This is a genomic window from Roseivivax sp. CAU 1753 (assembly GCF_054482575.1).
Window position 1 is genome coordinate 1 of sequence record NZ_JBTLRF010000011.1, and the last position, 86287, is coordinate 86287.

An 86287-nucleotide genomic window follows, 5' to 3' on the forward strand; every position below is an offset into this window, starting at 1 on the left:
CAATCAGGTCTATGTGGGTTTCGTGGTGCATCTCAACTACGAGAACCCGCATCTCTACCCCTATATGGAGTTCCAGCGCTTCAAGCATCACCCGATGGTGGCCGACCTTCTGGAGGGCGGCAAACGGGTGGCCTATGGCGCCCGGGCGATCTCGGAAGGGGGCTATCAGTCGATGCCGAAGATGGTGGCGCCGGGCGTGGCGCTTCTGGGCTGTTCGGTCGGCATGGTCAACGTGCCGCGCATCAAGGGCAACCACAACGCGATGCTGTCGGGCAAGGCCGCGGCAGAGGCCGCGCATGCCGCCATCAAGGCCGGTCGGACCTCGGACGAGCTGGCCGACTACGAGACCGAAGTGCGCGAGGGCGCCATCGGCCAGGACCTCAAGCGGGTGCGCAACGTCAAGCCGCTCTGGTCGAAATACGGCCTCGCGACCAGCCTTCTGGCGGGCGGGTTCGACATGTGGACCAACACGCTGGGGTTTTCGCTGTTCGGCACCATCAAGCACGGCAAGACGGATGCGGAGGCCACCGGAAAAGCCAAGGATCACAAGAAGATCGACTATCCCAAGCCCGACGGCAAGCTGAGCTTCGACCGGCTCACCAACGTGTCTTTCGCCGCCACCAACCACGCCGAAAGCCAGCCCTCGCACCTCAAGCTGAAGGACCCGGGCAAGGCCGTGGAGGTCGACTGGACGCTTTATGGCGGCCCGAGCCAGCGCTACTGCCCGGCCGGCGTCTACGAGTTCGTCGACCAGGACGGCACCGGGCCGCGCTTCGTGATCAACTTCCAGAACTGCGTCCACTGCAAGACATGCGACATCAAGGACCCCGCCCAGAACATCGTCTGGACCACCCCACAAGGCGGCGACGGACCGAATTACCCCAATATGTAATGTCGCTGTGATCGGAATTACGCCAACGTGACATGCGGGGCAGTCGGATATGGCCGCCCCGCATTGCGTCCGGACCCTGCCCGGGGTTACGCTGCCGCCCGAGCAAACGCGCCGAGCAGAAGGATGCGGTCGATGACAGGTATCGCGATCAAATGGATGAGGACGGCCGTCGCGGCCATCGTGATCGGGGTGCCGATGGCGGCCACGGCACAAGGCGTGGCGGGCGACTACCTTGCCGCGCGCCAGGCCGCCCGGGCGGGCGATTTCGAGGCCGCGGCGGACTATTACGACCGCACGCTGATGCACGATCACGAACGCGTCGAGTTTCTGGATCGCGCGGCGCTGTCGCATCTGTCGCTGGGCAATATCGAACGCGCGGCCATTCTGGGCGAGCGGGTGCTGGCGCAGGGCCAGTCCAGCCAGATCGCGCAGATGGCGGTCGCGGCCCAGGCCATGTCGCAGGAAAACTACGCTTCGGTCCTGGCCGCCATCGACGCCGATCGCGGCGCGGGGCCGCTGGTCGACGGGCTGGCGCGGGCCTGGGCGCTGCTGGGGCAGGGCGACATGACCTCTGCACTGAATGCCTTCGACGAGGTCGGGGCGCAGCAGGGGCTGATGCCCTTCGCCATTTACCACAAGGGCCTGGCACTGGCCTCGGTCGGCGACTACGAGGGCGCCGAGGCGCTGATGGGGTCGGATGACGGCGGCGGCGTGCAGTTCACCCGCCGCGCCATCATGGCCCGGGTCGAGGTGCTCAGCCAGCTCGAGCGCAACGATGAGGCGCTGGCGCTGATCGACCGGTCCTTCAACGCGGCCTTCGACCCGGCGCTGTCGGCCATGGTCACCGCGCTAAAGGCCGGCGAGACGCTGCCCTTCACCCATGTGCGCGGCGCCAAGGAAGGCCTGGCCGAGACGTTCTTTACCATCGGTTCGGCGTTGACCAACGATGCCAGCGAAGACTTCACCCTGCTCTATTCGCGCATCGCCGAATACCTCAACCCGCGTCACACCGATGCGATCCTGATGTCGGCGGAATTGCTGCGCAGCCTCGGTCAGCACGAACTTGCGGGCAGGGCCTACAAGAAGGTGCCGCGCGACGATCCGGCCTTCCACGCCGCCGAGATCGGGCGCGCCGAAGCCCTGCGCGCAGAGGGCAAGACCGACGCCGCGGTCGAGGTTCTGGAAAGCCTGGCCGAGACCCACGGTAACCTGCCGGTGGTGCAGTCGACGCTGGCGGATTTCATGCGTCGGCTCGAACGCTATGACGACGCCATCGCCGCCTATAGCCGCGCGATCGACGCCTATGACGCCCCCGAAACCGAACAGTGGTTTCTCTACTACGCGCGCGGCATTTCCCATGAACGCTCCGGCGCCTGGGACAAGGGCGAAGCCGATTTCCGCGCCGCGCTCGAACTGAACCCCGAACAGCCGCAGGTGCTGAATTACCTGGGCTATTCGCTGGTCGAACACCAGATCAAGCTCGACGAAGCGCTCGACATGATCGAGCGTGCGGTCGCCGCGCGCCCCGATGCGGGGTACATCGTCGACAGCCTGGGGTGGGTCTACTACCGCCTCGGGCGCTATGACGAAGCGGTGGGCCAGCTGGAACGCGCCGCCGAACTGATGCCGATCGATCCGGTGGTGAACGATCACCTCGGCGATGCCTATTGGGCGGTCGGGCGCGAACTCGAGGCGGAATTCATGTGGAAACGCGCGCTGTCCTTCATCGATTTCGAAGAGGTGTCCGAGGACGCCGATCCCGTGCGCATCCGCCGCAAGCTCGAGATCGGCCTCGATGCCGTGCTGGCCGAAGAGGGATCCGCGCCCCTGAACGTGGCGGCGGGCGATGGCGATTGAGCAATTCGCTCCGGCCAAGGTCAACCTGACGCTGCACGTCACCGGGCAACGGCCCGATGGCTATCACGAACTGACGTCCCTGGTGGTGTTCGCCGATGTCGGTGATGTGGTCCGGGTGACGGACGCGGATGCGCTGACACTCGAGGTTACCGGGCCGATGGCGGCGGGCGTGCCGACGGGCCGCGACAATCTGGTCCTGCGCGCCGCCGAACTTCTCGACCCGGTGCGGGGCGCGCATATCGTGCTTGAAAAACACCTGCCATCGGCGGCCGGGATCGGTGGCGGCTCTTCGGATGCGGCGGCGACCCTGCGCGCCCTGTCGACGCTCTGGGGCATGCCGATCCCGCGCCAGACCGTGTCGCTGGGGGCGGATGTCCCGATGTGCCTCGAGCCTTTGGCGCAACTGGTCTCGGGCATTGGCGAGGGCGCGTTGCCAGTGCAGGGCCTGCCCGCGCTGCCGGCGGTTCTGGTCAATCCCGGCGTCGAGGTCGCCACGGTCGACGTGTTCGGCGCGCTTGCCGACAAGGACAACGCACCCATGCCCGAGGATTGGCCCGAACTGCCGGATGTGGCCGCGATGGCCACGTTCCTCGCCGGGACCCGCAACGATCTCGCGGCCGCGACGCTGACACTGGTTCCCGAAATCGGGGCTGTGACGCAGGCGCTCGGCGATGCGCTGATCGCGCGCATGTCAGGCTCGGGCGCCACCTGCTTCGGCCTCTACCCGGACGCCTCCTCGGCCACCGCAGCCGCCGCGCGGATCGCCGCCGAACATCCGGGCTGGTGGGTCCGGGCAGTCACCCTCAATCCCGCCCCCTAGACCGCCGCGCCCGACGCGGTGACCACCCCCCCCGCCCGGGCGTCCCACGTTGCCCGTTCCGGGCCGCTGTCACGATCGGACCGGAAATACTCCGGGGAGCGCGAGGGGCCGGCCCCTCGCTCCTGCCCGCGCCCCGGGCGCAGGTCCGGGATCAGGGCGCGGGGACCGGCAGGCCGCTCGGCACCGTTTCGGGAATGCCAAGCCGCCCCGCGCGCGCGACCGGATCGGTCAGCGTGCCAAGAAACGCCACCAGGGCCGCGATCTCGCCCGCATCGAGCGGCACCGCCCCGCTGCGATGGGCGGACAGGATATTGCCGCGCTCGGCCTCGTCGTCCTGCACGCGCCAATCCTCGACCGCAAGCACCGGCAACACGGCGGACCGGTCATAGCGCGCAAGGGCCGCTTCGGGGTCGGCGTGGTGGGCCAGGTAGGCTGACAGATCGTCATAGCCGCCGGCATGGCCGTAGGGCGCGGTCAGCGCGACATTGCGCAGCGACGGCGTGCGGAAGGCGTAGGCATCGGCGGGGTTTCCGGTGACGCGCATGCGGCCCTCGTCGCGGGCGTGGGGTTCAAGGGCCGCGGCCTTGCCGGGGCCAAGCTGCACGTCGCCCATGGCATGAAAGCCGTGATCGGTCTGGAACGCGCCGCTGTGGCAGCTGCTGCACCGCGCGTCGCCATAAAACAGCGACAGTCCGGCCATGGCGCGCGGGAAAAGCGCCGCCTCGCCGCGCAGATAGGCGTCGAAGGGGCTTTGGTCCGAACGCCACTCGAAAGCGATGAAGGCGGCGATGGCGTTCGAGATATCGGTGAAGGCGATGTCGTCCGGCGTCTCGATGCCGGGATAGATCGCGGTGAACGCCGTGGCATAGGCATCGATCGCCGCCACCCGCCGCGCGATGATGTCCCAGGCACCGCCGGGGCCGGTCAGCTGCCCCAGCCGCACCGCTTCGGAGACGTCGTTTTCGCCGTGATGTCCGGCCATCTCGTCGGGCGACAGCACCGGGAACATGGATTGCGCCGACAGGACCGAGGCAAAGCCTTCGGTCATGTGGCGGCCCAGCGGCGTGCGGATGGTGCCGTCCGCCCGGGCTTCCACGCGCCCGTCATGGAACATCACGGTAAATTCCCGCGCGCCCAGGTTCCACAGCGCCTGCGCGTTCCTGGGCACGCGCCGTTCGGGCAGGTTTTCGGGGTCGGTGACGCGTCTGGGGCCAAGCCCCACGCCGCCATCGCCGAGGCCCAGCGCCAGCCCGTCCCCGGTGCCGAATGCCGGATGATGGCACGACGCGCAGGCGACGCTCCTGTTGCCGGAAAGGATGGGGTCGTAGAACAGCATCTGGCCCAGCCACGCCTCTGAAATCGACACCGGTCGGTAATCGGCGTCGGTGATCGGATCGGGCAGGTCGGCGGCGGAACCGACCGTGCCGACCATCAGGGCACAGAGCGTGAGGCGGAAAAACAACGCGAACTCCGGGTCTTGGCTGCCGCGGATGTTGGCCGAGCGCGGGCGCGGACGCAAGTCCGGTCGGGGCGGGCCCGGGTTCGCGGGTCTGCAATCGCCGCGGATCCGAGGCCCCGCATCCCGTGCGGGGCAGCCGTCAGTTGACCCGGGCGACCACGTAATCGGCCAGGTCGATCAGCATGTCGCGCAGATCGCTTTGTGGCAGGCCCGACATCGCCGCCTTGGCCTTCGCGATCCAGCCGATGGCGTCGTCGCGCGTCGCCGCGAGCGCGCCGTGCCTGTCCAGCAGGACCAGCGCATGATCCAGATCGCCGTCGTCCTGACGGCCTTTCTCGATCACCCGCTGCCAGAAGGCGCGTTCTTCGTCATCTGCCCGCGCAACCGCCTTGATCACCGGCAGCGTCAGTTTCCGTTCGCGGAAATCGTCGCCGATATTCTTGCCGGTTGCATTGGCATCGCCCTGATAATCGAGCAGGTCGTCGACGATCTGGAACGCGATCCCGAGCGCGTCTCCGTAGTCGAAAAGCGCCTTCACCTGCGTCTCGTCGACGCCCGCGATCACGCCGCCCACCTCGGTCGCCGCCGAGAACAGCGCCGCGGTCTTGCCGCGCACGATCTTGAGGTAGATGCCCTCATCGGTGCGCAGGTCCTGCGCCGCGGAAAGCTGCAGCACCTCGCCCTCGGCAATCGTTGCGGCCGCGTTCGACAGGATGTCGAGCACCCGCAGATTGCCGGTTTCGACCATCAACTGGAACGACCGCGCGAACAGGTAGTCGCCGACCAGCACGCTGGACTTGTTGTCCCAGAGCAGGTTCGCGGTGGGCCGTCCGCGCCGCCGGGCGCTTTCATCGACGACGTCGTCATGCAGCAGCGTCGCGGTATGGATGAACTCCACCGTTGCGGCGAGATGGATGTGATAGGGTCCCGGGTAGCCGCACAGCCTGGCCGCCGCGAGGGTCAGCATCGGGCGCAATCGCTTGCCGCCCGCCTCGACCAGGTGCGCGGTGACTTCGGGGATGCGGGGCGCATGTTCAGAGGCCATGCGTTCGCGGATCAGGGTATTGACCGACGTCATCTCGGCGCTCAGCGCCGCGGCCAGGCGGTCATGTGGTTTCTGCATTGCGTGGTCCAGGCTCATCATCTCTCCGGGTCGCATCTCGACAGTCGAAAGCCCTAGGGGTTAGATCGTTCGTATGGAAGAATTATTGCGCACGAATGACATCACGCTGATCCCCCTGGCACGGGCCGTTCTTGACGACGAGGGTATAGAGACCTTCGAGTTGGACGTAAACATGAGCATCCTCGAGGGATCCATCGGAATTCTGCCGCGCCGATTGATGGTGCGGACGGGCGATCTGGCCCGGGCACGCAGGGTATTGTGGGAAAACGGCGTGCGCCTTGACGGATGACGACGCGGAGTTTGACGCCGACGCGCTGAGCCGAGACGCGTTTCTGGGCGGGCGCATCACGCTGGCGCAGCCACGGCGCGGCTACCGGGCCGGGATCGATCCGGTGCTGCTGGCCGCATCGGTCGAGGCGCGGGCCGGGCAGCGGGTGCTCGATCTGGGCTGCGGGGCCGGGGCCGCGCTGTTCTGTCTGGCGGCGCGCATACCGGGGCTGTCCCTGACCGGCGTCGAGCGGCAGCCGGACTACGCCGCGCTGGCCCGGCAGAACGGCGCGACGAACGGGCTTGCGGCGCGCATCGTTGCCGCCGATCTGTCGGCGCTGCCGGTGGCTTTGCGCCAAGAGCGATTCGATCACATCCTTGCCAATCCGCCGTATTTCGACCCCCTCGCACGTTCATCGTCGCAGGATCCGGGGCGCGAGGCGGCGATGGCCGAGGCGACGCCGCTGGCGACGTGGGTTTCGGTGGCCGCGCGGCGGCTTGCCCCTTCGGGGTTCGTGCACATCGTTCACCGCGCCGAACGGGTGCCCGATATCCTTGCCGCGCTCCGGGACGTGCTGGGGTCGGTCGAGGTCAAGCCACTGGCACCGCGACAGGGCCGTGCCGCGCGGCTGGTGCTGGTGCGCGCACGCAAGGGGGGACGCGCGGCGTTCCGGCTGCATGCGCCGCTTGTCCTGCACGCGGGCGATCATCACACCGTGGACGGCGATGATTACACTGACGCGGTCCAGGCGATCCTGCGCGAGGGTGCGCCGCTCGATTTTGCGCAGGCCCCTTAGATAGTTTCAATTGGCGGAAATTTGCTTTGCATACTTTGCGCATGCGGCGTGACTTCCTACATATTCTATGCTCCACTCTGGAGTATCAACAGCAAAGGAGGTCCCCCCATGAGCCTAAGTTCGCATTTGATGGAGCTGAAGAAGAAGCATGCCATTTTATCGGACAAGGTCGAGGAGGCCCAGCGATCCCCGGGAACGGATGATCTGCAGGTGGCTGAACTTAAAAAGCAGAAATTGCGCCTGAAGGAAGAAATTTCGCGGCTGTCCGCCGAGACAGTCCACTAACGCAAAGACCAGAGGCGTCGGCATGCACCCATGCCGTCGCCCCACATCGATGGCGGTGCCTTTCTGGCAGACCGGCATCCGGTGGTCGGCAGCTTTGGCCGTGACCACCCTTTTCCTGCGACAAGACAGCGTGCGACTGCCCACCGCGGGTCGGTCGATGAACGGCCCCGAGGTCAACATCGAGCGGCGCAGCACGCAAAAAGCCCCGGCGCGGGGCCGGGGCTTTTCCGCCCTTGCGGGCGTCATCGCACATGAGTCGTCGGATCAGACGAGGTATTGACCGCCATTGGCCGAAATCGTCGAGCCGTTGATGAACGACGCATCGTCAGAGACCAGGAAAGACACGCAGCGGGCCATCTCTTCGGGTTCGCCAAGGCGCCCTGCGGGGATCTGGCTGATGATCGACTCGCGCACCTTTTCCGGCACCGCCATGACCATTTCGGTGGCGATGTAGCCCGGGCAGACGGCGTTGGCGGTGATGCCCTTGGCCGCGCCTTCCTGCGCCAGCGACTTGATGATCCCGAGGTCACCGGCCTTGGTCGCGGCATAGTTCACCTGGGCGAACTGGCCCTTCTGGCCATTGACCGACGAGATCACAACGATGCGTCCGAAGCCGCGCTCGCGCATGCCGGGCCAGATCGGGTGCACGGTGTTGAAGACACCGGTCAGGTTGGTGTCGATGACCTCGTGCCACTGTTCGGGCTTCATCTTGTGGAACGGTGCATCGCGGGTAATGCCCGCATTGGCGACGATCACCTCGATCGGGCCGAGATCGGCCTCGACCTGCGCAAGGCCCGCCTTGGAGCTTTCGTAGTCGCCCACGTTCCACTTGTAGGTCTTGATGCCGGTCTCTTCAGTGAAGGCCTTGGCCTTCTCGTCATTGCCGGCATAGGTCGCGGCGACCGAGAACCCGTCGGCCTTGAGCCGCTTCGAAATGGCGGCCCCGATGCCCCGGCTCCCACCGGTCACTACTGCTACACGTCCCATGTCTTTCCTCCTTGGATAGGTTGGTCTTGGTGGCATCGTTGCGAAATCCGTCCGGAAAGCGCAACGATATTACGCCTTTTGGTTCAGAGAATGTTCCGAACCTTCAGCATTCGTTGGGCATCATGCACGCCCTGATCCCAGGTCGCACGAAGCTTTCCGGGATCGGTAAAATCGATCTTGTCGGCGGGCGTCTCTTCCGAGGGATGCAGGTAATAGCGATTCTCGACGTCCGGCAGATTGGAATAGTCCCGGGTGAGCAAAACCATCGTGGTACCGATATCCGGGTCGGGCATCGGTGCCTGGTCGGCCATGCCGCCATCGACGACCGCCCGTCCGTTCCAGGTCGGGGGCTCGAAGACCGGCGGGATGACGGCAGCGGCACAGATCAGGTCGACAAGCTTGCCGTCGCGCGCCGCTGCGTTGGCATCGACCAGCGCATATTCGAGGCCGATCTTCTCGGCCCAGTTGAAATGCGGCGCGTTGACGATGTGCAGTTCCGCCTCGTAGGCGAGTGTCATCGCGATACCGGACAGGCTTGGCGGCAGCACTTCTGGCGGATGCGCAATCAGGATCTGGAAGTGCGGCCCGTCGGCGACAAGTGCTGCGGCATCCGCATCGATGACCTCGCCCACCACGTCGCAATAGATGGTCTGATGCGGCGTCAGCCCCTGATCGCCGTCGTGAAACAGATCGGCGTTGCTGTCCTGCGCCTCGAATGCGGCGCACATCGCCTCGAGCAGCGCCTCGTCACGCCCCGAGAGATAGGCAGCCCCGGCCAGCGCGCCGCCGGACACGCCGGTCAAGCGTTGGGGGGCGATAGTGCGCGACTTCGTCAGGGTCGCCAGAAAGCCACCCTGCCAGAAACAGCGCAGACCCCCGCCTGAAAAGACGAGCTGATCGGGATTATGTGGAATTATCTGCCGCATGCGCGGAAGGCGGGGCAGGGGCCCCGCCTTCGGTCAGTCTGCGTGGATTACGGACGCTCGACGCACATGGCGACGCCCATGCCGCCACCGATACACAGCGTCGCCAGGCCCTTCTTGGCACCGCGGCGCTTCATCTCGAACAGCAGGGTGTTGAGGACGCGGGCACCGGATGCGCCGATCGGGTGTCCGATCGCGATGGCACCGCCGTTGACGTTCACGATCTCGGGGTCCCAGCCCATGTCCTTGTTCACGGCGCAGGCCTGGGCGGCAAAGGCTTCGTTGGCTTCGACAAGGTCGAGATCCTGAGGCTTCCAGCCCGCCTTTTCCAAGGCCTTGCGGGAGGCGTAGATCGGGCCGACACCCATGATCTTGGGATCGAGGCCCGCCGTCGCGTAGGACACGATGCGCGCGAGCGGTTCGATGCCGCGCTTTTCCGCGTTCTCCGCGGTCATCAGAAGCGCACCTGCCGCGCCGTCATTGAGACCCGATGCGTTGGCCGCGGTGACCGTGCCGTCCTTGGTGAAGGCCGGGCGCAGCTTGGCCATGCTTTCGATGGTGGCGCCGTGGCGGATGTATTCGTCCTTGTCGACGACGATGTCGCCCTTGCGGGTCTTGACGGTGAAGGGGGTCACCTCGTCGTCGAAACGCCCGGCGTTCTGCGCGGCCTCGGCCTTGTTTTGCGAGGCGACAGCGAACTGGTCCTGCATCTCGCGGCTGATCTGCCATTTCTCGGCGACGTTTTCGGCGGTCTGGCCCATGTGGTAGCCGTTGAACGCATCCCAGAGGCCATCGCGAATCATCGTGTCGATGAACTTCACGTCGCCCATCTTGTGACCGGCACGCAGATGCGCGGCATGGGCCGACAGCGACATGCTTTCCTGACCCCCGGCGCAGATAATGTCGGCATCGCCAAGCTGGATGTGCTGGGCGCCGAGCGCCACGGCGCGCAGGCCGGACCCACAGACCTGGTTGATGCCCCAGGCTGCCGATTCCTCCGGCAGACCGGCGTTGATATGGGCCTGGCGCGCAGGGTTCTGCCCCTGTGCGGCGGTCAGGACCTGACCGAGAATAGTTTCGGAGATTTCGGACTTGTCGACACCTGCGCGCGCAACCAGCGCCTCCAGCATCGCAGCACCGAGCTCATGCGCTGGTGTGGACGCAAACGCGCCGTTGAAACTTCCGACAGCTGTGCGAGCCGCAGATGCAATCACGATGTTTGTCATGCCAGATATCCTTCCTTGCATGGTGCGCCATGGCATACAGAAAAAGCCCGCATGCGCGACGTGTCGTCCGCTGTGGTATCGGATGCGGCGATCTCGGGCAACCGATGAGCACCCAATTTGAGAGGGCAAAGGAAAGATCCTGCCCTTTGATCGGGGGGATCGCCCGGGGGGCGCAGGCAGGGGGGCCGCAAGCTGCGGGTCCGGCGTGCTTGGGGTCAAGCGTGCTCGGGGCCAGGCTGGTTTGAGGTCAGGCTGGTTTGAGGTCAGGCGGGTCTGAGAACGGGCGGGGTGAAGGTCAGGCGGGCCAGACATCATGCAGGCCCGAGATCAGGCAGGCCCGAGATCAGGCAGGCTTGAGATCAGGTAGGCCGGAGACCAGGCAGGCCCGAGATCAGGCAGGCTTGAGATCAGGTAGGCCGGAGACCAAGGCAGGCCCGAGATCAGGCAGGCCCGAGATCTGGCAGGCCGAAGATCAGGCAGGCCCGAGATCTGGCAGGCCCGAGATCGGGCGGGCTGAGGATCAGGCGGGTTGGGCGACGGCGGTACGCCATGGCGGGTCGAGCGTCGGGGCCGCGAAGTAGAAGCCCTGCAGGCAATCGACGCCGATATCGGTCAAGAAGGCTGCGTCGTCCTGGTTCTCGATGGCTTCTCCGATGGTGAAGACGTCCAGTTCACGCGCCATCGCGAGGATCGCGCGCAACAGCACCTGTGCATCGGCGTCTTCCGCCGCCCCCCGCGACAGGCGCCCGTCGATCTTCAGGATGTCGAAGGTAAAACGGCTCAGCACCCGCAGATTCGTGGCCCCCGCGCCGAAGTTGTCGAGCGCGAAGCTGATCCCCTTGGGCGAATACCGGCGCATGAAGTCGGTCACCAGTTCTGGCACCAGCATGGCCGACCGTTCCGTCACTTCGAGAATCAGCCGTTCGGCCACTGTCGGGTCGCCCTGAATGCCCTGTTCGAGGATATTGGTGTATTTGCGAAACCCGATGGAGCGCGCTGACAGGTTCAGGGACAGGCGGATGTCCGGATTGCGCGACAGCACGCCAAGGCCCTTGCTGAGGGCGACGCAATCCAGCAGGCGGCCGGTCTCTTCCTCTTCGATGTCGCGAATGAAATCGCGCGCGGGAATGATTCTGCCCGCCGGGTCCAGCACACGCGACAGGCCTTCGTAAAACGCCACGCGATCATGGGCCGCGCCATGCACGACCGGCTGGAACGCCAGGTTGACGTTGCGCGCACGGATGGCGGCGGCCACCACGTGGGGCGTGTCGCGATCCTGTTCGCGCACGGCGAATTCCAGTGCGTTTCGCGGCACGCTGCTATCAAGCCCACTGACCATGGCCGGTTCCAACTTCCTCTACCTTGCGCCAACAAGGTGGCCCGCCGAACCTTTCCGGATTCCTAACGCGGTCCCGTCGCCATAGCTGGCAATTGCCTCAAATTGCCATCGACGGGCGGGGTGCCTTGACAGGCCGAGGCACCCGGATATAAGCGCGCTTCCATTGGTGTTGGTGGCCCCCGCAAGGGGATGCCTGTCAGGGTCCGGGAAACCGAACAAGGCCCAGAGGACAACGCCCTTCAATAGCGGCCCCCGAGACCACCGAAGGGGCGGCGTCCAAACGAAGGAGATCAGACGGTGACCAAACGCACCTCTGCCAAGTACAAGATCGACCGCCGGATGGGTGAAAACATCTGGGGTCGTCCGAAATCCCCGGTCAATCGCCGCGAATACGGCCCCGGCCAGCACGGCCAGCGCCGCAAGGGCAAGGTGTCCGACTTCGGTCTGCAGCTGCGCGCCAAGCAGAAGCTGAAGGGCCATTACGGCGACCTGACCGAAAAGCAGTTCCGCCGCATCTTCGCCGACGCAGAGCGCCAGAAGGGCGACACCGGTGAGTTGCTCATCGGCCTGCTCGAGCGCCGCCTCGACGCGGTCGTCTACCGCGCGAAGTTTGTCGCAACGGTCTTTGCCGCGCGCCAGTTCGTGAACCACGGCCACGTCACGGTGAACGGCAAGAAGGTGAACATCCCCTCCTACCGCGTGAAGGAAGGCGACGTTATCGAGGTCCGCGAGAAGTCCAAGCAGATCGCCGCCGTCCTCGAGGCGACGCAACTGGCCGAGCGCGATGTGCCCGACTACATCGACGCCGACCACTCCAAGATGAAGGCCACTTTCGTGCGCCAGCCCGGACTGTCCGATGTGCCCTTCGCGGTGCAGATGGAACCCAACCTCGTGATCGAATTCTACGCGCAGAACTGATCCTTCGGGGTCCTGCGCAAGAGTATGGAATGGCCGTGCCCCCCGGGGTGCGGCCTTTTTCTTGGCGGGTCGGTCGCGTGAGGCCCGGATCCGCGGCAGCCAGACCGCCCGGGCACAAAAAACCGGCCACGCCGTCAGGCGCCGCCGGTTTCACGTCAGGCCCGGAACGGGGCTTTCGTCAAAGATAGAACCGGTCCCGGTAGACATGCCGGACAATGTCTTCGCGCTTGAGGCCGCGCGCGGCAAGTTCCGCGTCGGACATCGCCTGCAGACACTCTGCTTGGCGGTAGCGCGCGTTGCGTTCGGCAAGCCGGATCACGCCATTGAAGAAGCGGGAAAGGATGCCCTTGCCCTTGCCGGTGTCGGAGGTGGTGTTGGTCTGTGCGGTCACGGTAGCGGTCGCCATGGGATGTCTCCGAATTGGGTTCGATGCGCAGTTCGATCCCCCCTTGGTGCATCAGATAAGCACCGCTTGCGGCGCCCACCACGGCTATTCGCTCAAGCCCGCGTCCCGGTCGGTGCATGGCTGATGCGACACGTGGCTCCTGTGGCGCATGGCCGTTGCGGCACAAACGGCGCGCCCCCGGCGCATGGCTTGCAATGTCCCCAAGGGTCGGTGCCCGCCCGCGCGCATCGGCGCGGGATGCGGCAATGTCAGCGTCGTTTGAGAGTGTCGCCGATCGACACGCGCGGGGTCAGCTCGACGACCCGCTCGACCTCGGCGTCCGGGTTTTCGACAAGGGCGGCCACGATCTCTGCCGCCTTGCGCCCGATCTCTTCTCGTGCGGCATCCATGGTCGCCAGCTTGCGTGGCAAACCGTCCAGAAGCTCGACCCCGTTGAACCCGGCAAGCCCGATGCGACCGGGCACGTCGATGCCTTTCTCAAGCAGATAGAGAAGTCCGCCAGCACCGATCATGTCATTCGAATAATACAGGAAATCCAGCTCTGGCGTGCGTTCGAGGATGGTCTCGGTCATCTCGCGCCCCTTGGCCAGGGCCGACCCGCCGGAATAGAATTCCTGGTCCATGACCTCGACCCCGGCCTTGGCCAAGGTCTCGGTGAAGGCCTCGAACCGTTTACGGGCCCGGTGATCGAGCGGCATCTTGGTGCCCAGAAAGCCGATATTGGTATAGCCCGATTTCAGGATCAGTTGCGCCATTTCGCGCCCGGCGCGGCGGTGCGAGATGCCCACCATTGCATCGATGGGCGTGCCGTCGGTGTCCATGATCTCGACCACCGGAATGCCCGAGGCGGCCAGCATGGCGCGCGATGCATCGGTGTGTTCAAGCCCGGCGATGATCACCGACGAGGGCCGCCACGACAGCATCTCGTAAAGGACGCGCTCTTCCTTTTCCGGCAGGTAATCGGTGACCCCGACTACGGGCTGCAGATCGGTTTCTTCCAGCACGGCGCTGATGCCGCTCATGACTTCGGGGAATACCATGTTGCGCAGGCTGGGGATGATCACCGCCACGAGGTTGACGCGCTGGCTGGCCAGGGCCCCGGCGATCTTGTTCGGCACGTAGCCCAGCGACTTGGCCGCCGCGAGGACCTTCTGGCGGGTTGCATCCGATACGTCCCCCCGGTTTCGCAGCACGCGACTCACGGTCATCTCGGAGACGCCGGAGGCCTCGGATACATCGCGGAGCGTCAAGGGTCGGGGGGGTGTGGCGACCAACTGGAAACCTCGTATCTTGCGGCGTTTCGTGCAGGGTACTCCATTCCCGTCGCCACTCACAAGGCGCGGCGTTCCCGCGCGCGCCCCGCTCTCGGATTTGCGCCGGTTGCGGGGTGACAGGGGCGATATGCCACGATAAATGTGCGCAGGCGTGGCTCCGTGGCTCAACTGGATAGAGCAGCCCCCTCCTAAGGGGCAGGTTGCAGGTTCGAATCCTGCCGGGGTCACCAAAAACACCTGAAAAATATGGCGCTGTCGAACATCGTCGTCAGTCGAGCCGCTGCACGCCGTCGAGCAGCGTCTGGTTCAGGGTGGGACCGTGCAGGACGGAGATGTCGCCGGTTGTCTCGAGCACGACCGCGCGCACGTCCGAAAAATCGAGCACGTTGGCTTCGCGCAATTTGGCGATCAGGTCGTCCTCGGCCACGCGCGTTGCATCCAAAGCTGCATGAAGGATGACCCCGTCGCGCATCAGCATGACCGGGGAATTCTGCACGGCGGACTGGAACGCGTCGGAGGATCGGCGCAACCGCGCGGCAAGATATTGCACGCCCAGCAAGCTTGCGATCGCGACGGTGGCCTGCACAAATCCGGTCCACGATGTCGCCTGACTTGCTCCGGCCAGAAGCGACCCGATGGCGACGGTCACCACGAAATCGAAGGCCGTCATTTTCGAAAAGGCGCGCAGGCCGATGACGCGCACGACGAGGATGACCCAGCAGACGGCGACCGATGACAGGGCAATTGCCCGGATAAACGTGTCGAGCATGTCGGAGGATACGAACATTGTCTGGTCAACTCACTTGGGTGAACGGCGCGGGGTGGCCGGCGGGGCGGCGATGCGGGGCCCCTGAACCGCCATGTCAGGCCCGGGGCAGGCAGGAATGTCACTAACGTCGCCAGCGCAGGAATGGTTCCTGCAACCCTGTGCACGATGCCGGGTGCCAGACGGATGCGCGGTTGCGGGCATCGCCGGCCAGGGCAGGGGGCAGGGGGGGGCAGGCTGGCGGGCCCGGAACGCGTCCCCGGCGGCTATTTGTGCCGATGCGCGCCCTCCGCCGCTGTTGATCAGACGACCTGGATGACGCCCTTGTCGACGGCCAGCACATAGCCGCGCTTGGCGATGGTCTTGACCAGCAATTCCGACACCAGCTGGTTGCCCAACCCGTCGCGCAGCCGCTTGATGCGGGTGGCACCTGCGGCCTCTTCGCAATCGACCTCGTTGCGGCCCGAGATCATCGCCTCGATCTGCGTGCCGGTCAGCATCTCTTCGTCCAGCCGGGCCTCGGCGAGGATCGCCAGCGTCTCCATCATCGCCTCGGTCAGCTTGAAGCCCATGGTGTTGAGATAGACGGTGTTCTCTTCTCGGCTGATGATCAGCGACGACACCTCGATGCCGGACCGTTCGACCGCGGCCATGCGCCGGTTGAGCGTCACCAGCATCACCAGGAACACCAGCGCGGCGATCAGCATCGCGGTGGCAAAGACCAGCAGCACGAAGATCGTCACCCGATAGCTTTCCAGCGTCTCGGAAAAGGCGGTGCCCGATTGCGCCAGGATCTCGAGCAGCTTGATCTCGGCCTGGGTGGTCAGATCGTCATTCTCGATGAACAGCCTCTCGACCCGGTCATTGAAGGCGCCCGCATCGGGCAGGGTGAACAGCAGCCACGCGCCGACCGCGGCCAGCAGGCCGACGATGGCGACAAGACCCAGGGTCACGATGCGCGTGCCAGATCGGCGCGCGTCAGTAACGGAGATAGTGTTGCCCGGCACTGTCCTTCCTTTCTTCGAGACCTGAGTCGTCGAACACGGATACCACATTCAGAAGCGACCAGCCCTCTGCGGCAAGTCGCGGACCCAACGCACGGGTGGCGGCCTTCTTGTTGCACGCCGCGTCCGGTATTTCGGCCACGCCGTAGTGCAGACGCAAGGGGTTTTCCCGCTTGGCCTTGTAGTCAGCGTAACACGCAGCCTGGGCCGCCGCCGGGCCGAATGTCAGTGCCAGGATGAGAATGATCTGTTTCATGCGCACAGACTGCGGCAGGTCGCGTTGTCATTCAATATCGCAGGCGTTGCCGGGGCCGATATCGGATAACCGCGCCCGCGTCATTGCGTGACGGGACCGGTGCGGTGGAGCCTGTCTGGTATCGGCGATCCATCCTTGCCCCCAACGGCCCGGACCGCCCGCTGCAACCTGAAAGGAAAGCCCCATGTCCCGCCGTTTCATCACGCTCGTGCTGGTCGCGTCCACCGCGATCAGCGTCATGTCCACTCAGGCGCGCGCCACGTCGCCCGAGGATATCGCCAAGATACTGGGAAGCGCCACGCTTTTGTATTTCATCAGCCAGGCCGTCGACGAGGCCGAGGCCAAGGAAGAAAAGCAGAAGAAGAAGGACAAGCAGAAGAAGGCAGCCGCCGCTGCGGCCAAGGCTGAGGCCGAGGCCGAAGCGCAGGCCAAGGCGCACCATTCCAGCGGCAAGCACAACTGGATCGAGCCGCATACCGCGCACCCGCCGCACGTCGCGCACCCGCCGCACAAGCCGCATAAACCGAACAAGGCCCATGAGGAAACGCGCTACTACGCCCATCCGCGTACCGTGCCGCCGAGATGCCGGGTCACCGTCCCGATCGAGGACGGCAAGCCGCGCGTCTTCTACAGCGGCCGCTGCCTCAAGCGGCACTACCCGGCCTTCGCGACGCTGCCCGCCGCCTGCAACGTCAAGTTCACCTACAACGACCGCTTGCAGTCGGGCTTTTTCGAACGTTGCCTTGACCGCCGCGGCTATTACACGCCGCGCCACTAGGCACCAGGCGTCGCGCAGGGCGGACGGGAACGCCCCCGTTCCCGCCGCGAGGGGCAGGTCCGAGGCTGGGCCTGCCTCTTCATTTTGGGCTGGCACGGGATGGCGCAACGGGGCAGGAAAGGGACATGACCGGCGCAAGCGATCTTCACGAACGGGCCCTGATCGGGCAGGGGGCAAGCCGGGTCGCGGGGGTCGACGAGGTCGGGCGCGGACCGCTGGCCGGGCCGGTGGTGGCGGCGGCGGTCATCTTCGACCCGGCGCGGCTGCCCACGGGTCTTGCCGACAGCAAGGTGTTGTCGCGCAAGCGCCGTGAGGCGCTGGCCGACGCGCTTCGCGACAGCGCCGAGTTCGCCATCGGCGTCGCCAGCGTCGAGGAAATCGACCGCATCAACATCCTGCGCGCGTCGCATCTGGCGATGATGCGTGCCGTGGCGGCCCTGCCCGCGCGGCCCTGCCATCTGCTGATCGACGGCAACCTGATCCCGCGCGATTGCCCCTATCCGGCGACCCCTCTGATCAAGGGCGACGCGCTGTCGGTATGCATCGCGGCGGCCTCAATTGTGGCGAAATCGTGGCGCGACAGGTGCATGCGGGATTTGGCGCAACAGTTTCCCGGATACGGCTGGGAGACGAATGCAGGCTATCCGTCGAAAAGCCACAAAGAGGCGCTTCGAAATCTCGGTCTGACCCCACATCATAGGAAGTCCTTCAAGCCAGTCCACAACATCTTGTGGCAAGGTAAAAACCCAAACGCTTGATTCAAAAAACAATTTGACCCGGAATCGGCTTTGACTCAGTCTTTCTGCAACCACTGAGAGCGCATAAGCGCCGAAGGTTTTGGGGCAGAGACAAAATGACGAAGATGACCGATCTGAAGAGTGCGCAAGCGCTCCCTCTCAACACGATTCTACAAGGCGACTGCGTCGAGGCGATGCAGGCTTTGCCTGAGAATTCCGTCGACCTGATCTTCGCCGATCCACCCTATAACCTGCAGCTCAAGGGCGATCTGCACCGCCCGGACAATTCGCTTGTCGATGCGGTCGACAACGACTGGGACCAGTTCCAGAGCTTTCAGGCCTATGACAGCTTTACCCGCGCCTGGCTCAAGGCGGCGCGGCGGGTGCTCAAGCCCAACGGCGCGATCTGGGTCATCGGATCCTACCACAATATCTTCCGCGTCGGGGCCGCGCTGCAGGATCAGGGCTACTGGATGCTGAACGACGTGGTCTGGCGCAAATCGAACCCGATGCCGAATTTCCGCGGCAAGCGGTTCACCAATGCGCATGAGACGATGATCTGGGCATCGAAGTCGGAAGGCGCGAAATACACCTTCAACTACGAGGCGCTGAAGGCCCTGAACGAGGGCATCCAGATGCGCTCGGACTGGGTGCTGCCGATCTGCAACGGTGGCGAACGGCTGAAGGGCGAGGATGGCCAGAAGGCGCATCCCACCCAGAAACCCGAGGCGCTGCTGCACCGGGTCTTGCTGGCCTCGACCAACCCCGGCGACGTGGTGCTCGACCCGTTCTTCGGCACCGGCACCACCGGGGCCGTGGCCAAGATGCTGGGCCGCGACTGGATCGGCATCGAACGCGAAGACGCCTATCGCAAGGTCGCGACGGACCGCATCGCCAAGGTTCGCAAGTTCGACAAGGCCGCGCTCGAGACGACGCGCGCCAAACGTTCCGAGCCGCGCGTGCCCTTCGGACAGCTGGTCGAGCGCGGCATGCTGCGCCCCGGCGAAACCCTGACCTCGCCGTCCGGCAAAAGCGCCAAGGTGCGCGCTGACGGCACGCTTGTGGGCCTCGACGTGAAAGGCTCGATCCATCAGGTCGGCGCGCATCTCGAAGGCGCGCCATCCTGCAACGGCTGGACCTATTGGCACTTCAAGAAGGATGGAAAATCCGTGCCGATCGACATCCTGCGTCAGCAGATCCGCGCCGAGATGGCCGAAAGCGGCTGATCCCCCCGGACATTCACCAGTTACCGCCAGCCTTCCGCTCCGTCTGCGGCAGGCCACTGACCCCGCCTGCCTTCCTGGTCGGCGGGGGCTTTTCTTTTCACGCGCGCTATCGGCTTGCGTCCGGCGGGCAGGCCGGTTCATCTGCCCCAAACAGGAGAGTTCATGGATGTCCGCGCCGTTCTGATGGGTCTGGCCTTTGCCGCGATGTGGTCGTCGGCCTTTACCTCGGCGCGGGTGATCGTGCAGGCCGCGCCGCCGCTCTACACCCTGTCGCTGCGGTTCTTCATCTCGGGCGTGATCGCCGTGGGGATCGCGCGCGCGATGGGCCAAAGTTGGCACCTGACCCGGGCGCAATGGCGCGCGGTAGTGATCTTCGGGCTGTGCCAGAACGCGCTCTACCTCGGGCTGAACTTCGTCGCCATGCAGCAGATCGAGGCGTCGCTGGCGGCGATCATCGCCTCGACCATGCCGCTGATCGTGGCGTGCCTCGGCTGGCTGGTGTTCCGCGACCGGCTGCCCGCCATGGGGGTTGCGGGGCTGCTTGCCGGGATCGTGGGCGTCGCGCTGATCATGGGCGCGCGGCTGTCGGGCGGGGCCAACGTGACCGGCATCGTGCTGTGCGTGGTCGCCGCCCTGTCGCTGGCGATTGCCACGCTGACCGTGCGGGGCACCACATCGAAGGGCAACGTGCTGATGGTGGTGGGCTTGCAGATGTTCGTCGGTGCGGTCGCGCTGGTGTTTCCGGCGCTGGCCTTCGAAGAGCTGGTCATCGACTGGTCCGGCACGCTGGTCTTCGCCTTCTGGTACACGGTGCTGGTGCCGGGCGTGCTGGCGACGCTGGTCTGGTTCCTGCTGGTCGAACGGATCGGTGCCACCAAAGGCGCGACCTTCCACTTTCTCAACCCGTTCTTCGGCGTGCTCATCGCCTGGGCGCTGTTGGGCGAAGCGCTGAGCCTCTGGGACGCGCTGGGCGTTCTGATCATCGCGGGCGGCATCCTTGCGGTGCAGTTGGCGCGGGTGAAGACCGTCTAGGGATCGGCGAAAAGCCGACCCATCCCCGGGGGCCTGTGCGCGATGCCCGCAAGGCGCAGCATGTGCCAGGCCAGCACCTGGTTGGATGACAGCACCGGCAGACCCAGTGCGTCCTCGAGCGGCGCGATCACGCGCAGCGTGCGCAGGTTGGTACAGGACAGAAACAGCGCCTCGGCCCCGCCCGACGCCAGCAGCGCACGCCCCGCCGCGATGATCGAATGCGGTGCGATGCGGACGACCTTTTCCTCTGCCGCCTCGTTGAAACTGCCGAATACGGGCGTTTCGATCCCCTCGGACAGAAGCGCGCCGCGAAGCCGGTCCGACACCGCCGCCACATAGGGCGACAAGACCGCCAGCCGTGTCACCCCAAGCGCAGCGCAGGCCGCCACCACCGCGCTGACCGGGTTGCTGACCGCGTCGGTCGGGACCCCTTCGGCGACAAGCCGCGCCACTTCGGCCCGCCCGATCACCGCCGCGCCCGAGGTGCAGCCATAGCCGACCGCCGCGAACTTCCGGGCCTGCGGCAACAGGCGCGCGGCGGCGGGCAGGGCGGCGGCCATCGCGCCCAGCGTCTCTTCGGTGACCGCGTCGCCCGAGGGCACGCGCGAGGTCAGCAGATTCACCCGCGCCGGGATCAGCGCGCGGAAGTCCCGTTCAAGGCTTTCATCGGCGGACAACACAATCAGCCCGATGCGGACCTCATCCGCTTCGACGCTGTCATAGGCGAATGGGATGGAGGACGGGGTCACAGCGCGATCTCGGGCAGGGCAGGACCGGCGGGCGTGGACAGCCATTCGGCCCCGCCATCGCGCAGCACGATGTTTTCTTCGTGCACCATGATGCGACCGACCGCCAGCGCGACGGAAGGCTCCAGCGTCAGCACCGTGCCTGCTGGCAGGGGGGAGGTGTCGCCGGGGATGATCGACGGCCATTCGGTCAGTTGGGTGCCCAGCCCGTGACCGAAACGGCCCGCATCCTCGGCGGCGCCGCCATCCGAGGCCACCGCCGCCATGGCGTGATACAGATCCGCCGGGCTGACCCCGGCGCGGGCCGAGGCAAAGCCCGCGGCCGTGGCCTCGATCAGGCGCGCATGAGCGATCCGGACGCTGTCCGTGGCGGGCCCCATCGACACATTGCGGTCGAAGTCGCAGAAATAGCCGTCGCGTTGCAGCCCGGTATCGAGCATCACAACGTCCCCCGCCGCCAGCGGGGCCTCGGTCGCCGGCGAGATCACGTCAGGATAGCCGCCTTGTGCCGCGGCCCCGGCCAGGTAGGGCACCCAATCAGCCCCCTCCGACAGGCAGAGCATCTGAAAATCCCGGAACACCCGACGCAACGGGCGACCCGGGCGCAGTATCTCGGGCAGGCGGGCAAAGGCGCGGTCGGCAACGCCGCAGGCCCTGCGGATGGCAGCGATTTCGGCGTCGGATTTCACCATCCGCAGGGTGCGGGTGATATCGGCGTCGGCCACCAGCGCCCGCGTGCCAAGCCGGGCCTGCAACGCGAAAAAACCCGCAAGCGGCATGCGCAGGTGGCTTTCCATGCCCATCGGCAGCCCGATCCGTCCGTTGACCGGGGTCCGTTCGGCCAGCGTCGCGGCCAGAAGGCTGATGCCGTCGTCCACAAGGTCCGGGGCGCGCCAGGTGCGGATATCGGTGATCCAGCCAGTCTGCATCAACGCGCGCCCGATCGACGGGATGACCGCGACCGGCGCGCCCGAGGCCGGGACGATCAGGAACCAGGGCCGCGTGGGGCTTTCCCAGAACCGGGTCAGAAAGCCCGAGAAGTAGCGAAAATCGGGCTCTGTCGTAAGCAGCAGCGCATCCAGGCCGACCCCGGACATGGCTGATTGCGCGCGGGCGACCCGGGCCTCGTATTCGGCGGGGGCAAAGCCGGTCACTCTGCCGTCTCGGTCAGGAAGGCCAGTACCCGCGCGTCCGGCCCGAGGCCGAGCGACGCGCGAAACGGCACGCTTTCCATCAGCGCCGCGACCCCGGCGGCCCCGGACGGCGTGGTGGCAAGGCCCTCGGCGGCCAGCGCGGGCAACAGCGCCTCGACCTCGGCATCGGCCAGGGTCATCACCGCATCGACATCGCGTGCAAGTCCCTTGAGCGCGATCAGCGACGCCGCCTTGCAGTCGAGCCGCCCCATGGACGACACCGGCCCCTCGGTCTGCACCGGGCGGCCTTCGGTCAGCGAGGCGGCGATGCAGGGTGCGGCCTCGGGTTCGACCGCGACGATGCAGACCGCGTCGCCCCAGGCGCGTCGGGCGCTGACGGCGACGGCGGCGGCCAGACCGCCGACACCGGCCTGCACGAAGATGTGGGTGGGCGGGGAATTGGCGCGGCGGATCACCTCGGCCATCAGCACCAGATAGCCCTGCATCAGAACGCGGGGCGGGTCGGTATACCCGGACCAGGAACTGTCCGACAGCAGCGTCCAGCCATTTTGCTCCGCAGCCTCTGCCGCCGCGGCCATGCTGGCTTCGTATTGCGCCCCGGCCCGAACGACCTCTGCGCCCTTGGCCCGCAGACGATCGGCGAAGGACGTGGGCACCGTGTCCGGCAGGAAGATCACCGCCTGCGCCCCGAAGACCTTGGCACCGGCCGCCACCGACACCCCGTGATTGCCCGCGCTGGCGGTTACATAGCGACGGCCCCGAAGCGCCTGGCGCAGGTCCTCTGCGCCGGTCGCGACCGCGTCGCAGGCGATCACATGCGCGCCCCCGAGCGCCTTGAAGCTGCCAAGCCCCATGCGCCCCCGTTCGTCCTTGAGCGCAAGCTGCGCCACCCCCGCGATCCGGGCGAGGCCGGGGGCATCGACCAGCGGTGTCGCTGTCGCCACCGGACAACGAGTCAGCAGCGCCTCGACCGGTGTCGCATCGTCTTCGGGAAACGGGATGCCCTCGGGCAGGTCAGGCAGACGCCCGGTGGCGCGGAACGGATTGGGGTGCAGTCTGGCCATATGCGCGCTCCTTCGTGTCGGCCCCGAGTTGGCGACGCGAAGCGGCGGCCTGTCAATCAAATGCGTGACGATAACGGCAGGCGGCGCGGCACCGCCACGGCACGGCATGGCGCCGTTTCGGGGTCGTCGGATCCTTCACCGCCACGAAAAAGGCCCCGCCGAGGTGGCGAGGCCTTGAGTGCAATCATGGGCATTGGATCAAGCGACGAGCTGGTGCCGCACGACGTCCTTTCCCATGAACGTATCATGCAGCACCTTGATGCACTGGTCGCGATTGTCGCGATCGACAAGGAACTGCGCATCGACCGTCCGCGTCGTCTGATGCGCCGAGATCACGTCGATCTCCGCCTCGCGCAGGGCGGCGAGGCCCCTCTCGAGCACGTGCAGACCGCGAAGATTGCGCCCGATGACCGATACGATGGCGGCCGAACGGACATTGATCTCCGAGTTCGGATAGCTCTTCGAGAGGCCCGTCTCGATGCTGCGCATGGCGCGGAGCGGGGCGTCCACGTAATGCGAGATCGTATTGGCGTTGGAGGTCTTCGACACGATGCGCAGGTCGAACCGCGTCAGGATGTCGAGAATTGCCGCATCGTAGCCTTTGACACCGACCATGTCCTGCTCGAACAGCTCAAGCGCAAAGACATCGAGGCCGCAGACGATCTCGGCCACGCCTTCCTCGGCTTCGGCATCGTCGATCAGCGTGCCGGGGTCGTGCGGCTCGAAGGCATTGGTCACACGCAGCGGCACTTCCGCCTGACGCAGGGCCTTGGCGGCGGTCGGGTGGATCGCCTCCATGCCCATGTTCGACAGCTGATCGGCCACGTCGTAATTGGTATGCCCCAGCTTGCGCACGTTCCCGGGTCCGACCAGCTTGGGGTCGGCAGAACTCAGGTGGAATTCCTTGTGGATGATCGCTTCGCGCGCCTTGGTCAGCGCCGCAATCTGGCTGAAGGTGACTTCGGAATAGCCCCGGTCATACTTGTTCATCAGGCCCTCGGCGCATTGCGCGTAGCCCGTGACGATCGGCATCTCGGTGTCGATATCGACGTTCTTCAGACCGTCGAGAATGCGCGCGTCCAGCGTCATCTCACGCTCGTCGCGCCAGCCCGACAGGTCCACGAAGCGCGCGTTGACGCCGTGGCGACGCAGCAGAAGCGTGGTCACGAAGGCGGAATGCGCCTCGCCCAGACCGGACAGCAATTCGCGCATGACCGACATGTGCTGCGACAGGCGGAAATGCCCGTAGGAACACAGCCGGTGCAGGTCGATCAGACAGTTGCGCGCGCCATCGATCCTGTCGCGGACAAAATCGTTGGCATCGCTGCGGTCGGCGGCATTGTCGAACAGCGCGTCATGCGCCGCGCGCATCGCCTTGTCGACCTGCGCCAGCGCGCCCATCCAGCCATGCTCTTCGGTATTCTCGGCGAAATGGGCGTACACACCCGGTTCGCCGGACTTCTTGTGTTCGAGAAGCGCGTCGGTGATGCCGCCAAAGGCGGAGACGACGAACATCCGGCGATACACCGGTGCGTCGACCTGAAAAAGCGGCATCAGCAACTCGTCCAGGCGCGACATCGACGTGCCGCCGATCTTCTCGACCGTGTGGTTCTTGAACTCGGTATCCATGATATCCTCGGCGGTGTTTCAGGCCACTTCGTTCGGTGCGGCGTAGGATCCGTCCTCGCGGTGCACTTCGTGACCGGTGACCGGCGGATTGAAACAGCAGGCCATCACAAGCTCCTGCTCGGCACGCACCGTGTGCTTGTCGTGCTGGTCGAGCGCATACATCACGCCGGGACGGATCTCGTGCGTCTCACCGGTGGCCAGATCGGTGATCGAGCCCTTGCCCGAGATGCAGTAGACGCTCTCGAAGTGGTTCTTGTAGTGGAACGTGTGCTCGGACCCGGCCTTGAGGTAGGTGATGTGGAACGAGAACCCCATCTTGTCGTCGGCCAGCAGCATCCGGACCGAGGTCCAGTCCGCATCCGAGACGGCACGGTCGGTGTTCTTCAGCGCGTTTTCGTCACGTACGATCATATCGGTTACTCCGCAGCAATCTTGGTTGTTTCGGACGCCTCGCGGGCCGCCTCGAGCAGGATGTCGAGACCCTTGTGCAGCGTCGCGGTCGGAACGGTCAGCGCCACAAGAACCTTGACGACCTCGTCGCGTGCGCCGGATGTCTCGATGATGAGACCCTTTTCGAAGCAGCGCGCGCAAATGTCCGACGCCAGTTGACCGGACCCGACATCGACGCCCTGCATCATGCCGCGTCCCTTGAGCCTTGCGCCCGGGATCACGTCCGCCACTGCCTGAAGGCCGGTGGTCAGTTGCACCGACTTTTCCTGGATCTGGGCCTGGAACGTGTCGTCCTTCCAGAACTTCTCAAGCGTCACGCGGGCGGTCACGAAGGCATGGGTATTGCCCCGGAAGGTGCCGTTATGCTCGGCCGGTTTCCAGATGTCGTGCTGCTTCTTGATCAACAGCGCGGCAAAGGGCAGGCCGAAGCCCGACAGCGACTTCGCCTGGGTGATCATGTCGGGCTTGATGCCCGCCTGCTCGATCGAGAAATAGGTGCCGGAGCGGCCGCAGCCGGACTGGATGTCGTCGATGATCAGCAGTGCGCCGTGCTTTTCGGCCAGCTTCGCGATGCCCTGCATCCATTCGACGGAGGCCGCGTTGAGTCCACCTTCGCCCTGGATCGGCTCGAAGATGAAGGCGGCGGGGGCGTCGATGCCCGAGGATGTGTTTTCCAGCACCATCTCGATCTGGCGCAGCGTGTCGACATCGTCGCCGAACGCGCCGTCATAGGGCATGTGCGTCACGCCGCACAGACCGCCGCAGCTGTTGCCCGCGCCCGCACGCTTGGACGCGTTGCCGGTCAGCGACAACGCGCCCATGGTCATGCCGTGAAAGCCGTTGGTGAAGGTGATGATGTTGCGCCGTCCGGTGACCTTGCGCGCCAGCTTCATCGCCGCCTCGACCGCGTTGGTGCCGGTGGGGCCGGTCATCATGACCTTGTAGTCCTCCATGCCGCGCGGGGCGAGGATGTAGTCCTCGAAGGCCGCGAGAAAGCGCGCCTTCTCGACCGTGAACATGTCGAGACCATGCGCGATGCCGTCATTGGTGATGTGCTCGACCAGCGCGGCCTTCATGTCCGGGTCGTTGTGGCCGTAGTTCAGCGACGAACACCCGGCGAGAAAGTCGATATAGGTCCGGCCTTCGGTATCGGTCATCTCGGACCCGGTGGCCTTGGCGAAGACGGTATCGAAGCTGCGGCAATAAGACCGGGCTTCGGATTCGCGGCGTTCGAAAATATCTTTTGAGACGGTCGTCGACATGTGACGTCCTTTCCTGATGGGGCTGTTCTGGGGTGACGAGAGGCGTGGCGCGGGACCGGGTCGGTCAGGCCGCGCTCTGGATGATCGCCTCTCGGAAGGTGATCGTGACCATGTGTTCGGTCGCGTGCTCACCATTGAAATGGGTGTCGCGCGTGAAATGCGCCTCGGAGGTGAGGATGGCGTTGTTCTTGTCGGCAAAGCTCTGGAACAGGGCCCAGGAGGCTTCGTTCGACAGCGTGATCGTGGTTTTCATGCGCTTGCAATCGGCGGCTTCGTCCCGCGCCATCAAGGCAGACAGCATCCGGGTGCCAAGGCCGATGCCGCGCGCGTCCTGCGACACCGCGACCTGCCAGACAAACATCGAGTCGGGATCCTGCGGCGTGATATAGGCCGAGATCCAGCCGACGATATCGCCGTCGATCTCTGCCACGATGCAGGTGTCGCGGAAGTGGTCCGCCTGCAGCAGGTTGGCATACATGGAGTTTTCATCGAGCGGCTTGCAGCTGCGGATCAACTCCCAGATCGCAGCACCGTCTTCGCGCACGGGCTTGCGGAATATCACGGTATCAGCAGGGGCGTTGTCTTGCAGGGTTTGCACGGGTCAGGCCTTCCTCGTCGGGTTTTATTTGCTTTACTAAGTATAATATCGCACGACGGTGCTTCAAGGGGCTAAGTAATATTAATGCGCGGCGGGCAAATCGGCGCCGATGGGCATAAAACATGCCAACATACTGGGGTAAATTCTGTTTTCAGCCCGTGCCCAACGTGCCGCATTGCAGCAATATCGCTTTTGCAAAATTAAACGCACGAAATTCGCGCTGGCCACTTGTGGAACAAAGTACTAAGCCTAACTAACTATCATGTTGGATAAAGATTGCAGTCGAGACGCGTTTACCGGCGACACCCTGGATGTCAGGCAAAATGCTGCCTCGCGCGCATTCGGTACAGAGCCGGACAAGCGGATGGACAGGACTGATACGAGCCTCGTGGCGCTGCGGCGCATCCTGCAGGCAACCGAATTCTACGGGCGCACGCTGGCGCGGGACGCGGGCCTGACGGCGGTGCAGCTGCGGGTTCTGCAGATCGTCGCAGAGACCGGCAACTGCCACCCTTCGGAAATCGCGACGCGGATGGGCGTCAGTCAGGCGACCATTTCGGTGCTGATCAAGAAACTGAAGGCCTTCGGGCTGCTTGAACGGCATCAATCGGCGGAAGACCGTCGCCAGATCGACCTCACCATTACCCCCGAGGGCGAGGCGCGCCTGCGCAGCGCACCCAACGCGCTGCAGCAAAGCTATGTCGGCCAGTTCGAGGCGTTGCCGGACTGGGAACAGTCGATGATCGTCGCGGTGCTCGAACGGGTCGCGGCCATGCTCGATCAGGGCGAATACGACGCGTCGCCCGTGCTGGCCACCGGCGAAATCGTGCGGCCCGCCGCCGAGGCGCGTCGCAAGTAACGCGCCCGGGCCTGAGGTCGGCCCCCGCCGTGGCGGTTCTCAGTAGTCCTTTTCGTAGTAGATCCCGACGCCGGTGTTGCCGGTCGAGGTCACCGTGCCGCGCGCCGTGATGCTTTTCGACAGGTTGAGGTTCAGGTTGATCTCGGTCTCGCCGGTGCTGTTCACCGTCACGTCGGTATAGGCGTTCTCGCCGATATACTTGCCGACGCTGACCGCCGCGCCGCCATCTTCGCCGGTCTGCAGATCCAGATTGTCGAGCCCGGTATTGGCCCGCAGCGTCTCCGAGATGCCGGGCCCGCCACGGCCCGACAGGGTATTGATCGCGCTGGCGATCCGCAGCGCCTGCAGCGCCGATATCTCGGACAGGTCGCGCCCGAACAGCAGCAGCGACAGCACCTCTTCCTGCGGACGCTCGGGCGTGGAGGAGAACGTGACCTCGGGTTCCGATACCGGGCCTTCGATGATCACCTGGATCAGGGTATCGCCCGCTGCGGTTTCGGCCACCACGCGGATGCGCGGGTTGAAATCGCCCTGTAGCGATACGGTCGCCTCGTCCAGTTCAATCCGCTGGCCCAGTATGTCGAGCCGCCCGCGCACCAGTTCGAACCTGCCGCGTGGCACGATGTTCTGGATAGTGCCGCCGATCACCAGTTCGCCGCCCACTTCCGCATCAAGTCCCCGCCCCCGGATAAAGATCCGCGACGGCGCGCTGATGGTCAGGTCGAGGCCGTAGTTCAGGCCGCCACCCGTCGCGCGCTCGGGCTCCGGCGTCGTTTCGAGACCCGCGCGCAGCAGGGTCTGGCGCACGGCGCTGCTGGCACCCACATGGGTGACCGGAAAGCCCAGCGTGGTGATGCCGCCACCCGAAGGCACGCGAATCTCGGTCTGGTCCAGCTCGATCCGGCCCGACAGCAGCGCCGACGAGGCCAGCGGCCCGACCAGTCGCAACGTGCCGTCGACATCGGTCTGGTACAGACCCGGGTCGGCGACGATCACGTCGTCGAGCCGGATCGTGAGGTCGCCGTTGAACGGTGCCGACAGCCCGACGGGCCCGCTGACCCGGATGTCGCCGCCGGTGACGACGTCGCCGGTCAGTTCGATCTGCGCCTGCGCGCCATTAAGGCTGATCTCGGCCGCGATGCCGTCCAGCGCGAGGTTCTGGGACGGAATCGTCAACTGCGCGCCCTGCGTGGTGATCCGCCCCGACAGCGCCGCCAGTCCGGGCGGGCCGTTGACGGCAAGATCGAAGGTCGCGATGCCGCCGATCAGGTTCGGTTCGAGGAACGGGTTCGCCAGCCCCAGCGGGGCCGAGCCGTTGATGTCGAGGTTGGCGGTGGACGCATCCGCCGCGACGCTGCCCCGGACGGTGGCGCGGGTGCCCCCCGGCGCGGTCAGGTCGGTGTTGATCTGCCAGTCGCCGCCGGAACTGGTGGCGTTGCCCTCGGCGGTGGCCGGACCGTTGAAGTCGGGCACAAACAGGCCGATATCCGCCAGCCGCACGGCATAGATGATCTGGCTGCCATCGGTGCTGTAGACGCCGCTTGCGCGCGCATCGATTTGCGGCGCGTCCAAGTCCAGCGCATCGATGCGGATCAAACCGCCCTCGGTCAGCCCGCCACGCAGGGAAAGGTCGGTCACGCCGCCGCGCAGCAGCTGGTCCACCGCTGTGATGCCGGTCGCGATCGAAGCCGCCTCGGCGTCGAGGGTCACATCCGCTGCACCGGTGGTCAGGTCATAGGACCCGTTGGCGGACGCGTTGACCGATCCTGCCAGCGGTCGGCCCACCAGCCCCGCATAGGGCCGCAGGGTGTTGATGCTGAGATCGACATTGCCCGCCAGCGATTGCGGTACGAACTCGCGCACCACCGCAGTCGCATCCACATCGGCCAGAAGCCCGCCCGGACCCGACGCGTTAAGCGCGATGGCCCAGTCCTCGCCGGTCTGGCTGGCGGTGCCGGTGACGCTGGCATTGCCCGACATCGACGGCACCACATCGGCCAGATCGTTCAGGCGGATGTCGAATTGCGCCTGGCTGTCATCGGCCAGATAGGTGCCCGCCGCATCCACTGAAAGACGCTCGCCCACCACGTCGAGCGACCGCAGGATCACGCCGTCCGTGGACCGGGTCCCGTCAAAGGAAAAGCTCGTGCGCCCCGCCAGCAGCCGGTCCGCCTCGGCGATGCCGGTGATCGGGTCGCGCACCGCGCCCGTTGCCGTGACGGTGCCGGTAAGGGCCTCGAGATCGACGTCGCCTTCCGCCTCGAGCGTGACGCCGCCACCCAGCGGACGCCCCGCCAGCGTGGCATAGGGTTTCAGCGCATCGATAGTGACGTCGATCTTGCCCGCGACCGATTTCGGCACAAACTCCTGCAACACCGCCGTGGCGTCGATATCGGCCAGAAGCCCGCCCGGGCCCGACGCGCTCAGCGCGATGTCCCAATCCTCGCCGGTCTGGCTGGCGGTGCCGGTGACGCTGGCATTGCCCGACATCGCGGGCACCACATCGGCCAGATCGTTCAGGCGGATGTCGAACCGGGCCTGACTGTCATCGGCCAGATAGGCCCCTTCGGCATCCACGGACAGCCGCTCGCCCACCACGTCAAGCGTGCGCAGGATAAAGCCGTCGACGGTCTTTGCCCCGTCGATGGTAAATGCCGTGCGTCCGGCCAGAAGCCTGTCCGCTTCGGCGATGCCGGTGACCGGGTCGCGCACCGCGCCCGTTGCCGCGATCGAGGCGGTAGCCAGTTTCAGATCGGCGCTGCCCTCGGCCTCGACGGTGATGCTGCCGCCAAGCGGCCGGCCCGCGATTTCCGAATAGGCCGACAGGTCGCCGACATCGGCGTTGATCTTGCCGCCCACCGCCTGGATCTGGCCCTTGACCAGTTGCAGCGCCGCATCGACGATGGCCTTGGTACGGCCCGGACCGGTCACATCGCCAAGCACCGTCCAGTCGTCGCCTTCGTTGCGCACCGTGCCGGTAAAGGCGAGCGCGCCGGAAAGCTCTGGCAGGATTTCGGCGATGTCGCCCACCGTCAGCGCGATATCGGCGTTGCCGGTTGCGCCGCCAAGGCGACCGGACGCTTCCAGTGATGCCTCGGGCGCATCGACGGTCAGCGACCGCAACAGGATACCGGCGCCGTCACGGCGCGCGCTCAGGCCCAGTTCCGTCGCGCCGTCCAGCAGGCGGTCGGCCTCGGCGATGCCGGTGACAAGGTCGCGCACCGTGCCGGTGATCGCGGCATCAAACGCGCCCGACAGCGGCTCGACCCGGCCCGACACCGCAGCCGCGACACCACCGGACAATTCCCGCCCCGCAAGCCCGGAAAAGCGCGCGATATCGTCGGTCTCAAGCTGCACGTCGCCGTCGATCGCGAGGTTCAGGTCGTTGGTGATGCCGCCGATCTCAAGCGCGCCGCTGAGCGTTGCGCCCGCCCCTCTGAGGTCGATCCCGGTCAGGCGCAGCACCTCGTTTTCCTGATAGGAAAACTCCAGCGCGCCATTCAGCCGGTCGCCCACGGCCTCGGCCAGAGCCGGGTCGGCAAAGGCCAGCCCCTCGGCGGCGATCTCGAACGCGCCCTCGACGCGTCCGATGGCGTTGCCGTCGCCCCGCCTGAGCGTGCCATCGCCCACAAGGCGCATCTGCCCGGCGGCCAGGGTCGGCTGGTCGAAGCCTTGGACCATCACCTCGGCCTGCCAGCCATCGCCCTCGGACGCATCGAAGCGCACGTTCAGCTCAGCACCATCGACGCGGGTCACCGCACCCGGGATCGGCAGCTGGATCGGCTGACCCTGCGGCCCGCTGACGCGTCCTGTCAGCAGGATGCGTTCGGGCCACTTGTCGGGTCCGAGTGCGAGGTTGCCGTCAAGCTGGATCCCGTCCGACGCAAGCGTCAATGTGTCGATGGTCAGCGCCCCGCTGGCAAGGCTTTGCCCGGCGACGGTCAGGCTCAGGTTGTCGCCGAAGAAGGCGCGGTTCTCGGGTGTCAGAAGGGGGCGGATATCGCCCGCGATCTCGGCGGCAAAGCCGGTACCCGAGGCGTCGCCTTCCAGCGCCTTGACCGCCACGGTCCCGGTGATCCGCTCGGCGTTGTCGGTGGCCAGCACGATGTCGGCGGCGAAATCCGACAGCGGACCTTCGCCCTTGACCAACACCGCGACGGCAGGTTCGCCCGGCAGGCCGATCAGTTTCGCGGCGATGCCGCCCTCGGGCTCGTCCAGCGCCAGGTCGATGGACAGGATGCCGGTTTCGTTCAGGAACGACCCGGTCAGGCTGAGCGTGCCGCCCCGGTCAAGTCGTTCGACCGCGAGGGACACGTTGCCTTCGCCGCCCTCGAGGCTGGCCGAGCCTTCCAGAGACACCACCGCGGCCTCGCCCAGCAGGGGCGCGCCCAGTTCGACCCGTTCCGCGGCGATGCGGCCGATCTGGACAGAGACCGGCAATTCGGGCAGCGAAAACGGCTTGGCCTCGGCATCGGGCAACTCGGTCTGTTCGGCGGCAGCGCCACCGGGCAGGCGCGGGATCAGGATTTCCTCGGCGACAAGCTCTTCGACCGACACGCGCCCGCGCAGCAACGCCGCGCGATTCCAGTCCAGCACCACGCCGCGCAGGGTCAGCCACACGCCGTCGGCATCGGCGATGGTCAGCTCGTCCATGGTCGCCTTGGAACTCAGCGCCCCCTCGAAACCGACGATATCGACCTGAAACCCTTCGCCCGACAGGTTGTCCTCGATCAGCGCCTCGAGGCGCCCGCGCTCGGTTTCCTGCTGGGCATGAACCGGGCCTGCAAGGCACAGAAAGGCGGCAAGGATGGCTTTGGGAAGGTGTCTCAAAAGGCTTGTCCGATTCCGATGTAGAATTGCAGGCCGTCGCCTGTATCGCCACTGACGGGACCCGCGATGTCAAAGCGGATCGGGCCGATCCCGGTCTGGTACCGCGCCCCGAGCCCGGCGCCCGCGTGCCATTCGCCCGACCCGTCATAGAAGCTTTCCGCGCCGATATAGCCCGCATCGTAGAAGGCGACGAGGCCAAGGGCACTGGTCAGGTCGCGCCGGTATTCAGCCGAGAGTCCGGCAAAGCTGCGCCCGCCGATCTCGTCGCCGCCGCCCAGATCGACCGCGAGAGACTGGTAGGGCTGACCCCGCACCGTGCCCCCGCCGCCAGAGGTATAAAGGAAATCCGGCGGCACCTTGTCGATGTCCGGCCCCACGACCGAGCCAAGCTGGATGCGCAGGGCGGCGACGTTCGGGTCGCCCTTGCCAAAGCCCAGATAGGCGCGGGCATCGAGGTCGAACTTGAAGCCGCTCTCCGACCCCAGAAGGTCGGTGAAGGGCGTGGCGGTCGCGGTCGCGTAATAGCCCTGGCGCGGGTTCAATTCGTCCGAGCGCACGTCATAGGTCAGTGTCGTGGGCAGGGACAGCAGCAGGAACTCGCGCTTGCCAAGGTCGTCTTCGGTTTCGGAATAGCTCAGCCCCAGACCGATTTCGCCGGTGTAGCGGTCCGACAGCCGACGCGTCGCCCCGATGCCGATCTCGATGCGGTCCGAGATATAGGTCGGCTCGTCCTCGTGCGACAAGGATGCGGTGACGTAGCCGTCGGTGTCGGCGCCATAGATCGCCGGGATCTCGAGGCGGCTGGAAACACTGTAGTCCATGCCGCCGTCGGCGGTTCCGATGTTCGAGACCGACGCGTCGAAGCGCAGCCGCTCGGCACCGCCGAAGATGTTGCGATGCAGCCAGAACGCGGTCAGCCCGATCCCTTCGAGGGTCGAATACTCCGCGCCAAAGCCGATGCGGCGGGGTTTGCGGTCGCTGACCTCTAGGAACATGTCCATGGTGCCGTCCGGTTCCACCGTTTCGGCCTGGGTCAGGGTCACTGCCGAAAAGGCCCCGGTGGCGCGCAGGCGTCCCGACACGGTCTGGACGTCGTCGGGATCATAGCGCTCGCCCTTGGGAAAGCCCGCGATCCGGCGCAGCGCGGATTGGCGCACAGCGCTTTCGGAGGTGATGATCATGTCGCCGAAGCGCACGCGCGGGCCCTGATCGATGCCGATCCGCACCGACAACTCGGCCACGTCGTGAAAGGCGATGGCCTCTTCGCTGCTGGTGGCGACCTTGGCGTAGCCTTCCTGACGCCAGCCTTCGATGGTGTCCGAGATCGCGGTGCGGATCACGGCGGTTTCGGCGGGCTGGCCCGGGGCAAAGCCTTCGGGCAGGTCGGTGTCCTTGTGAACCGGCGTGATCGCGGCCTCGCGGAAGGTGAACAAGGGTCCGGTTTCGACCCGGATCACCGCGCGCGAAAAACGCTCGGGCAGGGACAGAAGCTCAAGGTCGGCGGCTTCCCTGCCGTCCAGCGTGATCGACACGACACCACCGAAAAACCCCCGGTCATAGAGGATCTGGACGATGCCCGAATAGTCCGACAGCGCGGCGGCGGCGACCTCTTGCGGTGCGGCCTCATCCTCTTGCACGCCAAGGCTCGACGCGGATTCGATGGCGGCGACAAGGTCGCGCTCGATCGCGTCGGAGGGCGCATCGACCGCGATGTCCAGATCGCTCAGCGCCCAGGCCGGGTGCCACAAAAGCGCGGAACACAGAGCGCCCGCAATCAACGGGCGTTTTGCTCGCCTTGGATACACTGCTCGAACTCCTGCCGGGGACCGTCTTGTTCTGGTTCGCTGACGACATACTAGCGCGCCGCGTGGGCGGCTTCCACTCCTGCGCGCCGTATGCCCTATTCATATTTTCGCCAGCGATGTTTTTCGCACGCTGTGTCCCGCGTGCGACCGGCAAGGCCCCGCATCAGGTGCGGGGCCTGTGGCGCGCCGGATCCCGCACCTGATGCGGGGCCTCGTCGGTGGTGCTGCCGGACCGGACGGGCGGGGGCGCCAACGCTTCGCCCGCGGCGAAGGGCACCGGGCAGGTCAGCCGCCGGTCGCGCCCCCGCTAGAGAACGGTCCAGGTCGTGACACGGCCTTTCTGATCGTCGAAGGTGATCTGGTCGCCCACCAGGGTGACGACCTGGCATTCCGTGCCCGCAAGGCTTTCCGGCTGGGTCAGCGTGCGGCAGAACAGGCCGCGCTGCTCTTCCCAGGTGCCGGAAATCCCGGTACCGACGACCGTGCCGTCCGCATTCAGCAGGATCGACTGCGTGTCGTTCACAAGCTCCCTGCCGACCACGGACAGCCACGCCGAAGACGCGCCCTGCGGCGTGCCGCCCCCGGTTGTTGTTTCGCAGCCGAGCAGGCTGAAGCCGATCATGGCCAGTGCAATGACGTTTTTCAAACGACCCCCGCAATATTCAAGACAGCCGACAGCATGCCTGTTCTCCGGTGTGGTTTCAACGGTCCCGAGACGGTCGTCGCCGCGCGCGCAAGCGCTGGCCCGACCGCCCCGGATCGCTCAGTAGACCATCCGGCTGATCGGCTTCAGCGCCCGGTAGAGCGCCCGGTATGCCGCCAGGCGCGGGACAAGCCGGGCCGCCCCGGCGTCGGATGGGGCAAAGCGGGCGGTGACCGCCGGGCGTCGGACCAGCGTATCGATCTCGCCCGCGCCGCACGCCGAGGCCGCGAGGATCGCCGCCCCGAAGGCGGGCCCGATCTCGGCCTTCTCGCCGCGTTCCAGCGTCAAACCGGTCGCATCGGCAATGGTCTGCAGCAACAGGTCGCTCCGTGCCCCGCCGCCCAGCGTCAGCATCGCGCCCGGAAGCGCCGTCGCGCTGGCGATGGCCCCGGTCGCATCCGCGAGGCTCATGGCGATGGCATCGAGCACCGCGCGCATCATCCCGGCGCGCCCGGTGCCATCGTCGAGCCCGTAGAAGCCGCCGCGAATTTCGGTGTCGCCATGCGGCGTCCGCTCTCCGGAGAGGTAGGGCAGGAACAGCGGCAACCGGTCGAGCGAGACCGCCTCGGCCTCGGTCAGAAGTGTCGCGATATCGGCCTGCGCCACATCGGCGAACCAGCGCATCGGGCGCGCTCCGTTCAAGATGGCGGCCATCTGGAACCACAGGCCCGGCACGGTGTGGGCAAAGGAATGCACGCCCTGCTCCGGGGCCGCGCGATAGGTCGCGGTCGGCACGAAGACCTGGCCCGACGTGCCCAGCGAGATGAAGCCCTGACCCTCGCGCGTGGCCCCGACCGCCACCGCACCCGCCGCCGCATCGCCTGCCCCCGCCGCGACGGGCAGACCGGCGCGCAGACCCAGCGACGATGCGGCCTCGGCGGTCAGGGCACCGGCGACGGCGTTGCCCGCGCGCACCTCGGGCAGCCAGTCGATGCGCGTGTCGGTGGCGGCGGTCAGGGTATCGGACCACGCCCCCCTGGCCTGATCGAACCAGAAGGTGCCCGCCGCGTCGGACGGGTCGCTGACCAATTGGCCGTGAAGCCGGAAGCCGATCCAGTCCTTCGGCAGCAGCACATGGGCGATGCGGGCATGCGCCTCGGGTTCATGCGCGGCCAGCCACATCAGCTTGGGCGCGGTGAAGCCTGCCATCGGCCGCACCCCGGCGATCGCAGCCAGTTCCGGCGCGTCGGCCGCAAGCTGCGCGCATTGCGCCTCGGAGCGGCCATCGTTCCACAGGATCGCCGGGCGGATCACCGCGCGGTCACGATCCAGCAGAACGGCCCCGTGCATCTGGCCCGACAAGCCGATCCCCGCGACCCGGCCCGCCGCGTCCGGATGCGCCGCGATCACCGCGCGCACCGCCTGCACCACGGCGGACCACCAGTCCTCGGGCGTCTGTTCGGACCAGCCGGGCCGAGGGTGTGCGATGGACAGCGCGGCGGTGGCGTCGCCGACCGCGTTTGCCTCCGCGTCGATCAGGCAGACCTTGACGCCGGATGTGCCGATATCGATGCCGAGAAACATGCGCGCCCCCTTGGTTGATTGCCCGCCAAACCTGCCGAAAGCCGCGGCGAATGGAAAGGCCCCGGAGCGGATCGCGCGGCCGGGGTCGGGCGACGCGCCACCGCGCCGGGTCCTGGGCACGAAAAAGCCCCGCCCGGGCCAATGCCGGACGGGGCGCGTTGCCGTCAGGTGGGCTGACGGGTCACCCCAGAAGGCGTCGCGCGATGACCTGCGCCTGGATCTCGCCCGCGCCCTCGAAGATGTTGAGGATGCGCGCGTCGCACAGAACGCGGCTGATGGGGTATTCCAGCGCAAAGCCGTTGCCGCCATGGATCTGCAGCGCGTTGTCCGCCGCCGCCCAGGCCACCCGTGCGCCCAGAAGCTTGGCCATGCCCGCCTCGATGTCGCAGCGCCGGCCCTGATCCTTTTCACGCGCCGAGAAATAGGTCAGCTGACGCGCCACCATGATTTCGACCGCCATCATCGCCAGCTTCGACGACACGCGTGGAAATTCGATCAGCGCGCGACCGAACTGCTTGCGGTCCTCGGCGTATTTCATCCCGTAATCCAGCGCGTTCTGCGCCACGCCGATGGCGCGCGCGGCGGTCTGGATGCGGGCGCTCTCGAAAGTCTCCATGAGTTGCTTGAAGCCGCGGCCTTCCTCGCCGCCCAGAAGGTTCTCGCCCTTGACCTTGAAGTCGTCGAAATTGACCGTGTATTCCTTCATGCCGCGATAACCCAGCACCTCGATCTCGCCGCCCGAGATGCCCGGGTCCTGCCATGGTTCCTCGTCGGTGCCGGGGGTCTTCTCGGCCAGAAACATCGACAGGCCCTTGTAGTCGTCGGTGCCGGGCACCGACCGCGCCAGCACCGTCATCACATGGGTGCGCGCGGCATGGGTGATCCAGGTCTTGTTGCCATTCAGGATCCAGTCGCCGTTGTCATCCTTCGCGGCCTTGGTGCGCAGGCTGCCGAGGTCCGAGCCGGTATTGGGTTCGGTGAAGACGGCGGTGGGCAGGATCTCACCGCTCGCCAGCCCCGGCAGCCACTTCTGCTTCTGCGCGTCCGTGCCGCCCGCGATCACCAGTTCGGCGGCGATCTCGGACCGGGTGCCGAGCGAGCCGACGCCGATATAGCCGCGCGACAGCTCTTCCGATACCACGCACATGGACGCCTTCGACAGGCCGAGGCCGCCGAACTCCTCGGGGATGGTCAGTCCGAAGACACCCATTTCCGACAGCTCCTCGATGACCTGCATCGGGATCAGCTCGTCCCTGAGGTGCCATTCGTGCGCGTAGGGGATGATCTTGTCGGTGGCGTAGCGGCGGAACTGCTCGCGGATCATTTCCAGCTCTTCGTCGAGCCCGGTGCGCCCGACGGTGATCTCGGCCGCGCGTTCGCGCATCACGTCGACGAGCCGCGTGCGCGCCGCGGCGCTATTGCCGCGGGCCATCAGCGCCTGCACCTCGGCGGACTGGAACGACGACAGCGCGTTCCAGCCAAGGCCAAGCTCGGCCAGGCGGAACACCTCGCCCTGGTTCATCGGAATGCCGCCCGCGATCTGGTGCAGGTATTCCCCGAAGGCGATCTGGTGGATCAGCTGTTCGACCTCGCCGAAGGTGCCCTCGGCCTCGAGCGCCTCGGCCCAACGCTGCATTTCGCGCAGCGCCTCGACATAGGTGGCAAGCCAGGCAAAGCCATGCGCCGCCGTCTGGTGCTGGTCCATCTTCGCGCCAGAGACGCGCCCGTCTTCCACCACCAGCTCGGTGACGGCCTTTTTCGCGACGCTCAGAACGGCATCCACGGCGGGCACGGCGGCCTTGGTGTGTTGCAGCAGGTCGGGCAGCAGCGGGCTGTCGGTTAACGTCAGATCCTGTCCATCATGGGGCATGCGTAAATCCTTTTCTCGCTTGCGGTCGCACATAGCGCCTTCGCAGGTGCAGCGCAATTAAGATACGCAAAAAGTCGCATACCGGTTCGTATCTTGCGCGACCGTTTGTGCTGGTCGCGCCCCGTGACTTTGGTATCACAAGCCCGATGGAGATGCTGGGAGACCTTTTGACGCCCGCGCAATGGGCCGCCGCGATGGCGATCACGCTGATGGCGGGCTTCGTCAAGGGCGTGGTGGGCTTTGCCATGCCAATGATCATGATCTCCGGCCTGGGGTCGGTGGTGACGCCCGATCTGGCCCTGGCGGCGCTTATTCTGCCGACGCTGGTGTCGAACGGCATGCAGGCGCTGCGGCAGGGACCGGCGGCGGCCTGGGAATCGACGCGCAGGTTCCGGGTCTTTCTGATTGTCGGCGCGGTGGTGCTGTTTCTTTCGGCGCAACTGGTGGCGGTGCTGTCGGTGGATGTCATGCTGGCCATGATCGGCCTGCCCATCGTGGCCTTTGCACTGGCCCAGATCGCGGGCTGGAGCGGCGCGGTGCCCGCCGGTCCGTCGCGCGGGCTTGAGGTGGGCATGGCGGTGTTCGCAGGGTTCATCGGCGGGCTGTCCGGGGTCTGGGGGCCGCCCACGGTGGCCTACCTGCTGGCGCTGAAAACCGAGAAACGCGACCAGATCAGGGTGCAGGGCGTGATCTACGGCTTTGGCGCCCTGGCGTTGACCATGGCGCATGCGGGTTCGGGCGTGCTGAACAGTGCGACCGTCTGGCTGTCGGTCGCGATGATCCCGCCGGCCATCGCGGGCATGTGGCTGGGGGGATTCGTGCAGGACCGGATCGATCAGCGGGCGTTTCGCCGGGCGACGCTCTGGGTGCTGCTGATCGCCGGTCTGAACCTGCTGCGCCGCGCCTTTTTCGCCTGAGCCGGATCAGGACAGCGGAATGCCTTCGCAGGTCGCCGCGATATCGGGGGCCATGTGGCGCGGCACCACGGTGAAGCGCGCCTCATAGAGCACCTCGCCCGCGCGGATCGCCCGGAATACCCATTCGCCGGGCACCCGTTCCTCGGGCAGATCGAAGGTATAGGCATTGAGCGACGTGCCGCGGCCGCCAAGTTCGGTCACATAGGCCTGTTCCGCGATGCCGCTGTCCAGGAACGGCGGGTGGGTCAGGGTCAGGATGACATCGTCATAGACCGATCCGTCGAGCGCATCGGTCTTGATGCCGAAACTGACATTCGGCACCGCCGGGACGACATTGGTCTGCCACAGGAAGTCGGGAATGGTCTCGAAAAGCTCGATCTTGCCCGCGGCGGTGCCGGGGGCGTCGATTTCGCCCACCGCGTCGACGTCGCAGAACACCCCCTGTTCAAGCGCGAGCTTGCTGGGATCGTAAAGCGCCTGCGCCTGGGCGAAGACCGGGCAGAGCATCAGGACAAGGGCATACCGCATACCCGCATTGGCGCTCTGACAGGGGTGCATGTCAACGCTGTGGTCAACCAAGGGTTAATGCGCGCGGGGATCGGCTGACGCGTCGATCGGATGTCTGGTGCCCGACCGGGTCCGGCGAGGCCCCGCATCCGGTGCGGCGCGGTAACGGCGGGACCGGCCCGTGCCGACGGTGGCGTCGCCCGCGCAGGCCAGCCTCTTTCGCAGGACGGCCCCGGTCGCGAGAAAGCCCCGGTCGCGCGGGGCGTCCGGGGCTTGGTCAGGGTCCTGCTCGGGCCGGTCGCCCGGGCGGTGCCTAGCCGATCGCAACCGCCTTCACGTCGTCGTCGATGAACGGCAGGTATTGCTCGAAGTTGTCGGCGAACATCTGCACCAGCTTGGCGGCCTGGGCATCGTAGGCGGCCTTGTCGTCCCAGGTACGCCGCGGGTTCAACAGAAGTTCCGCCACACCCTCGACCCGCACCGGGACCTCGAACCCGAAATGCGGGTCCTTGCGGTATTCCACCTTCGACAGGCCGCCCTCGAGCGCCGCCGACAGCAGCGACCGGGTCGCCCGGATCGGCATCCGCGATCCCTGCCCGTAGGCGCCGCCGGTCCAGCCGGTATTCACCAGCCAGCAGGTGGCACCGTGCTTGGCGATCTTTTCGCGCAAGAGATTGCCGTAGACCTCGGGTCGGCGCGGCATGAACGGCGCGCCGAAACAGGTCGAGAAGGTGGGCTGCGGTTCGGTCACGCCACGCTCGGTGCCCGCGACCTTGGCGGTAAAGCCCGACAGGAAGTGGTACATCGCCTGCGCCGGGGTCAGCCGCGCGATGGGCGGCAGCACGCCGAAGGCGTCGCAGGTCAGCATGACGATGTTTTTCGGGTGCCCGCCAAGGGCCGACTTCGACGCGTTCGAGATGTATTCCAGCGGGTAGGCGCAGCGCATGTTCGCCGTCAGGCTGTCATCGTCGAAATCCAGGTCGAGCGTTTCGGGATCGAAGATCATGTTCTCGATCACGGTGCCGAACTTCTCGGTCGTGGCGTAGATCTCGGGCTCGGCCTCGGCCGACAGGTTGATCGTCTTGGCATAGCAGCCGCCTTCAAAATTGAAGGTGCCGCGCTCGGACCAGCCGTGTTCGTCATCGCCGATCAGGACGCGGTCGGGATCGGCCGACAGCGTGGTCTTGCCGGTGCCCGACAGGCCAAAGAAGATCGCCGTGTCGACAGGGTTGCCCTTGGCGTGGTTGGCCGAGCAGTGCATCGGCATCACGCCCTTTTCGGGCAACAGGTAATTGAGCAGCGTGAACACGGATTTCTTGTTTTCGCCCGCGTATTCGGTGTTGGCGATCAGGATCAGCTTGCGATCGAAATTCAGCGCGATGACGGTGTCCGAACGGCAGTCGTGACGCGCCGGATCGGCCTTGAAGCTGGGGCAGTTGATGATCGTGAAATCGGCGGTGAAATCGTTTAGGCTGTCGCGGTCGGGACGGCGCAGCATGTGGCGGATGAACAGGCCGTGCCAGGCCAGTTCGGTGACCACGCGAACGTTGAGCTGGTGCGACGGGTCGGCCCCGCCGAACAGGTCCTGCACGAAGTAGTCGCCGCCCTTCATGTGCGCGCGCATGTCGTCATACAGTGCGTCGAAGCCCTCGGGCGACATCTCGGCGTTGTTTTCCCACCAGATGCTGTCTGCCACCGCGGGTGTCTTGACGACGTGCTTGTCCTTGGGCGACCGCCCGGTGAACGTGCCGGTGGTGACAAGGAACGCGCCGCCCTTGCCCAGCGTGCCCTCGTCGCGATGCAGCGCCGCGTCGATCAGGGCGGGCTCGATCTGGTTGTAATAGACATTTCCCAGCCCCTCGATCCCTTGATCCTCGAGGCGGAATTGCGGGTTTACCCGTCCGAATGTCATGTCTCTGGCTCCTCCGCGCATACGCGGTTTGGTGCAAAAAGGTCCTGACGGCGGCTCAGATGCGCCGTCCGGTCCCGCGATAAATGTCCCGGGCACCCCCCGCATAGCATGTGATTTTTGCGTCGGACCAGTGGCCAAAGTGTCCGTTAGCGCAATCATTCGGAGGTTAGCGCAATCATCTTGCGCGATGGGCGGATGGTTGCCGTGGGACCGTGGCGATTAAGACGCTGGTTACGAAAAATAAGTTGAAATGGAGGCGGCGCCGAAAGTGATTCGCAGATTGGAATTGTCGTAAAGCCCAAAAACACGCATAGTGAGGAAAAAATATAACGTGAGCAGTATGAGGACTCCTCCTATGAACAAGATCGCCCTTGTGGACGATGACAGGAATATTCTGACCTCGGTGTCGATGACGCTCGAGGCGGAGGGTTTCGAGGTCGAGACGTATAACGACGGGCAGGCCGCGCTGGATGCTTTCAACAAGAAGCTGCCCGACATGGCCGTGTTCGACATCAAGATGCCGCGCATGGATGGCATGGACCTGCTGCAGCGCGTGCGCCAGAAATCCAAGATGCCGGTGATTTTCCTGACCTCGAAGGATGACGAGATCGACGAGGTTCTGGGCCTGCGCATGGGTGCCGACGACTACGTCAAGAAGCCGTTTTCCCAGCGCCTTCTGGTCGAACGGATCCGCGCGCTGCTGCGCCGCCAGGAGGCCGTGGCCAACAATTCCGTCGGTGATACCGAAGAGACCAAGCTGATGTCGCGCGGCTCTCTCACCATGGATCCGCTGCGCCACTCGGTGACGTGGAAAGGGCGCGACGTGTCGCTGACCGTGACCGAATTCTTGCTGTTGCAGGCGCTGGCGCAACGGCCCGGCTTCGTGAAATCGCGCGATCAGTTGATGGATGTGGCCTATGACGATCAGGTCTATGTGGACGACCGCACCATCGACAGCCATATCAAGCGGTTGCGCAAGAAGATGCGGTCGGTCGACGACGACTTCTCGGCCATCGAGACGCTGTATGGCATCGGATATCGTTACAACGAAGAGTGATGTCCCATGGCCATGGCCGAACGGATCTCGATGACGGATGACGACAAGCGTGACACCCGGCACGACGACGATGTCGTGCTGGGCGACGACTGGGTCGCGCCCGATTCAACGGTCGAGAAAGAACTGCGCGAAAGCCGGGCGCGGCGCGGCATGTTCTCGCTCAACCGCTCGCCGCTGACGCGCAAGATCATCACCTTCAACCTGATCGCGCTGAATGTGCTGGTCGCGGGCATCCTCTATCTGAATTCCTCGCGCGACACGCTGGCGATCCAGCGCGCCTCGGCGATGGAGGCCGAGGTCGAGCTTGTGGCCGACGTCTTCGAGGCGCAGATGTCGCAGACCGCGCCCGTCAACCTCGGTACCAGCGATGGCATCGACGTGGCCGGGACGCTCGCGGGCCTCGATCTGCGCGAAGGCACACGGGTTCTGGTCTTCGACAGTCAGAATTTCCTGGTCGGCGACGCCACCGGCGCGATGGCGCTGACCAACAGTTTCGCGACCGGGCAGGGCGACGAACAGCCGACCGTGATCTCGGACTTCCTCGGTCGGGCCTGGCAGATGCTGTCGGGTGTGTTCACCATGCTGTCCGGCGATCCGCCGCTCAGCGAAGAGGATCGGCTGCGGCGCCTGATCGAGGATCTGGACGTGGGCCAGACCCATGTGGTGCAGTCCTCCGCCCATACCGGCGAGACGCTGTTCACGGCGCTGACGCCGATTCGGCGGGCGGACACGACCCTCGGCACCCTGGGCCTCGTGGCCGTCGCCTCCGAGATCGACATTGCCGTCCGGCTCGAGCGCGAGCGCGTGCTGCAGATGTTCATGATCGCGACGCTGGTGTCCATCGGGCTCAGCCTGGTGCTGGCCTCGACCATCGCCAATCCGATCTCGGACCTGGCCGATGCCGCCGAGATCGGGCGCGACCGCAACAAGCGTTCCAGCCAGCCCGGGCGCATCCGCATTCCCGACCTGACCGCGCGCCCGGACGAAATCGGGCGGCTGTCCGGTGCCTTGCGCGGCATGGTCGGCGCGCTCTACGACCGGATCGATTCGAACGAACAGTTCGCCGCCGACGTCGCGCATGAAATCAAGAACCCGCTCGCGTCCCTGCGCTCTGCCATCGGATCGCTGCGCATCGTCAAGAAGGAAGAGCATCGCGGCAAGCTGCTGGATGTCATCGAACACGACGTGCGCCGACTGGACCGTCTGGTCTCCGATATCTCCAACGCCTCGCGCCTCGATTCCGAACTGGTCAAGGAAGAAGAGCAGGAATTCAACCTCTTGGAAATGCTCGACAACCTGACGCAATACCTGGGCGAGGATGCGCAGAAACGGGGCATCGAGTTCATCACCGACCTGCCGTCCCGCCCGATCACCATCCAGGGGCTCGAGGCGCGTCTGGCGCAGGTCTTCGTCAACCTCATCACCAACGCGGTGTCGTTCTGCGAAGATGGCGATGCGATTCGCGTCTGGGCGCGCAAACGCGACAACCGTGTGCTCGTCGTGGTCGAGGATACCGGCCCCGGCATCCCCGATCAGGCGCTGTCAAAGATCTTCAAACGCTTCTATTCGCAGCGCCCCGAGGGGGACTTCGGCAACAACTCCGGCCTTGGCCTTGCCATTTCCAAGCAGATCGTCGAGGCGCATGGCGGTGTGATCTGGGCCGAGAACATTCGCCCGACCGAGGCCGATATCAGCTCTGAACCGCTGGGCGCGCGCTTCGTCGTGGGCCTGCCGATCTGATCGCGTGACCGGGTCGCCGCCGCCCACCGCGCCGGACGAGGTTACCCGACACGCCTCGGCGGTGGCCATCGCCGGGCGCGCCTGCCTGATTCTCGGTGCGTCGGGCAGCGGCAAGTCGACCCTGGCCATCGGCCTGATCGGGCTCGGCGCGACGCTCATTTCCGACGACCGCGTGATCCTGCGCGCGACGGCGGGGGTCATCACCGCCCACGCCCCGGACCCGATCCGGGGCCTGATCGAGGCACGCGGCATCGGACTGCTCAATGCGGCAACGGTCGATGCCGTACCGCTTGCTCTGGTGGTCGATCTCGACCGGCGGGAATCCGAACGCCTGCCGCCCCGCCGCATCCGCACGCTGCTGGGCCATGATGTGCCCTGCCTTCACAATTGCGATCATCCCACTTTCGCCGCCGCCATCGGTCTATATATGTCCGGTGGGCGACACGCATAGGCACACCGATGAGCGACAACCAGCAAACCGTCATCCTGATCACCGGCCCGTCCGGGGCCGGGCGGACAACGACGATCAATGCGCTTGAGGATTTCGGATACGAGTCGATCGACAACATCCCGATGTCGCTTGTGCCGCGTTTGCTCGAAGGCGCGCCGCGTCCCGGCGGCATGGCGCTCGGCATCGATGTCAGGAACCGGGACTTCAACGTCGGAACCCTGCTCGATCTGGTTGCCGCGTTGCGCGACCGCGTCGATATCGCGCTCAGCCTGCTCTATGTCGACTGCGCCGCGGATCGGCTGATTCGCCGCTTCTCCGAAACGCGGCGGCGCCACCCGCTCAGCCCGGATGGCGAACCCAGCGACGGTGTACGGCGCGAACTGGCATTGCTGGCGCCGTTGCGCGACGTCTCGGATTACCTGATCGATACCTCCGAACTGACGCCGCACGACCTTCGCGCCAAGCTGGCACAGTGGTTTACCGCGCCGGATGACGCGCAACTGGTCGTCAGTCTGGTGTCGTTTTCGTACAAGCGGGGCTTGCCGGCGGGGGCCGACATGGTCTTTGACTGCCGCTTTCTGAAGAACCCGCATTGGGATCCGGACCTTCGGGCGGAAACGGGCCTGTCCCGCGAGGTGCACGCCTACATCGCCGAGGATGGTCGCTTCGAACCCTTCCTCGCGCAGGTCACCGACATGCTCGCCTTTCTGCTTCCGGCACAGCGCGAAGAGGGCAAGACCCACCTGACCGTCGGCATCGGGTGTACCGGCGGGCAACACCGCTCGGTCGCCGTGACAGAAAGAGTGGCGCACGCCCTTGCGAAGATCGGCTGGCAAGTGTCAATTAGACATCGCGAGTTGGAACGGCGGGGATTGGTGGCCGTGTCCGACGGGCGCGTGGGTGACGGAAAGGACGGAAGTCGGGTGTGATCGGTATCGTCATTGTGGCGCATGGCGGATTGGCGCGGGAATACCTCGCGGCGATCGAGCATGTGGTCGGAGAGCAGTCCGACATTCGCGCCATTGCCATTGAGCCCGACCATGATCGGGTTGCGAAACAGGCCGAGATTTGCCGCGCCGCCGACAGCGTCGACGACGGGCAGGGTGTCGTGCTGGTGACCGACATGTTCGGAGGCTCGCCCTCGAACCTGTCGTTGCGCGCCTGTCAGCCCGACAACCGCCGCATTCTCTATGGCGCCAACCTGCCGATGCTGATCAAGCTCGCCAAGTCGCGCCACCTCGCGGTCCAGGATGCCGTCCGCATCGCGCTCGAGGCGGGGCGCAAGTACATCGACAGCCAGAATATCGAGCCGGGCAGCGTCGCCCCGTTGAAATCGGCCTGAGCGCCGGACGGAGAGGCAGCCCCATGACCACCCCCATTCGCCGCGAATTGCAGATCGTGAACGAAAAGGGCCTGCACGCGCGGGCCTCGGCCAAGTTCGTCGAGGTGGTCGAACGCTTCGATGCCGATGCCGAGGTCAGCCGCGACGGCATGTCGGCCTCGGGCGACAGCATCATGGGCCTGCTGATGCTTGCCGCGGCGAAAGGGTCCTCCATCGAGGTCGAAACCCGCGGCATCGAGGCCGAACCGCTGGCCGATGCCATTGCGGCGTTGGTGGCAGACCGGTTCGGCGAGGGTCGCTGACATGCGCCCCGAGGGGCAAGCGCCGCCACCGCCCATGGTCGCGCCGCCCGGCGCAACCGACGCGCCGGACCGGGTGACGCCGGTGCAGGCCCCCTATGACAAGCGCAAGCTCAGCTATGCCAACACCTTCACCAATCCGTGGAAGGCCGCCACCATCCGGGCGATGGAGTGGATGACCGGAAAGCTTGCGCTGTTGCGCATGGTGCGCCGGTTCGAGCGGCAGGGACTGGTCGAGGGGCAGGCCTTCTGGGCGCGCGCGCTGGATGTCATGGGCATCCGCATCGACACGCCCGCGTCCGAAATCGCGCTGATCCCGAAGACCGGCCCGGTGATCGTCGTTGCCAATCACCCGCACGGCCTGGTCGACGGTATGGTCCTCGCCGAAATCATCGGGCGCGTGCGTCCGGACTACCGCATCCTGACCCGGTCGCTGCTGACCGGCGTCGACGAGGTTGCGGACTTCATGATCCCGGTGCCTTTCCCGCACGAACCCGATGCACGGCAGCAAGGTCTGGCGATGCGCGCGGCGGCGATGGACCATCTGGCCCGGGGCGGGCTGGTCGCGATCTTTCCGTCCGGCGTGGTGGCCTCTGCCGACAGCGCCCTGGGCCCCGCGGTCGAGCGGGACTGGAACCCGTTTACCGCGCGGATGATCCAGCGCTCGGGGGCCACGGTGGTGCCGATCCGCTTTCCGGGGCAGAACTCGCGCGTCTACCAGATCGCCAGCCGCATCTCGCCGACCCTGCGGCAGGGTCTGCTGATCCACGAAGTGGTCGCCGCCTGCCGCAAGCCGCAAGCGCCGGTTATCGGTGCGCCCCTGACACCCGAGGCGATCGCCGCCATGTCCGCCAACAGCCGCGACCTCTGCGCGCGGCTGCGCGCGTTGACGCTGGCATTGCAGCGCTAGTCCCGTCCTGTCGCGCCCCGTCCCCCGTCCAGCCGCGCCCCGTTCAGTCGCTCCCGGTGCCGGGGCGCTCAGCCCGCGGCGACCGGAACCATCGTGCCGTGCAGGATGGCCACCAGCGTTTCGGTCGTGCCGGTCACCGCGAACACCTCAGAACTGACCACGATCAGGCGTCGCCCCGGCTTGATCACCCGCCCCCGCGCGACAAGCCGGTCACCGCGCGCCGGTGCCAGAAGGTGGATGCCGATTTCCGAAGTGACGACCTCGCGGTCCGCGTCCAGCAGGCTCAGCGCGGAATACCCCGCCGCCGTATCGCCCAGCGAAAAGGTCAGCCCGGCATGGCCGAAGCCCTGCTGCTGCATCGTCCCGGGGCCGATGGGGGCGGTGACCGCGACCGCGCCCTTGCGGATCTCCGACAGGCTGGCCCCAAGCGTCGCCATCATGCTCTGCCGGGCGAAACTGTCGCGTATACGGTCTTCCATCATCGGGCGATCAAGCCACGGCCCGGGGGCGGTGGCAAGCCCTAGCGCGGCATCGGAATGGCCAGCGGTCGCGGCCCGGTCAGGATCGCCAGCGCATCCCGCGCCATCAGCCGCACAAGCGCGTCATGCGACGACCAGAGCCCGCCGGTATAGGCACCATAGGCAGGCAGGATCATCCGCCGCGCGTCGACCAGGAAACAGGCCCGCGTGATCGACCTGCCGCGCAGGGCCAGCCGCGCCTTGGGATGGTAGTGCCCCGACACCTCGGCCACCGCATCCGGCTGGGCGATATGGCGAAAGGTCAGCCCGCCGAGCTGCAGCGCGCGCGCATGGGTGCCGCCGATGCCCACCGGCCCCGGATCATGGTTTCCCTCGATCCAGACCCAGCGTCGCCCGGCCTGCAACCGCGTGATCCAGAGCGCGTCATCGTCGCTCAGCGCATCGCCCGCCGCGACCGAATCGAAGCTGTCGCCAAGGCAGATCACCACCCGCGCGCCGGTGGCCTGCAGATCGGCATCGAGACGCGACAGGGTTTCGACCGTGTCATAGGGCGGCAGCATCGCGCCACCGCCGGTCACCGGGCGCGCGGCCTTGCCCAGATGCAGGTCGGACACCACCAGAGCCGCCTCGTCAGGCCAGAAAAGCGCACCCGAGGGCAGCGCGACCAGCGCCGCGTCGCAAAAGGAAAAGCCGTGCGTGTTCATGACCTGTTCTTACGTCGCGCGCGATGCCGCCCGCAAGGGCGAAAGAGCGGCCTACCAGGGCACGCGCCAGACCGGCTTTCGGGGCGCGTCCACCTGCGCCAGACCGGACTGATCCAGCAGCCGCGTCACCTCTTCCTCGATCAGCCGGTCATCCGCATCGCCCCGGATCGGCACCCTTCCGGGTTCCAGAAACAGCGGTGCCGCCAGCGGTGTCACCCGGTCCAGCCGCACCAGGTCAAGCCGGTCGCCGACGCGCGCGCACATCTCGCGGATACGGGCGAAATCCACCAGCCCGCGCATCGCCTCTTCGCGGGTAATCTGCAGCATCAGGTGGTCGGGGTCGTATTTGACAAGTGTATCATACAGGATGTCCGACGACATCGTCGCCTGGCGTCCGGACTTCTGCTGGCCGCCGACGCGGCGGTCGATCAGCCCGGCGATAGTGGCCGAGGCCCGGAAGGTCCGCTTCATCACCGCGTTGCCGCTGAGCCATCCCTCCAGCCCCGCCTCGAGCCGTGCCAGATCGAACAGCGGGCGCGGGTCGGTGACCGCATCCAGCCCCCAGATCAGCGTTGCGTAGTCGGTGGCGACAAAGCCCATCGGGGCCAGCCCTTCCTCTTCCATCCGCTTGGTCAGCAACAGGCCCAGCGTCTGCATCGCGTTGCGCCCGGCAAAGCCGTAGACCACCAGTTGCTCGCGCCCGTCATGCGGAAAGCTCTCGATCAGCAGCCGCCCGGGGGCAGGCAGGCGCGACACGTCGCGCTGAAGCCGCAGCCAGTCGGCGGTGTGTCCGGGCAGCTCCGGCCAGTCGTCCTGCTGGAACATCCGCACGATCCGCGCCGAAAGCTGCGTCGAGGTGGCGAACTTGGTGCCCATGAAAGTCGCGATCTTGGGCTTTTTCGCCGCATCCCGCGACACCTCGACGATCATCTCGCGCAGGCCTTCATAGCGCACGATCCTGCCGCCGATCAGAAAGGTGTCGCCCTTGGACAGCGACGCGGCAAAGCCTTCCTCGATCTCGCCCAGCGGTGCGCCGCCACGCCCGCGCATCCGCACCTTCAGCGTATCGGTGTCCTGAATCGTGCCGATGTTCTGCCGGATGCGCCGGGCCGACCGCGGGTCGCGCAATTCCCATGCGCCGTCGGCGCGCTGCCGGATGCGCTGCCACTGGTCATAGGCCCGCAGCGCATATCCCCCCGTGGCGCAGAAATCGAGGCAGGCATCGAAGGCCGGGCGTGTCAGCGCCGCATAGGGCCCGGCAGAGGTCACCTCGGCAAACAGGTTGTCGGCGTCGAAGGCCCCGGCGCAGGCGGCGATCAGGATATGCTGGCACAAGACGTCGCGCGGCCCCGGCCCGCGCGGCTCGCCGTCCAGATCGCGGTCCCGTACCGCCTCGAGAGCGGCGACGCATTCGACCACCTCGAAGCGGTTGGCAGGTACCAGCAATGCCTTCGACGGCGCGTTGTAGCGATGGTTGGCACGGCCGATCCGCTGCACCAGCCGCTTGACGTTCTTCGGCGCGCCGACCTGGATCACCAGGTCCACATCGCCCCAGTCGATCCCCAGATCGAGGCTGCCGGTACAGACGATGGCCCGCAACTGCCCCGCCACCATCGCCGCCTCGACCCGTTCGCGCTGGGTCCGGTCGAGGCTGCCATGATGGATGCCGATGGGCAGGCTGTCCTCGTTGGCCAGCCACAGGTGGTGAAAAAACAGCTCCGCCTGCGCCCGGGTATTGTGAAAGATCAGCGTCGTGCGATGCTGTCTGACGGCCTCCAGCACCGCCGGGATCGCGTATTTGGCGCCGCCGCCGGACCAGGGCGGCATTTCCTCGGTGACCAGCATCGCGATGTCGGGTTCGGGCCCGGGATCGGCCAGCACGATCTCGCAGGGGTCGGGATGCCGCGCCATCAGCCGCGCCATGGCACCCGGGTCATCGACCGTGGCCGACAGGCCCACGCGGCGCAGACCGGGGCACAGGGTCTGCAGCCGCGCCAGCGCCAGCATCAGCTGATCGCCGCGCTTGGATTCCGCCAGCGCGTGTATCTCGTCGACGATCACCCGCCGCAGCCCCGCGAACATGCGCGGCGCGTCTTCGTACGAGGTCAGCAACGCCAGACTTTCGGGCGTGGTCAGCAGGATATGCGGCGGGTCCGCGCGCTGCCGCCGCTTGCGGCTTTGCGGCGTGTCGCCGGTGCGGTCCTCGACCCGGATGGCAAGGCCCGCCTCGGCGATGGGGGTGCCGAGGTTGCGCTTGATATCGGCGGCCAGCGCCTTGAGCGGGCTGACATAGAGCGTATGCAGCCCCGGTGCCGGATCGCTGCCCAATTCCGCCAGCGTCGGCAGGAAACCGGCCAGCGTCTTGCCGCCGCCGGTGGGCGCGATCAGCATCAGCGCGGGGGCCGCGGCCCGGTCGAGCATGGCATGCTGATGCGGGTGCATCTGCCAGCCACGGGCATCGAACCAGTCTTGCAAAGGGGCGGGAAGCGAAACCATCACTGTCAGATAATGCGTCGCGCCCGCAATCAAAACACCAATCGGTCGCGGCCCTTGTTCCGCCTGCGCCCAGGCGGCACCATCGGCCCCGGGGCGGCACGGAAGGACACCGCGATGCTGGACGGGATACGGATCATCGAATTCGAGGCGCTGGGCCCCGCGCCCTTTGCGGGCATGATGCTGGCCGAGTTGGGCGCCGATGTCATCGTCCTGCACCGTGCCTCGGGCGGCGACACCCTCACCAAACCGGCGCGGTCGCTGCTGGATCGCGGCAAGCGGTCCATCGCGCTCGACCTCAAGGATGCCGGTGACACCGCCATCGCCCACGCCCTGATCGCGCGCGCCGACGGTCTGATCGAGGGGTTCCGCCCCGGCGTGATGGAGCGGCTGGGCTTCGGCCCCGAGGCCGTGCAGGCGGAAAATCCGCGCCTGGTCTACGGTCGCATGACCGGCTGGGGCCAGACCGGCCCGCGTGCGCAGATGGCCGGGCATGACCTCAATTACCTCAGCCTGTCCGGCGCGCTGTTCTACGCCGGGCTTCCGGGCGCGGTGCCGGGCGTGCCGCCGACCATGCTGGGCGATCTGGGGGCGGGCGCGCTTTACCTGGTGTCGGGCATGCTGGCGGGGTTGATCGCGGCCGGGCGCGGCGGGCAGGGCTGCGTCGTCGATGCGGCGATCCTGGATGGTGCCACGCATCTGATGGGGCTTCTGGCCTCGATGGGCCCGCAGTTTTCGCGCGCGGCGAGGGGGCGGTCCCTGCTCGACGGGCCGCATTGGTCGCGCTGTTATGCCTGCGCCTGCGGTGGGCATGTGTCGGTGCAATGCCTCGAGCCGCAGTTCTACGCGGTCTTCCTCGACCGGCTGGGCCTTGCGGACGATCCCGATTTCGCAGGCCAGTACGACGCCGACAGGTGGCCCCGCCTGACCGCGCGGCTGGCGGGCATCTTTGCGGGGCGGTCGCGCGACCACTGGGCGGCGCTGTTCGACGGCAGCGACGCCTGTGTCGCCCCGGTCCTGTCGCCCGCCGAGGCCGTGCGCGATCCGCATGTCATGGCGCGCGGGCTGTGGCAGGGCGATGCGCCCGCACCGGCCCCCCGGTTCAACGGCGCGGCACAGGCGTCGACCGCGCAACCGCCCGCCCGCGATCAGGACCGGGCGGCGATCCTGGCGATGTTGCGCGACGACGGGCCGTCCTGATCGCGCGCGGCCATCGTCACCGGGCCGGGCTCAGCGATAGGGGTCCTTCGGGCCGCGATCGTCGGACAATGTCTGCTGTCGGCGCTCGACCAGCAATTCGATCGCGTCGGCAAGGTGCACCTGCGCGATGTTGTAATCGCCGTTGGCGACGCGGATGCGGTGCGCCTCGATCATCACGTCCGCATGGCTGCACCCCATCGGCGGCTCGAACCGGTAGCAGGCCAGTTCGATCAGCATGCCGAGCGGGTCCTTGAAGTAGATCGAATCCATGAAGCCGCGATCCTTCGGCCCGGAATGCGGAATGCCGCGCGCATCGAGCCGCTCGACCACCTGGCTCCAGACCGCCATCGACACGTTGAATGCCAGATGATGCACGCAGCCCGGATCGGTGGGGGTGCGGCGATGCACGGGCTTGCGCGTCTCGTTGGTGAAGATGGTGATCAGCCGCCCGTCGCCCGGATCGAAGTATAGATGCCCCTCGTCGGGATCATCGAGGTTGGGCTGATCGAAGATGAAGGGCATGCCCAGAACACCTTCCCAGAAATCGATCGAGCTTTGTCGATCCGCGCCGGTAAGGGTGATGTGATGCACCCCCTGCACTTGCAGCTTTTTCATGGGGTCGTCTCCTTTCATGCTTGGCCTTGCATCGAAGGGTAACCCGGCCCGTAGGAATATCACGGAGCTTTTTGTCGACAGGCACGCGGCCACGGGTCTAGCCTTGCTGCCATCGAGGAGGATCGCCATGCGCGCATCCGGTCTGGTGCTGGGACTGTCGCTCTGTCTGGCCGCACCCGTGGTGCGGGCCGCGCCGGTATGTGTGGACGATGCGATGATCGTGCTGGATGCCTCGGGGTCGATGGCCGGTATGGGATTCGATCACCCGCGCGGGTCGCGCATGGTCGAGGCGCGCGCCGCCCTGCACGCGACGCTGCCCGGGATCGCGCGGCACCGCCGCATCGGGCTGGTGACCTACGGGCCGGGATCGGGAAGGTTCTGCGCGCGGGTCGACCTGTTCCTGCCGCCGACGGCGCGGGCGGCGGGGGCGATCCTGAACCGGGTCGATCAGCTTTTGCCCGCCGGGGCCACCCCCCTGACCGCGGCGGTCGAAACGGCGGTCGCCGCGCTGGGGGACGGTCCGGGCACCGTCGCCGTCGTGACCGACGGGAACGAGACCTGCGGCGGTGCGCCCTGCGCGCTTGCCAGCGCACTGGCCCGTTCCGCGCCGGGCATCACGATCCATGTCATCGGGTTCCGCATCACCGGCGAAGACATCTCGGCCATCCCCACCGAACGGGACGCGCGCTGCCTCGCCCAGGGCAGCGGCGGGCGCTATATCGAGGCCTGGGATACCGATCAACTGTCCGAGGCCCTGCACGAGTTGCTGGGCTGTCTTGTCCTGGGTGACCTGAGGGGACCCGCATGACCCGAACGCTGCCCGGAGCACCGGTTGTCGCCCTTGCCGTGGCGCTTGCGGCCCCCGGTGCGGCGAGCGAGCTGTGCACCCGGGACGCGATGATCGTGTTCGACGGGTCGGGCTCGATGGCCGAGACCGGGTTCAACCAGATCGACGCACCGCGCATTTTCGAGGCCCGCCGCGCGGTCCGCGAAGCGATGCCCGCGATTGCCGCCGCGCGCCGCCTTGGCCTTGTGGTCTACGGTCCGGGGCCCGTGGGCGATCCGGGGGTATCGTGCGAAAGCGTCGATGTCCGGTTTGCCCCGCGTTGGCAGGCCGCCGATGCCATCATCGCCGCGGTCGAGGGGCTGTCACCGGCGGGCGACACACCGCTGACCGCCGCGATCCAGTCCGCCGCCACGGTGCTGGACTACCGCCGCGCGCCGGGTGCCATCGTGCTGGTCACGGACGGCAAGGAAACCTGCGGCGGGGTGCCCTGCCAGCTTGCCGCCGAACTGGCCGCCGATGCCGCCGACCTGACCGTGCACGTCATCGGCTTCAAGGTCCGGGGCGATTTCTTCAGCTGGGAAAGCCAGAACAACCAGTACGAGGATGCCGAAAGCGTGGCCCGCTGCCTCGCGGACCGCACCGGCGGCAAGTACGTGTCGGCGGAAACCGTGTCCGAACTGGTGGCGGCCTTGCAGGTGACGCTGGGCTGCAACGTCTACGGGCGGCGCGCGCGGTCCGGGTCGCGGCTCAGATAGGGGCCGCTTTGCCCGCCTGACCTTCAGGGCCGCGAAAAACGTCGGCGCAGGGTGGGCCGCCCGTATCCGGACGGCCCCTGTTCAACTTTGCGATCAGTTCGGGATCTCGCCGCTCAGGCCCTCGACGTAGAAGTCCATGCCCAGAAGCGTGCCATCCTCGGCAACCTCGCCCTCGGCCAGCCAGACGCTGCCATCCTGCTTGTTGATCGGCCCGGTGAACGGGTGATACTCGCCCGCAGCGATCGCATCCTTCAGCGCCAGCGCCTCGGCCTTGACCTCTTCGGGCACAGCGTCCGAAATTTCGCCGATGCCGACCATGCCGGGGCCGATGCCGTCCCAGGTGTCGGTCGATTCCCAGGTCCCGTCCATGACCGCCTTCACCCGCGAGATGTAGTAAGGTTTCCAGTCGTCGATGATCGACGAGACCCGCGGCATCGGCGCGAATTCCGACATGTCCGAGGCCTGGCCAAAGGTAATGACGTTGCCCGCTTCCTGTGCGGCGGCCTGGGGTGCTGTCGAGTCGGTGTGCTGCAGGATCACGTCGGCGCCGTTTTCAATGAGCGCGCGCGCGGCGTCGGCTTCCTTGGCCGGGTCGAACCAGGTGTAGGCCCAGACGATCGAGAACTCGACATCGGGGTTCGCCTTCTTGGCGTGCAGATAGGCCGAGTTGATGCCGCGGATCACTTCCGGGATCGGGAAGGACGCGATGTAGCCGATCTTGTTGGTCTTGGTCATCTTGCCCGCGATGTGACCCTGAATCGCGCGGCCCTCGTAAAAGCGCGCCGAATAGGTCGAGACGTTGTCGGCACGCTTGTAGCCGGTGGCGTGCTCGAACTTCACGTCGGGAAACTTTTCGGCCACGGCCAGCGTCGGGTCCATGTAGCCGAAGGACGTGGTAAAGATCAGATCCGCGCCCGACAGCGCCATCTGGGTGATCGCCCGTTCGGCATCCGCGCCTTCGGGCACGCTTTCCTGGAACACGGTCTCGACCGCGTCGCCGAATTCCTCCTCCACCGCGAGGCGGCCCTCGTTGTGCTCATAGGTCCAGCCGCCATCGCCCACGGGGCCGACGAAGATGAAGCCGACCTTGGTCTTTTCGCTATGCGATGCGGCGAAGCCGGTGGTGGCCAGGGCCGCCGCCGCGGCTGTGGCAAGTAGTGTTCTGCGAAGCATTTCAGTTCTCCCAAGTGGTGATTCAAGACTGGCCGCGATCATCGTCGCGGCGGTGGCCTCTTAGCAAGGCCGCGGTGATGACACCGGCCGGAATCGCGATGATTCCGACGCCGATGAGTAAAATGAAGCCGGTGAAGATGCGCCCTCCGAGGGTGATCGGATAGACATCGCCGTAGCCAACGGTCGTCAGCGTGGCCAGCGCCCACCACATCGCGGCCGGGATCGACCCGAACTTGTCGGGCTGCACCTCGTGCTCGAAGTAGTGGATCCCGGCGGCGGCGATGAACAGCGTGATCGACGCCGCGATGACGAACAGCAACAGCTCGTCGCGGGCTTCCTCGAAGGCCCGTTCGATCCGCATCATGGCCCGGCTCAGACGCAAGAGCTTCAGCAGCCGGACAGCGCGCAACAGGCGCAGCATCCGCAGGCTCAGCGCATCCGGCATGATCAGCAGGATCGCTGGCACGATCGCCAGCAGATCGAGGATACCCCAGAAACTCAGGGCATATTTCCAGCGGTTGGGCGCAGACCAGAGGCGCATGGCGTATTCGACGGAAAAGATGGCCAGCACGATGTATTCGCAGGTCCAGAGCGCGCGCTTCAGCGGGGCCGGCAGATCGGGAACGCTCTGGACCGTGATGATCAGCGCCGACAGCACGATGACCCCGGACAAGCCCAGGGCAACGGCGCGACCGTAGACCGGATCGCTGCCCTGAAGTGCCAGATGCACCCGGTTCTTGACGGCCTCCGACATCATTGCGTGGCGTGGAACGGTCGCCCGAGCGAGGCCGGCGCGCCATGCACCCCCCGCGCCGAGATGATGACCAGGACAAGGATCGTGATCAGGTAGGGCGACGCCGACAGCAACGCCACCGGCACCGCCGCCCCCGCCGCCTGCAGGTTCAGCTGCAATACCGTGACGCCGCCGAACAGATATGCCCCGACCAGCACCCGGCCCGCCCGCCACGAGGCGAAGACCACGATCGCCAGCGCGATCCAGCCCGCCCCCGCGGTCATCCCCTCGGTCCATTGCGGCACCCGCACAAGGCTCAGATAGGCTCCGCCAAGCCCGGCGCAGGCACCGCCGAAGAAGATCGCCATCATCCTTATGCGCACCACCTTGTAGCCCAGCGCATGCGCCGCCTCGTGGTTTTCGCCCACCGCCCGCAGGGTCAGCCCGGCGCGGGTGTATTTCAGAAAGGCCCAGACGGCGGCGACAAGGACCAGCGACAGATAGACCATGACATCGTGCGAAAACAGCATCCGCCCGACCAACGGCAGATCCGACAGCGGACCCAGATCCAGCTTCGGCAAGGTGGGCGATTTCATACCCTCATAGGGTTTTCCCACCAGCGACGACAGGCCAAGCCCAACCAGCGTCAGCCCCAGCCCGGTCGCCACCTGGTTCGATAGCAGGACCTGCGTCAGAAACCCGAAGGACAGCGACAGGCAGGCGGCGGCAAGGGCGGCTGCCGCAAACCCCCAGACCGGCGTGCCGGTATTGACCGCGACGGCAAAGCCGACCACCGCGCCGGTGATCATCATCCCCTCCACCCCGAGGTTCAGCACCCCGGACTTCTCGACCACCATCTCTCCGATGGCGGCCAGCAGGATGGGCGTGGCCGACACCATGATCGACGCGACCAGCAGAACGGGTGAAATCGAGGACAGGTCCATCACACGCCCCCCGCCCAAAGCGCAAGGCAACCGAGGCACAGCAGCGCCACCCCGGCGACCCCCCCCGCCACCATGCGGCCAAGATGCGCCGGGCGGGGGCGATGCCACGCGCGCAACCGGGCAAGGTGGGGCTTCAGGGGCGTCCAGCGCAGCGCCAGCGCGGCCAGTGCCAGAACCGCCGCCAGCGCCGCCACATGCAGCGCCACAAAGCCCCAAAGCGCCCCTGCGCCAAGGGTGTGGACCATCAGCGCCATCATCGGTCCCATGACCATCCCCATGGCAAAGGGCAACCCGGCAAGTCTCATGCGACCACTCCCTGTCCGAAGCGAATGCGGTAATTGGTGAACACGTCGACGCCAAGCAGGAAGAACAGCAGCATGCCCTGGAACAGCTGGATCGACGCCCCCGGCACGCCCAACATCAATTGCGCCAGCTCGCCGCCGATATAGGTCAGCGCCATCAACAGCCCCGCAAGCAGGATGCCGATCGGATTGAGCCGCCCGAGAAACGCCACGATGATCGCGGTAAAGCCGTAGCCCGAGTTGAAATCGATCGAGATCTGCCCGGCGGGCCCGGTCACCTCGAACACCCCCGCGAGCCCCGCCAGCACGCCCGCGATGCCAAGACACAGGATGACGATGCGGCCCGGGTTCACGCCCGAGAAGCGCGCCGCCCTCGGCGCCTCGCCCGACAGGCGGATGTTGAACCCCTGGATGTGCCGGGTCAGCAGCACATAGGCCAGAATGACGGCGATGAAGGCCGCGACGACACCCCAATGCATGCCCGTGTCGGCAAACACCTCGCGGTTGGCGGCGGCGTCCCACTGGCGGAAGTTGCGACTGCCGGGAAAGCCCCTGCCCTCGGGATTGCGCAACAATCCCGACGACACCGAGGCAAGGATGGATTCCGCCACGTAGACCAGCATCAGCGACACGAGGATCTCGTTGGTGCCGAACCGCGTCTTCAGGATCGCCGGGATCATCGCCCAGGCCCAGCCCCCCAGCGCCCCGGCGATCACCATCAGCGGAAACAGGAACATGCTGTCGGACGGATAGAAGGCCAGCCCCGCCGCCGCGCCGCAGACCGCGCCCATGATGTATTGCCCCTCGGCCCCGATGTTCCAGATCCCCGCCCGGAACCCGATCGACAGGCCGACCGCGATCAGGATCAACGGCCCGGCCTTGACCAGCAGCTGGGGCCGCGAATAGGCCGCGAATTGCGGGTTGAACAGCGGATCCCAGAAGATCGTGCGGATCGCCTCGAAGGGCGGCTTGCCCAGCAACGCGAACATGATGCCGCCGACGATCATGGTCAGCGCCACCGCGATGACCGGCGACAGACCGGTCCAGAGTCGGGACGGTTGGGGTCGTTTTTCAAGCCGGATCATGCGCGCGCCTTTCCGAGGGGGTCGCAGGTGGCAAACCGGGTTCTTGCGTATTTTTCAAATGGAAAGGCATGCAGGTCGTGCCGTTCATCCTGCCGATGCGCATGGGGCGCGGGCAGCGGCGCGCGCTGTCGGGCAGGGGCGCGCCCGCCCGCCTTTCCATTTTCCAAATACGCAATCCCGTCCGTAACGGGCGCGCGACGTCAGGCAAGGGCATGGGCCACCTCCATGTCATGCGCGCCGCCCATCATCAGGCCGATCTGTTCGATGGTCAGCTCGGCCACCGGTCTCGAGGGCGACAGCCGCCCTTCGTTCAGGGCCGCGAACCGGTCCGAGATTTCCATCAACTCGTCCAGATCCTGGCTGATCACCAGAATGCCCGCGCCATCCGCCGCCAGGTCCAGAAGCGCCTGGCGGATTGCGGCTGCCGCCGCCGCATCGACGCCCCAAGTCGGCTGATTGACCACGAGCACGTCGGGGGTCTGAACGATCTCGCGGCCGATGACGAATTTCTGCAGGTTGCCGCCCGAAAGCGCCCGCGCGGCGGTCTGGGTCGACGGCGTGCGGACATCGAAACGGGTGATCACGTCGCGCGCGAAACCATCGGCGGCGCCCCAGTCGATGAAGCCGTTCCGCACCAGCCCGGCGCGGCGCGCGGCGGTCAGCACACCGTTCTCGACCAGGCTCATGTTGGGGGCGGCGGCGTGGCCCAGCCGTTCTTCGGGGGCCGACAGCAGGCCCTGGTCGCGGCGCGCGATCGGGCCCTCGCGGCTGACGTCCCGGCCCTTCAGGGTCACCGTACCTTTCGGGGCCAGCCGTTCGCCGGACAGCGCGCCCAGCAGCTCGTCCTGACCGTTGCCCGCGACGCCGCCGATGCCCAGCACCTCGCCCGCCCGCAGCGCCAGGGACACATCGCGCAGCGGCGTTCCGAATGCCTCGGGCGCGGGCAGACTCAGGCTGGCGACCTCGAGCAGGACCGCGCCCAGCTTCGGCGACCGTGCCGCCGGTGCCGCGAAGCTGGAACCGACCATCATCTCGGCCATCTCGCGCGCCGTCGTCTCGGCGGGGATGCAGGTCGCGACCTTCTTGCCCAGCCGCAGGATCGTCGCGGTATCGCAGAGCGCGCGGATCTCCTCGAGCTTGTGCGAGATATAGAGGATCGAGGTGCCTTCGGCCTTCAGCTTGCGCAGCGTCTTGAACAGGATCTCGACCTCTTGCGGGGTCAGCACGCTGGTCGGTTCGTCCATGATCAGCAATTTGGGGTCCTGCAGCAGGCAGCGGATGATCTCGACCCGCTGGCGTTCTCCGGCGGACAGCGTGCCGACCACGCGGAACGGATCGAGCGGCAGGCCGTAGGCTTCCGACACGTCGCGGATCTGTCTGGCCAGATCGCGGGTCTTGGGCGGGTTTTCCATGCCGAGGGCGACGTTTTCGGCCACGCTGAGCGCATCGAACAGCGAGAAATGCTGGAACACCATGGCCACGCCTGCGCGCCGGGCCTCGGCTGGTTCACCTGGAGCGAACGCGGCGCCGCGCAGCGCCATCGCGCCGCGATCGGGCTTTACCAGCCCGTAGATCATCTTGACGAGGGTCGACTTGCCCGCGCCGTTTTCCCCGAGCAGCGCGTGGATCTCACCCGCGCCGATCTCGAACGAGATGTCGTCATTGGCGACAACGCCGGGATAGGCCTTGGTCAGGCCCCGGAGGCTGAGAAGCGGCTGGTCCAAGGCGCGGCATCCTTTGATGGTCTGATCTGTGGCAGGCGGCTTGCGACACCCCGGGCGATTGTCCGGGGCGCCGCGCAATCATGTGCGCAGGCGTCGGGGGGTGCAACGGTCATTGCCGCACCCGTCGGACGGCGGCCAGTACCTGTTCGGGCGTGGCGGGGGCCGAAAGGGCCGGGTAGCCGGGGCCCGAGGCCGCGATGGCATCGGACAGGGCGAAGAACACCGACAGGCCCAGCATCAAGGGCGGCTCGCCCACCGCCTTGGAACGATAGATCGTGTCTTCGCGGTTGCAGCCCGCCCACAGGTCCACGTTGAACACATCCGGGCGGTCCGAACAGGCGGGGATCTTGTAGGTCGACGGGGCATGGGTGGTCAGCCGCCCGTCGGCGTCCCAGACCAGTTCTTCGGTGGTCAGCCAGCCCGCGCCCTGAACGAACCCGCCTTCGATCTGGCCGCGATCGAGCGCGGGGTTCAGCGAACGCCCGCAATCGTGCAGGATATCGGTGCGCAGGATGCGGTGCTCGCCGGTGCCGGTGTCGATCGCCACTTCCGAGCAGGCCGCGCCATAGGCGAAGTAGTAGAATGGCCGCCCCTGGCCCTTGATCCGATCCCAAGACAGCTTCGGCGTCTTGTAGAACCCGGTGGCGGACAGGCTGACCCGCCCCTCGTAGCACTGCCGGGCGGCGGCTGCGAAGCTGAGGCTTTCGCCCGCCACATCCACCTGGCCTTCGCGGAACTGAATTGAGGCCGGGTCGGTCTGGTGCCGTGCGGCGAGAAAGGCGGCCATGCGGTCGCGGATGGTCTCGGCTGCGGCCTTTGCGGCCATGCCGTTCAGATCCGCCCCCGAGGAGGCCGCCGTCGCCGAGGTATTGGGCACCTTGGCGGTGTCGGTGGCGGTGATCCGGACCGCACCCGTATCGAGGCCGAAGACCGCCGCGGTGACCTGTGCGATTTTCTGGAACAGACCCTGTCCCATCTCGGTGCCGCCGTGATTGAGCACTAGACTGCCATCCTGGTAGACATGCACCAGCGCGCCGGCCTGGTTGAGATGCGTCAGGGTGAAGGAGATGCCGAACTTCACCGGTGTCAGGGCGAGGCCGCGTTTCAGGATCGGGCTGTCGGCATTCCAGCCCGCGATCGCCGCGCGGCGGGCATCGTAGTCGCAGCGCTCGGACAGTTGCGCGGTGATCCGGCCCAGGATGAAGTCCTCGACCGGCATGCCGTAGGGTGTGGTCCGGGCTGCCGCGCGGGCCGCGTCGGTCCCGGCATCCGCGGTATCCCCGGCAAGCTCGGTCGGAGCGGACCGGGCGGAGGCCTTGGGGGTTGCGGGATCGCCGGTCATCTCCGGGTAGTAGTTGCGCCGCCGGATCTCGAGCGGGTCGAGCCCGAGCCTGTGGGCCGCGTGATCCATCACCCGTTCGATCCCGATCATGCCCTGCGGCCCGCCGAAGCCGCGAAAGGCGGTGGCCGACTGGGTATTGGTCCTGAGCCGGTGGCTTTCGATCCGGGCGGTCGGCAAGAGGTAGGCATTGTCCGCGTGCAGCATCGCGCGGTCGGCGACCGGCAGCGACAGGTCCTGCGCCCAGCCGCAGCGCATCAGGTGCACGAACTCGACCCCGACGATGCGACCATCCGCGTCAAAGCCCGCGCGGTATTCGATGCGGATATCGTGCCGCTTTCCGGTGATCGTCATGTCATCGTCGCGGTCGTAGCGCATCTTCGCGGGCCGCCCGGTTCTGGCGGCGACGATGGCGCAGGCGATGGCCAATGCGTTGCCCTGGCTTTCCTTGCCGCCGAAGCCGCCGCCCATGCGCCGTGTCTCGACCCGCACGCTGTGCATCGGTTGGCCCAGTGCGTCGGCCACCTTGTGCTGGATTTCGGTGGGATGCTGGGTCGAGGCGTGAATGACCATGTCGCCGCCTTCCTGCGGCAGGGCGAGGGCGGTCTGGCCCTCGAGGTAGAAATGCTCTTGTCCGCCGACATCGATGTCGCCCGAGATCACGCAGGCGGCGTTGTCGATGGCCTCGCCCGCGTCGCCCTTTTCCCAGATCCGGGGGCCGTCCTCGAAGCGGCTGCCGGCATCGAGCGCATCGTCCACGGTCAGGATCGCATCGCGTTTCTTGGTCTCGAAAACCGCTTTGCGCACCGCCTTGCGGGCGGCCAGATGCGAGGTCGCGGCGACCAGAAAGACCGGCTGGCCGAGGTAGTGGACCGCATGGCCCGACAGCAAGGGTTCGTCCTGCGCCGAGGGCGAAAAATCGGTCTTCCGGTCGAGATCGTGGGCTTCCAACGCCAGCACCACCCCCGGGCTCGCGCGGACCGCCGCCAGATCGAGGCTGGCGATCCGTCCGGCGGCGATCGGGGCCGTGCCGAAGGCCAGGTGCAGGCAGGTCGCCGGAACCGGGATGTCGTCGACATAGCGCGCCTGCCCGGTCACATGCAGGCGGGCGGCGTCGTGGGCAAGCGGTCTGGCGACGCTCATGGCGACCCCCGGCGTCGGGACCGGTGGCCCGCCGGGCGCGGGCGTATTTGGAAAATGGAAAGACCGCGGGGTCGGGCAAGGATCATGGCGTCACCTCGAGCACCGAGGTCGGGGCGCCGGTGGTTTCGGCGAGGCAGCGGCGCAGCATGGCGCGGGCGGCGGCGAGCCGGTATTCCGCCGAGGCGCGCATGTCCGACAGCGGCTCGAAATCGGTCTCGACCGCGTCGAGCGCGGCGCTGATGCCGGTGCCTGTCCAGTCCGCGCCGATCAGGGCTTTTTCGACCGCCGGGCTGCGTCTGGGCGTTGCGGCCATGCCGCCGAAGGCCACCCGGGCGGCGGTCACGCGGCCGTCGGTGCGGGTGATGTTGAAGCCGCCGCAGACCGCCGAGATGTCCTGGTCGAACCGTTTCGACAGCTTGTAGACCCGCAGGTCCGGCGCGTGGACGGGGATCTGCACCGCCTGCACCCATTCGCCCCGGGCGCGGTCCTGTTTGCCGTAGTCGAGGAAGAATTCCTCGAGCGGCATGTGGCGCAGGTTGTCGCCCGCGCGCAGTTCCAGCACGGCCCCCATGGCGATCAGCGCCGGGGGATTGTCGCCGATCGGCGAGCCGTTGGCGATATTGCCGCCGATGGTGGCCGCGGCACGGACCTGCGCCGACCCGTAGCGGCGGATCATTTCCGCGTAGGAGGGATGGCTTTCGGCGACCGCCGCCAACACCCGGTCCATGGTCACGCCCGCGCCGATATGCAGCCGGTCGTCCACCCGGGTGATCCGGGCCAGGTCCGCGCAGCGGTTGAGGAAGATCACGTCGCCGAGGTCACGCAGGCCCTTGGTCACCCAGAGCCCGACATCGGTGGCCCCGGCGATGAGCGTCGCGTCGGGATGCCGGGCGTAGAGCGTGGCCAGCTCGTCCGAGGATGTGGGCGCATAGGGCGCGTCGGTCTGTGGTGGGGTCGCCGCCGACGGCAACAGGTTGCGGTCGGCCAGGAGCCATTCGGGCACCGGCTGGTCCGACGCCGCCCGGGCCGCGCGGATGATCGGCGCATAGCCGGTGCAGCGGCAGAGATTGCCCGCCAGCGCGTCATCGAAGCGGGTCTCGCCGTTCAGGTGCGCCACCGCCATCGACACCACGAAGCCCGGGGTGCAGAAGCCGCATTGCGATCCGTGTTCGGCGATCATCGCCTCCTGCACCGGGTGCAACGTGCCATCGGGACCGGCGATGCCCTCGACCGTGCGCAGCGCGCGGCCATGCAGCTGCGGCAGCAACAGGATGCAGGCATTGAGGGCACGCGCGCCATGCGCATCGGTCACCATCACGGTGCAGGCCCCGCAATCGCCCTCGTTGCAACCTTCCTTGGTGCCGGACAGCCCGCGTGTGTCGCGCAGCCAGTCGAGAAGCGTCATCGTCGGTGCGACGTCGGCAATCTCGACACTCTCTCCGTTGAGAAGAAAGTGGACGTCCATGATGAAACCTTGCCGCGGTACCGGATGCCCGTTGGGTGCGCGCCCTCGATGCGACGTAGAAGGCGGCGGGCCGTTTATTGTTCTGGGGGTCAGGCTAGGAGGGTCGCGCGGCCATTGGCAAGCGAAATTTGCCCGTCCTAACCGCCGAGCAGGAAGATCGCCAAAGGAACAGGCAGAACCGCGAGCAGTACCGCGGCCAGAAACAGATGGGGTGCGAAGACACCGCTCAGCCCCGCCGCGAAGGCGATGCCGCCGCCGCCGCCGATGACCACGTTGCCGGGCATGTTGATCAGCACCATCAGCGCGATGTAGCGGTGCTGCGCCAGCCGCGTCAGCGCCGGGGTGTCGATCAACTCGACCAGCATCCCGGGGCGGTCTTGCCCGGGCAGGGCGGCCAGCCGCTCCATAAGGGCCGCGGCGCGCGGCAGTTTCCACCGGCGCAGCGCCCGTGCCGTGGTGGCCTGGGGCACCAGCCGACCGGCACCATAGGCCAGCATCAGGCTCAGCACCGTTCCCGCGTAGACAAGCGGCGCGAGGCCGGGTCCGAAGACCGTCAGCAAGGTCATGCCGATCTCGGCGCCGGGCACGAATGGCAGGGCGGTCATGACCACATACGCCAGCAGCGCCAGCAGGATGATGCGGTACATCAACGCTTCGTTATGCGGCATGATCTCGATGCCGATGGCGTCCTGGATCTGCCGTGACAGGTGGATCGCGGCAAGGATCACGACGACGATGACCACAAGGCGCAGCGCCAGCCCGGTATAGAAGCGCCAGGGCGGTGCTTCGGTCGGGGTCATGGTCCGGCACGCATGTTGACCGGCACCGCCGCGCGCGGACGGTGCCGCATCGGATCGGCCATGCCGAGGTTTATCGCGCGCGGTGTCGCCCGGGCGTGATCGATCTTCCGGCGGGCGCGCGACGCCCGGAAGACCGCGCCACAACATGCCGCGACGGTCGCACATCGGGATATCCAGCGCATGGAAGGGCTCCTTCGGGCACAAGGGTAGACGTCTGGCGGTCGTCTGCCCAGCCTCTTTGGGGGAGGGCGCACGGCCTCTGCGCCGGTCCGGGCGGGGTGCCCCCGCCGATTTGCCCCTTTCCCCGCGCGATGGCCCTACATAATGTGGCGGCATGGCAGATCCCCGATTCATCCATCTTCGCGTGCACACCGAATATTCCCTGCTTGAAGGGGCGATGCGGCTCAAGAAATTGCCCGCGCTCTGTGCGCAGGCCGGGATGCCGGCGGTGGCGGTCACCGACACCAACAACCTTTTTGCGGCGCTGGAATTTTCGGTCGGCGCGGCGGCGGCGGGCATCCAGCCGATCATCGGCTGCCAGGTCGATCTGCGCTTTGCCGATCCGGGCCCCGGAGAACGGCCCCGCGATCCGGCCCCCGTGGTGCTTCTGGCCCAGTCCGAACGCGGCTACGAGCATCTGATGAAGCTCAACTCCTGTCTCTACCTGCGCGGCGACGGTGAACTGGCCCATGTCACCCTTGATGAACTCGAGGCGCATTCCGAGGGGGTGATCTGTCTGAGCGGTGGCCCCGACGGCCCCGCGGGGCGCCTGTTGCGACAGGGCAGCCGGGGGGCGGCAGAGGCGCTGATGGTGCGGCTGCACGCGATCTTCGGCGACCGGCTCTATGTCGAGTTGCAGCGCCATCCCGGCGACGATGGCGCCCCCGAGGCCGAGCGCCTGACCGAGCGCGGCTTCGTCGAGATGGCCTATGCGATGGGGCTACCGCTGGTGGCCACCAACGATGTCTACTTCCCGAAGTCCAAGATGTACGAGGCCCATGACGCGCTGATCTGCATTTCGGAAGGGGCCTATGTCGACCAGTCCGGGCCGCGTCGCCGCCTGACGCCGCAGCACTACTTCAAGTCCCCAGAAGAGATGGTGGCGCTGTTCGCCGATCTGCCCGAGGCGGTGGAGAACACCGTCGAGATCGCCCGCCGCTGTGCCTTCGCCGCCTACAGGCGGGACCCGATCCTGCCGAAATTCGCCGATGACGAGGTCGAGGAACTGCGCCGCCAGGCCAAGGCGGGCCTTGCCGACCGTCTCGCGGTGATCCCGCATGCGACCTCGGTCGCGGACTACGAGAAACGGCTCGAATTCGAGCTCGGCATCATCGAGGGGATGGGCTTTCCGGGCTATTTCCTGATCGTGGCCGATTTCATCAAATGGGCCAAGGACCACGACATTCCGGTGGGGCCGGGGCGCGGTTCGGGCGCGGGCAGCCTGGTGGCCTACGCGCTGACCATCACCGATCTCGATCCCTTGCGCTATTCGCTGCTGTTCGAGCGGTTCCTGAACCCCGAACGGGTGTCGATGCCGGACTTCGACATCGATTTCTGCATGGACCGCCGCGAAGAGGTGATCCGCTACGTGCAGGAGAAGTACGGCCGCGACAAGGTCGGCCAGATCATCACCTTCGGCGCGCTTTTGTCGAAGGCCGCGGTACGCGATGTGGGCCGCGTCTTGCAGATGCCCTACGGGCAGGTGGACCGGCTGTCCAAGATGATCCCGGTCGAGGGCGTCAAGCCGGTGTCGATCGAAAAGGCGCTGGCGGACGAGCCGCGTCTGCGCGAGGAAGCCCGCGCCGAAGAGGTGGTGGACCGGCTGCTGACCTATGGCCAGCAGGTCGAGGGGCTCTTGCGCAATGCCTCGACCCACGCGGCGGGGGTGGTGATCGGCGACCGGCCGCTCGATGCGCTGGTGCCGCTCTATCAGGATCCGCGGTCGGACATGCCCGCGACCCAGTTCAACATGAAATGGGTGGAGCAGGCAGGGCTGGTGAAGTTCGACTTTCTCGGCCTGAAGACGCTGACGGTGATCCAGAACGCCATCGACCTCATTCACAAGGGCGGGCGGCCCCTGCACGTTGCCGCCGACGGCACCGAGATCTACGCGCCCTTCGAGGGGGCGGAAAACGATATCGGGCAGATCCCGCTCGATGACGAAAAGACCTACAGGCTCTATGCGCGCGCCAAGACGGTGGCGGTGTTCCAGGTGGAAAGCTCGGGCATGATGGATGCGCTGAAACGCATGAAGCCCGACTGCATCGAGGACATCATCGCGCTCGTGGCGCTTTACCGGCCCGGCCCGATGGAGAACATCCCGAAGTTCTGCGAGGTCAAGAACAACCTGTCGGAGCGCGACACGCTGCACCCGTCGATCGATCACATCCTCGACGAGACGCAGGGCATCATCGTCTACCAGGAACAGGTGATGCAGATCGCCCAGGAGATGGCGGGCTATTCGCTGGGCGGGGCCGACCTTCTGCGCCGCGCCATGGGCAAGAAGATCCAGGCGGCGATGGATGCCGAGCGACCGAAATTTCTGGCCGGTGCCAAGGAAAACGGCGTCGACAAGGACAAGGCGACCGAGGTCTGGAACCTTCTCGACAAGTTCGCCAATTACGGCTTCAACAAGTCGCACGCGGCGGCCTATGCGGTGGTCAGCTACCAGACGGCGTGGCTGAAGGCGAACCACCCGGTCGAGTTCATGGCTGGCGTGATGAACTGCGACATCCACCTGACGGACAAGCTGGCGGTGTATTTCGAAGAGGTGAAGAAGGGGCTTGAGCTGCCCTGGGTGCCGCCTTGCGTGAACCGCAGCCAGGCAAGTTTCGACGTGGTAAACGGAGAACTGGTCTATGCGCTGGGCGCGCTGAAAAACGTCGGGCTCGAGGCGATGCGCCTGATTGTCGATGCCCGCGGTGGCGCTCGTCCGCCCGGACGGGCGTCCTCGCCACCGGATGCGAAGACGCCGGCGACGGCGGAAGAGCGGCCCTTCGCCACGCTGTTCGATCTGGCCCGTCGGGTCGACCTCAAGCGCGTCGGCAAGCGACCGCTCGAGATGCTGGCGCGCGCCGGAGCCTTCGATCAACTCGATCCCAACCGCCGCCGGGTGTTCGAATCCCTCGATCCGCTGGTGGCCTATTCCGCCGCGATCCACGAGCAGAAGGCGTCCAGCCAGGTATCGCTGTTCGGCGATGCGGGCGAAGACCTGCCCGAACCGCGTCTGTCGCCGGTCAACGACTGGCTGCCCGCCGAACGCCTGGCCGAGGAATTCAAGGCGATCGGCTTTTACCTGTCGGGGCATCCGCTGGACGACTATCTGCCCGCGCTCCGGCGCAAGGGCGTCCTGACCCTCGACGAGGTCATGAAAAAGGCCGAGGCGGGCCCGTGCCTCGCCAAGCTTGCAGGCTCGGTCGCCGGGCGGCAGGAGCGCAAGTCGGCGCGCGGCAACCGCTTCGCGTTCTGCCAGTTGTCGGATCCGACCGGGGCCTTCGAGGTCACACTTTTTTCCGAAACGCTCGAGAAATCCCGCGAACACCTCGAGACCGGAGCCAAGGTCGTCGTCACCGTCGAGGCCACGATGGAGAGCGAACAGCTCAAGCTTCTGGGCCGGTCGGTTGCGCCCATCGACGCGGCGATCGCCGATGCGGGCTCCGCCGGTCTGAAGATCTTCATCGAGGACGAGGCCGCGATTGCGCAGATCGCCTCGGTGCTGTCGCGCGCCGCCGAGCAATTGCCCAAGGCCGGGCGCGGGCCGGTGCATCTGTGCCTGAGCCATCACGATCTGCCCGGAGAGGTCGAGATCGGCCTCGAGGAGGCGTTTCCGGTGACGCCCGAGATCAAGGGCGCGATCAAGTCGCTGACCGGCATCATGGACGTGGTCGAGTTCTGAGACCCCGTTGCGACACGATCCCGTGACACCGGGCCCGCTTGTCCCGGGGGGGCTTGCCGGGATACACATGCGGGGCAACCGACCCCGCGAGGCCCCCAATTGCGAGCGATCCTGACAGCCTTTTGCGCGACCCTCGCCCTGACCGGATGCGCGGGTTCCGGGGGGCGTGACACCGGCCCTGACGCCGCCCCCGTGCTGTCCGATGTCGCGCTTGCGGATGGGGCCGGGCAGGTTGGCGTGGCCGCGGTCGGCGCGGATATCGCCCCCACCGGCCAAAGCGGCGGCGCGGCCCTGTCCGACACCGCCGCGATGGGCAGCGCGCCGCCGTCCGGGGCCGCGGCGCCCACCGGCGGGTTGCTGGGCTTTTTCCGTCAGCGGTCCCAGGCGGCGCAGGCGCAAGCCACGCCCGGGGCGGTGGATGCGCCGCCGCAGGGCGATGCCGACGTCACCGCAAGTCCGGCACCTGACAGCGCGACCGCGACCGTGGCATCGGTACCCGCACCGGCACCGAAAGCCCCGGGCGGGTTGCTGTCGGGGCTGTTTGGCGGCAGCGGCGCTGGCGCTGGCGGTGGCGGTGCGGTCTCTGCCCTCTCGGAGGTCAGCCCCGGCGAGGCCGTGCCCTTCGGAACCCTGGCGCGGCTTTGCGGCGTCGATGTCGCGCGGCTGGCCGCGCCGGTGCAGGAGCATCAGCGCTACCGCCTTTATGACAGCGCCGCGGGCGCGACCGGGCCGCGCAACTGGTATATCACCGGCTTCGACGATGGCTGTGCGCGCCAGTTCACCGCGGCGCTGGCGCTGTTCGGCAGTGTCGAGACGCATGAGAGTCTGCGCTACGGCGCTGCGGGCAAGGATCTGCCCATGACCGCCACCGACGCGGCCTACAAGGACGTCAAGTCCCGCGTCTGCCGCGTCGGGCGCAACGATCCCTGCGGTCGTCGGCTGGATCGACTGGACCGGACCAGCGTCTTTATCACCATCTACGAGCGCTTCGGCGGCAACGGTCGCTGGATGAACGCTTTCCTGCACGATGGCGACGTGGCGGCGACGGATATCGCATCGAATTGAGCCCGCCGGAGGCGGGCACAGGTCTGGCCGCCCGATCCCCGGGGGATCGGGCAGCGGATTGGGGCGCTGCCCCAAACCCCGGGCGATTTTCTGGAAAAGTGAAGCGGCAAGGGCGGTCCGGTGCGCTGTGGCGGACCCGTCGCCCGGGGTCTCAGTAGTGCGGCGGGCGGTCGTCGGCGTAAAGATGCGCGCCGGTCTGGTCCGCGTCCTGTTCCGCCGCGCGCGCCATCAGCCTTGCCAACCGCGCGGTGAGCGTCGCGATTTCGCGGTCCTGGCGCGCGACCGTGTCCGACAGATCGTCGATCTGCGCCATCATGTGGGCCAGGCGTTCTTCGATGCGTTGGGTCGGGTCGGTCATGGGTCCTGCCTTTGTCCGCGCCGCTTGCCCCCGCGATGCGGAGGGGCTAGGGGTTGCCGCGCGAAAACACCCCCCCTGTCAGCCAGAGACTTACACCATGGCCAAAGAGAAAAAACAGCCCCGTCCGAAGGCCGAGACGCCGAAAGGCTTCCGCGACTATTTCGGCGCGGAGGTGACCGAGCGGCAGGACATGCTCGCCCGGATCGCGGCGGTCTATCATCGCTACGGCTTTGATGCGCTGGAAAGCTCGGCCGTCGAGACCGTCGAGGCGCTGGGCAAGTACCTGCCCGATGTGGACCGGCCCAATGCCGGGGTTTTTGCCTGGCAGGAGGGCGAGGAGGACGGCAAGGGCGACTGGCTGGCGCTGCGCTATGATCTGACGGCACCGCTGGCGCGGGTCTATGCGCAACACCGCAACGATCTGCCGACGCCGTATCGCCGCTACGCCATGGGGCCGGTCTGGCGCAACGAAAAGCCAGGGCCGGGGCGGTTTCGCCAGTTCTATCAATGCGATGCGGATACGGTGGGCGCGGCGTCCGTGGCCGCCGATGCGGAGATCTGCGCGATGCTCTGCGAGGCTTTGGAAGAGGTCGGCATTCCGCGTGGCGACTACGTGGTGCGGGTGAACAACCGCAAGGTGCTGAACGGGGTGCTGGACGCGACCGGTGTCGCCGATACGGCCACGCGCGATGCGGTTCTGCGCACCATCGACAAGTTCGACAAGGTCGGCGAGGCCGGGGTGCGCGAGCTGTTGGGCAAGGGGCGGCTGGATGCGTCGGGGGCCTATATCGACGGCGTCGGGCTGAACGATGCGCAGGCCGCGCCGGTTCTGGCCTTCCTGACCTCGCGCGGACAAAGCGCGGAAGAGACGCTGGCCAACCTGACTGCGGCGATCGGCGACAGTTCCGCGGGGGCGGACGGCGTCGCCGAGTTGCGCCAGATCGCCGATCTGCTGTCGGCGCAGGGCTACGGCCCTGATCGCATCGTCATCGACCCCTCGGTGGTGCGTGGCCTCGGCTACTACACCGGGCCGGTCTTCGAGGCCGAGCTGACCTTCGAGATCCTCGACGAGAAGGGCCGCACCCGCCAGTTCGGGTCGGTCGCGGGCGGCGGGCGCTATGACGATCTGGTCAAGCGCTTTACCGGGCAGGCGGTGCCGGCCACGGGCATCTCGATCGGCGTCGACCGGCTGCTGGCGGCGTTACATGCCAAGGGCCGGACCCAAACCACAGCGCAGGGCCCCGTCGTCGTCACCGTCATGGACCGCGCCCGGATGGCCGATTACCAGGCCATCGTCGCCGAGCTGCGCCAGGCGGGCATCCGCGCCGAGGTCTATCTTGGCAATCCGAAGAACTTCGGCAACCAGTTGAAATACGCCGACAAGCGCGCCGCGCCGGTCGCGGTGATCGCGGGCAGCGACGAGTTCGAAACCGGCAAGGTGCAGGTCAAGGACCTGGTGCTGGGCGCGCAGATCGCGCGGAACGCGACGCTGGAAGAGTGGAAGGAACGCCCGTCGCAATTCGAGGTGGCGCGCGCCGATCTGGTGGCCAAGGTTCGCGAAATCCTGGACACCCCGCGATGAGCACCCGCGCGGCGCGCAAGCGGGCTCTGGGCCTGCGTGCCCTGTTCGAAGCCGCCGGGGCCGAGGTGGTGGATTGCGCGATCCTGCAACCGGCGGAGACGCTGCTCGATCTTTATGGCGAGGATATCCGCGCCCGCGCCTATGTCACCCAGGACCCGGCCCGGGGCGAACAGATGCTGCGCCCGGATTTCACCGTGCCGGTGGTGCAGATGCACATGGACGGCGGTGCCGAGCCCGCGCGCTACACCTATGCCGGTGAAGTGTTCCGGCGGCAGGAGGACGACCCCGACCGGGCCTCGGAATATCTACAGGTGGGGTACGAGCTGTTCGACCGGACCGATCCCGAAGCCGCCGACGCCGAGGTTTTCGTGCGCATCCGCGAGGCGCTGGGCGCGCTGCCGCTGCGGGCCGCGACCGGCGATATCGGCATCCTGAAAGCGGCGGTGGCGGGCCTGCGCACATCGGATGCCCGCCGCCGCGCGCTGATGCGGCATATCTGGCGGCCTCGGCGCTTCCGGGCGTTGCTCAACCGGTTTTCCGGCAAGACCCCGGTGCCGGAAAAACGGCTGGACCTGCTGGCCGCCGCCGATCCCTTCGCCGGGACCGGGCCGATCATCGGGCTGCGCAGCCGCGCCGAGATTGCCGCCCGGATCGAAGCCCTGCGCGCCGATGCCCAGGAGCCGCCGCTGTCGCGCACCGAGATCGGCATGATCGACGAATTGCTGTCGGTGTCGGAAACCTGCCCCTTCGCGCTCGATCATCTGCGCCACATCTCGATGGATTTCCCCGACCTGCGCCACGCCGTTTCCCGGTTCGAACGGCGTTGCGAGGCGCTGGCGGCGCGCGGCGTCGCGGTCGATACGCTCGATTTCGAGGCAGCCTACGGGCGCAGCTCGATGGAATATTACGACGGTTTTGTCTTCGGCTTCTACGCCGAGTCCCGCCCCGGGCTGCCACCGGTGGCCACCGGCGGGCGCTATGATGCGCTGACCGCGCGGCTGGGCCAGGGGCGCGGCATTCCGGCGGTGGGCGGGGTGATCCGGCCCGATCTTCTCGATGCGCTGGGAGGCCAGCCATGACCGTGAAACTGGGCGTGCCCTCCAAGGGCCGACTGATGGAAAAGACCTTCGACTGGTTCGGGGCGCGGGGTATCACCCTGACGCGGACCGGGTCCGACCGGGAATACTCCGGGGCCGTCAGCGGCATCGACAACGTGTCGCTGGTGCTGTTGTCCGCCGGAGAGATCCCGCGCGAACTGGCGGCGGGGCGGCTGCACCTGGGGGTCACCGGCACCGATCTGATCCACGAGAAACTGGTGCAATGGGACCAGAAGGTCGAACCGCTGGCACCGCTCGGGTTCGGCCATGCGGATCTGATCCTCGCGGTGCCGCAGGCCTGGGTCGATGTCGATACGCTGGACGACCTCGATGCCGCCGCCGCCGCCTTCCGCGCGGCGCACGGTTTCCGGCTCAGGATCGCGACCAAGTATCACCGGCTGGTGCGCGACCACCTGCGCGATGGCGGCGTTGCCGATTACGCGCTGGTGGATTCGCAGGGCGCGACGGAAGGCACGGTCAAGAACCGCACCGCCGAGGCCATCGCCGATATCACCTCCACGGGCGAGACGCTGCGCGCCAATCACCTCAAGATCCTGGGCGATTGCCCGATTCTGCGCAGCCAGGCGACGCTCTACCGGTCGCGGGTGGCGGAAAAAACCGATGCGGATCGCGAGACGCTGCAGGCCATGGTCCGGATGCTTGATCTCTGACCCGGTAATTCTACAATCTCGTCAGGGGGTTACAGGCGCGAGGGCCGATGCCGGGGAATCGTCTTTGACTCGCGAGTCGAAAGCCGCATGATCTGCCCCATCCGGGACACCCCAACCAACGGGAGACCAAAGACATGTCAAAGACCATGCAGACGACCCTGACCTCCATTCTTGCGCTCGGCCTTGTGGCCGGTGCCGCCCAGGCGCAGGACGCGTGCGCGGAGCTGACCTTCGCCGATGTCGGCTGGACCGACATCACCGCCACCACCGCGGCCACGACCGTCGTGCTCGAGGCGCTGGGCTACGAGACCGAAACCAAGGTCCTGTCGGTGCCGGTGACCTATACCTCGATGGCCGACGGCAATATCGACGTCTTCCTCGGCAACTGGATGCCGACGATGGAGAACGACATCAAACCCTATCGCGAGGCCGGCACCGTCGACACCGTGCGCGCCAACCTCGAGGGCGCGAAATACACCCTTGCCACCAACGCCGCCGGTGCCGCGCTTGGCATCGACAGCTTCGAGGCGATCGCGGCCAACGCCGCCGCGCTGGACGAGACGATCTACGGCATCGAGCCGGGCAATGACGGCAACCGCCTGATCCTCGACATGATCGAGGCGGGTGCGTTCGATCTGGGCGGCTTCGACATCCGCGAAAGCTCGGAACAGGGGATGCTGGCACAGGTCGAACGGCTGTCGGACCGCGACGAGCCGATCGTCTTCCTCGGCTGGGAACCGCACCCGATGAACGCCAATTTCGACCTGACCTATCTGGAAGGCGGCGACGACTGGTTCGGGCCGGATTTCGGCGGGGCGACCGTCTATACCAACACCCGCGCGGGCCTGGTCGACGAATGCCCGAATGTGGGGAAACTGCTGCAGAACCTCAGCTTCACGCTGGCCATGGAAAACGAGATCATGGGCGCGATCCTGAATGACGGGCAGGATGCCGACGAGGCCGCGACTGCCTGGCTGGCGGCGAATACCGATGTCGTGGAAGGTTGGCTCGATGGTGTGACCACCATCGACGGCGGTGACGCCAAGGCCGCGGTGATGGCCGCGCTGAACTGACCTGACTGCCCGCCGCGCATCGCAAAAGGCCGCCCGTCGGGAGCGGCCTTTTTCATGTGGCGGGCACCGATCCTGGGGCTGCCCACCTTGGGTTCCAGTGCTTCAGGCCCGTGCCCCCCGGGGGGGAGGGGGGGGCGTGGCGCGCCACCGACGCCCGCCGCGCATTTACCGCAGGACAGGCAGCGCCCGGCAAAGCCGCCGCGCCGTATGGTCGCCGTCAGTCGTTGCCGATCTTGTCCTGCGTCCGGGTCTCGAAATCAGAGGCATCGTGCCGTTCGAGAAGTTGCTCATGCGGCGCGCCTGCGGTGCGGTTGACCATCCTGCCGCGCCGTGCCGCGGGCCGGTTTTCGATCGTCTCGGCCCAGCGGATCACGTTGGTGTATTCGTGCACCGACAGGAACGTGCCCGCATCATAGGCCTGCCCCTGCACCATGCGCCCGTACCAGGGCCAGATCGCCATGTCGGCAATGGTATAGTCATCGCCCAGCATGAACGTCTTGTCGGCCAGATGCTTGTCGAGCACGTCGAGCTGGCGCTTGGTCTCCATCGCGTAGCGGTTGATCGGGTATTCCAGGGGCTCGGGCGCATAGGCATAGAAATGCCCGAAACCGCCGCCGAGGAACGGCGCCGACCCCATCTGCCACATCAGCCAGGACAGCAATTCGGGCCGGTCCTCGGGCTTGCCCATGAACATGCCGAACTTTTCGGCCAGGTGGATCATGATCGCGACCGATTCGAAGACCCGCACGGGCGTGTCGCCGGAATAGTCCATCAGCGCCGGGATCTTCGAGTTGGGATTGATCGCGACAAAGCCCGATCCGAACTGGTCGCCTTCGCCGATGCGGATCAGCCACGCGTCGTATTCCGCCTCGGTCACGCCCGCCTCCAGCAATTCCTCGAACAGCACCGTGACCTTGACGCCGTTGGGCGTGCCCATCGAATACAGCTGGAACGGATGCTTGCCGACCGGCAGGTCCTTGTCGTGGGTGGCACCGGAAACGGGTCGGTTCTGGCTGGCCCAGGCACCGCCGCTTTCGGCGTCCCAGGTCCAGATCTCGGGGGGCGTATAGCTCATGGTTGACCTCCTGCGTTGCGTGTCGCTTGAACTGGAACTTATGCGCTCTGCTCCGAAAGGCCAGCGCCCGATTCGTGCTTGCGCGCACAGGTGTCGCGGCCCGGATGAACCATGCCGTTGGCGCGCGCCCCCGCCCTTGCGCGCCGCCGCTGTCACGATCGGACCAAAAATACTCTCAAGGGTCGTCAGTGTCGCGCCATTGGTCCGAGTGACGATGGCGACCGAGGGAACAGACAGCCCCCGCGCCTGTGCAACGCCGGAACCCGTGCGGCGAGGGCCTAGCGGACGCCGATATCGGCCAGGGCACCCGCCAGTGCGGGGGGCAGATCGTCGTCGTCGGCTCGACCGGCGGACAGATCGACCGGCGCGTCCCCGGCGGCCAGATAGCGCCAGCCCTGGAACGGGCGACGCGGCGCGGGGGCGACACGGACAAGGACCGGGTCGAGGACGATGGCGCAGCGCCGGATGCCGTCGCCGCGGATGACCTCGTCCAGCCGCAACACCCGCTGGCGGCACTGGATCAGCCCCTTGATCACCCAGTAGATCGAGCCGCCATCGACGATCTGCGGCTCTTTCCTGGGCCACATCCGGGTGACGTGGCGCGGCAGGCCGTCGGGCCCGCGCGCCCGCGCCGACGCCTGCCAGGCGATCAGCGTTTCCACCGATTCTGTCCCGGCGGACAATTTCAGAAGATGCACGGGGTCTGGCACGCTCGAAACCTTTCTGATCCCTTATGATGTGGGCGTCCGGGGACGTGATGCAAGCCGTTGTGCCAAATCGCCGCTTCGGCTATGTTGGAAGGCCGTCGCACTTCATCGCCAAGGATGCCCGAATGACCCGTTTTGCCGCCCCCATCGCCGAGCAGATCTGGGACATGAAATACCGCCTCAAGGAGGCGGATGACACCCCCATCGACGCCGACGTCACGGCGACATGGCGGCGCATCGCGCGGTCGCTGGCCGAAGTCGAGTCCGATCCCGCGGCCTGGGAAGACCGGTTCTACCATGCGCTCGAGGATTTCCAGTATCTGCCCGCCGGGCGGATCACCGCGGGGGCCGGCACCGGGCGGTCGGTAACCCTGTTCAACTGCTTCGTGATGGGCACGATTCCCGACAGCATGGGCGGCATCTTCGAGATGCTGAAAGAGGCCGCGCTGACCATGCAGCAGGGCGGCGGCATCGGCTATGACTTCTCGACCATCCGGCCCCGGGGCGCGCTGGTCGAGGGCGTCGCGGCGGATGCGTCCGGCCCGTTGTCCTTCATGGATGTCTGGGATGCGATGTGCCGCACGATCATGTCGGCGGGGTCGCGGCGCGGCGCGATGATGGCCACGATGCGCTGCGATCATCCGGATATCGAGGATTTCATCAGCGCCAAGGCCGACTCTGCACGGCTGCGCATGTTCAACCTGTCGGTGCTGGTGACCGATCCGTTCATGGCGGCGGTCAAGGCCGATGGCGATTGGGACCTGACCTTCAGGGGCCAGGTCTACCGCACCCTCAAGGCGCGGGACCTGTGGAACCGCATCATGCGCGCGACCTATGATTTCGCCGAGCCGGGGGTGATCTTCATCGACCGCATCAACGCCGCCAACAACCTCAACTACTGCGAAACCATCGCCGCCACCAATCCCTGCGGCGAACAGCCCCTGCCGCCCTACGGGGCCTGCCTTCTGGGGTCGGTCAACCTCGCGCGGCTGGTCACCGACCCGTTCGAGGCGGATGCCCAGCTTGACCCCGACCGGCTGAACCGCATCGTCGCCACCGCCATCCGGATGATGGACAACGTCGTCGATGCCTCGCGCTTTCCGCTGGAACAGCAGCGCCAGGAGGCCGTGAACAAGCGCCGCATCGGGCTTGGGGTCACGGGCCTTGCCGATGCGCTTCTGATGCTGGGGCTGCGCTACGGGTCGGACGCGGCGGCGGCCCAGACCGAGGCCTGGCTGAAACAGATCGCCCGCGCCGCCTATCTGGCGTCGGTCGATCTGGCCAAGGAAAAAGGGCCGTTCCCGCTGTTCGATGCCGAGGGATACCTGGCCTCGGACAACATGCGGCGGATGGATGACGACGTGCGCGCGGCTGTCCGGGAATACGGCATCCGCAACGCGCTGCTGACCTCGATCGCGCCGACCGGGACGATTTCGCTTTACGCGGGCAACGTGTCCTCGGGGATCGAGCCGGTCTTCGCCTATGCCTACACCCGCAAGGTGTTGCAGAAGGATGGCAGTCGCACCGAGGAAGAGGTGGTGGACTACGCCGTCGCGCTCTACCGCGACAAGTTCGGGGCCGATGCGCCGATGCCCGAACATTTCGTCAACGCCCAGACGCTCGATCCGCTCGACCATGTCAAGATGCAGGCGGCGGCGCAAAAATGGGTCGACAGTTCGATCTCGAAGACCATCAACTGCCCCGAGGATATCAGCTTCGAAGCCTTCAAGGATGTCTACATGGCGGCCTTCGAACAGGGCTGCAAGGGCTGCACCACCTACCGGCCCAACGATGTGACCGGGTCGGTCCTGTCGGTGTCGGACAGCGAACCCAGGTCGTCGGAACAGCCGGTTCTGGTGTCCGAAAGCTCCGACAGCGCCGAAGTGGTCTATATGTCCGAACCGCTGGAACGTCCGCAAACGCTCGAAGGCGCGACCTACAAGCTGAAATGGCCCGACAGCGAACACGCCATCTACCTGACCATCAACGACACCATCGTCGGCGGGCGCAGGCGTCCGTTCGAGGTCTTCATCAACTCCAAGAACATGGAGCATTTCGCCTGGACCGTGGCGTTGACGCGGATGATCTCGGCGGTGTTCCGGCGCGGCGGCGACGTCAGCTTCGTGGTGGAAGAGCTGAAGGCCGTCTTCGACCCGCGCGGCGGGGCCTGGGTCAAAGGCAAGTACATCCCCTCGATCCTGGCGGCCATCGGCGGCGTGATCGAACAGCACCTCGTCGCCATCGGCTTTCTGGAAGGCGAAGGCATGGGCCTGAAAAGCGATCCGCAAGCGCAGGTCGTCGGCCTCGATACGCCGCGCGGCAAGGCCTGCCCATCCTGCGGCCAATACGACATGCGCATGATCGAAGGCTGCATGACCTGCGGCAGCTGCGGACACAGCAAATGCGGCTGACCTGACAGGCGGGCTGTCGGGGCCTGTGCCCTGCGCGCGACGGGCACAGGCCCGACCGCCCCCCCCCCCCGGCCGCCCCCGGTGCCCGCCCTTCGGCGTCGCCGTCGTGCCATCGCGCCGCGCCCGCACACGCCGCCCTCACGCCACGACCGCATCCGGGCATGCCGGCCGACCCTCGCCAACGTCCGGCGCCGGTCCGGGGCGTTTCCGGGCGCAATCCGGCCTTTTCCGCAGGTTTCCAGTGGAAATGTCGGAACCCTCCTGCGCTGGAACCGGGTTTCACCTTGGCCCAGACCCGAAAAGGAGACCCCATGTCCTATGCCCGTTTTGCCCTGATGATCGTGACGTCCACCCTCGTGATGTACGGTCTGATGTATCTGAACACCTACGCGCTGGACCATGTCTTCTTCAGCGAAACGCGCAGCTACATGGCGCTTTATATGGGGGCTGTGATGGCGGCGATCATGCTGGCCTTCATGCTGGGGATGTACACCAACCGCACCGCGAATATCGCGATCTTCGCGGGCAGCGCTCTGGTGTTCGCACTGGCGCTGTTCCTGGTGCGCAGTCAAAGCACCATCGACGACACTTCGTGGATGCGCGCCATGATCCCGCACCACTCCATCGCGATCCTGACCAGCGAACGCGCCAACATCTCGGATCCGCGCGTGCGGGCACTGGCCGATGACATCATCGCGGCACAGCGCCTCGAGATCGACGAGATGAAGGCGCTGATCGCCGATCTTGAAGGTGGCCCCGCCGCAACGCCCGAAATCGACGGCAAGTAAGGAGCGATCAGATGCCCCGCGACAATTCCGCAACCGCCCGGCTCTACCGCATGGACATGCCCGGGCACACATGCCCCTACGGATTGAAATCGAAGGACCTGCTGGAACGTCACGGCTACACGGTCGAGGATCACCCCCTGACCACCCGCGAGGCGACCGACGCCTTCATGCAAGAGCACGGCGTCGACACCACGCCGCAGACCTTTATCGACGCGCAGCGGATCGGCGGCTACGAGGATCTGCGCGTGTTTCTCGGCAAGGACAAGCCCGAGGACCAGCAATCCGACACCTCGTACCAGCCGGTCATCGCCATCTTTTCGGTGGCGTTGCTGATGGCGCTGGGCCTGTCATGGGCCAGTTTCGGCGACATCCTGACGCTGCGCGCCTTCGAATGGTTCATCTCCATCTCGATGTGCTTTCTGGCCGTGCAGAAGCTGCAGGACGTCGAGAGTTTCTCCACCATGTTCCTGAACTACGACCTGCTTGCGGTGCGCTGGGTGCCCTATGGCAAGGTCTACCCCTTCGGCGAGGCGCTGGCCGGTATCCTGATGACCGCGGGCGCGCTGATCTGGATCGCGGCGCCGGTGGCCATCGTGATCGGCGGCATCGGGGCCGCATCGGTGATCAAGGCGGTCTATATCGACAAGCGCGAACTCAAATGCGCCTGCGTCGGCGGGTCGAGCAACGTGCCCCTGGGCTTCGTGTCGCTGACCGAAAACCTGATGATGCTGGGCATGGGGCTGTGGATGCTGGCGCGCATGGCGGCGTGATGAATGCGCGCGGGCGGCGCGGGCGGCGACCGCCCCGCCGCCGCGGTCTCAGGCCGCGACCGGCGTGGCGTCGTAGCCCGCGGTCCTGATCGCCGCCGCCACATCATGCGCCGACAGCGCGCTTTCGACGGTGACGGTCCGGTCGGGCAGGGCGCAGGTGACGGTGGCCGCCGGGTCTGCCGCCACCACCGATTTCTCGATGGCCGCGGTGCAGTGACCACAGCTCATGTCGGGGACGTTGAAGATCATCGGCGGGCTCCTTCCGGGTTGCTGCACCCGAGATGGGGTCCCGGAGCGGTCAAGGTCAAGGGCCACGCCCGCCGCAGCCCCGACAGCCGCCCCGACAGGCACCGCGACAGGCACCGCGACGGGGCCGGAGGCCATTTGGGAAAATCCGCAGCACATGGCTTGACCTTCCCGCCACTGGAACCCCTATCTAGGGAGTCGAACGGCAACATCGGCACAAGCGGCACACCGGAGGTCATCATGGCCGAGACGACATATGCGACACTCTCCATCGACGGCATGACCTGCGCGTCCTGCGTCGGGCGCGTGGACCGGGCGCTGTCGGCGCTCGACGGCGTGGGGGACGTCTCGGTGAACCTCGCCTCTGAAACGGCGCGCCTTGGCGTGGACCGGCCCGAGGCCCTGCCCAAGGTCCTGGACGACGCGGCCCGGGCGCTCGATGCGCTGGGCTACCCCGCGCGCGAAACCGAGGTGGTGCTGAACATCGCATCGATGTCCTGCGCCTCCTGCGTCGGTCGGGTCGACCGCGCGCTTGCGGCGGTTTCGGGCGTGCGCGCGGTCAATGTCAATCTCGCGGCGGAAACCGCGCGGATCCGCTACCTTGTGGGGGCCACCGACGCTGCCGCCCTGATGCAGGCGGCCAGCGATGCGGGCTACCCCGCCACCGTTGCCGAAGCCGCCGCCGCCGAGGATCGCACCGCGCGCAAGCAGGCCGAGGCCGCGGCGCTGGCCCGTCGCGTGCTGGTCGCCGCGCTGCTGGCGCTGCCGGTCTTCCTGCTTGAGATGGGCAGCCATTTGATCCCCGGGATGCACGGGCTGATCGGGCGGACCATCGGCCACCAGACCAGTTGGTTGCTGCAATTCGCGCTGACCACCGCCGTGCTGGTCGGACCGGGGCGGCAGTTCTACCTCAAGGGCATCCCGGCGCTGCTGAAAGGCGCGCCCGACATGAACAGCCTCGTCGCGGTGGGCACCGGGGCGGCCTATGTCTATTCGGTGATCGCCACCTTCCTGCCCGCGCTGCTGCCCGATGCGGTGCGCGCGGTGTATTTCGAGGCGGCGGCGGTCATCGTCGTGCTGATCCTGATCGGCCGCTGGCTCGAGGCGCGGGCCAAGGGCCGCACCGGGGCCGCCATCGGCAAGCTGCTGGGCCTGCAGCCCCACACCGCCCATGTGCTGCGCGACGGTGCGACGGTCGAGGTGGATATCGACACGCTCAGGACCGGCGACATCGTGCTGGTCCGCCCCGGCGAACGGATCGCGGTGGATGGCGAGGTGGTCGACGGCTCCAGCCATGTCGACGAAAGCATGATCACCGGAGAGCCGCTGCCGGTGGCCAAGCAGACCGGCGATGCAGTCACCGGCGGCACGGTGAACCGGGCCGGCAGCCTGCGGTTCCGCGCCACCCGGGTCGGGGCCGACACGACGCTGTCGCAGATCATCCGCATGGTCGAAGAGGCGCAGGGTGCCAAGCTGCCGATCCAGGGTCTGGTCGACCGCATCACCCTGTGGTTCGTGCCCGCCGTGATGGCGCTGGCGGCGCTGACGGTGCTGGTGTGGCTGCTGGTCGGTCCGTCGCCCGCACTGACACTGGCGCTGGTGGCGGGCGTGTCGGTGCTGATCATCGCCTGCCCCTGCGCCATGGGGCTGGCGACGCCGACCTCGATTATGGTGGGCACCGGGCGGGCCGCCGAGATGGGCGTGCTGTTCCGCAAGGGCGACGCGCTGCAGGCGCTCAGCGGCATCGGCCTCGTGGCGCTCGACAAGACCGGCACCGTGACCGAGGGCCAACCGGCGCTGACCGATCTGGTGCTGGCCGACGGCTTTGCGCGGGCCGATGTGCTGGCGCTTGTGGCGGCGGTCGAGGACCGTTCCGAACACCCCATCGCCGAGGCCGTCGTGCGGGCCGCGCGCAGCGAAGGCGTGGCGCTGGCGGATGTGTCGGACTTCACCTCGATCACCGGCTACGGCGTGCGCGCCCGCGTCGCGGGGTCCGAGGTGCTGGTGGGGGCCGACCGCCTGATGGCGCGCGAAGGCATTGCGACCGGCGCGCTGGCGGCGGTCGAAACCGATCTTGCCACGCGCGGACGCACGGCGCTTTTTGCGGCCATCGACGGCAGGATCGCCGCGGTCATCGGCGTGGCCGACCCGGTCAAGCCCGCCAGCCGCGCGGCCATCGCGGCTCTGCACGCGCAGGGGCTGAAGGTCGCCATGATCACCGGTGACAAGCGCGAAACCGCCCGCGCCATCGCCGCCGAGACCGGCATCGATACCGTGGTCGCGGGCGTGCTGCCCGACGGCAAGGTCGCGGCCCTCGACGATCTGCGCCGCGACGGCACCCGCATTGCCTTTGTCGGCGACGGCATCAACGACGCCCCGGCGCTGGCCCATGCGGATGTCGGCATCGCCATCGGCACCGGCACCGACGTGGCCATCGAATCCGCCGATGTGGTGCTGATGTCGGGCGACCTGCGCGGCGTGGTCAACGCCTACGAGGTGTCGCGCCGCACCATGGCCAACATCCGCCAGAACCTGTTCTGGGCGTTCGGCTACAACGTGGCGCTGATCCCGGTCGCCGCCGGTGTGCTTTACCCGGCCTTCGGGGTGCTCTTGTCGCCGGTACTGGCGGCGGGGGCGATGGCGCTGTCGTCGGTCTTCGTGCTGACCAACGCGCTGCGCCTGCGCCGGATCGCGCCCGCCATGGACGAGGCAGAAGCGCCGCGCCCGATGCCACCCGCCCCTGTCACAGCCCCAGCCGAATAAGGAGAAAGGTGATGAATATCGGCGATGTATCCCGGCGATCCGGGCTTCCGGCCAAGACCATCCGCTACTACGAGGATATCAACCTGATCTCCCCGCAGCGCAGCGCCAACGGCTACCGCACCTTCCGCGAACAGGACCTGCACAAGCTGGCCTTTCTGGGCCGCGCGCGGGCGCTGGGGTTCGGCATCGAGGATTGCCGCAGCCTGCTCAAGCTTTACGAGGACACCGACCGCACCAGTGCCGAGGTCAAGCAGATCGCAAGAGAGCACCTGACCGAGATCGAACGCAAGATCGAAGAGCTGACCGAAATGCGCCGGACACTTACCCATCTGGTGCAGGCCTGCGCCGGGGATAACAGGCCCGATTGCCCGATCCTCGCCGATCTGGCGACCAAGCCGAAAGCGCCGTCCGGCTCCGCGTGAACCGGGTGCGGGCGTTGTTCGCGGCCCACTTCGGCACCGGCGATCATCGGGGCTCCGCCGCCTTGCCTGCGTTGCGGCGGCTGGTCGGCCTTGGCGGCTGGCCCGCGATGTCCCGGCATGCCCCGCTGGCGCGCCCGCCGCTCAGGGGCGCGCCGCTTCTGCCCGTGCGATGGTCCGCGCGATCAGATCGTTCACCTGTCCGGGCGTCTCGATGGCCGCGATGTGGCCCGCGCCCTTGAACACCGACAGCTCCGATCCCTTGATCGCGGCATGTAGCCGCTCGGAATTCGGCAACTCGAGGGTGATGTCCTCCTCGCCGACGCCGATGCCCACCGGCACCCTGATCGCCGCCAGAAGATCGGTGCAGCCGTCGCGGTGGATTACCCCGCTGACCGCCCGGGTGACGCCGATACGGTCGTTCTTCGCAACCGCCCCGGTCCACCGCGCGCGCTCTTCGGTCCGCGCGGCATCGTGCATGAAGGTCGCCCCGAACATCATCGGCATCACCCGACCGGCCACTGCCCGGGGGCCGATCCAGCGTGCGACAAGGTTGAGCATCCGGTATTTCGGCCCGTTCCCCGGCGGTTCGGGGTCGGCGCTGGTGTCGAGCAGGGTCAGCGATGCCAGCAGGTCCGGATGACGGGCGGCCAGCCGGATCCCGACAAAGCCACCCATGCTCAGCCCGACGAAATGGCACGGCGCAACCCCGAGATGCGCGATCAGCGCTGCGGCATCCTCGGTCAGCGTGTCCATGTCGTAGCCGCCCTCGGTGACGCCGCTTTGGCCCTGGCCGCGATGATCGAAGGCAATGCAGCGATAGCGGTCGCGGAAATGCGCGATCTGATCGGCGAACATGTCGCCACTCAGCAAGAGCCCGTGCGAAAACACGATGGCCGGGCCGTCGCCGCCGGTGTCGGTGTAGTGAATATGCGCTCCGTTCAGGTCGACATGCGGCATGGGCGTCCTTTTCGCTGGCGGACCGGCGCGGCCCTGTGCTTTGCGGCAAGGCTACCATATGCGACCGATCCGGGGCGAGGGGGCACGCACCCGCGCCCCGGCCCGCGCGCATCTGCGTCGGCGCGGCCTCGGGCGAAGCAGACGACATCCTGCGCAACGGCAATCCCGCCCATGGCGGCACACGGACCGACCTGTTGCCAGCGCGCGGGGGCCGACCTGCCGGGCGTTGCCCCGCTTTCCCTGTTGGAAACCGCGCCGCGCCGCGCGATCCTGCGGGGCATCTCGACGACAGGGGCGCGCGTGGCCGGAAGTTGGGCGAAACCGGACCGCGCGACGCGGCAGGATGATGCCGCCGCATCGCCCTTCGCGCAGGATCGGGCTTGCCACGCTGCCCGTCGGCGTGATCGGCTGCACAGCGAAGCCCGTGTCGCAGCCCCGCGACAACCGGGGCGCACAAGCAGTCGAATTCGAATCAGGGAGGATCTTTCATGAACACCCAATCGCCTCTGAGCAACCTGACGCAGGCGTCCACGCCGGTCGGCACCACCCCCGGTTACATGCCGGGCTTCGGCAATGATTTCGAGACCGAGGCATTGCCCGGCGCGCTGCCGCAGGGCATGAACTCGCCGCAGAAGGTCAATTACGGCCTTTACGGCGAGCAGCTT

The 86287-nt window shown here is 66.8% G+C and carries 79 protein-coding genes and 1 tRNA gene; 36 read left to right on the forward strand and 44 right to left on the reverse strand.

Features of this window, described 5'->3' with window-relative positions; all coding sequences use genetic code 11:
- The 3 genes from ACXYMN_RS17315 to ACXYMN_RS17325 all read left to right on the forward strand — a co-directional run.
- A partial coding sequence (locus tag ACXYMN_RS17315) for an electron transfer flavoprotein-ubiquinone oxidoreductase (RefSeq protein WP_459015006.1) occupies positions 1-892 on the forward strand: 892 nt, incomplete at its 5' end.
- Positions 893-1024: 132 nt separating this feature from the next.
- Positions 1025-2749: a tetratricopeptide repeat protein gene (locus ACXYMN_RS17320; RefSeq protein WP_459015008.1), complete on the forward strand. Its 1725-nt coding sequence runs from the start codon at positions 1025-1027 to the stop codon at positions 2747-2749.
- Complete coding sequence (locus ACXYMN_RS17325) at positions 2739-3569, forward strand: 4-(cytidine 5'-diphospho)-2-C-methyl-D-erythritol kinase (protein ID WP_459015010.1); 831 nt, start codon at positions 2739-2741, stop codon at positions 3567-3569. The genes ACXYMN_RS17320 and ACXYMN_RS17325 overlap by 11 nt, the downstream gene beginning before the upstream one ends.
- Positions 3570-3720: 151 nt before the next feature.
- On the opposite strand, the gene ACXYMN_RS17330 is transcribed toward ACXYMN_RS17325, so the two are convergent.
- A complete protein-coding gene (locus tag ACXYMN_RS17330; RefSeq protein ID WP_459015138.1) occupies positions 3721-5001 on the reverse strand; it encodes a cytochrome-c peroxidase in 1281 nt (426 codons plus the stop codon).
- 166 nt (positions 5002-5167) lie between these two features.
- Positions 5168-6169 carry a polyprenyl synthetase family protein gene (locus ACXYMN_RS17335; protein WP_459015012.1) on the reverse strand — a complete coding sequence of 334 codons (1002 nt, stop codon included), beginning with the start codon at positions 6167-6169 and terminating at the stop codon, positions 5168-5170.
- Between the two features lie 55 nt (positions 6170-6224).
- Between ACXYMN_RS17335 and ACXYMN_RS17340 the strand changes: the two genes are divergently transcribed.
- The 3 genes from ACXYMN_RS17340 (at position 6225) to ACXYMN_RS17350 (ending at position 7500) form a co-directional block, all read left to right on the forward strand.
- Positions 6225-6440 carry a putative signal transducing protein gene (locus ACXYMN_RS17340; RefSeq protein WP_459015014.1) on the forward strand — a complete coding sequence of 72 codons (216 nt, stop codon included), beginning with the start codon at positions 6225-6227 and terminating at the stop codon, positions 6438-6440.
- Entirely contained in the window at positions 6430-7215 is a 786-nt protein-coding gene (locus ACXYMN_RS17345) for a tRNA1(Val) (adenine(37)-N6)-methyltransferase (protein ID WP_459015016.1), read from the forward strand. The genes ACXYMN_RS17340 and ACXYMN_RS17345 overlap by 11 nt, the downstream gene beginning before the upstream one ends.
- 108 nt (positions 7216-7323) lie before the next feature.
- Positions 7324-7500: a YdcH family protein gene (locus ACXYMN_RS17350; RefSeq protein WP_459015018.1), complete on the forward strand. Its 177-nt coding sequence runs from the start codon at positions 7324-7326 to the stop codon at positions 7498-7500.
- A gap of 264 nt (positions 7501-7764) precedes the next feature.
- On the opposite strand, the gene phbB is transcribed toward ACXYMN_RS17350, so the two are convergent.
- The 4 genes from phbB to ACXYMN_RS17370 form a co-directional block, all read right to left on the reverse strand.
- Positions 7765-8487 carry an acetoacetyl-CoA reductase gene (gene phbB / locus ACXYMN_RS17355; protein WP_459015020.1) on the reverse strand — a complete coding sequence of 241 codons (723 nt, stop codon included), beginning with the start codon at positions 8485-8487 and terminating at the stop codon, positions 7765-7767.
- Positions 8488-8570: 83 nt separating this feature from the next.
- Positions 8571-9413 (reverse strand): patatin-like phospholipase family protein, encoded by an 843-nt coding sequence (locus ACXYMN_RS17360; RefSeq protein ID WP_459015022.1) that lies wholly within the window; start codon positions 9411-9413, stop codon positions 8571-8573.
- A gap of 47 nt (positions 9414-9460) precedes the next feature.
- Entirely contained in the window at positions 9461-10636 is a 1176-nt protein-coding gene (locus tag ACXYMN_RS17365) for an acetyl-CoA C-acetyltransferase (protein ID WP_459015023.1), read from the reverse strand.
- A gap of 520 nt (positions 10637-11156) precedes the next feature.
- Positions 11157-11975 carry an EAL domain-containing protein gene (locus tag ACXYMN_RS17370; RefSeq protein ID WP_459015025.1) on the reverse strand — a complete coding sequence of 273 codons (819 nt, stop codon included), beginning with the start codon at positions 11973-11975 and terminating at the stop codon, positions 11157-11159.
- A gap of 297 nt (positions 11976-12272) precedes the next feature.
- On the opposite strand from ACXYMN_RS17370, the gene rpsD reads away from it, so the two are divergent.
- Entirely contained in the window at positions 12273-12893 is a 621-nt protein-coding gene (gene rpsD / locus ACXYMN_RS17375) for a 30S ribosomal protein S4 (RefSeq protein WP_459015027.1), read from the forward strand.
- A 178-nt stretch (positions 12894-13071) separates the two neighbouring features.
- Here rpsD and ACXYMN_RS17380 read toward each other — a convergent pair whose 3' ends face one another.
- The gene (locus tag ACXYMN_RS17380; RefSeq protein ID WP_459015028.1) at positions 13072-13299 is read right to left on the reverse strand and encodes a DUF1127 domain-containing protein; all 228 of its coding nucleotides are present in this window, start codon (positions 13297-13299) and stop codon (positions 13072-13074) included.
- Between the two features lie 248 nt (positions 13300-13547).
- Complete coding sequence (locus tag ACXYMN_RS17385) at positions 13548-14573, reverse strand: LacI family DNA-binding transcriptional regulator (RefSeq protein WP_459015030.1); 1026 nt, start codon at positions 14571-14573, stop codon at positions 13548-13550.
- A gap of 153 nt (positions 14574-14726) precedes the next feature.
- Here ACXYMN_RS17385 and ACXYMN_RS17390 point away from each other — a divergent pair.
- Positions 14727-14803, forward strand: a tRNA-Arg gene (locus tag ACXYMN_RS17390).
- A gap of 38 nt (positions 14804-14841) precedes the next feature.
- Here ACXYMN_RS17390 and ACXYMN_RS17395 read toward each other — a convergent pair.
- The 3 genes from ACXYMN_RS17395 to ACXYMN_RS17405 form a co-directional block, all read right to left on the reverse strand.
- Complete coding sequence (locus ACXYMN_RS17395) at positions 14842-15360, reverse strand: DUF421 domain-containing protein (RefSeq protein ID WP_459015032.1); 519 nt, start codon at positions 15358-15360, stop codon at positions 14842-14844.
- A 281-nt stretch (positions 15361-15641) separates the two neighbouring features.
- Positions 15642-16346: a winged helix-turn-helix domain-containing protein gene (locus ACXYMN_RS17400; RefSeq protein WP_459015033.1), complete on the reverse strand. Its 705-nt coding sequence runs from the start codon at positions 16344-16346 to the stop codon at positions 15642-15644.
- On the reverse strand, positions 16318-16599 hold the full coding sequence (locus ACXYMN_RS17405; protein ID WP_459015034.1) for a hypothetical protein: 282 nt from the start codon (positions 16597-16599) through the stop codon (positions 16318-16320). Before ACXYMN_RS17405 ends, ACXYMN_RS17400 begins: the two co-directional genes overlap by 29 nt.
- 184 nt (positions 16600-16783) lie before the next feature.
- Here ACXYMN_RS17405 and ACXYMN_RS17410 point away from each other — a divergent pair, with 184 nt between their 5' ends.
- The 4 genes from ACXYMN_RS17410 (at position 16784) to ACXYMN_RS17425 (ending at position 20372) form a co-directional block, all read left to right on the forward strand.
- Positions 16784-17377, forward strand: a complete 594-nt coding sequence (locus ACXYMN_RS17410; protein WP_459015035.1) for a hypothetical protein — start codon at positions 16784-16786, stop codon at positions 17375-17377.
- 125 nt (positions 17378-17502) lie between these two features.
- Positions 17503-18135, forward strand: coding sequence for a ribonuclease HII (locus tag ACXYMN_RS17415; RefSeq protein ID WP_459015036.1), 633 nt, complete (start codon positions 17503-17505; stop codon positions 18133-18135).
- 104 nt (positions 18136-18239) lie between these two features.
- Positions 18240-19340, forward strand: a complete 1101-nt coding sequence (locus tag ACXYMN_RS17420; protein WP_459015037.1) for a DNA methyltransferase — start codon at positions 18240-18242, stop codon at positions 19338-19340.
- Between the two features lie 162 nt (positions 19341-19502).
- Entirely contained in the window at positions 19503-20372 is an 870-nt protein-coding gene (locus tag ACXYMN_RS17425; RefSeq protein ID WP_459015038.1) for a DMT family transporter, read from the forward strand.
- On the opposite strand, the gene ACXYMN_RS17430 is transcribed toward ACXYMN_RS17425, so the two are convergent.
- The 7 genes from ACXYMN_RS17430 to ectA all read right to left on the reverse strand — a co-directional run bounded on the left by ACXYMN_RS17430 (position 20369) and on the right by ectA (position 27275).
- A complete protein-coding gene (locus tag ACXYMN_RS17430; protein WP_459015040.1) occupies positions 20369-21121 on the reverse strand; it encodes a maleate cis-trans isomerase family protein in 753 nt (250 codons plus the stop codon). The two genes, ACXYMN_RS17425 and ACXYMN_RS17430, sit on opposite strands and share 4 nt — an antisense overlap.
- Entirely contained in the window at positions 21118-22272 is a 1155-nt protein-coding gene (locus tag ACXYMN_RS17435; protein ID WP_459015041.1) for a M24 family metallopeptidase, read from the reverse strand. The genes ACXYMN_RS17430 and ACXYMN_RS17435 overlap by 4 nt, the downstream gene beginning before the upstream one ends.
- Complete coding sequence (locus tag ACXYMN_RS17440) at positions 22269-23336, reverse strand: pyridoxal-phosphate dependent enzyme (RefSeq protein ID WP_459015042.1); 1068 nt, start codon at positions 23334-23336, stop codon at positions 22269-22271. The genes ACXYMN_RS17435 and ACXYMN_RS17440 overlap by 4 nt, the downstream gene beginning before the upstream one ends.
- A gap of 198 nt (positions 23337-23534) precedes the next feature.
- Positions 23535-24965 carry an aspartate kinase gene (locus tag ACXYMN_RS17445; protein ID WP_459015044.1) on the reverse strand — a complete coding sequence of 477 codons (1431 nt, stop codon included), beginning with the start codon at positions 24963-24965 and terminating at the stop codon, positions 23535-23537.
- A gap of 18 nt (positions 24966-24983) precedes the next feature.
- Positions 24984-25376 carry an ectoine synthase gene (locus tag ACXYMN_RS17450; RefSeq protein WP_459015046.1) on the reverse strand — a complete coding sequence of 131 codons (393 nt, stop codon included), beginning with the start codon at positions 25374-25376 and terminating at the stop codon, positions 24984-24986.
- 5 nt (positions 25377-25381) lie between these two features.
- Positions 25382-26677 (reverse strand): diaminobutyrate--2-oxoglutarate transaminase, encoded by a 1296-nt coding sequence (ectB, locus tag ACXYMN_RS17455; RefSeq protein WP_459015048.1) that lies wholly within the window; start codon positions 26675-26677, stop codon positions 25382-25384.
- Between the two features lie 64 nt (positions 26678-26741).
- Positions 26742-27275, reverse strand: a complete 534-nt coding sequence (gene ectA / locus ACXYMN_RS17460; protein WP_459015050.1) for a diaminobutyrate acetyltransferase — start codon at positions 27273-27275, stop codon at positions 26742-26744.
- A 364-nt stretch (positions 27276-27639) separates the two neighbouring features.
- On the opposite strand from ectA, the gene ACXYMN_RS17465 reads away from it, so the two are divergent.
- Complete coding sequence (locus ACXYMN_RS17465; RefSeq protein WP_459015052.1) at positions 27640-28134, forward strand: MarR family winged helix-turn-helix transcriptional regulator; 495 nt, start codon at positions 27640-27642, stop codon at positions 28132-28134.
- 39 nt (positions 28135-28173) lie between these two features.
- Here ACXYMN_RS17465 and ACXYMN_RS17470 read toward each other — a convergent pair whose 3' ends face one another.
- From ACXYMN_RS17470 to ACXYMN_RS17490, 5 genes are all read right to left on the reverse strand, one after another.
- On the reverse strand, positions 28174-32964 hold the full coding sequence (locus ACXYMN_RS17470) for a translocation/assembly module TamB domain-containing protein (protein WP_459015054.1): 4791 nt from the start codon (positions 32962-32964) through the stop codon (positions 28174-28176).
- Positions 32961-34742 (reverse strand): autotransporter assembly complex protein TamA, encoded by a 1782-nt coding sequence (locus ACXYMN_RS17475; protein WP_459015056.1) that lies wholly within the window; start codon positions 34740-34742, stop codon positions 32961-32963. The genes ACXYMN_RS17470 and ACXYMN_RS17475 overlap by 4 nt, the downstream gene beginning before the upstream one ends.
- Positions 34743-35076: 334 nt before the next feature.
- Complete coding sequence (locus ACXYMN_RS17480; RefSeq protein WP_459015058.1) at positions 35077-35415, reverse strand: hypothetical protein; 339 nt, start codon at positions 35413-35415, stop codon at positions 35077-35079.
- Positions 35416-35532: 117 nt separating this feature from the next.
- A complete protein-coding gene (gene xylB / locus ACXYMN_RS17485) occupies positions 35533-36996 on the reverse strand; it encodes a xylulokinase (protein ID WP_459015060.1) in 1464 nt (487 codons plus the stop codon).
- A 181-nt stretch (positions 36997-37177) separates the two neighbouring features.
- On the reverse strand, positions 37178-38866 hold the full coding sequence (locus ACXYMN_RS17490) for an acyl-CoA dehydrogenase family protein (RefSeq protein ID WP_459015062.1): 1689 nt from the start codon (positions 38864-38866) through the stop codon (positions 37178-37180).
- A 146-nt stretch (positions 38867-39012) separates the two neighbouring features.
- Here ACXYMN_RS17490 and ACXYMN_RS17495 point away from each other — a divergent pair, with 146 nt between their 5' ends.
- Positions 39013-39783, forward strand: coding sequence for a sulfite exporter TauE/SafE family protein (locus ACXYMN_RS17495; RefSeq protein ID WP_459015063.1), 771 nt, complete (start codon positions 39013-39015; stop codon positions 39781-39783).
- A 6-nt stretch (positions 39784-39789) separates the two neighbouring features.
- Here the strand turns inward: ACXYMN_RS17495 and ACXYMN_RS17500 are convergent, their stop codons facing one another.
- Together ACXYMN_RS17500 and ACXYMN_RS17505 are read right to left on the reverse strand one after the other, a co-directional pair.
- Positions 39790-40311, reverse strand: coding sequence for a DUF3859 domain-containing protein (locus tag ACXYMN_RS17500; RefSeq protein WP_459015065.1), 522 nt, complete (start codon positions 40309-40311; stop codon positions 39790-39792).
- 292 nt (positions 40312-40603) lie between these two features.
- Complete coding sequence (locus ACXYMN_RS17505; protein ID WP_459015066.1) at positions 40604-42202, reverse strand: phosphoenolpyruvate carboxykinase; 1599 nt, start codon at positions 42200-42202, stop codon at positions 40604-40606.
- A gap of 355 nt (positions 42203-42557) precedes the next feature.
- Here ACXYMN_RS17505 and ACXYMN_RS17510 point away from each other — a divergent pair, with 355 nt between their 5' ends.
- From ACXYMN_RS17510 to ACXYMN_RS17540, 7 genes are read left to right on the forward strand one after another with little or no spacing between them, the layout of a single operon-like run.
- The gene (locus tag ACXYMN_RS17510; protein WP_459015068.1) at positions 42558-43259 is read left to right on the forward strand and encodes a response regulator transcription factor; all 702 of its coding nucleotides are present in this window, start codon (positions 42558-42560) and stop codon (positions 43257-43259) included.
- Positions 43260-43265: 6 nt separating this feature from the next.
- Positions 43266-44999 carry a sensor N-terminal transmembrane domain-containing protein gene (locus tag ACXYMN_RS17515; protein ID WP_459015070.1) on the forward strand — a complete coding sequence of 578 codons (1734 nt, stop codon included), beginning with the start codon at positions 43266-43268 and terminating at the stop codon, positions 44997-44999.
- Between the two features lie 4 nt (positions 45000-45003).
- Complete coding sequence (locus ACXYMN_RS17520) at positions 45004-45450, forward strand: HPr kinase/phosphorylase (RefSeq protein WP_459015072.1); 447 nt, start codon at positions 45004-45006, stop codon at positions 45448-45450.
- Between the two features lie 8 nt (positions 45451-45458).
- Positions 45459-46379, forward strand: coding sequence for an RNase adapter RapZ (rapZ, locus tag ACXYMN_RS17525; protein WP_459015074.1), 921 nt, complete (start codon positions 45459-45461; stop codon positions 46377-46379).
- On the forward strand, positions 46376-46792 hold the full coding sequence (locus tag ACXYMN_RS17530; protein WP_459015076.1) for a PTS sugar transporter subunit IIA: 417 nt from the start codon (positions 46376-46378) through the stop codon (positions 46790-46792). Before rapZ ends, ACXYMN_RS17530 begins: the two co-directional genes overlap by 4 nt.
- Before the next feature lie 23 nt (positions 46793-46815).
- A complete protein-coding gene (locus ACXYMN_RS17535; RefSeq protein WP_459015078.1) occupies positions 46816-47094 on the forward strand; it encodes an HPr family phosphocarrier protein in 279 nt (92 codons plus the stop codon).
- A 34-nt stretch (positions 47095-47128) separates the two neighbouring features.
- Positions 47129-48001 (forward strand): lysophospholipid acyltransferase family protein, encoded by an 873-nt coding sequence (locus tag ACXYMN_RS17540; protein ID WP_459015140.1) that lies wholly within the window; start codon positions 47129-47131, stop codon positions 47999-48001.
- A gap of 68 nt (positions 48002-48069) precedes the next feature.
- Here ACXYMN_RS17540 and ACXYMN_RS17545 read toward each other — a convergent pair whose 3' ends face one another.
- From ACXYMN_RS17545 to ACXYMN_RS17555, 3 genes are read right to left on the reverse strand one after another with little or no spacing between them, the layout of a single operon-like run.
- Positions 48070-48480: a PaaI family thioesterase gene (locus ACXYMN_RS17545; protein WP_459015079.1), complete on the reverse strand. Its 411-nt coding sequence runs from the start codon at positions 48478-48480 to the stop codon at positions 48070-48072.
- Positions 48481-48521: 41 nt separating this feature from the next.
- Positions 48522-49184 (reverse strand): ligase-associated DNA damage response endonuclease PdeM, encoded by a 663-nt coding sequence (pdeM, locus tag ACXYMN_RS17550; RefSeq protein WP_459015081.1) that lies wholly within the window; start codon positions 49182-49184, stop codon positions 48522-48524.
- Positions 49185-49235: 51 nt separating this feature from the next.
- Positions 49236-51680, reverse strand: a complete 2445-nt coding sequence (locus tag ACXYMN_RS17555; protein WP_459015083.1) for a ligase-associated DNA damage response DEXH box helicase — start codon at positions 51678-51680, stop codon at positions 49236-49238.
- Between the two features lie 114 nt (positions 51681-51794).
- Between ACXYMN_RS17555 and ACXYMN_RS17560 the strand changes: the two genes are divergently transcribed.
- A complete protein-coding gene (locus ACXYMN_RS17560) occupies positions 51795-52877 on the forward strand; it encodes a CaiB/BaiF CoA transferase family protein (protein WP_459015085.1) in 1083 nt (360 codons plus the stop codon).
- A gap of 30 nt (positions 52878-52907) precedes the next feature.
- Here the strand turns inward: ACXYMN_RS17560 and ACXYMN_RS17565 are convergent, their stop codons facing one another.
- Positions 52908-53492: a VOC family protein gene (locus ACXYMN_RS17565; protein ID WP_459015087.1), complete on the reverse strand. Its 585-nt coding sequence runs from the start codon at positions 53490-53492 to the stop codon at positions 52908-52910.
- Positions 53493-53619: 127 nt separating this feature from the next.
- On the opposite strand from ACXYMN_RS17565, the gene ACXYMN_RS17570 reads away from it, so the two are divergent.
- The gene (locus ACXYMN_RS17570) at positions 53620-54300 is read left to right on the forward strand and encodes a vWA domain-containing protein (RefSeq protein WP_459015089.1); all 681 of its coding nucleotides are present in this window, start codon (positions 53620-53622) and stop codon (positions 54298-54300) included.
- The gene (locus tag ACXYMN_RS17575) at positions 54297-55034 is read left to right on the forward strand and encodes a vWA domain-containing protein (RefSeq protein ID WP_459015090.1); all 738 of its coding nucleotides are present in this window, start codon (positions 54297-54299) and stop codon (positions 55032-55034) included. Before ACXYMN_RS17570 ends, ACXYMN_RS17575 begins: the two co-directional genes overlap by 4 nt.
- 93 nt (positions 55035-55127) lie before the next feature.
- Here ACXYMN_RS17575 and ACXYMN_RS17580 read toward each other — a convergent pair whose 3' ends face one another.
- The 10 genes from ACXYMN_RS17580 to ACXYMN_RS17625 all read right to left on the reverse strand — a co-directional run bounded on the left by ACXYMN_RS17580 (position 55128) and on the right by ACXYMN_RS17625 (position 65924).
- On the reverse strand, positions 55128-56207 hold the full coding sequence (locus ACXYMN_RS17580) for a BMP family ABC transporter substrate-binding protein (protein ID WP_459015091.1): 1080 nt from the start codon (positions 56205-56207) through the stop codon (positions 55128-55130).
- 22 nt (positions 56208-56229) lie between these two features.
- A complete protein-coding gene (locus ACXYMN_RS17585) occupies positions 56230-56964 on the reverse strand; it encodes an ion transporter (protein WP_459015092.1) in 735 nt (244 codons plus the stop codon).
- Entirely contained in the window at positions 56961-57884 is a 924-nt protein-coding gene (locus ACXYMN_RS17590) for an ABC transporter permease (protein WP_459015094.1), read from the reverse strand. The genes ACXYMN_RS17585 and ACXYMN_RS17590 overlap by 4 nt, the downstream gene beginning before the upstream one ends.
- Positions 57884-58189 carry a hypothetical protein gene (locus ACXYMN_RS17595; RefSeq protein ID WP_459015096.1) on the reverse strand — a complete coding sequence of 102 codons (306 nt, stop codon included), beginning with the start codon at positions 58187-58189 and terminating at the stop codon, positions 57884-57886. Before ACXYMN_RS17595 ends, ACXYMN_RS17590 begins: the two co-directional genes overlap by 1 nt.
- Positions 58186-59271: an ABC transporter permease gene (locus ACXYMN_RS17600; RefSeq protein WP_459015098.1), complete on the reverse strand. Its 1086-nt coding sequence runs from the start codon at positions 59269-59271 to the stop codon at positions 58186-58188. Before ACXYMN_RS17600 ends, ACXYMN_RS17595 begins: the two co-directional genes overlap by 4 nt.
- 200 nt (positions 59272-59471) lie before the next feature.
- On the reverse strand, positions 59472-60995 hold the full coding sequence (locus ACXYMN_RS17605) for an ABC transporter ATP-binding protein (protein ID WP_459015100.1): 1524 nt from the start codon (positions 60993-60995) through the stop codon (positions 59472-59474).
- 109 nt (positions 60996-61104) lie between these two features.
- Positions 61105-63477: a xanthine dehydrogenase molybdopterin binding subunit gene (gene xdhB / locus ACXYMN_RS17610; protein WP_459015102.1), complete on the reverse strand. Its 2373-nt coding sequence runs from the start codon at positions 63475-63477 to the stop codon at positions 61105-61107.
- Positions 63478-63559: 82 nt separating this feature from the next.
- Complete coding sequence (xdhA, locus tag ACXYMN_RS17615; RefSeq protein WP_459015103.1) at positions 63560-64942, reverse strand: xanthine dehydrogenase small subunit; 1383 nt, start codon at positions 64940-64942, stop codon at positions 63560-63562.
- A gap of 137 nt (positions 64943-65079) precedes the next feature.
- On the reverse strand, positions 65080-65742 hold the full coding sequence (locus tag ACXYMN_RS17620) for a hypothetical protein (protein WP_459015105.1): 663 nt from the start codon (positions 65740-65742) through the stop codon (positions 65080-65082).
- Positions 65739-65924 (reverse strand): hypothetical protein, encoded by a 186-nt coding sequence (locus tag ACXYMN_RS17625; RefSeq protein ID WP_459015107.1) that lies wholly within the window; start codon positions 65922-65924, stop codon positions 65739-65741. Before ACXYMN_RS17625 ends, ACXYMN_RS17620 begins: the two co-directional genes overlap by 4 nt.
- Before the next feature lie 152 nt (positions 65925-66076).
- On the opposite strand from ACXYMN_RS17625, the gene dnaE reads away from it, so the two are divergent.
- Positions 66077-69637, forward strand: a complete 3561-nt coding sequence (gene dnaE / locus ACXYMN_RS17630; RefSeq protein WP_459015109.1) for a DNA polymerase III subunit alpha — start codon at positions 66077-66079, stop codon at positions 69635-69637.
- A 192-nt stretch (positions 69638-69829) separates the two neighbouring features.
- The gene (locus ACXYMN_RS17635) at positions 69830-70702 is read left to right on the forward strand and encodes a hypothetical protein (protein ID WP_459015111.1); all 873 of its coding nucleotides are present in this window, start codon (positions 69830-69832) and stop codon (positions 70700-70702) included.
- Positions 70703-70853: 151 nt separating this feature from the next.
- Here ACXYMN_RS17635 and ACXYMN_RS17640 read toward each other — a convergent pair whose 3' ends face one another.
- Positions 70854-71060: a SlyX family protein gene (locus tag ACXYMN_RS17640; protein WP_459015113.1), complete on the reverse strand. Its 207-nt coding sequence runs from the start codon at positions 71058-71060 to the stop codon at positions 70854-70856.
- 97 nt (positions 71061-71157) lie between these two features.
- On the opposite strand from ACXYMN_RS17640, the gene hisS reads away from it, so the two are divergent.
- The 4 genes from hisS (at position 71158) to choX (ending at position 75483) form a co-directional block, all read left to right on the forward strand.
- Positions 71158-72642 (forward strand): histidine--tRNA ligase, encoded by a 1485-nt coding sequence (gene hisS / locus ACXYMN_RS17645; protein WP_459015114.1) that lies wholly within the window; start codon positions 71158-71160, stop codon positions 72640-72642.
- Entirely contained in the window at positions 72639-73721 is a 1083-nt protein-coding gene (locus tag ACXYMN_RS17650) for an ATP phosphoribosyltransferase regulatory subunit (RefSeq protein WP_459015116.1), read from the forward strand. The genes hisS and ACXYMN_RS17650 overlap by 4 nt, the downstream gene beginning before the upstream one ends.
- Positions 73718-74410, forward strand: a complete 693-nt coding sequence (gene hisG / locus ACXYMN_RS17655; RefSeq protein ID WP_459015118.1) for an ATP phosphoribosyltransferase — start codon at positions 73718-73720, stop codon at positions 74408-74410. The genes ACXYMN_RS17650 and hisG overlap by 4 nt, the downstream gene beginning before the upstream one ends.
- 134 nt (positions 74411-74544) lie before the next feature.
- On the forward strand, positions 74545-75483 hold the full coding sequence (gene choX, locus ACXYMN_RS17660; RefSeq protein ID WP_459015120.1) for a choline ABC transporter substrate-binding protein: 939 nt from the start codon (positions 74545-74547) through the stop codon (positions 75481-75483).
- A gap of 217 nt (positions 75484-75700) precedes the next feature.
- Here the strand turns inward: choX and yghU are convergent, their stop codons facing one another.
- The gene (gene yghU, locus ACXYMN_RS17665) at positions 75701-76558 is read right to left on the reverse strand and encodes a glutathione-dependent disulfide-bond oxidoreductase (protein WP_459015122.1); all 858 of its coding nucleotides are present in this window, start codon (positions 76556-76558) and stop codon (positions 75701-75703) included.
- A 278-nt stretch (positions 76559-76836) separates the two neighbouring features.
- On the reverse strand, positions 76837-77268 hold the full coding sequence (locus tag ACXYMN_RS17670; protein ID WP_459015124.1) for a DUF1489 family protein: 432 nt from the start codon (positions 77266-77268) through the stop codon (positions 76837-76839).
- A 122-nt stretch (positions 77269-77390) separates the two neighbouring features.
- On the opposite strand from ACXYMN_RS17670, the gene ACXYMN_RS17675 reads away from it, so the two are divergent.
- From ACXYMN_RS17675 to ACXYMN_RS17685, 3 genes are all read left to right on the forward strand, one after another.
- Positions 77391-79676 carry an adenosylcobalamin-dependent ribonucleoside-diphosphate reductase gene (locus ACXYMN_RS17675; RefSeq protein ID WP_459015125.1) on the forward strand — a complete coding sequence of 762 codons (2286 nt, stop codon included), beginning with the start codon at positions 77391-77393 and terminating at the stop codon, positions 79674-79676.
- Between the two features lie 311 nt (positions 79677-79987).
- Positions 79988-80464 carry a DUF305 domain-containing protein gene (locus tag ACXYMN_RS17680; RefSeq protein WP_459015127.1) on the forward strand — a complete coding sequence of 159 codons (477 nt, stop codon included), beginning with the start codon at positions 79988-79990 and terminating at the stop codon, positions 80462-80464.
- Between the two features lie 11 nt (positions 80465-80475).
- Positions 80476-81234 carry a MauE/DoxX family redox-associated membrane protein gene (locus ACXYMN_RS17685; protein WP_459015129.1) on the forward strand — a complete coding sequence of 253 codons (759 nt, stop codon included), beginning with the start codon at positions 80476-80478 and terminating at the stop codon, positions 81232-81234.
- A 48-nt stretch (positions 81235-81282) separates the two neighbouring features.
- On the opposite strand, the gene ACXYMN_RS17690 is transcribed toward ACXYMN_RS17685, so the two are convergent.
- Positions 81283-81483, reverse strand: a complete 201-nt coding sequence (locus ACXYMN_RS17690) for a heavy-metal-associated domain-containing protein (protein ID WP_459015131.1) — start codon at positions 81481-81483, stop codon at positions 81283-81285.
- Between the two features lie 237 nt (positions 81484-81720).
- Between ACXYMN_RS17690 and ACXYMN_RS17695 the strand changes: the two genes are divergently transcribed.
- Positions 81721-84243 carry a heavy metal translocating P-type ATPase gene (locus ACXYMN_RS17695; protein ID WP_459015133.1) on the forward strand — a complete coding sequence of 841 codons (2523 nt, stop codon included), beginning with the start codon at positions 81721-81723 and terminating at the stop codon, positions 84241-84243.
- Positions 84244-84254: 11 nt separating this feature from the next.
- Positions 84255-84665, forward strand: coding sequence for a Cu(I)-responsive transcriptional regulator (cueR, locus tag ACXYMN_RS17700; protein ID WP_459015134.1), 411 nt, complete (start codon positions 84255-84257; stop codon positions 84663-84665).
- A gap of 141 nt (positions 84666-84806) precedes the next feature.
- Here the strand turns inward: cueR and ACXYMN_RS17705 are convergent, their stop codons facing one another.
- On the reverse strand, positions 84807-85622 hold the full coding sequence (locus tag ACXYMN_RS17705; protein ID WP_459015136.1) for an alpha/beta fold hydrolase: 816 nt from the start codon (positions 85620-85622) through the stop codon (positions 84807-84809).
- A 488-nt stretch (positions 85623-86110) separates the two neighbouring features.
- Here ACXYMN_RS17705 and ACXYMN_RS17710 point away from each other — a divergent pair.
- Positions 86111-86287: homogentisate 1,2-dioxygenase (locus ACXYMN_RS17710; RefSeq protein WP_459015142.1), on the forward strand; the 177-nt coding region annotated here is incomplete at its 3' end.

Bases quoted from the DNA above. Each gene is read 5' to 3' on its own strand.
- ACXYMN_RS17325 (WP_459015010.1), top strand. From the start codon at position 2,739: ATGGCGATTGAGCAATTCGCTCCGGCCAAGGTCAACCTGACGCTGCAC.
- ACXYMN_RS17625 (WP_459015107.1), bottom strand. From the start codon at position 65,924: ATGCGCTGGATATCCCGATGTGCGACCGTCGCGGCATGTTGTGGCGCG.
- ACXYMN_RS17585 (WP_459015092.1), bottom strand. From the start codon at position 56,964: ATGATGTCGGAGGCCGTCAAGAACCGGGTGCATCTGGCACTTCAGGGC.
- ACXYMN_RS17595 (WP_459015096.1), bottom strand. From the start codon at position 58,189: ATGAGACTTGCCGGGTTGCCCTTTGCCATGGGGATGGTCATGGGACCG.
- ACXYMN_RS17465 (WP_459015052.1), top strand. From the start codon at position 27,640: ATGGACAGGACTGATACGAGCCTCGTGGCGCTGCGGCGCATCCTGCAG.
- xdhA (WP_459015103.1), bottom strand. From the start codon at position 64,942: ATGGACGTCCACTTTCTTCTCAACGGAGAGAGTGTCGAGATTGCCGAC.
- ACXYMN_RS17450 (WP_459015046.1), bottom strand. From the start codon at position 25,376: ATGATCGTACGTGACGAAAACGCGCTGAAGAACACCGACCGTGCCGTC.
- ACXYMN_RS17705 (WP_459015136.1), bottom strand. From the start codon at position 85,622: ATGCCGCATGTCGACCTGAACGGAGCGCATATTCACTACACCGACACC.
- ACXYMN_RS17410 (WP_459015035.1), top strand. From the start codon at position 16,784: ATGTCCCGCCGTTTCATCACGCTCGTGCTGGTCGCGTCCACCGCGATC.
- cueR (WP_459015134.1), top strand. From the start codon at position 84,255: ATGAATATCGGCGATGTATCCCGGCGATCCGGGCTTCCGGCCAAGACC.
- ACXYMN_RS17600 (WP_459015098.1), bottom strand. From the start codon at position 59,271: ATGATCCGGCTTGAAAAACGACCCCAACCGTCCCGACTCTGGACCGGT.
- ACXYMN_RS17500 (WP_459015065.1), bottom strand. From the start codon at position 40,311: ATGCGGTATGCCCTTGTCCTGATGCTCTGCCCGGTCTTCGCCCAGGCG.
- ACXYMN_RS17680 (WP_459015127.1), top strand. From the start codon at position 79,988: ATGTCCTATGCCCGTTTTGCCCTGATGATCGTGACGTCCACCCTCGTG.
- ACXYMN_RS17335 (WP_459015012.1), bottom strand. From the start codon at position 6,169: ATGAGCCTGGACCACGCAATGCAGAAACCACATGACCGCCTGGCCGCG.
- ACXYMN_RS17365 (WP_459015023.1), bottom strand. From the start codon at position 10,636: ATGACAAACATCGTGATTGCATCTGCGGCTCGCACAGCTGTCGGAAGT.
- ACXYMN_RS17565 (WP_459015087.1), bottom strand. From the start codon at position 53,492: ATGAAAAAGCTGCAAGTGCAGGGGGTGCATCACATCACCCTTACCGGC.
- ACXYMN_RS17415 (WP_459015036.1), top strand. From the start codon at position 17,503: ATGACCGGCGCAAGCGATCTTCACGAACGGGCCCTGATCGGGCAGGGG.
- ACXYMN_RS17685 (WP_459015129.1), top strand. From the start codon at position 80,476: ATGCCCCGCGACAATTCCGCAACCGCCCGGCTCTACCGCATGGACATG.
- ACXYMN_RS17490 (WP_459015062.1), bottom strand. From the start codon at position 38,866: ATGCCCCATGATGGACAGGATCTGACGTTAACCGACAGCCCGCTGCTG.
- ACXYMN_RS17580 (WP_459015091.1), bottom strand. From the start codon at position 56,207: ATGCTTCGCAGAACACTACTTGCCACAGCCGCGGCGGCGGCCCTGGCC.
- ACXYMN_RS17545 (WP_459015079.1), bottom strand. From the start codon at position 48,480: ATGGAAGACCGTATACGCGACAGTTTCGCCCGGCAGAGCATGATGGCG.
- ectB (WP_459015048.1), bottom strand. From the start codon at position 26,677: ATGTCGACGACCGTCTCAAAAGATATTTTCGAACGCCGCGAATCCGAA.
- ACXYMN_RS17380 (WP_459015028.1), bottom strand. From the start codon at position 13,299: ATGGCGACCGCTACCGTGACCGCACAGACCAACACCACCTCCGACACC.
- ACXYMN_RS17340 (WP_459015014.1), top strand. From the start codon at position 6,225: ATGGAAGAATTATTGCGCACGAATGACATCACGCTGATCCCCCTGGCA.
- ACXYMN_RS17440 (WP_459015042.1), bottom strand. From the start codon at position 23,336: ATGGCCAGACTGCACCCCAATCCGTTCCGCGCCACCGGGCGTCTGCCT.
- ACXYMN_RS17320 (WP_459015008.1), top strand. From the start codon at position 1,025: ATGACAGGTATCGCGATCAAATGGATGAGGACGGCCGTCGCGGCCATC.
- ACXYMN_RS17575 (WP_459015090.1), top strand. From the start codon at position 54,297: ATGACCCGAACGCTGCCCGGAGCACCGGTTGTCGCCCTTGCCGTGGCG.
- ACXYMN_RS17510 (WP_459015068.1), top strand. From the start codon at position 42,558: ATGAACAAGATCGCCCTTGTGGACGATGACAGGAATATTCTGACCTCG.
- ACXYMN_RS17570 (WP_459015089.1), top strand. From the start codon at position 53,620: ATGCGCGCATCCGGTCTGGTGCTGGGACTGTCGCTCTGTCTGGCCGCA.
- ACXYMN_RS17695 (WP_459015133.1), top strand. From the start codon at position 81,721: ATGGCCGAGACGACATATGCGACACTCTCCATCGACGGCATGACCTGC.
- xdhB (WP_459015102.1), bottom strand. From the start codon at position 63,477: ATGAGCGTCGCCAGACCGCTTGCCCACGACGCCGCCCGCCTGCATGTG.
- ACXYMN_RS17370 (WP_459015025.1), bottom strand. From the start codon at position 11,975: ATGGTCAGTGGGCTTGATAGCAGCGTGCCGCGAAACGCACTGGAATTC.
- ACXYMN_RS17515 (WP_459015070.1), top strand. From the start codon at position 43,266: ATGGCCATGGCCGAACGGATCTCGATGACGGATGACGACAAGCGTGAC.
- choX (WP_459015120.1), top strand. From the start codon at position 74,545: ATGTCAAAGACCATGCAGACGACCCTGACCTCCATTCTTGCGCTCGGC.
- ACXYMN_RS17640 (WP_459015113.1), bottom strand. From the start codon at position 71,060: ATGACCGACCCGACCCAACGCATCGAAGAACGCCTGGCCCACATGATG.
- ACXYMN_RS17620 (WP_459015105.1), bottom strand. From the start codon at position 65,742: ATGACCCCGACCGAAGCACCGCCCTGGCGCTTCTATACCGGGCTGGCG.
- ACXYMN_RS17350 (WP_459015018.1), top strand. From the start codon at position 7,324: ATGAGCCTAAGTTCGCATTTGATGGAGCTGAAGAAGAAGCATGCCATT.
- ACXYMN_RS17675 (WP_459015125.1), top strand. From the start codon at position 77,391: ATGACCCGTTTTGCCGCCCCCATCGCCGAGCAGATCTGGGACATGAAA.
- xylB (WP_459015060.1), bottom strand. From the start codon at position 36,996: ATGTTTCTCGGCATCGATATCGGCACATCCGGCGTCAAGGTCTGCCTG.
- ACXYMN_RS17505 (WP_459015066.1), bottom strand. From the start codon at position 42,202: ATGACATTCGGACGGGTAAACCCGCAATTCCGCCTCGAGGATCAAGGG.
- ACXYMN_RS17395 (WP_459015032.1), bottom strand. From the start codon at position 15,360: ATGTTCGTATCCTCCGACATGCTCGACACGTTTATCCGGGCAATTGCC.
- ACXYMN_RS17330 (WP_459015138.1), bottom strand. From the start codon at position 5,001: ATGGTCGGCACGGTCGGTTCCGCCGCCGACCTGCCCGATCCGATCACC.
- ACXYMN_RS17650 (WP_459015116.1), top strand. From the start codon at position 72,639: ATGAGCACCCGCGCGGCGCGCAAGCGGGCTCTGGGCCTGCGTGCCCTG.
- ACXYMN_RS17405 (WP_459015034.1), bottom strand. From the start codon at position 16,599: ATGAAACAGATCATTCTCATCCTGGCACTGACATTCGGCCCGGCGGCG.
- hisG (WP_459015118.1), top strand. From the start codon at position 73,718: ATGACCGTGAAACTGGGCGTGCCCTCCAAGGGCCGACTGATGGAAAAG.
- ACXYMN_RS17425 (WP_459015038.1), top strand. From the start codon at position 19,503: ATGGATGTCCGCGCCGTTCTGATGGGTCTGGCCTTTGCCGCGATGTGG.
- ACXYMN_RS17590 (WP_459015094.1), bottom strand. From the start codon at position 57,884: ATGGACCTGTCCTCGATTTCACCCGTTCTGCTGGTCGCGTCGATCATG.
- ACXYMN_RS17560 (WP_459015085.1), top strand. From the start codon at position 51,795: ATGCTGGACGGGATACGGATCATCGAATTCGAGGCGCTGGGCCCCGCG.
- ACXYMN_RS17535 (WP_459015078.1), top strand. From the start codon at position 46,816: ATGACCACCCCCATTCGCCGCGAATTGCAGATCGTGAACGAAAAGGGC.
- dnaE (WP_459015109.1), top strand. From the start codon at position 66,077: ATGGCAGATCCCCGATTCATCCATCTTCGCGTGCACACCGAATATTCC.
- ACXYMN_RS17420 (WP_459015037.1), top strand. From the start codon at position 18,240: ATGACCGATCTGAAGAGTGCGCAAGCGCTCCCTCTCAACACGATTCTA.
- phbB (WP_459015020.1), bottom strand. From the start codon at position 8,487: ATGGGACGTGTAGCAGTAGTGACCGGTGGGAGCCGGGGCATCGGGGCC.
- ACXYMN_RS17445 (WP_459015044.1), bottom strand. From the start codon at position 24,965: ATGGATACCGAGTTCAAGAACCACACGGTCGAGAAGATCGGCGGCACG.
- ACXYMN_RS17540 (WP_459015140.1), top strand. From the start codon at position 47,129: ATGGTCGCGCCGCCCGGCGCAACCGACGCGCCGGACCGGGTGACGCCG.
- ACXYMN_RS17555 (WP_459015083.1), bottom strand. From the start codon at position 51,680: ATGGTTTCGCTTCCCGCCCCTTTGCAAGACTGGTTCGATGCCCGTGGC.
- pdeM (WP_459015081.1), bottom strand. From the start codon at position 49,184: ATGAACACGCACGGCTTTTCCTTTTGCGACGCGGCGCTGGTCGCGCTG.
- hisS (WP_459015114.1), top strand. From the start codon at position 71,158: ATGGCCAAAGAGAAAAAACAGCCCCGTCCGAAGGCCGAGACGCCGAAA.
- rapZ (WP_459015074.1), top strand. From the start codon at position 45,459: ATGAGCGACAACCAGCAAACCGTCATCCTGATCACCGGCCCGTCCGGG.
- ACXYMN_RS17495 (WP_459015063.1), top strand. From the start codon at position 39,013: ATGGAGATGCTGGGAGACCTTTTGACGCCCGCGCAATGGGCCGCCGCG.
- yghU (WP_459015122.1), bottom strand. From the start codon at position 76,558: ATGAGCTATACGCCCCCCGAGATCTGGACCTGGGACGCCGAAAGCGGC.
- ACXYMN_RS17690 (WP_459015131.1), bottom strand. From the start codon at position 81,483: ATGATCTTCAACGTCCCCGACATGAGCTGTGGTCACTGCACCGCGGCC.
- ACXYMN_RS17360 (WP_459015022.1), bottom strand. From the start codon at position 9,413: ATGCGGCAGATAATTCCACATAATCCCGATCAGCTCGTCTTTTCAGGC.